The organism is Tessaracoccus massiliensis (genome assembly GCF_000826065.2).
Taxonomy (GTDB): domain Bacteria; phylum Actinomycetota; class Actinomycetes; order Propionibacteriales; family Propionibacteriaceae; genus Arachnia; species Arachnia massiliensis_A.
In genome coordinates, this window is the sequence record NZ_LN623543.1 from 798,230 (window position 1) to 908,334 (window position 110,105).

At 68.5% G+C, this 110,105-nt stretch carries 116 protein-coding genes, 1 other RNA gene, 1 pseudogene and 3 riboswitches (2 of these 121 running past the window's edge); of the genes and pseudogenes, 55 read left to right on the forward strand and 63 right to left on the reverse strand.

The window, feature by feature from the left end; genetic code table 11:
* On the forward strand, positions 1–672 hold the 3' portion of the coding sequence (locus tag BN1186_RS14310; protein ID WP_052460205.1) for a leucyl aminopeptidase. Its footprint begins 828 nt before the window's first position; only the last 672 of its 1,500 coding nucleotides appear in the window; the start codon falls outside the window, past its left edge; its stop codon occupies positions 670–672.
* Here BN1186_RS14310 and BN1186_RS14315 read toward each other — a convergent pair.
* Together BN1186_RS14315 and BN1186_RS14320 are read right to left on the reverse strand one after the other, a co-directional pair.
* Positions 669–1,016, reverse strand: a complete 348-nt coding sequence (locus tag BN1186_RS14315; protein ID WP_040284614.1) for a hypothetical protein — start codon at positions 1,014–1,016, stop codon at positions 669–671. The two genes, BN1186_RS14310 and BN1186_RS14315, sit on opposite strands and share 4 nt — an antisense overlap.
* Positions 1,017–1,108: 92 nt before the next feature.
* Positions 1,109–1,864, reverse strand: coding sequence for a hypothetical protein (locus tag BN1186_RS14320; protein WP_040284615.1), 756 nt, complete (start codon positions 1,862–1,864; stop codon positions 1,109–1,111).
* 140 nt (positions 1,865–2,004) lie between these two features.
* Here BN1186_RS14320 and BN1186_RS14325 point away from each other — a divergent pair, with 140 nt between their 5' ends.
* The 7 genes from BN1186_RS14325 (at position 2,005) to BN1186_RS14355 (ending at position 10,211) form a co-directional block, all read left to right on the forward strand.
* Entirely contained in the window at positions 2,005–3,405 is a 1,401-nt protein-coding gene (locus tag BN1186_RS14325) for an FAD-dependent oxidoreductase (RefSeq protein WP_040284616.1), read from the forward strand.
* Between the two features lie 54 nt (positions 3,406–3,459).
* A complete protein-coding gene (sucB, locus tag BN1186_RS14330; protein ID WP_040284617.1) occupies positions 3,460–5,247 on the forward strand; it encodes a 2-oxoglutarate dehydrogenase, E2 component, dihydrolipoamide succinyltransferase in 1,788 nt (595 codons plus the stop codon).
* A gap of 65 nt (positions 5,248–5,312) precedes the next feature.
* Positions 5,313–6,047, forward strand: a complete 735-nt coding sequence (locus tag BN1186_RS14335) for a DUF554 domain-containing protein (RefSeq protein ID WP_040284618.1) — start codon at positions 5,313–5,315, stop codon at positions 6,045–6,047.
* Positions 6,048–6,063: 16 nt separating this feature from the next.
* The gene (gene lipB, locus BN1186_RS14340) at positions 6,064–6,708 is read left to right on the forward strand and encodes a lipoyl(octanoyl) transferase LipB (protein ID WP_040284619.1); all 645 of its coding nucleotides are present in this window, start codon (positions 6,064–6,066) and stop codon (positions 6,706–6,708) included.
* A gap of 35 nt (positions 6,709–6,743) precedes the next feature.
* A complete protein-coding gene (gene lipA / locus BN1186_RS14345) occupies positions 6,744–7,673 on the forward strand; it encodes a lipoyl synthase (protein ID WP_040284620.1) in 930 nt (309 codons plus the stop codon).
* 15 nt (positions 7,674–7,688) lie between these two features.
* Entirely contained in the window at positions 7,689–8,447 is a 759-nt protein-coding gene (locus BN1186_RS14350; protein ID WP_040284621.1) for a DUF4191 domain-containing protein, read from the forward strand.
* Positions 8,448–8,450: 3 nt separating this feature from the next.
* Positions 8,451–10,211 carry an ABC-F family ATP-binding cassette domain-containing protein gene (locus BN1186_RS14355; RefSeq protein ID WP_040284622.1) on the forward strand — a complete coding sequence of 587 codons (1,761 nt, stop codon included), beginning with the start codon at positions 8,451–8,453 and terminating at the stop codon, positions 10,209–10,211.
* Between the two features lie 42 nt (positions 10,212–10,253).
* On the opposite strand, the gene BN1186_RS15635 is transcribed toward BN1186_RS14355, so the two are convergent.
* On the reverse strand, positions 10,254–10,406 hold the full coding sequence (locus BN1186_RS15635) for a hypothetical protein (RefSeq protein ID WP_180349088.1): 153 nt from the start codon (positions 10,404–10,406) through the stop codon (positions 10,254–10,256).
* Entirely contained in the window at positions 10,403–11,221 is an 819-nt protein-coding gene (locus BN1186_RS14360) for an aldo/keto reductase (protein ID WP_040284623.1), read from the reverse strand. The genes BN1186_RS15635 and BN1186_RS14360 overlap by 4 nt, the downstream gene beginning before the upstream one ends.
* A gap of 41 nt (positions 11,222–11,262) precedes the next feature.
* On the opposite strand from BN1186_RS14360, the gene BN1186_RS14365 reads away from it, so the two are divergent.
* Together BN1186_RS14365 and BN1186_RS14370 are read left to right on the forward strand one after the other, a co-directional pair.
* A complete protein-coding gene (locus BN1186_RS14365) occupies positions 11,263–11,736 on the forward strand; it encodes a heme-binding beta-barrel domain-containing protein (RefSeq protein WP_040284624.1) in 474 nt (157 codons plus the stop codon).
* A gap of 195 nt (positions 11,737–11,931) precedes the next feature.
* Entirely contained in the window at positions 11,932–13,083 is a 1,152-nt protein-coding gene (locus BN1186_RS14370) for an AAA family ATPase (protein WP_040284625.1), read from the forward strand.
* Positions 13,084–13,089: 6 nt separating this feature from the next.
* On the opposite strand, the gene BN1186_RS14375 is transcribed toward BN1186_RS14370, so the two are convergent.
* Positions 13,090–13,509, reverse strand: coding sequence for an RDD family protein (locus BN1186_RS14375; protein WP_040284626.1), 420 nt, complete (start codon positions 13,507–13,509; stop codon positions 13,090–13,092).
* Between the two features lie 134 nt (positions 13,510–13,643).
* Here BN1186_RS14375 and glnA point away from each other — a divergent pair, with 134 nt between their 5' ends.
* From glnA to BN1186_RS14400, 5 genes are all read left to right on the forward strand, one after another.
* Positions 13,644–15,065 carry a type I glutamate--ammonia ligase gene (gene glnA, locus BN1186_RS14380; protein ID WP_040284627.1) on the forward strand — a complete coding sequence of 474 codons (1,422 nt, stop codon included), beginning with the start codon at positions 13,644–13,646 and terminating at the stop codon, positions 15,063–15,065.
* A gap of 90 nt (positions 15,066–15,155) precedes the next feature.
* A complete protein-coding gene (locus BN1186_RS14385; RefSeq protein WP_052460206.1) occupies positions 15,156–17,279 on the forward strand; it encodes an MMPL family transporter in 2,124 nt (707 codons plus the stop codon).
* Positions 17,280–17,296: 17 nt separating this feature from the next.
* The gene (locus BN1186_RS14390; protein WP_040284628.1) at positions 17,297–18,268 is read left to right on the forward strand and encodes an MDR family oxidoreductase; all 972 of its coding nucleotides are present in this window, start codon (positions 17,297–17,299) and stop codon (positions 18,266–18,268) included.
* A 67-nt stretch (positions 18,269–18,335) separates the two neighbouring features.
* The gene (locus tag BN1186_RS14395) at positions 18,336–18,755 is read left to right on the forward strand and encodes a Fur family transcriptional regulator (protein WP_040284950.1); all 420 of its coding nucleotides are present in this window, start codon (positions 18,336–18,338) and stop codon (positions 18,753–18,755) included.
* Positions 18,752–20,272, forward strand: coding sequence for a catalase (locus tag BN1186_RS14400; RefSeq protein ID WP_040284629.1), 1,521 nt, complete (start codon positions 18,752–18,754; stop codon positions 20,270–20,272). Before BN1186_RS14395 ends, BN1186_RS14400 begins: the two co-directional genes overlap by 4 nt.
* A 202-nt stretch (positions 20,273–20,474) precedes the next feature.
* Here BN1186_RS14400 and BN1186_RS14405 read toward each other — a convergent pair whose 3' ends face one another.
* The 3 genes from BN1186_RS14405 to BN1186_RS14415 form a co-directional block, all read right to left on the reverse strand.
* Positions 20,475–21,470, reverse strand: a complete 996-nt coding sequence (locus tag BN1186_RS14405) for an ABC transporter substrate-binding protein (RefSeq protein ID WP_052460207.1) — start codon at positions 21,468–21,470, stop codon at positions 20,475–20,477.
* Entirely contained in the window at positions 21,467–22,306 is an 840-nt protein-coding gene (locus BN1186_RS14410; RefSeq protein WP_082031453.1) for an ABC transporter permease, read from the reverse strand. Before BN1186_RS14410 ends, BN1186_RS14405 begins: the two co-directional genes overlap by 4 nt.
* 115 nt (positions 22,307–22,421) lie before the next feature.
* Positions 22,422–22,552: riboswitch (FMN riboswitch) on the reverse strand.
* A 37-nt stretch (positions 22,553–22,589) separates the two neighbouring features.
* Positions 22,590–25,508: a bifunctional [glutamine synthetase] adenylyltransferase/[glutamine synthetase]-adenylyl-L-tyrosine phosphorylase gene (locus BN1186_RS14415; RefSeq protein ID WP_082031455.1), complete on the reverse strand. Its 2,919-nt coding sequence runs from the start codon at positions 25,506–25,508 to the stop codon at positions 22,590–22,592.
* A gap of 25 nt (positions 25,509–25,533) precedes the next feature.
* Between BN1186_RS14415 and BN1186_RS15640 the strand changes: the two genes are divergently transcribed.
* Entirely contained in the window at positions 25,534–25,962 is a 429-nt protein-coding gene (locus BN1186_RS15640; protein WP_052460208.1) for a sterol carrier family protein, read from the forward strand.
* An 8-nt stretch (positions 25,963–25,970) separates the two neighbouring features.
* On the opposite strand, the gene BN1186_RS14425 is transcribed toward BN1186_RS15640, so the two are convergent.
* Positions 25,971–27,263 (reverse strand): glutamine synthetase family protein, encoded by a 1,293-nt coding sequence (locus tag BN1186_RS14425; protein WP_040284631.1) that lies wholly within the window; start codon positions 27,261–27,263, stop codon positions 25,971–25,973.
* A gap of 117 nt (positions 27,264–27,380) precedes the next feature.
* Between BN1186_RS14425 and BN1186_RS14430 the strand changes: the two genes are divergently transcribed.
* From BN1186_RS14430 to BN1186_RS14445, 4 genes are all read left to right on the forward strand, one after another.
* Positions 27,381–28,238 (forward strand): DUF2510 domain-containing protein, encoded by an 858-nt coding sequence (locus BN1186_RS14430; protein WP_040284632.1) that lies wholly within the window; start codon positions 27,381–27,383, stop codon positions 28,236–28,238.
* Positions 28,239–28,252: 14 nt separating this feature from the next.
* The gene (gene map / locus BN1186_RS14435; protein WP_082031457.1) at positions 28,253–29,101 is read left to right on the forward strand and encodes a type I methionyl aminopeptidase; all 849 of its coding nucleotides are present in this window, start codon (positions 28,253–28,255) and stop codon (positions 29,099–29,101) included.
* Between the two features lie 167 nt (positions 29,102–29,268).
* Positions 29,269–29,633, forward strand: an RNA gene (rnpB, locus tag BN1186_RS14440) — RNase P RNA component class A.
* 264 nt (positions 29,634–29,897) lie between these two features.
* Positions 29,898–30,677 (forward strand): HNH endonuclease signature motif containing protein, encoded by a 780-nt coding sequence (locus tag BN1186_RS14445; protein WP_082031459.1) that lies wholly within the window; start codon positions 29,898–29,900, stop codon positions 30,675–30,677.
* Positions 30,678–30,787: 110 nt separating this feature from the next.
* Here BN1186_RS14445 and BN1186_RS14450 read toward each other — a convergent pair whose 3' ends face one another.
* Positions 30,788–33,148, reverse strand: a complete 2,361-nt coding sequence (locus BN1186_RS14450) for an ATP-binding cassette domain-containing protein (protein ID WP_040284634.1) — start codon at positions 33,146–33,148, stop codon at positions 30,788–30,790.
* 88 nt (positions 33,149–33,236) lie between these two features.
* Here BN1186_RS14450 and BN1186_RS14455 point away from each other — a divergent pair, with 88 nt between their 5' ends.
* From BN1186_RS14455 to BN1186_RS14465, 3 genes are all read left to right on the forward strand, one after another.
* Positions 33,237–33,896 (forward strand): SIMPL domain-containing protein, encoded by a 660-nt coding sequence (locus BN1186_RS14455; protein ID WP_052460209.1) that lies wholly within the window; start codon positions 33,237–33,239, stop codon positions 33,894–33,896.
* 70 nt (positions 33,897–33,966) lie between these two features.
* Positions 33,967–34,176 (forward strand): hypothetical protein, encoded by a 210-nt coding sequence (locus BN1186_RS14460; protein WP_040284635.1) that lies wholly within the window; start codon positions 33,967–33,969, stop codon positions 34,174–34,176.
* Entirely contained in the window at positions 34,173–34,361 is a 189-nt protein-coding gene (locus tag BN1186_RS14465; protein WP_040284636.1) for a DUF5302 domain-containing protein, read from the forward strand. Before BN1186_RS14460 ends, BN1186_RS14465 begins: the two co-directional genes overlap by 4 nt.
* Positions 34,362–34,370: 9 nt before the next feature.
* Here BN1186_RS14465 and BN1186_RS14470 read toward each other — a convergent pair whose 3' ends face one another.
* From BN1186_RS14470 to rplM, 5 genes are all read right to left on the reverse strand, one after another.
* Positions 34,371–35,804, reverse strand: coding sequence for an RNB domain-containing ribonuclease (locus BN1186_RS14470; RefSeq protein ID WP_040284637.1), 1,434 nt, complete (start codon positions 35,802–35,804; stop codon positions 34,371–34,373).
* The gene (locus tag BN1186_RS14475) at positions 35,804–36,544 is read right to left on the reverse strand and encodes a zinc ribbon domain-containing protein (protein ID WP_040284638.1); all 741 of its coding nucleotides are present in this window, start codon (positions 36,542–36,544) and stop codon (positions 35,804–35,806) included. Before BN1186_RS14475 ends, BN1186_RS14470 begins: the two co-directional genes overlap by 1 nt.
* Before the next feature lie 57 nt (positions 36,545–36,601).
* Complete coding sequence (gene glmM, locus BN1186_RS14480; RefSeq protein WP_040284639.1) at positions 36,602–37,951, reverse strand: phosphoglucosamine mutase; 1,350 nt, start codon at positions 37,949–37,951, stop codon at positions 36,602–36,604.
* A gap of 364 nt (positions 37,952–38,315) precedes the next feature.
* Positions 38,316–38,855 (reverse strand): 30S ribosomal protein S9, encoded by a 540-nt coding sequence (rpsI, locus tag BN1186_RS14485; protein ID WP_040284640.1) that lies wholly within the window; start codon positions 38,853–38,855, stop codon positions 38,316–38,318.
* A 17-nt stretch (positions 38,856–38,872) separates the two neighbouring features.
* Positions 38,873–39,316 carry a 50S ribosomal protein L13 gene (rplM, locus tag BN1186_RS14490; RefSeq protein ID WP_040284641.1) on the reverse strand — a complete coding sequence of 148 codons (444 nt, stop codon included), beginning with the start codon at positions 39,314–39,316 and terminating at the stop codon, positions 38,873–38,875.
* 189 nt (positions 39,317–39,505) lie between these two features.
* Between rplM and BN1186_RS14495 the strand changes: the two genes are divergently transcribed.
* Complete coding sequence (locus BN1186_RS14495) at positions 39,506–41,587, forward strand: elongation factor G-like protein EF-G2 (RefSeq protein WP_040284642.1); 2,082 nt, start codon at positions 39,506–39,508, stop codon at positions 41,585–41,587.
* On the opposite strand, the gene coaBC is transcribed toward BN1186_RS14495, so the two are convergent.
* The gene (coaBC, locus tag BN1186_RS14500) at positions 41,584–42,774 is read right to left on the reverse strand and encodes a bifunctional phosphopantothenoylcysteine decarboxylase/phosphopantothenate--cysteine ligase CoaBC (protein WP_040284643.1); all 1,191 of its coding nucleotides are present in this window, start codon (positions 42,772–42,774) and stop codon (positions 41,584–41,586) included. The genes BN1186_RS14495 and coaBC overlap by 4 nt on opposite strands.
* A 35-nt stretch (positions 42,775–42,809) precedes the next feature.
* On the opposite strand from coaBC, the gene BN1186_RS14505 reads away from it, so the two are divergent.
* A complete protein-coding gene (locus BN1186_RS14505) occupies positions 42,810–43,520 on the forward strand; it encodes an NRDE family protein (RefSeq protein WP_040284644.1) in 711 nt (236 codons plus the stop codon).
* Here the strand turns inward: BN1186_RS14505 and BN1186_RS14510 are convergent.
* The gene (locus BN1186_RS14510; protein WP_040284645.1) at positions 43,517–43,900 is read right to left on the reverse strand and encodes a YccF domain-containing protein; all 384 of its coding nucleotides are present in this window, start codon (positions 43,898–43,900) and stop codon (positions 43,517–43,519) included. The two genes, BN1186_RS14505 and BN1186_RS14510, sit on opposite strands and share 4 nt — an antisense overlap.
* A 110-nt stretch (positions 43,901–44,010) precedes the next feature.
* Between BN1186_RS14510 and trmB the strand changes: the two genes are divergently transcribed.
* The 4 genes from trmB to BN1186_RS14530 all read left to right on the forward strand — a co-directional run bounded on the left by trmB (position 44,011) and on the right by BN1186_RS14530 (position 46,764).
* The gene (gene trmB / locus BN1186_RS14515) at positions 44,011–44,679 is read left to right on the forward strand and encodes a tRNA (guanosine(46)-N7)-methyltransferase TrmB (RefSeq protein WP_040284646.1); all 669 of its coding nucleotides are present in this window, start codon (positions 44,011–44,013) and stop codon (positions 44,677–44,679) included.
* Positions 44,663–45,466, forward strand: coding sequence for a tRNA pseudouridine(38-40) synthase TruA (gene truA / locus BN1186_RS14520; RefSeq protein WP_040284647.1), 804 nt, complete (start codon positions 44,663–44,665; stop codon positions 45,464–45,466). Before trmB ends, truA begins: the two co-directional genes overlap by 17 nt.
* The gene (locus tag BN1186_RS14525) at positions 45,466–46,077 is read left to right on the forward strand and encodes a class I SAM-dependent methyltransferase (RefSeq protein ID WP_040284648.1); all 612 of its coding nucleotides are present in this window, start codon (positions 45,466–45,468) and stop codon (positions 46,075–46,077) included. The genes truA and BN1186_RS14525 overlap by 1 nt, the downstream gene beginning before the upstream one ends.
* A 75-nt stretch (positions 46,078–46,152) precedes the next feature.
* Positions 46,153–46,764, forward strand: coding sequence for a superoxide dismutase (locus BN1186_RS14530; RefSeq protein WP_040284649.1), 612 nt, complete (start codon positions 46,153–46,155; stop codon positions 46,762–46,764).
* A 61-nt stretch (positions 46,765–46,825) separates the two neighbouring features.
* Here BN1186_RS14530 and BN1186_RS14535 read toward each other — a convergent pair whose 3' ends face one another.
* The 13 genes from BN1186_RS14535 to rpmJ form a co-directional block, all read right to left on the reverse strand.
* Positions 46,826–48,784, reverse strand: a complete 1,959-nt coding sequence (locus BN1186_RS14535; RefSeq protein ID WP_052460210.1) for an acyltransferase family protein — start codon at positions 48,782–48,784, stop codon at positions 46,826–46,828.
* Positions 48,785–48,801: 17 nt separating this feature from the next.
* Positions 48,802–49,440: a transglutaminase domain-containing protein gene (locus BN1186_RS14540; protein WP_040284650.1), complete on the reverse strand. Its 639-nt coding sequence runs from the start codon at positions 49,438–49,440 to the stop codon at positions 48,802–48,804.
* A complete protein-coding gene (locus BN1186_RS14545; protein WP_052460212.1) occupies positions 49,437–50,582 on the reverse strand; it encodes a glycosyltransferase in 1,146 nt (381 codons plus the stop codon). The genes BN1186_RS14540 and BN1186_RS14545 overlap by 4 nt, the downstream gene beginning before the upstream one ends.
* 42 nt (positions 50,583–50,624) lie before the next feature.
* Positions 50,625–51,416 (reverse strand): ABC transporter ATP-binding protein, encoded by a 792-nt coding sequence (locus BN1186_RS14550; protein ID WP_040284651.1) that lies wholly within the window; start codon positions 51,414–51,416, stop codon positions 50,625–50,627.
* Positions 51,416–52,318: an ABC transporter permease gene (locus BN1186_RS14555; RefSeq protein WP_040284652.1), complete on the reverse strand. Its 903-nt coding sequence runs from the start codon at positions 52,316–52,318 to the stop codon at positions 51,416–51,418. The genes BN1186_RS14550 and BN1186_RS14555 overlap by 1 nt, the downstream gene beginning before the upstream one ends.
* Before the next feature lie 8 nt (positions 52,319–52,326).
* Positions 52,327–53,292: an ABC transporter substrate-binding protein gene (locus BN1186_RS14560; RefSeq protein WP_040284653.1), complete on the reverse strand. Its 966-nt coding sequence runs from the start codon at positions 53,290–53,292 to the stop codon at positions 52,327–52,329.
* A gap of 76 nt (positions 53,293–53,368) precedes the next feature.
* Positions 53,369–54,334 (reverse strand): ABC transporter substrate-binding protein, encoded by a 966-nt coding sequence (locus BN1186_RS14565; RefSeq protein WP_040284654.1) that lies wholly within the window; start codon positions 54,332–54,334, stop codon positions 53,369–53,371.
* A gap of 93 nt (positions 54,335–54,427) precedes the next feature.
* Positions 54,428–55,015, reverse strand: a complete 588-nt coding sequence (gene rplQ, locus BN1186_RS14570) for a 50S ribosomal protein L17 (RefSeq protein ID WP_040284655.1) — start codon at positions 55,013–55,015, stop codon at positions 54,428–54,430.
* Between the two features lie 34 nt (positions 55,016–55,049).
* Complete coding sequence (locus tag BN1186_RS14575) at positions 55,050–56,072, reverse strand: DNA-directed RNA polymerase subunit alpha (RefSeq protein ID WP_040284656.1); 1,023 nt, start codon at positions 56,070–56,072, stop codon at positions 55,050–55,052.
* A 122-nt stretch (positions 56,073–56,194) separates the two neighbouring features.
* On the reverse strand, positions 56,195–56,800 hold the full coding sequence (gene rpsD / locus BN1186_RS14580; protein WP_040284657.1) for a 30S ribosomal protein S4: 606 nt from the start codon (positions 56,798–56,800) through the stop codon (positions 56,195–56,197).
* Positions 56,801–56,832: 32 nt separating this feature from the next.
* Positions 56,833–57,234, reverse strand: coding sequence for a 30S ribosomal protein S11 (gene rpsK, locus BN1186_RS14585; RefSeq protein WP_040284658.1), 402 nt, complete (start codon positions 57,232–57,234; stop codon positions 56,833–56,835).
* Between the two features lie 51 nt (positions 57,235–57,285).
* Positions 57,286–57,660, reverse strand: a complete 375-nt coding sequence (rpsM, locus tag BN1186_RS14590; RefSeq protein ID WP_040284659.1) for a 30S ribosomal protein S13 — start codon at positions 57,658–57,660, stop codon at positions 57,286–57,288.
* Between the two features lie 189 nt (positions 57,661–57,849).
* The gene (gene rpmJ, locus BN1186_RS14595; RefSeq protein ID WP_002514836.1) at positions 57,850–57,963 is read right to left on the reverse strand and encodes a 50S ribosomal protein L36; all 114 of its coding nucleotides are present in this window, start codon (positions 57,961–57,963) and stop codon (positions 57,850–57,852) included.
* Positions 57,964–58,131: 168 nt separating this feature from the next.
* Here rpmJ and BN1186_RS14600 point away from each other — a divergent pair, with 168 nt between their 5' ends.
* Positions 58,132–58,491, forward strand: coding sequence for a thioesterase family protein (locus BN1186_RS14600; RefSeq protein ID WP_281278485.1), 360 nt, complete (start codon positions 58,132–58,134; stop codon positions 58,489–58,491).
* A gap of 82 nt (positions 58,492–58,573) precedes the next feature.
* Here the strand turns inward: BN1186_RS14600 and infA are convergent, their stop codons facing one another.
* On the reverse strand, positions 58,574–58,795 hold the full coding sequence (gene infA, locus BN1186_RS14605; RefSeq protein ID WP_040284660.1) for a translation initiation factor IF-1: 222 nt from the start codon (positions 58,793–58,795) through the stop codon (positions 58,574–58,576).
* 130 nt (positions 58,796–58,925) lie between these two features.
* Here infA and BN1186_RS14610 point away from each other — a divergent pair, with 130 nt between their 5' ends.
* A complete protein-coding gene (locus BN1186_RS14610) occupies positions 58,926–59,213 on the forward strand; it encodes a YciI family protein (RefSeq protein ID WP_040284661.1) in 288 nt (95 codons plus the stop codon).
* A gap of 681 nt (positions 59,214–59,894) precedes the next feature.
* Here the strand turns inward: BN1186_RS14610 and BN1186_RS14615 are convergent.
* The 19 genes from BN1186_RS14615 to BN1186_RS14700 form a co-directional block, all read right to left on the reverse strand.
* Positions 59,895–60,653 carry a neutral zinc metallopeptidase gene (locus BN1186_RS14615; protein ID WP_040284662.1) on the reverse strand — a complete coding sequence of 253 codons (759 nt, stop codon included), beginning with the start codon at positions 60,651–60,653 and terminating at the stop codon, positions 59,895–59,897.
* 169 nt (positions 60,654–60,822) lie between these two features.
* On the reverse strand, positions 60,823–61,182 hold the full coding sequence (locus BN1186_RS14620; protein ID WP_052460214.1) for a DUF1707 SHOCT-like domain-containing protein: 360 nt from the start codon (positions 61,180–61,182) through the stop codon (positions 60,823–60,825).
* 31 nt (positions 61,183–61,213) lie between these two features.
* The gene (map, locus tag BN1186_RS14625; protein WP_074437050.1) at positions 61,214–62,032 is read right to left on the reverse strand and encodes a type I methionyl aminopeptidase; all 819 of its coding nucleotides are present in this window, start codon (positions 62,030–62,032) and stop codon (positions 61,214–61,216) included.
* Positions 62,029–62,616, reverse strand: a complete 588-nt coding sequence (locus tag BN1186_RS14630) for an adenylate kinase (protein ID WP_040284663.1) — start codon at positions 62,614–62,616, stop codon at positions 62,029–62,031. Before BN1186_RS14630 ends, map (BN1186_RS14625) begins: the two co-directional genes overlap by 4 nt.
* Complete coding sequence (secY, locus tag BN1186_RS14635) at positions 62,613–63,926, reverse strand: preprotein translocase subunit SecY (RefSeq protein WP_040284664.1); 1,314 nt, start codon at positions 63,924–63,926, stop codon at positions 62,613–62,615. Before secY ends, BN1186_RS14630 begins: the two co-directional genes overlap by 4 nt.
* A gap of 183 nt (positions 63,927–64,109) precedes the next feature.
* Positions 64,110–64,550, reverse strand: a complete 441-nt coding sequence (rplO, locus tag BN1186_RS14640) for a 50S ribosomal protein L15 (RefSeq protein WP_040284961.1) — start codon at positions 64,548–64,550, stop codon at positions 64,110–64,112.
* Positions 64,551–64,552: 2 nt separating this feature from the next.
* Positions 64,553–64,735: a 50S ribosomal protein L30 gene (rpmD, locus tag BN1186_RS14645; RefSeq protein WP_040284665.1), complete on the reverse strand. Its 183-nt coding sequence runs from the start codon at positions 64,733–64,735 to the stop codon at positions 64,553–64,555.
* On the reverse strand, positions 64,735–65,346 hold the full coding sequence (gene rpsE / locus BN1186_RS14650; RefSeq protein WP_040284666.1) for a 30S ribosomal protein S5: 612 nt from the start codon (positions 65,344–65,346) through the stop codon (positions 64,735–64,737). The genes rpmD and rpsE overlap by 1 nt, the downstream gene beginning before the upstream one ends.
* Before the next feature lie 23 nt (positions 65,347–65,369).
* Entirely contained in the window at positions 65,370–65,753 is a 384-nt protein-coding gene (gene rplR / locus BN1186_RS14655) for a 50S ribosomal protein L18 (RefSeq protein ID WP_040284667.1), read from the reverse strand.
* Between the two features lie 3 nt (positions 65,754–65,756).
* Complete coding sequence (gene rplF, locus BN1186_RS14660; RefSeq protein WP_040284668.1) at positions 65,757–66,299, reverse strand: 50S ribosomal protein L6; 543 nt, start codon at positions 66,297–66,299, stop codon at positions 65,757–65,759.
* Between the two features lie 27 nt (positions 66,300–66,326).
* Complete coding sequence (rpsH, locus tag BN1186_RS14665; RefSeq protein ID WP_040284669.1) at positions 66,327–66,731, reverse strand: 30S ribosomal protein S8; 405 nt, start codon at positions 66,729–66,731, stop codon at positions 66,327–66,329.
* Positions 66,732–66,804: 73 nt separating this feature from the next.
* A complete protein-coding gene (locus tag BN1186_RS14670) occupies positions 66,805–66,990 on the reverse strand; it encodes a type Z 30S ribosomal protein S14 (protein ID WP_040284670.1) in 186 nt (61 codons plus the stop codon).
* Positions 66,991–66,999: 9 nt separating this feature from the next.
* The gene (gene rplE / locus BN1186_RS14675; RefSeq protein ID WP_040284671.1) at positions 67,000–67,629 is read right to left on the reverse strand and encodes a 50S ribosomal protein L5; all 630 of its coding nucleotides are present in this window, start codon (positions 67,627–67,629) and stop codon (positions 67,000–67,002) included.
* Complete coding sequence (gene rplX / locus BN1186_RS14680) at positions 67,629–68,000, reverse strand: 50S ribosomal protein L24 (RefSeq protein ID WP_040284672.1); 372 nt, start codon at positions 67,998–68,000, stop codon at positions 67,629–67,631. Before rplX ends, rplE begins: the two co-directional genes overlap by 1 nt.
* Before the next feature lies 1 nt (position 68,001).
* The gene (gene rplN, locus BN1186_RS14685) at positions 68,002–68,370 is read right to left on the reverse strand and encodes a 50S ribosomal protein L14 (RefSeq protein WP_040284673.1); all 369 of its coding nucleotides are present in this window, start codon (positions 68,368–68,370) and stop codon (positions 68,002–68,004) included.
* Between the two features lie 162 nt (positions 68,371–68,532).
* Positions 68,533–69,912, reverse strand: a complete 1,380-nt coding sequence (locus BN1186_RS15860; RefSeq protein WP_052460215.1) for a type III PLP-dependent enzyme domain-containing protein — start codon at positions 69,910–69,912, stop codon at positions 68,533–68,535.
* Positions 69,909–71,414 (reverse strand): FAD/NAD(P)-binding protein, encoded by a 1,506-nt coding sequence (locus BN1186_RS15865; RefSeq protein WP_218975489.1) that lies wholly within the window; start codon positions 71,412–71,414, stop codon positions 69,909–69,911. The genes BN1186_RS15860 and BN1186_RS15865 overlap by 4 nt, the downstream gene beginning before the upstream one ends.
* Complete coding sequence (locus BN1186_RS14695) at positions 71,411–72,418, reverse strand: pyridoxal-phosphate dependent enzyme (protein ID WP_052460216.1); 1,008 nt, start codon at positions 72,416–72,418, stop codon at positions 71,411–71,413. Before BN1186_RS14695 ends, BN1186_RS15865 begins: the two co-directional genes overlap by 4 nt.
* Positions 72,411–75,755, reverse strand: a complete 3,345-nt coding sequence (locus BN1186_RS14700) for an ABC transporter ATP-binding protein/permease (RefSeq protein WP_040284675.1) — start codon at positions 75,753–75,755, stop codon at positions 72,411–72,413. Before BN1186_RS14700 ends, BN1186_RS14695 begins: the two co-directional genes overlap by 8 nt.
* A 156-nt stretch (positions 75,756–75,911) precedes the next feature.
* Between BN1186_RS14700 and BN1186_RS14705 the strand changes: the two genes are divergently transcribed.
* The 3 genes from BN1186_RS14705 to BN1186_RS14715 are packed head-to-tail and all read left to right on the forward strand — an operon-like array spanning position 75,912 to position 78,740.
* Positions 75,912–77,714, forward strand: a complete 1,803-nt coding sequence (locus BN1186_RS14705; RefSeq protein ID WP_040284676.1) for a PIN domain-containing protein — start codon at positions 75,912–75,914, stop codon at positions 77,712–77,714.
* Positions 77,711–78,091, forward strand: a complete 381-nt coding sequence (locus tag BN1186_RS14710) for a phage holin family protein (protein ID WP_040284677.1) — start codon at positions 77,711–77,713, stop codon at positions 78,089–78,091. The genes BN1186_RS14705 and BN1186_RS14710 overlap by 4 nt, the downstream gene beginning before the upstream one ends.
* 25 nt (positions 78,092–78,116) lie before the next feature.
* Positions 78,117–78,740, forward strand: a complete 624-nt coding sequence (locus BN1186_RS14715) for a DUF6498-containing protein (RefSeq protein ID WP_040284678.1) — start codon at positions 78,117–78,119, stop codon at positions 78,738–78,740.
* Between the two features lie 65 nt (positions 78,741–78,805).
* Here BN1186_RS14715 and rpsQ read toward each other — a convergent pair whose 3' ends face one another.
* The 12 genes from rpsQ to BN1186_RS14775 all read right to left on the reverse strand — a co-directional run bounded on the left by rpsQ (position 78,806) and on the right by BN1186_RS14775 (position 87,399).
* Positions 78,806–79,102 (reverse strand): 30S ribosomal protein S17, encoded by a 297-nt coding sequence (gene rpsQ / locus BN1186_RS14720; protein WP_040284679.1) that lies wholly within the window; start codon positions 79,100–79,102, stop codon positions 78,806–78,808.
* A 2-nt stretch (positions 79,103–79,104) separates the two neighbouring features.
* Positions 79,105–79,335: a 50S ribosomal protein L29 gene (gene rpmC / locus BN1186_RS14725; RefSeq protein WP_040284680.1), complete on the reverse strand. Its 231-nt coding sequence runs from the start codon at positions 79,333–79,335 to the stop codon at positions 79,105–79,107.
* On the reverse strand, positions 79,335–79,754 hold the full coding sequence (rplP, locus tag BN1186_RS14730; RefSeq protein WP_040284681.1) for a 50S ribosomal protein L16: 420 nt from the start codon (positions 79,752–79,754) through the stop codon (positions 79,335–79,337). Before rplP ends, rpmC begins: the two co-directional genes overlap by 1 nt.
* Positions 79,755–79,756: 2 nt before the next feature.
* Positions 79,757–80,566 carry a 30S ribosomal protein S3 gene (gene rpsC / locus BN1186_RS14735; protein ID WP_040284682.1) on the reverse strand — a complete coding sequence of 270 codons (810 nt, stop codon included), beginning with the start codon at positions 80,564–80,566 and terminating at the stop codon, positions 79,757–79,759.
* Between the two features lie 3 nt (positions 80,567–80,569).
* Complete coding sequence (gene rplV, locus BN1186_RS14740; RefSeq protein ID WP_052460217.1) at positions 80,570–80,962, reverse strand: 50S ribosomal protein L22; 393 nt, start codon at positions 80,960–80,962, stop codon at positions 80,570–80,572.
* A gap of 27 nt (positions 80,963–80,989) precedes the next feature.
* Positions 80,990–81,271 (reverse strand): 30S ribosomal protein S19, encoded by a 282-nt coding sequence (rpsS, locus tag BN1186_RS14745; RefSeq protein WP_040284683.1) that lies wholly within the window; start codon positions 81,269–81,271, stop codon positions 80,990–80,992.
* Positions 81,272–81,289: 18 nt separating this feature from the next.
* Positions 81,290–82,126 carry a 50S ribosomal protein L2 gene (gene rplB / locus BN1186_RS14750; RefSeq protein ID WP_040284684.1) on the reverse strand — a complete coding sequence of 279 codons (837 nt, stop codon included), beginning with the start codon at positions 82,124–82,126 and terminating at the stop codon, positions 81,290–81,292.
* 30 nt (positions 82,127–82,156) lie between these two features.
* On the reverse strand, positions 82,157–82,468 hold the full coding sequence (rplW, locus tag BN1186_RS14755; RefSeq protein WP_218975490.1) for a 50S ribosomal protein L23: 312 nt from the start codon (positions 82,466–82,468) through the stop codon (positions 82,157–82,159).
* On the reverse strand, positions 82,465–83,139 hold the full coding sequence (gene rplD / locus BN1186_RS14760) for a 50S ribosomal protein L4 (protein ID WP_040284685.1): 675 nt from the start codon (positions 83,137–83,139) through the stop codon (positions 82,465–82,467). The genes rplW and rplD overlap by 4 nt, the downstream gene beginning before the upstream one ends.
* Positions 83,136–83,792 carry a 50S ribosomal protein L3 gene (rplC, locus tag BN1186_RS14765; RefSeq protein ID WP_040284686.1) on the reverse strand — a complete coding sequence of 219 codons (657 nt, stop codon included), beginning with the start codon at positions 83,790–83,792 and terminating at the stop codon, positions 83,136–83,138. Before rplC ends, rplD begins: the two co-directional genes overlap by 4 nt.
* A gap of 11 nt (positions 83,793–83,803) precedes the next feature.
* Positions 83,804–84,115, reverse strand: coding sequence for a 30S ribosomal protein S10 (gene rpsJ / locus BN1186_RS14770; RefSeq protein ID WP_040284687.1), 312 nt, complete (start codon positions 84,113–84,115; stop codon positions 83,804–83,806).
* 317 nt (positions 84,116–84,432) lie between these two features.
* On the reverse strand, positions 84,433–87,399 hold the full coding sequence (locus BN1186_RS14775; RefSeq protein WP_040284688.1) for a glycoside hydrolase family 2 TIM barrel-domain containing protein: 2,967 nt from the start codon (positions 87,397–87,399) through the stop codon (positions 84,433–84,435).
* Positions 87,400–87,442: 43 nt separating this feature from the next.
* Positions 87,443–87,572: riboswitch (cobalamin riboswitch) on the forward strand.
* Between the two features lie 955 nt (positions 87,573–88,527).
* On the opposite strand from BN1186_RS14775, the gene BN1186_RS14780 reads away from it, so the two are divergent.
* From BN1186_RS14780 to BN1186_RS14835, 13 genes are all read left to right on the forward strand, one after another.
* Positions 88,528–89,199 (forward strand): hypothetical protein, encoded by a 672-nt coding sequence (locus BN1186_RS14780; protein ID WP_040284689.1) that lies wholly within the window; start codon positions 88,528–88,530, stop codon positions 89,197–89,199.
* A complete protein-coding gene (locus BN1186_RS14785) occupies positions 89,192–90,505 on the forward strand; it encodes a P-loop NTPase family protein (RefSeq protein WP_040284690.1) in 1,314 nt (437 codons plus the stop codon). Before BN1186_RS14780 ends, BN1186_RS14785 begins: the two co-directional genes overlap by 8 nt.
* Positions 90,502–91,407 (forward strand): hypothetical protein, encoded by a 906-nt coding sequence (locus BN1186_RS14790; RefSeq protein WP_040284691.1) that lies wholly within the window; start codon positions 90,502–90,504, stop codon positions 91,405–91,407. Before BN1186_RS14785 ends, BN1186_RS14790 begins: the two co-directional genes overlap by 4 nt.
* Positions 91,400–92,377: an AAA family ATPase gene (locus tag BN1186_RS14795; protein ID WP_052460219.1), complete on the forward strand. Its 978-nt coding sequence runs from the start codon at positions 91,400–91,402 to the stop codon at positions 92,375–92,377. The genes BN1186_RS14790 and BN1186_RS14795 overlap by 8 nt, the downstream gene beginning before the upstream one ends.
* Positions 92,377–93,249, forward strand: coding sequence for a DUF58 domain-containing protein (locus BN1186_RS14800; protein ID WP_040284693.1), 873 nt, complete (start codon positions 92,377–92,379; stop codon positions 93,247–93,249). The genes BN1186_RS14795 and BN1186_RS14800 overlap by 1 nt, the downstream gene beginning before the upstream one ends.
* The gene (locus tag BN1186_RS14805; protein ID WP_040284694.1) at positions 93,239–93,694 is read left to right on the forward strand and encodes a DUF4381 family protein; all 456 of its coding nucleotides are present in this window, start codon (positions 93,239–93,241) and stop codon (positions 93,692–93,694) included. The genes BN1186_RS14800 and BN1186_RS14805 overlap by 11 nt, the downstream gene beginning before the upstream one ends.
* Positions 93,685–94,647 (forward strand): vWA domain-containing protein, encoded by a 963-nt coding sequence (locus BN1186_RS14810; RefSeq protein ID WP_052460220.1) that lies wholly within the window; start codon positions 93,685–93,687, stop codon positions 94,645–94,647. The genes BN1186_RS14805 and BN1186_RS14810 overlap by 10 nt, the downstream gene beginning before the upstream one ends.
* Positions 94,644–95,495, forward strand: coding sequence for a VWA domain-containing protein (locus BN1186_RS14815; RefSeq protein ID WP_052460221.1), 852 nt, complete (start codon positions 94,644–94,646; stop codon positions 95,493–95,495). Before BN1186_RS14810 ends, BN1186_RS14815 begins: the two co-directional genes overlap by 4 nt.
* Positions 95,492–96,157: a hypothetical protein gene (locus tag BN1186_RS15645; protein WP_147625370.1), complete on the forward strand. Its 666-nt coding sequence runs from the start codon at positions 95,492–95,494 to the stop codon at positions 96,155–96,157. The genes BN1186_RS14815 and BN1186_RS15645 overlap by 4 nt, the downstream gene beginning before the upstream one ends.
* A 23-nt stretch (positions 96,158–96,180) precedes the next feature.
* Positions 96,181–96,246: riboswitch (cobalamin riboswitch) on the forward strand.
* A gap of 130 nt (positions 96,247–96,376) precedes the next feature.
* Positions 96,377–99,103: a putative Ig domain-containing protein gene (locus tag BN1186_RS16330; RefSeq protein WP_052460222.1), complete on the forward strand. Its 2,727-nt coding sequence runs from the start codon at positions 96,377–96,379 to the stop codon at positions 99,101–99,103.
* Positions 99,103–99,771, forward strand: coding sequence for a hypothetical protein (locus BN1186_RS14825; RefSeq protein WP_052460223.1), 669 nt, complete (start codon positions 99,103–99,105; stop codon positions 99,769–99,771). Before BN1186_RS16330 ends, BN1186_RS14825 begins: the two co-directional genes overlap by 1 nt.
* 267 nt (positions 99,772–100,038) lie before the next feature.
* Entirely contained in the window at positions 100,039–101,865 is a 1,827-nt protein-coding gene (locus tag BN1186_RS14830; RefSeq protein WP_052460224.1) for a DUF294 nucleotidyltransferase-like domain-containing protein, read from the forward strand.
* Complete coding sequence (locus BN1186_RS14835; protein WP_052460225.1) at positions 101,862–102,533, forward strand: exonuclease domain-containing protein; 672 nt, start codon at positions 101,862–101,864, stop codon at positions 102,531–102,533. Before BN1186_RS14830 ends, BN1186_RS14835 begins: the two co-directional genes overlap by 4 nt.
* Before the next feature lie 165 nt (positions 102,534–102,698).
* Here the strand turns inward: BN1186_RS14835 and BN1186_RS14840 are convergent, their stop codons facing one another.
* Positions 102,699–102,926 carry a hypothetical protein gene (locus BN1186_RS14840; RefSeq protein WP_040284697.1) on the reverse strand — a complete coding sequence of 76 codons (228 nt, stop codon included), beginning with the start codon at positions 102,924–102,926 and terminating at the stop codon, positions 102,699–102,701.
* A 105-nt stretch (positions 102,927–103,031) separates the two neighbouring features.
* On the opposite strand from BN1186_RS14840, the gene BN1186_RS14845 reads away from it, so the two are divergent.
* The 8 genes and pseudogenes from BN1186_RS14845 to BN1186_RS14875 all read left to right on the forward strand — a co-directional run.
* The gene (locus BN1186_RS14845; RefSeq protein WP_040284698.1) at positions 103,032–104,783 is read left to right on the forward strand and encodes a DEAD/DEAH box helicase; all 1,752 of its coding nucleotides are present in this window, start codon (positions 103,032–103,034) and stop codon (positions 104,781–104,783) included.
* Between the two features lie 148 nt (positions 104,784–104,931).
* Complete coding sequence (locus tag BN1186_RS14850; protein WP_040284699.1) at positions 104,932–105,405, forward strand: hypothetical protein; 474 nt, start codon at positions 104,932–104,934, stop codon at positions 105,403–105,405.
* A gap of 376 nt (positions 105,406–105,781) precedes the next feature.
* Positions 105,782–106,642 carry a hypothetical protein gene (locus BN1186_RS14855; RefSeq protein WP_040284700.1) on the forward strand — a complete coding sequence of 287 codons (861 nt, stop codon included), beginning with the start codon at positions 105,782–105,784 and terminating at the stop codon, positions 106,640–106,642.
* Between the two features lie 26 nt (positions 106,643–106,668).
* The gene (locus tag BN1186_RS16395; protein WP_342777372.1) at positions 106,669–107,238 is read left to right on the forward strand and encodes a glutathione S-transferase family protein; all 570 of its coding nucleotides are present in this window, start codon (positions 106,669–106,671) and stop codon (positions 107,236–107,238) included.
* Positions 107,239–107,259: 21 nt separating this feature from the next.
* Positions 107,260–107,625, forward strand: a pseudogene (locus BN1186_RS16400) (glutathione S-transferase C-terminal domain-containing protein); the annotation flags it as partial.
* A gap of 48 nt (positions 107,626–107,673) precedes the next feature.
* Entirely contained in the window at positions 107,674–108,588 is a 915-nt protein-coding gene (locus BN1186_RS14865; protein ID WP_139651141.1) for a hypothetical protein, read from the forward strand.
* A complete protein-coding gene (locus BN1186_RS14870; protein WP_040284702.1) occupies positions 108,585–109,496 on the forward strand; it encodes a hypothetical protein in 912 nt (303 codons plus the stop codon). The genes BN1186_RS14865 and BN1186_RS14870 overlap by 4 nt, the downstream gene beginning before the upstream one ends.
* A 9-nt stretch (positions 109,497–109,505) precedes the next feature.
* Positions 109,506–110,105, forward strand: partial view of a hypothetical protein gene (locus BN1186_RS14875; RefSeq protein ID WP_040284703.1) — the 5' portion only. It continues 324 nt past the right edge of the window; 600 of the gene's 924 nt are visible here — the first part of the coding sequence; its start codon is at positions 109,506–109,508; its stop codon lies beyond the right edge, outside the window.

The window sequence follows — 110,105 nt, forward strand, 5'->3', positions numbered from 1 at the left end:
GCCGGCCAGATGGCGGGCATGAAGTACGACATGTCCGGGGCCGCGGCGGTCATCGCCGCCGTCCAGGCGATCGCGGCCGCCGGCCTCAACGTGAAGGTCACGGCCTACGCGGCCATGGCGGAGAACCTCCCGTCGGGTACCTCGTACCGCTCCGGTGACGTGCTGACGATGTTCGACGGCCAGACAGTGGAGAACTACAACACCGACGCCGAGGGTCGTCTGGTGATGGCCGACGCCATCGCCCGCGCCGGGCAGGATTCGCCGGATCTCATCGTCGACGTGGCCACGCTCACCGGAGCCTGCATGGTGGCCCTGGGGCTGCGTACCGGCGGGCTCATCACCAACGGTGAGGAGACCTCGGATCTGCTGCTCGACGCGGCGGAGGCGGCCGGCGAGGACTTCTGGGAGCTGCCACTGACCGAACACATGCGCAACCAGCTGAAGTCCACCGTCGCGGACATGCGCTCCGGTGGCTCCAACCGTTGGGGCGGCGCGTTGGTGGCAGGCGCATTCCTGGAGCGCTTCGTGCCCGAGGGCGTCAGCTGGGCGCACCTGGACATCGCAGGGCCTGCGGAGAACGTCGAGGAAGCCTACGGCTGCACCCCGAAGGGCGGCACCGGCGTGGCCGTGCGCACCCTCGTGGCGCTGGCCGGGCAGCTGGCCGGCCGCTAACGGCGGGGATCGGCTGCGCGCCGGGCGTCACGCTTGGCGCGCAGCCCGTACTCCCGCATCCGCGTGGGGTAGGGCACCACGCCCGCGTCGTAGCAGGGGATGCCGCACTCGTCGGCGAAGTGGTAGCCGTACTCCGCGCTGGGTAGTCCGCGGCGGGTGGATTCCCCGTCTGCGGCCACCAGGAGGATCGACGGCGGGTTGAACGATGTGGGCTGCTCCACCCACGCCTCCACGCCGCGCCGCGTGGTCACGAAATGGTTCAGGTGGTCCCGCAGGGCATCAGCGACCTGCCTCGACCCGCGCGCGACCTCGGCCTGCTTCTTCTTCCGACTGAACCATCCCACGCGGACATTATGCCCAGCCCGGGCAAAGAGCAGCGCCCCCGCCCTGGAAAGGGGCGGGGGCGCTGGTGTCTGGTGAGCTGGCGCTCAGCGGATCAGTTGCCGGTCTTGGGCAGGCCGGGACGCGTGGGCTGCGTCGGGGCGACCGTGGGATCGGCGGTGGGGGTCACCGTGGGGGGGGTCTCGTCGTCGTCATCCTGACCACAGATGTTCAGGGTGGCCGTGGCGGCGTTGGTCACGGTGGAGACCGTGACGTCGTAGAGGCCGCACTCGATGTCAGCGGGGAAGGTCACGGGAGCGGTGACCGAGCCGCGGTCCTCCGCAACGGTGCCCATCTCGTGGGTGTAGACGACCTCGCCGCCGCCGCGCGGGGTGACCTTCATCGTGGCGGTCTCGCCCGCGAGGAACTCGCCCGCGGTCACGCTGATCTCTTCGCCGGCCTCGAACACCGACGGGTTCGCCGAGATGGTCTGGTTGAGGATGTAGGCCTGTGCCTCCGCGGTGGTGACTGTGGGCTGGCCACCTTCAACCGGCTCGGTGCAGCGGGCCGCAGCACCCATCTCACCAAACGTGTTCTCGGGCAGGGTGATCTCGATGACGGTGGGCTCAGCCGGCTCCACGACGTTGATCACGCGGTCCTCCTCTTCGCCCGGTACGGCGATCTCGAGGACGCCACCGGCAGCGCAGCCACCGACGGTCAGAGTGGCGGTCCCACCGATCGTGTAGTACGCCTGGTCGAAGGCGGCGGTGACGGGCTGCGCCGAGGCGGTGGTGGTGGCGACGGCGACGATGCCGGTCGCGGCGAGGGCGGAGGCGCCAGCGAGCGCGCCCAGCTTCTTGAGGATGTTCATTGTTCTCCCGGTGTGAGGTGTGGGTTGCAAGCACAGCCTAATCATAGGTTGGGCCACTTTCCGAAATATCGGCGTGTTGTTCGCCTGCCATTGGCTTGCCACGATGCCACAGCGGGGGTCCGCGTGGGAGACTGGCGGGCATGACGCAACAGTTCGACGTGGCCATCCTCGGCGCCGGCTCCGCGGGATACGCCTGCGCGCTCCGCGCCGCTCAACTGGGGCTGAAGGTCGCGCTGTTCGACCACACACCGCTCGGCGGCACCTGCCTCCACCGCGGCTGCATCCCCGCCAAGGCCTGGCTGCAGGCCGCGAAGGTGCGCAGCACCGTGGCCAAAGCCGATGCGTTCGGCATCGCAGCCACGCTCGGCGACACCGACGTGCCGGCGCTGCGCCGCTACGTCGACGGGGTGATCGGGCCACTCCACAAGGGGCTGGCCGGCCTCATCGCGTCGCGCGGCATCACCGTGATCGAGGCGCGCGGAACCGTCTCCCCCACCCCTGAAGGCCCGGGGGTCCAGGCCGGGGACGCGCACTACCGGGCCAGGGCCGTCGTGGTCGCCACCGGCGCCACCCCCGCGACGCTGGGGCTCCCCGTCGACGGCGAACGCATCATCACGAGCGACCACTCCCTGCGTCTCGACGCGCTGCCGGAGAGCGCGATCGTGCTGGGCGGCGGGGTCATCGGGGTCGAGTTCGCCTCCCTCTGGACCGATCTGGGCGTCCGCGTGACGCTCATCGAGGCCACGGACCGGCTGCTGCCCGCCGAAGAGCCCGCACACTCCAGCATCCTGAAGGCTGAACTCATCAGCCGCGGGATCGACGTGCGGCTGGGCGCGACCCTCGCCGACGTACGGGTCGGCGACGGCGCGGTGACGGGAGCCGTCGGCGGCTCCGAGGTCAGCGCCGACGTGCTGTTGGTGGCCGCCGGCCGGCGCCCGGCCACCGACTCGCTGGGTCTCAGCGAGGCCGGGGTGCGGCTGACGGAGTCGGGGCACATCGCCGTCGACGACTCCCTCCAGACCAGCCTGCGCGGCGTCTTCGCGGCCGGCGACGTGGTGGCCGGCCCCCAGCTCGCGCACCGCGGCTACGCGCACGGCCTGTTCCTGGCCGAGTGGATCGCGCAGCTGCAGGGGCGCCACCCCCAGCGCCCCACCCTGCCGCGCGACGCAGACATCCCCCGCATCACCTATTCCACGCCGCAGGTCGCCTCTGTGGGACTGACCGCCGAACAGGCCGGCACGGACGCCGACGTCGTGGAATACCCCTTGGCTGGCAACGGACGCAGCCGCATCCTCCGGGCGCCGGGGGTGCGCGACAGCGGGAAGGTGCGACTGGTGCGCGCCGCGGGCGGCGCGATCGTCGGCGTCCACCTCATCGGCGAGGACGTTGGCGAGTTGATCGCCGAAGGTGCGCTGCTGGTGGGGTGGCAGGCGACACCCGAGGACGTGGCGGGCATCGTGCACGCCCATCCCACTCTGGGAGAGTCAATTGCAGAGGCGAACTGGGCCCTGGCTGGACGGCCTCTGCACATGCATGCCTGAATGCCATATAGGCTGGAAACAATCACGCGCGGTACGCAAAGGAGCCACACTCACATGTCAACCGAAGTCACCCTCCCGGCACTCGGCGAATCGGTCACCGAAGGCACCATTTCTCGCTGGCTGAAGGCAGTCGGAGACACCATCGAGGCCGACGAGCCATTGCTCGAGGTCTCCACCGACAAGGTCGACACCGAGATCCCCAGCCCCGTGGCCGGCACGCTCCTCGAGATCAAGTTCGACGAGGACGACACCGCCCAGGTAGGCGACGTGCTCGCCATCATCGGCGACGCCGATGAATCCTCCGCTGCCGACGAGACCCCCGGTGAAGAAGAGCCCGCCCAGGAGGAGGCCCCCGCAGAGGAGACCGCCCCGGAGCCGGAGGCGGAAGAGCCCGCAGACGAGCCCGTCGAGGCCGCTCCCCCGGCAGATGAGCCCGAGATGCCCTCCGGTGGTGGCGGCTCCGCCTCCGGTACCGAGGTGACGCTGCCCGCGTTGGGCGAGTCGGTCACCGAGGGCACCATCTCGCGGTGGCTGAAGGCCGTAGGCGACACCGTGGAGGCCGATGAGGCGCTGCTGGAGGTCTCCACCGACAAGGTCGACACCGAGATCCCCAGCCCCGTGGCCGGCACGCTCCTCGAGATCAAGTTCGACGAGGACGACACCGCCCAGGTAGGCGACGTCCTCGCCATCGTCGGCGACGCCGCCGCTGAGCCCAAGGAAGAGCCCAAGCCGGAGCCGAAGGAAGAACCGAAGCCCGAGCCCAAGGAAGAGCCCAAGCCGGAGCCCAAGGAAGAGCCGAAGCCCGAGCCCAAGGAAGAGTCGAAGAAGGAGGAGCCGAAGCAGGAGCACTCCCCCGCCGTCGAGGCCGCGGTCGCGCGCCGCGCAACGGAGGCCTCCGGCGACGGCACCTACGTGACGCCGCTGGTGCGCAAGCTCGCCAAGGAGCACGACGTCGACCTGAACTCGATCAAGGGCACCGGCGTGGGCGGCCGCATCCGCAAGCAGGACGTGCTCGACGCGGCCGAGGCCGCGAAGCAGGCCCCCACTGCTGAGGCACCGAAGAAGGACGCCCCCGCCGCCGCACCGAAGGCCAAGGAGGCCCCCGCCTCCGCCGATCAGGTCCGCGGCAAGACGGAGAAGCTCTCCCGCCTGCGCAAGGTCATCGCCTCCCGCATGGTGGAGTCGCTGCAGACCTCCGCGCAGCTCACGGCCACCGTCGAGGTGGACCTCACCGCGATCAGCCAGATCCGCAAGCAGGTCAAGGACGACTTCAAGAAGCGCGAGGGCGTTTCCCTGTCGTACCTGCCGTTCATCGTGATGGCCGCCGGCGAGGCGCTCAAGCAGTTCCCGATCGTCAACGCCACGATCGACACTGAGGCCGGCACCATGACCTACGCCGATGGCGAGCACATCGGCATCGCGGTCGACACCGAGCGTGGCCTGCTGGTGCCCGTCATCAAGAATGCCGGTGACCTCAACCTCACCGGCCTGGCCAAGAAGATCGGCGACCTCGCTGCCCGCACCCGCGACAGCAAGGTGGGCCCGGACGAGCTCAGTGGTGGTTCCTTCACCATCACGAACTACGGCTCGGCAGGCACGCTGTTCGACACCCCGATCGTCAACCAGCCCGAGGTGGCCATCCTCGGCACCGGCGCGCTCGTCAAGCGCCCGGTCGTCGTGGAGGACCGCTTCGGCAACGAGTCGATCGCCGTGCGGCACATGATGTACCTGTCGCTGAGCTACGACCACCGGCTCATCGACGGCGCGGTCGCGGCCCGCTTCCTCTCCGCCATCAAGGAGCGCCTCGAGGACGGCGACTTCGGCGGCGAGTTCGGCATCTGATCCTGACGCTGAGACGAAGACCCCCGGCCTTGGCCGGGGGTCTTCGCGTCTGATTGGATGGCGGCGTGTTCATCGGGCTCGGGACTCTCGTCAACGTCGTCACCGTCGTCGTCGGGGCCCTCATCGGGCTGGCCCTGGGCAACCGGATCCCCGAGCGCACCAAGGACACCGTCACCTCGGTGCTCGGCCTGTTCACGATGGTGCTGGGCGGGTTCTCCGCCGTCGCTCTCAACAGCGAGGCGCTGGCGGCCGACGTCGGCCGCTCAGCGATGTTCGTGGTGCTCGCCTCGCTGCTGGTGGGCACGCTGCTGGGCTCGTGGCTGCGCATTGAGGACCGCCTTGAGCAGGGCGCGGCCTGGATCAGGAACCGGTTCAAGGGCTCGGGCGACGAGAATCGGTTCGTCGACGGGCTGGTGATCTCCACGCTGGTGTTCTGCGTGGGCCCCCTCACCATCCTCGGCTCCATCTCGGATGGCCTGGGCCGCGGCGCCGACCAACTGCTGGTCAAGGCGACCCTCGACGGCTTCGCCGCCATGGCGTTCGCGTCGACGCTGGGCTGGGGCGTCCTGGCCTCCGCGGCCGCGGTGGGGGTCATCCAGGGCTCGTTGACGGCGCTGGGCTACTTCGCCGGCGACGTGCTCACCGTCGCCCAGGTGGACGCGCTGACGGCAGCCGGTGGGGTGATCCTCATCGGATTGGGCATCCGGCTGCTCGGGCTCAGGCAGATCCCGGTGGGCGACCTCCTCCCCGCCCTGGTGCTGGCGCCGGTGTTGGTGTGGGCGGCGGCCCTTCTCACGTGAGCAGTAGACTCGCCCCGTGCTGACCTTCGAATACCGCGGCCTGGGCGTCGTACCCTCGCTCAGCGACTACCAGGAGACCTGGGACTACCAGCGGGAGGTGCACGCCGCCGTCGCCTCGGGGGAGCGGCCCGGGCACGTCATCTTCGTCGAGCACCCGCCGGTCTACACGGCCGGCCGCCGCACCAAGCCGTCGGACCATCCACAGGACGGCGCCCCCGTCGTCGCGGTGGACCGCGGTGGCGAGATCACCTACCACGGCCCCGGCCAGTTGGTGGGCTACCCCATCGTGCACCTGCCCGACGGCGTGGGCGTCGTCGACCACGTGCGCGCGATGGAGGCGGCCGTCATCGACCTGCTCGCCGGCTACGGCATAGCGTCGGGCCGGGTGGCGGGCCGCACGGGTGTGTGGCTGGCAGCAGAGGGCGCCAGGCCCGAGCGAAAGATCTGCGCCATCGGCGTGCGCGTCACCCGCCGCACCGCGCTGCACGGCTTCGCCTTGAACGTGCTGAGCTCGGCTGAACGTTTCGGCAACATCGTGCCCTGCGGCATCTCGGATGCCGGCGTCACCTCCATCGTCGAGGAACTACCGGGCGACTGGACGGTGGCGCAGGTCGCGCACGATCTGGAACCGCACCTGCGACGGCATCTGAAGCATGCGTAGCGGCACTACCGCCCGGGGGTACTAGGGTGGTGGGTGTGACAGCAGTACAGCCAGACGGACGCCGGCTCCTCAGAGTCGAGGCGAAGAACGCAGAGACCCCCATCGAGCGCAAACCCGGGTGGATCAAGACCACCGCCAAGATGGGCCCCAACTACCGGGACCTGCAGGACATCGTCAACAACGGTGAACTGCACACGGTCTGCCAGGAGGCCGGCTGCCCCAACATCTACGAGTGTTGGGAGGACAGGGAGTCCACCTTCCTCATCGGCGGCGACAAGTGCACCCGCCGCTGCGACTTCTGCCAGATCGAATCCGCCAAGCCCGAGGGCTACGACCCGGCCGAACCCATGCGCGTGGCCCAGTCCGTCCGCAAGATGGGGCTGCGCTACGCCACCATCACAGGCGTGTGCCGCGACGACCTCCCGGATGAGGGCGCCTGGTTGTACGCCGAGACCATCCGCCAGATCCACTCCGTCAACCCCGGCGTCGGCGTCGAGATGCTGGCCCCGGATTTCTCCGGCAAGGAGGACCTCCTCGGGCAGCTGTTCGACGCGCAACCCGAGGTGTTCGCCCACAACGTGGAGACGGTGCCGCGCATCTTCAAGCGGATCCGGCCCGGCTTCCGCTACGACCGTTCGCTCGAGGTGCTGCGCATGTCGCGGGACCGCGGACTGGTCACCAAATCCAACCTCATCCTGGGCATGGGCGAGACGCGCGAGGAGATCTCCGAGGCGCTGCAGGACCTGCACGACGCCGGCGCAGAGCTGATCACGATCACGCAGTACCTGCGCCCCAACGCCACCCTCCACCCCATCGACAGGTGGGTCACGCCAGAAGAGTTCGAGGAGCTGGATCAGGAGGCCCGCGAGATCGGATATTCTTGCGTGTTGTCCGGGCCGCTCGTGCGTTCGTCGTATCGCGCGGGCCGCCTGTACCGCACGGCGATGGACGCACGGAAGAACTGACTACGAGAGGCTGTCATGGCGAAGAGCGAACGCGCGAAGGCCTTCGAGGCGAAGCAGAAGGCTGAACTGCGCGCTGAGAAGGAACGCAAGCGCAATTCGACCAACCCTGCAGACTGGGGCCGCTGGCGCCAGATGGTCGAGAGCTACAAGATGACCAAGGAGCACGACAAGGCGCTCCCCTGGTTGATGATCGCCGGCTTCGTCGTGCCGTTCGCCCTCCTGCTGGTCATCGGTTTCCTCGTCGACAGCCCCTTCATCTGGGGCCTGCTGGGCGTGTCGCTAGGCTTCCTCGGCGCCATGGCGGTGTTCGCCTGGCGCGGTCGCCGCGCCGTCTACACCCGCTACGAGGGGCAGGCGGGCTCCGGCGAGGTCGCGCTCAACATGCTGGGCAAGAAGTGGGTCTCTGATCCGGTGATCGCCGTCACGAAGAACATGGACGTCATCCACCGCACCCTCGGCCCCGGCGGCCTCATCCTGATCGGCGAGGGCGAGGCGGGCCGCCTCAAGCCGCTCCTGCAGAGCGAGAAGCGCAAGCACGAGCAGGTCGCCTACGGCGTCGAGGTCAAGACCATCCAGATGGGCAAGGGCGCCGGCCAGATCCCACTGGACCAGTTGACCAACCACATCAAGAAGATGCCGAAGGTCCTCACGCCCACGAAGATCGGCGAGGTCCGCCAGCGGCTGCGCGCGCTCGATGCGATGCGCCCGAAGGCGCCCATCCCGAAGGGCCCCATCTCGATGAAGGGCGCCCGAGCGGCGATGCGCGGCCGCTGATCCGTGGCAAACCTCGTCAACCTCGAATCCGTCACCCACGGCTTCGGCACCCGCACCCTGCTCGACAACGTCTCGTGCGGCATCGCCGAGCGTGAGGTGATCGGCGTCGTCGGCCGCAACGGGGACGGCAAGACCACACTGCTACGCATCATGACCGGCGAACTCGAGCCGGATTCCGGCCGGGCGCTACACGCCACCAACTCCTCCATCGGCGTGCTGCGGCAGCAGAGCGACAGCCGCCCGGGCGAGACGGTGCGCGACCGCATCGTCGACGGCGAGCCTGACCACGTCTGGGCCGCTGATGCTGAGCGGCGGGCCGTCGTCGAGGCACTCCTGGCCGACATCGATCTGGAGCGCGAGCTCACCCAACTCTCCGGTGGGGAACGACGACGGGTGGAGCTGGTGGCGGTGCTGCTGGGCCCCCACGACCTCATCGTGTTGGACGAGCCCACCAACCACCTGGATGTGGAGGCCATCGCCTTCCTCGCCGAGCATCTCCGTGCCCGCACCAAGGCGGGACTGGCCATGCTGGTGGTCAGCCACGACCGCTGGTTCCTCGATGCCGTCTGCACCCGCGTCTGGGAGGTCCACGACGGCGTGGTGGACTCCTACGACGGCGGTTACGCGGCCTACGTGTTGGCCCGCGTCGAGCGGCAGCGTCAGGCTGCCGCCAACGAGGCCCGGCGCAAGAACCTGGCCCGCAAAGAGTTGGCCTGGCTGCGGCGCGGCGCGCCCGCCCGGACGTCGAAACCGAAGTTCCGTATCGACGCCGCCAACGTGCTCATCGCCGACGAACCACCGCCGCGCGACAAGCTCGCCCTGGAGCAGTTCGCCGTCACCCGGCTGGGCAAGGACGTCTTCGACCTGATCAACGTCGACTACTCGGTGCCGCCGGACAGGGTTCTGCTGGACAAGCTCACCTGGTCGATCGGCCCCGGTGACCGGATCGGCCTGGTGGGCGTCAACGGCGCCGGCAAGACGACGCTGCTGGACCTGCTGGCCGACGTGCGCGAGCCCGACGGCGGCAAGATCAAGCGGGGCAAGACGCTGCGTCCGGCGTACCTCTCCCAAGCCGTCGGCGAACTCGACGACGATGATCGCGTGTTGGCGTCGGTCAAGCGGTTGAAGGAGGAGACGAAGCTCGCCACCGGCCGCGACGCCTCGGCCTCGTCGCTACTTGAGGAGTTCGGTTTCACCGGGGACAAACTGGTGGCCCGGATCGGGGATCTCTCCGGCGGCGAGCGCCGCCGGCTGCAGTTCCTGCGCCTCCTGCTGACGGAGCCCAACGTGATGCTGCTCGACGAGCCCACCAACGACCTCGACATCGACACACTCACCGTCATCGAGGACTACCTCGACACCTGGCCCGGGACCCTGATCGTGGTCAGCCACGACCGCTACTTCCTCGAGCGCGTCACCGACGTCACCTACGCCCTGATGGGCGACGGCACCTGCGTGCTGCTACCGGGCGGGGTGGAAGAGTACCTGCAGCGTCGCCGTCGGTCCCAGGCCGCCGAGGTCGCCCCCTCCCCCGCACGCACAACCGGCACGTCGGACGCGGCTGCGGAGCGCCAGCGCAAGAAAGACCTGACGCGGATCGAGGGTCAGTTGAAGAAGGTTGAGGACGAGATCGCCAGGCTGCACGCAGCCATGACGGAGGCGGCCACAGATTACGCGAAGCTGGGCGCGCTCACCGCCGACCTGCAGACCGCGGAGGCTCGGCGCGACGATCTCGAAGAGGCCTGGCTCGAGGCCGCGGAGTAGCGCGGGCACGGAGGCTACGCACTAGCAGGAGTATGCCTCCGCCTACCCGGCGCCCAGCCACAGAGCGATCCCGAGCAGCACGAAAAGCGCCGAGATGACGATCAGCGCGATCGCCTCGCGGCGCTCCTTACGACGGGCGCGACGCATCGCGTCAGCCAGTGGACTCACTTGATGTTCGCAGTCGTCGCTGTTCACTGGCGCTCATCTGGCGCGGTGCCGAAGCGCTGGCCGCGCTCCAGCCCCTCGAACGTGGCCATCTCCTCGGCCGTCAACTCGAAGCCGAGTACGTCGAGGTTGCTGCGCAACCGCTCGGGGTTGACCGACTTCGGGATGACCGCGTTGCCCACCTGCAGGTGCCACCGGATGATCGCCTGGGCGGGGGTGACCCCGTGCGCCGCGGCGATCTCCGTAATCGCAGGATCTGCCAGCACGTTGCCGCGGCCGAGCGGGCTCCACGCCTGGGTGACGATGCCGTGCTGGGCGTGGAAGTCGCGCAACTGCTCCTGCTGCAGGTAGGGGTGCAGCTCCACCTGGTTGACGACGGGGATCTCACCGGTCTCATCGATCAACCGGGCGAGGTGTTCCTCGGTGAAGTTCGACACTCCGATGGAGCGGACGCGGCCGGCGTCGCGCAGTTCGATGAGGGTGCGCCACACGTCGACGTACTGCCCGCGGCTCGGGCGGGGCCAGTGGATCATGTAGAGATCCACCTTGACACCCAACGCCCGCTCCGTCGCGTCGAACGAGGCCAGCACCGCATCCCGGCTCTGGCTCTCCTCACCCCAGAACTTGCTGGTGACCGTCAGCAGCGAACGGTCGATGTCGATGCGTCGCAGCGCCTCCCCCACCTCTTTTTCAGTGCCGTAGAACTCTGCGCCGTCGACGAGCCGGTACCCGGCGGCGACACCCGCCGCGATCACCTCCCCGGTCTGCTCGGGCGGCACCTTGTAGAGGCCGAATCCGAGCACGGGCAGGTGGTAGCCGTCGATCAGTTGCAGGTCACGGTTCATACCCCCGATTGTGCCAGCCTGGCTGAGCTAGGCTCTCAGGTATGGACCTCCACCCCGCACTGCAGCCCTTGGAAAAGCTCATCGGCACCTGGGAGGGCGCCGGGCAGGGCGAATACCCCAGCATCGAGAACTTCGACTACATCGAGGAGGTCACCTTCACCAACATCGGCAAGCCGTTCCTCGAGTACCGCCAACGCACCTGGAACACCGAGACCGAACTGATGCACGTCGAGACGGGATACCTCCGCGTGCCGTCACCGGATCGGGTCGAGTTCGTGCTGGCGCTGCCCACCGGCCAGGTCGAGTTGGCCGAAGGTCGCCTCGACGTAGCGGACGACGAGATCCGCATCTTCGTCGAGGGGAAGATCCTCAACACCTCGTCGGCCAAGCACGTCGACGCGACCTCGCGCAGTTACACCCTGGTGGGCGACGCCCTGAAGACGAGCTTCGACATGGCCGCCGTCAACCACCCCCTCCAGCGACACCTCACAAGCGATCTGAGCCGCACCGCCTGAGCGAGTTGGTGGTGTTTGGCCCCTGAGCGTCGCACCCCGCGCGGCGGCAAAGGGCCCCCGCAGCATGACTATGACCTCGATCCCGGTGGTTGAGGTGACAGACCGGCTGCGGGGACCCTTCGTCGTGCCCGGCTCGTTCCTCGCGGGGCACGCTCAGGGGCCAAACTGTCAGGGCCGGCAGGTAGCCTCGCCGACATGTACAGAACCCTCGCCGTGTCGGGCTACCGGTCGCTGCGCGACGTCGCCGTCACCCTGGGGCGGGTCACCGTCGTCACGGGGGCCAACGGGTCCGGCAAATCCAGCCTGTACCGGGCGCTGCGGCTGCTGGCTGGCTGCGCGCTCGGCGACGCCGTGGGCTCGCTGGCCCGCGAGGGCGGGTTGTCGTCGGTGCTGTGGGCCGGGCCGGAAACGCTGAAGGGCGCGCGGCGCACCGGCAGCGTCCAGGGCACCGTCCGCAGGGGCCCGGTTTCGCTCAGGTTGGGCATCGGCGCAGACGCGCTGAGCTACCTGGTGGACCTCGGCCTCCCCCAGCAGATGCCCGGGCTCAAGAGCGCCTTCGACCGGGACCCGGAGATCAAGCGCGAGGTTGTCTGGGCCGGCCCCATCATGCGCACCTCAACCCTCTTCGCCCGGCGCAAGCGCGCTCTCGTCGAGGTCAAGGACGAGGGGCCGTGGGAGGAACTGCCCTTCCAGTTGGCCCCGCACCAGTCCATGCTGCTGGATCTCCCGGAACTGCGCGCGCTCCGCGACGACCTTGCGGCCTGGCGCTTCTACGACGCGCTACGCACCGACGCCGAAGCGCCCGCCCGGCAACCGCGCGTGGGCACCCGCACCTGGGCGCTGGCCAGCGACGGTTCAGACGTGGCCGCGGCTCTCCAGACCATCGTGGAGCGGGGCAAGGAGCCGCTTGACGAGTTCATCGAGGATGCCTTCCCCGGCAGCAACCTGACGGTGCCGGTGACCGACGGCGTCTTCGAGCTCGCGCTCACCCAGCCGGGCATGCTGCGCCCCCTCCGCGCGGCGGAACTCTCCGACGGCACGCTGCGCTACCTCATGTGGCTCGCCGCGCTGCTGGCCCCCGTACGGCCACCGCTGATGGCGATCAACGAGCCGGAGAACAGCCTCCACCCCAGCCTCGTGGCACCGCTGGGGCGACTGATCGCCCGCGCAGCCGCCGACACCCAGATCGTCGTGGTCACGCACTCCGCAGCGCTGATCGCGGCGTTGGCGGACGCCGTCGATGAAGAAGACCTCGAGCTGGTGGAACTGCACAAGGACCTCGGCGAGACCGTCATCGCCGATCAGGGCCTGCTCACCCGCCCCACCTGGGAATGGGGACGCAGGTGACCGCGGCTACTTCCGGTTGATCACGACGGTGCCGAGCAGCAGGTCGGTCAGCGCGCGCCGCTCGGCCCCGATCACGACCGCCGGGATCACCAGGCACTTCATCGCGGTGCGCACGATGGCGCGCCACCAGCCGATGTGGTGCCCGTCCAGCCGCACGATACCGATGCGGGCGATGAGCTGCCCGAACGAACCGCCCGCCAACGCTGTCAACACGCTGGCCTCCACGAAGTAGACCGCCATGATCATGAACGAGCGCCAACCGCTGTCGGTCATCACCCCGGTGCCGAACATCGCGATGGCCACCACCATGCTGGCAGCCCAGTCCCCGATCATCGCGGCGATCCGGGCCCGCCACGACGCGAGCGAGCCACGGCCCTGCTCAGGGAGGCCGAGCGTCTGCCCTGGATAGGTGGGGGTGTCGGTCACGCGGCGCAGCCTACCAGCGGCGGCCCCGTCCGCCGTCGGGCAAAGCTGTAACAAGGCCGTTACGCTCCGGCAACTGCGGGGCAAAGATAGTCTCGTAGCGTTTGGACTCGTCAACCGAGACGTAAGGGTTACTCATGTTCCAAGGCGCAGACGATCTGCTGGCTTATCTCAAGGAAGAGGACGTCGAGACCATCGACGTGCGCTTCTGTGACCTGCCAGGGGTCATGCAGCATTTCACCGTCCCCGCCAAGGCCTTCGGGCCCGAGGTGTTCGAAGATGGCCTGGGGTTCGATGGTTCGTCCATCACCGGCTTCCAGAAGATCCATGAATCCGACATGGCGCTCCTCCCGGATCCCACCACGGCGTATCTCGATCCGTTCCGGAAGTCGAAGACGCTCAACGTCAACTTCTTCGTGCACGACCCGCTGGCCAAGGAGCCCTACTCCAGGGATCCGCGCAACATCGCCCGCAAGGCTGAGGCCTTCCTCGCCTCCACCGGGATCGGCGACACGGCGTTCTTCGCCCCCGAGGCCGAGTTCTACGTCTTCGACGACATCCGCTTCGATTCCAGCGCGAACTCGTCGTACTACCACATCGATTCCGAGGCGGGCGCCTGGAACACCGGCCGCGTGGAAGAGGGCGGCAACCGCGGCTACAAGGTCAAGCACAAGGGCGGCTACTTCCCCGTCGCGCCCGTGGACCACTTCGGAGATCTGCGCGACGACATCGTGCGGCACATGGAGAACGCCGGCCTGGAGGTGGAGCGCGCGCACCACGAGGTGGGCACCGCCGGCCAGGCCGAGATCAACTGGCGTTTCGATTCGCTGTTGAAGTCAGCAGACGACGTGATGAAGTTCAAGTACCTCGTCAAGAACACCGCCTGGGAGGCCGGCAAGACGGCCACGTTCATGCCGAAGCCCATCTTCGGCGACAACGGTTCCGGTATGCACGTACACCAGTCCATCTGGAATGAAGGCAAGCCGCTGTTCTACGACGAGAACGGCTACGCCGGCCTCTCCGACATGGCGCGTTGGTACATCGGCGGCCTCCTGAAGCACGCCCCGGCGCTGCTGGCTTTCACCAACCCGTCGGTCAACTCCTTCCACCGCCTGGTCCCCGGCTTCGAGGCGCCCGTGAACCTGGTCTACTCGCAGCGGAACCGCTCGGCCTGCATCAGGATCCCCATCACGGGATCCAACCCCAAGGCCAAGCGCATCGAGTTCCGCTGCCCCGACCCGTCGTCGAACCCGTACCTGGCGTTCGCCGCGATGCTGCTGGCCGGGGTCGACGGCATCCAGAGCCGGATCGAGCCGCTGGACCCGATCGACAAGGACCTCTACGAGCTGCCGCCCGAGGAGCACGCGCAGGTGCCGACGGTCCCCGCCTCCCTGGGTGCCGTCTTGGACGAGCTGGAGCAGGATTCCGAGTTCCTGCTGGCCGGCGACGTGTTCACCTCTGACCTGCTCGAGACATGGATCGACCTCAAGCGCGCCGAGATCCAGGCCATCGCGATGCGCCCGCACCCCCACGAGTTCGAGTTGTACTACGCACTCTGAGGCGCAACCCAAGGCGATGCCGGGGACTACATCGAAGGATGGAGTCCCCGGCATCGCGCGTCGTGGAATGCACCCCATAGACTCCACGGCGTGAGAAATTCCCGAGCTCTTCGCGCCGTCGTCGCCGTTGCCATCGCACTCGTCTGGCTGGTGGGAGCCGGCATCGGCGGCCCCTACTTCGGGAAGGTCTCAGAGGTGGCAGAGAACGATGCCTCCCAGTTCCTGCCCGCCAGCGCCGAGTCCACCAAGGTGGACGACCGCTATCTCGATTTCGTCGGCAGCGAGGAGTTGCCGGCGATCGTCATCTTCCACTCTGATGACCAGCTCACCGACGCCCAACTGGAGGAGCTCGGCGCGCTCGGGGAGAACCTGGCCGACGAGCCCGGCGTCCTCACCGCCTCCCCGCTGGTGCCATCCGAGGATGGGGAGGCGGCCCAGCTGTTCCTGGGTCTCGACCCGGACCTGCCGCCTGATGATGCGGTCTCCGCCCTGCGTGTCATCCTGGACGCCGAGACCCCTGAAGGCGTCACCCAGTATCTGACGGGGCCGGCCGGTTTCAGCGCGGACATCGTCGAGGCCTTCGCGGGTATCGACGGGCTCCTGCTCATCGTGGCGCTCGCCGTGGTGCTGGTCATCCTGCTGATCGTCTACCGCTCGCTGATCCTGCCCTTCGCCGTCCTGTCCACCAGCGTGTTCGCCCTGTGCGTGGCGCTGTTGGTCAACTGGTGGCTGGCCAAGGCCGAGATCGTGGTGCTCACCGGCCAGACGCAGGGCATCCTCTTCATCCTGGTGATCGGCGCGGCCACGGACTACTCGCTGCTCTACACCGCCCGGTACGCCGAGGAGTTGAAGCGGCACGAGTCGAAGGCCACGGCCACCTGGCAGGCGGTCAAGGGTGTCATCGAACCCATCCTCGCCTCCGGCGGCACCGTCATCGCCGGCCTCATGTGCCTGCTGTTGAGCGATCTGGTCTCCAACCGCTCGCTCGGCCCCGTGGCCTCGATCGGCATCGTGTTCGCGATGCTCTCCGCGCTGACCATGCTGCCCGCCCTGCTGTATCTCATGGGACGTACCTCGTACTGGCCGCGTCGTCCCCGCTACCTGCCGAACCGCACCGACGACGATCAGCTCAAGGAGGGCATCTACGCCAAGGCCGCCGCTCTCGTCTCCCGCAAGCCCCGCGTGGTGTGGATGGTCTGCGTGGTCCTGCTCGCCGCTGGTGCCGCCTTCATGCCCACGCTGAAGGCGGATGGGGTGCCGCCGAGCGAGTTCGTGCTGGGCCAGTCAGATGCCCGCGACGGGCAGAACCTGCTCGGGGAGCACTTCCCCGGCGGTTCCGGCAGCCCCGCCCGTGTGCTGCTCGACGAGGCGGACTTCGACGAGATTTCCGAGCTCCTCCTCGCCAAGGAGGGTGTCGACTCCGTCTCCGTGGTCTCCAGCGATTCCCCCTCGGGCTCCGCGCCCGTCACTGAGGACGGCGTGCAGGCCTTCGGCCCCCCCGGCACCCCTGCGCCCGAGCCCACCGTCGACGACGGCCAGGTCATGCTGTTGGCCACGCTGGGCGACGCGCCGGACAGCGAACTGGCCATCGAGACCGTGCGCGAACTGCGCTCCGAACTGAACGGCACCGCTGAGATCGGCGGCCAGACCGCCGTCGACATCGACACGCGCGACACCTCGTCGCGCGACCGCACGCTCATCATCCCAATCGTGCTGCTCGTGATCCTGGTGATCCTCATATTCCTGCTGCGCAGCGTCCTCGCCCCCGTCCTGCTGATCCTGACCACCGCACTCAGCTTCGGCACGGCCATGGGCACCGCCGCGATCGTGTTCAACCACATCCTGAACTTCCCCGGTGCCGATCCGTCGGTGCCGCTGTACGGCTTCGTGTTCCTGGTGGCGCTGGGCATCGACTACAACATCTTCCTGATGACCCGCGTGCGGGAGGAGTCGATCAAGCACGGCACGAGGAAGGGCATCCTCACGGGCCTGTCCGTCACCGGCGGCGTAATCACCTCGGCCGGACTGGTGCTGGCCGCCACGTTCGCGGCGCTGGCCGTCATCCCGGTGCTGTTCCTCGCCCAGTTGGCGTTCATCGTGGCCTTCGGCGTGCTGCTCGACACCTTCCTGGTGCGCACGCTGCTGGTGCCGGCGCTCAGCTACGACATCGGCTCGAAGATCTGGTGGCCCTCCAAGCTGCAGCACAAGGAGTGAGCGCATAGACTGATCACATGGTTCGTGCAATTGTGGTCCGTGATTCCGGCTCAGCTGTTGAGGAGGTCGGCGAGGAGTTCCTCGACGGCGACGGCGACATCCTCGTCGACGTCAAGTTTTCGGACCTCAACTACAAGGACGCGATGGCGTTGACCGGGCGGCCGGGTGTGGTGCGCAAGACCCCGCTGGTGGCAGGCATCGATCTGGTGGGCGTCGTCGCCGAATCCGAGAACAAGCGTTTCGCGCCCGGGGACTGGATCATGCTCAACGGCGCGGGCCTGTCGGAGACCGAACACGGCGGCTACACCACACGCGCCCGGATCAACGGTGAGCATGCCGTGACCATTCCGGAGGGCCTCTCCCCCGAGCAGGCCGCCGCCCTCGGCACCGCCGGCTACACGGCTGCGTTGGCAGTGCTGCGGATCCTGAGCGAGAACATCATGCCCGCCGACGGTCCTGTGCTGGTCACCGGCGCCACCGGCGGCGTCGGCTCCATCGCCATTCAACTGCTGGCCAACGCCGGCTACGTCGCCTACGCCACCACCGGACGCGCCGAGGAACTGGGCGACTACCTGCGCGGCCTGGGAGCAGACGAGGTGATCGACCGCGCCACCCTGGAGGAGCCCGGGCGCCCCCTGCAGAAGGCCGTCTACGCCGCCGTGGTCGACACTGTGGGCGGCGTCACGCTGGCCAACGCGATCGCGCAGACGGACAGGGGCGGTGTGGTCACGGCTTGCGGCCTGGCGGGTTCGCACGACCTTCCGGCCACCGTGATGCCGTTCATCCTGCGCGGCGTCACACTGGCCGGCATCGACTCCGTCTGGGCCCCTCTCGACGACCGGGCCGATGCGTGGCGCATCCTCACCCGCGGCCTGGACCTGGCCAAGCTCGACGCCATGACCACGCGGACTGACCTCGACGGCCTGCACGCTGCGGCCGAGGAGATGATGGCCGGCAAGCGGCATGGCCGCACCCTCGTCACCATCTGACAACACACTTTATCAGAGTCTTTCCTTTTCTAGACTTTTTCCAGAAAAGGCTGCTAGGGTGGTGCCCATGCACGACTGGCCCACCACGCTGAAGGATGCCGGCCTGCGCATCACAGCGGGCCGCGTCGCCGTCCTGACCGCGCTCACCGAGCAGCCGCACCTCCGGGTCGGCGATGTGACCGACGCCGTGCGCAGCCGCACCGGCAGCGCGTCCGTCCAGGCCGTCTACGACAACCTCGCCACTCTCCACACCCACGGCCTCATCAGGCGCGTGGAGCCCGCGGGGCAGCCCCCGCGCTACGAACTGGAGACCGGCGACAACCACCACCACCTGATCTGCCGCACCTGCGGCGACATGCGTGATGTGGAGTGCGCCACCGGCGCCGCCCCCTGTTTGTCCGCAGTGGGTGATCACGGCTTCGTCATCGACGAGGCGGAGGTCATCTACTGGGGAACGTGTGCCCACTGCAACGAGAGGAACCAATGACCGAGTTCACTGAATCGGGCGAGTACCAGCCCACCGGACCGTCCACCCGCCTGAACGGCGCCCCCGCGGAGTCTGACGCCCATTCCCTGACGGTGGGCAACAACGGGCCCATCGTCCTGCACGACGTGCATCTCGTCGAGCAGCTCGCCCACTTCAACCGCGAGCGCGTCCCGGAGCGCAGCCCGCACGCCAAGGGCTCGGGCGCGTTCGGCACCTTCAAGGTGACCCAGGACGTCACGAAGTACACCAAGGCCGCCCCCTTCCAGCCGGGCGCCGAGACCCGGATGCTGGCCCGCTTCTCCACCGTCGCCGGCGAGCAGGGTTCCCCCGACACCTGGCGCGACGTGCGCGGCTTCTCCGTGCGCTTCTACTCCACCGAGGGCAACCTCGACATCGTGGGCAACAACACCCCTGTGTTCTTCGTGCGCGATCCTCTCAAGTTCCCCAACTTCATCCGTTCGCAGAAGCGCCTCCCTTCCTCGGGCCTCCGCAACGCCAACATGCAGTGGGACTTCTGGACCAACTCGCCGGAGACGGCCCACCAGGTGACCTACCTCATGGGTGACCGCGGCCTGCCCGCCACCTGGCGCCACATGCACGGCTTCTCTTCGCACACCTACATGTGGGTCAACGCCGAGGGCGAGAAGTTCTGGGTGAAGTACCACTGGCGCACCAACCAGGGCGAGAAGAACCTCACCCAGGAAGAGGCCAACCGCATCGCGGGCGAGAACGCCGACCACCACCGTGAGGACCTGTTCGACGCCATCAAGCGCGGCGAGTTCCCGTCCTGGACGCTGCACATGCAGGTCATGCCGTACGACGAGGCGAAGGACTACCGCTTCAACCCGTTCGACCTGACGAAGATCTGGTCCCACAAGGACTACCCCCTCATCGAGGTGGGCGTGATGGAACTCAACGAGAACCCCACGCACTTCTTCGCGCAGATCGAGCAGGCCGCCTTCTCGCCGTCGAACATGATCCCCGGCACCGGCGTGTCCCCCGACAAGATGCTCCTGTCGCGCGTGTTCGCCTACCCGGACGCCCAGCGCGCCCGCATCGGCGCCAACTTCCACCAGCTGCCGGTCAACCAGCCCATCACGCAGATGAACAACTACGCCGATCAGGGCCACATGCAGTACCTGCACAACGGCCCGGCCCCGGTGTACACGTTCAACAGCTACGGCCGCGACTACACCGATGCTGAGGTGGTTGACGAGGCCGGCTGGGAGGCCGACGGCTCACTCGTTCGCGCCGCGATCACCAAGCACGCCGAGGATGACGACTTCGGCCAGGCGGGCACCCTGGTGCGCGAGGTCTTCGACGACGCTCAGCGCGATCGCTTCGTCGAGACCGTCGCCGGCGGCCTCGCCCAGTGCGAGCAGCAGGTCCAGGAGCGCGGCTTCTGGTACTGGAAGAGCGTTGACGAGAACATCGGCCAGCGCATCGAGGACAAGGTCCGCGCAGGCGTGACCGAGAGCGCCGACACCAACCACATCGGCGCCGGCAGCGGTTCCTGACCAACCCGCTCCCTGAGCGTGCCCCGCGACGAAGGCACCGGGCACGACGCTTGTGCTGAGCCTGTTCAAGCGCGAAGCGCCGGACAGGTCGAAGGAAGGGCCCCCGCAAGCTGACCCAACACCTGATTCCAGATATCAGGTCCGAGGGAAGCTGCGGGGGCCCTTCGTCGTTCGCAGGATTCGCGGGCTCAGGGGCCAGGCGTCAAAGGACGGACAGGTACGGGTCCGACGGCGCGGCGTCGATGATGCCCGCCCCGGTGAGAAACTCCCCCATCCGGTCGAAGGCCGCGGTGTCGAGGGCGACGGTGACCTCGCCGTCGCGCTGCCACAGCTCAGCGGTGGCGGCCAGCACCTTCTCCGCTGTGGCGCGTTGCTCGGCCTCGGCCATGGCCGGGACGTGCTCCGCGGTGGCGTCGAGGGCGGCCTGCGGGTCGGCGACGATCGCCTCCTGCGCCTCCTGCATGCCCAGCGCCACGGCGCGCAGCACGTCCTGCGGGATCTCCGTGCCGGGCGCGATCAGGCTGGGGCCCACCAGCATCGCTGTGGCGGGGTCGAAGACGGGGATGGACAGCGACTCGATGTTCTGGTTGTCGAGTTGCACGCCCTCGTTGTTGATGAAGCCCATGGCGAATTCGACCTGCCTGGCCGCCAGCGCGGAGAGCGTGGTGTAGCCGATGTCGACGAGTTCCACGTCGTTCTCGGTGAGGCCCGCCTGATGGATGGCGCACAGCGCGGCGTAGTAGCTGGAGCCGAAGTGCCCTGGCACCCCGAGGGTGGCACCCTTCAGCACCTCGAGCCCGGCGTCGGCGGTGTGCCTGGTGGGGTCGCCGCCCATCACGGTGAGCGGATAGGTCTGGTAGGCCGTGGCGAAGGGACGCAGGTCGTTGCCGCCGGCCTTGGCGACCATCGCCTCGTCGGCGGAGGCGAACACGATGTCCTCCTGGCCGCCCAGGACCGCACCCCAAAGGTCCTCCTGCTGGCCGTGGTGGCGCAGCGTGAGGTCGAGCCCGTGCTTGGCGAAGATGCCCTCCTTGACGCCGAGGTAGAAGGCGCTGAACTGTACGTTGGGGATGAAGGTGAGGCCGACGGTGAGCTTGCCGTCGCCCACGGCCTCCGTGCTGGTGTTTCCACAGGCGGCCAGGCTGGCGGCGGCCCCCGCCGCGAGGGTGCCCAGCAGCACGCTGCGTCGACTGATCATGTTGTTTCTCCTTGCAGACGGGCCACTGCCGCTCGCTCCAGCAACTGGACGAGGCCGTACAGGGCCATGGCTGAGAGGCTGATCCAGGCCACCACGGCGAACACGCCGGCGGTGTCTGCGGCCTCCCGGGACAACGTGAGCAGGGTGCCGAGCCCGGCGCCACCCATGACGAGCTCGCCGACGACCGCGCCGGTCATGGCGAGCACCACGCCGCCGCGCACCCCGGCCAGCACTGCCGGGGCCGCCATGGGCCCTTCGATGTGGACGAGACGCTGCCAGCCGTTGGCGCCGTCGAGGAGGGCGTTTTCCACCACGCGCATGTCGAGGGACCGGAATCCGACGATGGTGGTGGTCACCATGGGGAAGAACGCGACGGTCGCGCAGAGCACCGCGATGGGCACCGTCCCGTAGCCGATCCACAGCACCAGCAGGGGCGCGGTGGCCACCAGCGGGACGGTCTGCGAGATGGCGACGACGGGCTCCAGCACGGCGGCCAGCAGCCGCGAGTGCGTGATCACGATGCCCAGCGGGATCGCGATCAGGAGGGCCAGGCCGACGCCGAGCAGGGCTGCGATCAGCGTGGGCGACAGGTAGCGCCACGCGATGCCCAGCTGTGCCTGTGAGGCCATGCGGGCGAGCACGTCACCCGGCCCCGGCAGGTACAGCGGTGCGATCAGGCCGCATGCGGTCACCGCCCACCACACGACCACCGCGAGGGCGAGCGCGACGGTGGCAGGGACCCAGCGGCCAGCGGTGGGCCTGGTGCGGGCGGGGTAGGCGGACCAGAGCCCGAGGCGCGCAAGGCTGCGCGCTCTGCGTCGCTCACCGGTGGTCATCTGCCCCGTCACTCCTTCACCAGGCCCGGGGCACGCGCCATGCGACGCCCGCGGCCCGTTGCACGCTCGCAGAAACCCGCGAGCGCCGTCGGGACGCAGCAGTTGCGCCGATGGCGACGCGTTCCTCCCATCCAGACTCTGACTGTCGGTCTCGGAGTTTCACCGAGTCAACTCGTCAAGGTTGCCCCTGACAAGGTCGCGGACTATCACCGCCGGTTCGGACTTTCACCGACCCCGGAACACGTTTGACACAACCCTAGCACCGGCAGGCGGGGAGGCACGCTCACCCCTTCCAGAACACCTCGTCGACGACGGCGGCTGCCCGGCGCAGCACCCTGCGGGTGTCCTCCACCAGCCGCGAGGCCTCCCCCGAGCGGTAGCCGAGGAGCAGCGAGATGGCCGCCAACTCGCGGGTGTCGGAGGGCAGTGAATCGCTGGCGCGTCCCCGCACGAGCATGATCGCGTCGCGCAGCAAACTCGCGTGACGCCAGGCCTCGGTGAGCCGGGTCGCCTGGCTCTCCGTGAGGATCTCCAGCTTGGCCAGCAGCGCGAGGGTCTCGAGCGTCGCGGTGGTGCGCAGCCCCGGATGTTCGTGGGCGTGCTGCAACTGCAGGAGTTGGGCGCTCCACTCAACGTCCGAAAGCCCACCAGGCCCCAACTTGAGGTGCCGTTCGCGGGGCACGCCCCTGGGGATGCGTTCGGTCTCCATCCTGGACTTCAGCTTGCGGATCTCGGCGACCTGGGGGCGCGTGAGCCCGCCCTCCGGATAGCGGAACCAGTCGACGCCGGTGAGCACCGCGTCGGCGAGGTCGCGCTCCCCCGCTCCGGGCCGGGCGCGCAGCAGCATCTGCGCCTCCCAGGTGGCGGCCCACTTCTCGTAGTAGGCGAGGTAGGACGACACGGTGCGCACCTGCGGCCCGCCCTTGCCTTCGGGGCGCAGGCCGGTGTCGATGACCAGCGCAGGATCGGGGCCGGGCTTGCCGATGATGTCTGCAGCGCGGCGCACCAACTCCGTCGCGCGGGCGAGGCCGTCTCCCTCCGTGCCGTCGGGCACCACGAACATGCAGTCGGCATCGGAGGAGTAGCTCAACTCGTAGCCACCCCACCGGCCCAGCGCGATCACGCCGACGGTCGGCGCATCGATCTCCCGCCGCGCAAGCTCCAGGCCCGCGTCGACAGTGGCGGAGGCCAGGTCGCTGAGCGCGCCCCCCACGGTGGCCAGGTCCGCATGCCCGAGCACGTCGCTGAGCGCGATCCGGCAGAGCTCGGCGCGGCGCAGCGCGCGCACGGAGGCGATCGACTGTTCAAGGTCGTCGTAGCGGCCCGCAGCCCTGCTCATCGCTCCGGTGAGCTCCTCGACGGAGCGGGGCCGCAGGTCGTCGGTGCTGGCCAGCATCCTGATGTGTTCGGGGGCGCGCTTGAGCAGGTCGACAACGTAGCGGCTCGACGACGCGACCCTGGCGAGGCGTTGGGCCATGTAACCCTCGTCGCGCAGCGCCCGCAGGTACCACGACGAGGTGCCCAGCGCATCGGAGAGCTGCCGGAAGGCGAGGAGACCGAAATCCGGGTTGGGGCCGTCGGCGAACCATTGCAGCATGGCCGGCAGGAGTTGGCGTTGGATCTCGGTGCCCCGGTCGCGGCCCTTGGTGAGCGCGCGGATGTGGCCCAACGCGGATTGCGGGTCGGCGAAGCCGAGTGCGAGCATGCGCGTCTTGGCCGCCTCGGTGCTCAGCTGCAGTTCGTCGGTGCGGACCTGGGTCACGGCGTCGAGCAGGGGCGAGAAAAACAGTCGCTGCTGCAGTTGGCGCACGCGGCGGGCCGAGTCACGCCACTGCTTCTCCAACTCCTCGGCGGTGAGGCCCATCGAGCGGGCAATCTGGCCCAGCGCCACCTCGTCGTCGGGCAGCACGTGGGTGCGGCGGAGCCGGCGCAGCTGGATGCGGTGCTCGAGGACCCGTTGGAACCGGTAGGCGCGGCCGAGTTCCGCGCCGTCGGAGCGCCCGATGTAGCCGTTGCCCACCAGCGCCATCAGCGCCTCGAAGGTGCCGCGGAGCCTCAGCCGGTCGTCGGCGCGGCCATGCACCAATTGCAGGAGCTGGACGGAGAACTCGGTGTCGCGGAGCCCGCCGGAGCCCAGCTTGACCTCCCGATCTGCCTGCTTGGCGGGGATCAGCGAGATGACGCGGTCACGCATGGCGCGGACCTCGGGCAGGAAGCCGGGCCGCTCCCCCGCCTGCCAGACCAGCGGCCAGACCATGTCCACGAACTCCTGGCCCAGTTCAAGGTCGCCCGCCGCGGGGCGCGCCTTGAGCATGGCCTGGAACTCCCAGTTCTTGGCCCATTTGGAGTAGTAGGCGCGGTAGCTGGCCAGCGTGCGCACCAGGGGACCGGCCTTGCCCTCCGGCCGGAGGGCGGCGTCGACCTGCCAGATGGAACCTTCAGCCGTGTGTGCGGAGCAGAGCCGCGCCTGAGCCGCGGCGAGCTTGCCCGCGATGGCGACGGCCTCGTCCGGGTCCGCCCCCTCAGCTGGCTCGGCCACGTAGATGACGTCGACGTCGGAGATGTAGTTGAGTTCCTCAGCCCCCGTTTTGCCCATGGCCAGGACGGCAAGCCGGACCTTCTCCCAGCCGGGCACCTCGGCGCGCGCGTAAGCCAGCGAGAGATCCAGCACCGTATCGGCGACGTGGGCGAGCTCGGCGGCGATCTCGTGGACGAGAGCGTCAGGCTGCGGCGAGGAGAGGTCGCGGGCCGCGATCTCGATCAGCGCAGCCCGGTTCGCCAACCGCAACGCGTCCGCGTCGCCTCGTGCCACCCCGCCGTCGAGGTGGATGCGGTTGGTGAAGAAGTCGCGCCAGCCCGCGGGGCCGCGGTGCCGGGGTTCGACGGCGAGGATCCTTGCCTCGGTCGGGTGCCGCACGATGGTCTGGGCGAGCACGCTGGAGCCGCCCAGCACGAGCAGGAGCCGGCGGAGCCAGGCCTCGTCTGCGGCGATCTCCCGGAACAACTCCGGGGAGGCGGCCTCGAGGCGCTCGAGGGAATCGAGGGCCAGGTCGCGGTCGGCAACGGGTTCGAACAGCGCGAGGTCGATGGGCGGCTCCTCCCCCAGCCGGGCGCTCCACCGCTCCCAGACCCGCGCTGCCTGACTCGCGGAGTCGAACCCTCTGCGCGCGAACTCGCCCATCGGCGACTGGTATCTGCCCACCCGCTCAGCCTAGGGTAAAGCCACCATGTTCAAGCCCACACCGAAGGTCGTCGCCGCGCTGCGGGAGCGACTCGACGACGCAGGCCTGGCCGCGCTCGACGCCGAGCTGGCGCTGCGTCGGCCAGATCTCACTCGGCTGTTGCTGCGCGCGGCCACCGATCCGGCCCCGCTCAACCGCGACCTGCTGGCCGCCGTGAGCAGGGCGGGCTGTGCGCTGCTGGGCGAGCGCCATCCGGGCGCGAGCATCGAGCTGCGTGTGCCGCCCTTCGCCGCCGTGCAGATCGGGTTCGCGGCCGGGCCGCGACACACCCGCGGGACGCCACCCAACGTGGTGGAGATGACGGCCGAGACCTTCGCGGCGCTGGCCACCGGCCGGCTCGCCTGGGACGAGGCGGACGTGCGGGCGTCCGGCGTCCACGCTGGTGAGGCCTCGCGCGCCTTCCCGCTCAACTGACCGTCGGCTCAGAGGGTGCCGAGGTGGCGCTCCAACTCCCAGGGCGTGACCTGCTGGCGGTACGCGGCGAACTCCTCGCGCTTGTTGCGCAGGAAGTACTCGTAGACGTGCTCGCCGAGGGTTTCGGCCACCAGTTCGCTCTCGTCCATGATCCGGATCGCCTCGTCGAGGTTGCGGGGCAGCTCCCGGATCCCGATCGCTTTGCGCTCCCGATCCGTCAGGCGCCAGACCTCGTCCTCGGTCTCCTCCGGCAGTGGGTACTCGTTCTCGATGCCCTTCAGACCTGCGTTGAGCAGTACGGCGTAGGCCAGGTAGGGGTTGACCGCCGAGTCGATGGCGCGGTACTCGATGCGGGCCGAGGACATCTTGCCCGGCGTGAACTGCGGCACGCGCACCAGCGCGGAGCGGTTGGCCCTCCCCCAGCACGCGTACGACGGTGCCTCGGCGCCACCGATGAGCCGCTTATAGGAGTTGACCCACTGGTTGGTCACCGCGGTGATCTCCGGCGCGTGATGCAGCAGCCCGGCGATGAACTGTTTGGCGGTCTTGGAGAGGTTGTACTGATCCGCTGCGTCGTAGAAGACGTTGGTGTCACCCTCGAACAGCGACATGTGCGTGTGCATGCCGGAGCCGGGATGCTCGGAGAACGGCTTGGGCATGAACGTGGCCTGGATGTTCTGGCTGACCGCCACCTCGCGGACCACCACGCGGAAGGTCATGATGTTGTCGGCCATGGTCAGCGCATCGGCGTAGCGCAGGTCGATCTCGTGCTGGCCGGGGCCCGCCTCGTGGTGGCTGAACTCCACCGAGATGCCCATCTGCTCCAGGATCGTGATGACGTCGCGCCGGAAGTCGGTGCCGTCACCCAGCGTGGTGTGGTCGAAGTAGCCGCCCTGGTCCAACGGAACCGGTGGGTGGAGCGAGCTGAGCAGAAAGAACTCGATCTCCGGATGGATGTAGAACGTGAAGCCCAGATTGGCGGCCTTCTCCAGCGCACGCTTCAGCACGAAGCGCGGATCCGCGAAGCTGGGGGAACCGTCGGGCAGCCGGATGTCGCAGAACATGCGGGAGGTGGAGCGGCCCGCCTGCCGCCAGGGCAGCACCTGGTACGTCGACGGGTCCGGGTGGGCCACCATGTCCGACTCGAAGACACGCGCGAAGCCCTCGATGGCGGAGCCGTCGAAGCCGACGCCCTCCGCGATGGCGCCCTCGACCTCCGCCGGGGCGATCGCCACAGATTTCAGCGACCCCAGCACGTCGGTGAACCACAGCCTGACGAACCGGATCCCGCGCTCCTCCATGGAACGCAGGACGAACTCCGTTTGCCTATCCATGCGGCAAGTCTGCCGCGCGGATGTTACAGCCGCGTGACATTCAGCGGATCTGGAACTGCTTCGGCCACGCTCTAAACTGTCCGCATGGCTCAACCGGGTTGGTATCCAGATCCCTCGGCGCCCGAGGGGCGCCGGTACTGGGACGGTCAACGCTGGCTGGACCCGCAACCGGTCCGCAAGGGCATTTCGGGATGGGCGTGGCTGGCGATCGCGTTGACCGTCGTGGCTGCGTTGGTGGCCGCGCTCCTCATCTTCCCGAACCAGGCCAACCCGTTCAGCTCGACGCCGGAGGACACCCGCACCAGCCGCCCCACCGGCGAGCAGTGGGATGAACTGCTCCCCTCGGACACGCCCACCCCCACCGAGATCGAGTCCCAGTTCGGCGACATCGTCGACTGCCCTGACAACGGCCAGTTCCCGCGCAGCGAACTGGTCGACGGCAGGCTGCACGGGGGTGGACTGAGCATCGCCGCCCCGCAGGGCGACAAGTGGGAGACCCGCCCGTCCTACATCGATTGGCTCTACGACAACAACTCGATGACCCGTGACATCGTCACCTCGGGTTTCAACGGCTGGGTCAGCAACGTCAACGTGGGCTACATCCTGGTCTCCGACGGCTTCTCCGCAGAGCCCAAGGCGGCGGCGGAGCAGTTCATCAGCTGCATGGCGTCGTCGGGCATGTTCGCCGGCTTCACGAAGCGCACCGTGGTGTGGAACGAGGCCTGGGAGGTCTCGGGCAGGCCCGCATGGCGGCTGACGTCCAAGGTCTACGTCAACGACTGGGAGCATGAGGGGATCGAGGGCGACATCGTCGACCTCATCTTGGTACCCACCGACGACCCGGACAAGATCGCGGTCTACGTCAGCTGCGTGACCATCGACCATCGGGAGAACATCCGCGAGGTGGAGCCGGTGCTCGATTCGCTCCGGTGGGAAGGCTGACTAAACTCGGGGGCGTGAACCCTGTTACCCCGCACACCATCACCCCGCTCCGTGACGTCCCCCGCAGCATCCAGCGGCCCGAGTACGTCGGCAAGAAGGCACCCAAGCGCTACACCGGCTCGGACGTGCAGAGCGACGAGGTGATCGCGAAGATGCGTGTCGCGGGCAGGATCGCGTCGCGGGCCATGCACGAGGCCGCCAAGGCCATCGCGCCGGGCGTGACCACCGATGAGCTGGACAGGGTGGCACACGAGTACATGCTCGACCACGGCGCCTACCCGTCGTCGCTCGGCTACCGCGGGTTCCGCAAGTCGATCTGCACCTCCGTCAACGAGGTGGTCTGCCACGGCATCCCGGACCTGCGACCGCTCGAGGACGGCGACCTGGTCAAGATCGACTGCACCGCCTTCAAGGACGGGGTGCACGGGGACAACTGCGCCACGTTCTTCTGCGGTGACGTCGACGAGGAGTCCCGCCTGCTCAGCGAACGCACTCTGGAGTCACTCAACCGCGCCATCAAGGCCGTCAAGCCAGGGCGTCCCATCTCCGTGATCGGCCGCGTCATCGAGGCCTACGCCAAGCGCTTCAACTACGGCGTGATCCGCGACTACACCGGCCACGGCGTGCACACCGCCTTCCACTCCGGCCTGGTGATCCTGCATTACGACGAGCCACGTATGGACACCGTGATGGTGCCCGGTATGACGTTCACGATCGAGCCCATGCTGACGCTCGGCGGCCACGCCACCGAGGTGTGGGACGACGACTGGACCGTGGTGACGAAGGACCGCTCCCGCGTGGCGCAGTTCGAGCACTCCCTCGTCGTGACCAACGACGGCGCGGAGATCCTCACCCTCCCCTGATCCGTCCTCACCGCTCCGTGAACGTCGCGCCCGACGCGGCGATGAAGGGGCCGTGCATCTGACCTGACACCTTGGTCACAAGCCTGTTGCCCACGCCAGCAGACTCCCTGCGAGAACAGCTCTGAATAGTGACGGCCGCCGCGTCCACGATATGATTGCCGCTTGGACGAGACGGCCAGATGATCGCGGCTGGCAACAGCTGAGGAAAGTCCGGGCTCCACAGAGCAGGGTGGTGGGTAACGCCCACCCGGGGTGACCCGCGGGACAGTGCCACAGAAAGCAGACCGCCCAGCAATGGGTAAGGGTGAAACGGTGGTGTAAGAGACCACCAGCGCACCGGGTGACCGGTGCGGCTAGGTAAACCCCACCTGGAGCAAGACCAAGAAGGCCGGCCTACGGGCCGGCTGCGGACACCGTTCGAGCGCTGCTCGCGCGAGGTGTCCGGGTAGGTTGCATGAGCCCATCGGCAACGATGGGCCTCAGATAGATGATCATCCGTCGACAGAACCCGGCTTACCGGCCGTCTCGTCCCCCACCTTTCTCGCAAAGGCCCCTGTCAGCGACATAACCCGCTGCCAGGGGCCATTTCCCGGTGATATCCGATGCTGTCCGATGATGCCCGATGCTCTCATTTCGGAGCGTCCCACCAGCGTCCCTACGACGTCCAGGCCGCGCGTCAGCGTCCAGCCACCGTCCCGTCAGCGTCCCGCCGACGTCCCAGTAGCGTCCAGAAGGTCCACCGCCGACGACGTCGCCACCGCCTCCATCCGATGGTGAGGTGAAGCTAGCGCGCTCCATGAGCACCCACGAAGCGCCGATGAAGGCGGCTCTGGACGGGGAGATCACCACGCGGCAGGCCGCGGCCATCGCCAAGGGCATTGCCAGCCTGCCGGAATTGCCCGATGACGTCACGGAGAAGGTTGCCGAGGCCTTTGTGACCACGGCCAGAGGCGTGTCGGCTAGGAAACTCGCAGCACTGGCGCCGAAGGTCCTTGAAGAGGTCGCCCCAGAGCTGGCGCTGAGCAATGAGACGCTCGAAGAGCGGGCCGCCCGCCAGCGGGCGAAGGCTGTAGAACGCCGAAGCTTCCTGCCCAAGGTAGAGAAAAACGGGACCCCGGTGCAGCGCAGCGCAGATGCCTTCCTGGCCTTGTTCCATCAAGCCATCAACGCCACAGGTAGCTCACGCCGCGGTTCCGCGGCGCAGATCCGAGTCACCATCGCGCTGTCGGATCTCCTCGAACGTTCAGGGGCCGGCGGCATTCTGGAGTCCGGTACGGAACTGACTGCTGGGGAGTGGCGTCGGCTCGCTGCGGAGGCAGAAATCATCCCCTTCGTGCTCGGCGGGGAGTCTCAGATTCTGGATCAGGGCCGCGCCCGCCGTCTGGTGACACCAGAGCAGCGTCAAGCCCTGGACCTGCGTGACGGAGGATGCATCTCCCCGTCGTGCGCGAAACCCCCTGAAGAATGCGAGGCGCACCACATCGACCCGTGGGCCCAGCTCGGGCAGTCCAATCTGGAAAACACCTCGCCCTGTTCTGCAAGCAGCACCACAACATCGTCGAACCGGATCGAATAGGCCGCCGCGACCAGTGGCGCGTCGAGTTCAATCCGGCCGCTGGCAGACCCGAGGTCATCCCATCCAGGAGGCTCACCGCATCCTGAGCCGGCGCAGGATCCGTCGACCGGCTATCTGGCGATGTAGGCCGCCAGGTGCTTGCCGGTCAGGGTCTTTCCGTCCTTGACCAGGTCCGCGGGCGTGCCCTCGAAGACGACCTGACCGCCGTCGTTGCCGGCTCCCGGGCCCAGGTCGATGATCCAGTCCGCATGCGCCATCACCGCCTGGTGATGCTCGATGACGATCACCGAGTTGCCGGAATCGACGAGGCGGTCCAGCAGCGCGAGCAACTGCTCGACGTCGGCCAGGTGCAGGCCGGTGGTGGGCTCGTCGAGGATGTAGATCGAGCCCTTGTCCGCCATCGCGACGGCCAGCTTCAGCCGCTGACGCTCGCCGCCCGACAGCGTGGTGAGGGGCTGGCCGAGTGAGATGTAGCCCAGCCCGACGTCGTTGAGGCGCTGCAGGATCCTGTACGCCGCCGGCGTCTTCGCCTCCCCCTCGCCGAAGAACTCCTCGGCCTCGGCCACCGACATCTCGAACACGTCGGCGATGTTCTTCCCGGCCCAACGGTGCTCCAAGACCTCCTGCTGGAAGCGTCGGCCCTCGCACTCCTCGCACGGGGTGGTCACCACGTCCATGAACCCCAACTCGGTATAGATCACGCCGGCACCGTTGCAGGCCGGGCAGGCCCCCTCGGAGTTCGGGGAGAACAGCGCGGGCTTGGTTCCGGTGGCCTTGGCAAAGGCCTTGCGGATGGGCTCGAGCAGGCCGGTGTAGGTGGCGGGGTTGGAGCGACGCGAGCCCTTGATGGCGGCCTGGTCGATCGAGACCACATCGGCGCCCTTGGGCAGCGACCCGTGCACCAGCGAGCTCTTACCGGAGCCCGCAACGCCGGTGAGTAGCGTCAACACCCCCAGTGGGATGTCGACATCCACGTCCTTGAGGTTGTTCGTGCTGGCCCCCCGGATCTCGAGTGCACCCTTCGCCTCCCGCACCGTTTCCTTGAGGCGGCCCCGGTCGTCGAAGTGACGTCCGGTGAGGGTTTCGGAGCGGCGCAACTCCTCCACCGTCCCCTCGAACATGATCTCGCCGCCGCGGCTGCCTGCATGCGGCCCCAGGTCGACGACGTGGTCGGCGATCACAATCGTCTCCGGCTTGTGCTCCACCACGAGAACCGTGTTGCCCTTGTCCCTCAAGCTGAGCAGCAGCGCGTTCATCTTCTCGATGTCGTGCGGGTGCAGGCCGATGGACGGCTCGTCGAACACGTAGGTCACATCGGTCAGCGCCGAACCGAGATGGCGGATCATCTTGGTGCGTTGCGCCTCGCCGCCGGACAGCGTGCCCGACGGGCGGCTGAGCGACAGGTAGCCCAGGCCGATCTCCACGAACGAATCCAGCAGTGCCTGCAGCGTGCCCAGCAACGGGCCAGCCGAGGGCAGGTCGAGCCCCCGGACCCATTCGGCCAGGTCGCTGATCTGCATGTCGCAGGCATCGGCGATGCTCACGCCCTCGATCTTCGAGTTCCGGGCGTGTTCGGCCAGGCGGGTCCCCTCACACTCGGGACAGGCCTGGAAGGTCACGGCACGCTCGATGAAGGCCCTGATGTGCGGCTGCACCGCGTCGGGATCCTTCGTCAGCATCGACTTCTGGACCTTCGGCACCAGGCCCTCATAGGTGAGGTTGATCCCGTCCACCTTGATCTTGGTGGGCTCCTTCCACAGCAGGGCGTCGAGTTCCCGCTTCGAGAAGTCCTTGACCTTCTTCTCCGGATCGATGAAGCCGGATCCCGCGTACATCCGCACGTACCAGCCGTCGGCGGTGTAGCCGGGCACGGTGATGGCGCCCTCGCTGATGGACTTGTTCTCGTCGTAGAGCTGGGTGAGGTCGATGTCCTCCACCCGGCCTCGCCCCTCGCAGCGCGGGCACATGCCGCCCACCAACGTGTAGGTCCTGGCCTCCTTCTGCGTGCGCCCGGCCTTCTCCGTCTTGATCATTCCGGAGCCGGTGACCGAGGGCACGTTGAAGGAGTACGCCTGCGGCGAGCCGATCTGGGGGTCGCCCAGCTTGCTGAACAGCAGCCGCAGCAGCGCGTTGGCGTCGGTGACGGTGCCGACGGTGGAGCGCACGTTGGTGGTCATCCGCTCCTGATCGACGATGATCGCCGTCGTCAGTCCCTCGAGGTGGTCCACCTCTGGGCGCGCCAGCGTGGACATGAAGCCCTGCACGAACGCGGGATAGGTCTCGTTGATCATCCGCTGCGACTCGGCCGCGATGGTGTCGAACACCAGCGAGCTCTTACCCGATCCGGACACGCCGGTGAAGACCGTCAGGCGCCGCTTGGGAAGGTCGACGGAGACGTCCTTGAGGTTGTTCTCGCGGGCGCCCCGGACGCGGATCTGATCGTGGGTATCTGCCCGATGATCGTTGCTCACTGCGCAACAGTGCCACGGGTGGGCCCACTTTGCCACACCGCCTCGTGTCAATCCGACGCACGTTAGGCTGACGGGGAAGGAGGTCTCGATGCAGATCACGGTTCAAGGCCATGCCAGCGCTGCTTTCCCACCTGAGCGGGCCACGGTGCACATCACGATCGGCTTCGAGGGCGCCGAGAAGGGTCAGGTGGGCAGGGAGTCCACCGCCCTGGCGAACGACTTAGCGGAGCACGTCGACGAACTCCGGCAGCAGGATGACTCCCCTGTGACGTGGGCGGCGCTGTCCGCCCTGGGGACCCGCAGTTGGCGGCCGCACTCCACGTCGGGCGAGGTCATGCCCATGCGGCACGGCGCCAGCGCGCAGGCCAAGGTCAAGTTCCGGGACTTCACCGCGCTGAGCGCATTCATCGACCAGTGGGGTGGGCGCGACGGGATCAGCGTCAACCACGTGCAGTGGACGTTGACCGAAACTCGCCGCGTGCGGGAGGAGGCCGCCGTACTGGCCCGCGCCGTCGACGAGGCACGGCAACGCGCGCAGGCGATGGCCACCGCCGCAGGGGCGGGCGCCGTGCGGTTCATCGAGATCGCAGATCCGGGGCTGCTCAGCGTCGGGCGCGAGTTCGCCGGCCAGCAGGCCTATGCGATGAAGGCGCGGGGCGGGATGCACTCCCCCGACGGGGGCGTCAACGTGTCACCGGAGGATGTCGAACTGGACGCCACTATCCAGGCCCGGTTCACCACCGACTAGAGCCTCCCCTCCAGTGGCCTCGCCCTCTTGAGTAGGGTGGGAGACACCCGAGGCATGGAGGTGCGCACTGATGTACGGCGAGAACCGCGAGTATCCGCAGGCGGCGCACCTGCTCAGCCCCGTGGGCGTCATGATCATCGGCATCGTGCTGGCCGTGACCCACCACCCGCTGTGGTGGCTGGTGGTTGCGGCCTTCGCGGGCAGGGTCCTCTACCTGGTGTGGCTGATGCATCAGCGTCGCCGCCGTCGCGCGACCCAGGAGAGTACAGTGACGCCATGAGTGACGCTGAGCAGACCGACGCCCCGCTGGATCCCAAGGAAGCCATGCGGCAGGCGCTTGAGCGCAAGAAGGCGGCCGAACAGCACGTCTCAGACAGCGGCGTCCACGGCGACCGCAAACAGGGCGGCAACGCTCACGGCCCCGTCGCCGGGCGCCGTGAGTTCCGCCGCAAGTCCGGAGGCTGAGCCTCTCCGTCAGTTCGGGCGGGACAGAGTGACCTGTCCCTTCCGGACGTCCACCTTGTCCACCCGCACCCGCACCTCGGAGCCCACCTCTTCCGTCTTCGCCTTGACCCGCAGTTCGACGGCGGGATCGGCGATCTGCACCGTGCCCACCCCCGTCTTCGGATGGACGTCGGTCAGCGCGCCGGTGAAGATCTCCCCCACCCGGTCGCTGAGCACCAGCGCCTCGGTGAGGTCGATCATGCCGTTCTCGTAGGCGCGTGCGGTACGGCCGGAATCTGCCATTTCGTCAGGCAGCGCGGGGAGGCCTTCGCGGGTCCATTGGGGCACCTCCAAGCCGTTGAGCAGGGAGTGACAGATCTCCAGCGCGTAGCGGTCCACCAGCCGGCGCAGCGGCGCGGTGGTGTGGGCGTAGGGGGCGGCCAGCGCGGCGTGGAGCAGGTTCTCATCGGGCACCTCGCCGTCGAACGCCAGGTACCCGGCGCCGCGGAACAGCATGGTGCACTTGGTCAGCGCGGCCAGCTGTTTGGGATCGTCCGGAGACAGCGACCGCACGAACTCCGGGTAGGGCATGGACTTGGGCCACTCCACACCGAGTTGGCGCACCGAGCGGCGCAGCTTCCTGATCGACCAGTCCTCCGCCGGCGGCAGGGTGCGCAGGATGCCCACCTTGCCCTCCAGCATGATCTGTGCCGCGGCGAACCCGGTGAGCAGCGAGATCTGCGCGTTCCAATTCTCCACGGGCACCAGCGAACGGAACTCGAGTTCCCAGGTGCCGTCTCGCTCGACGATCTCCTGGTCCGGCAGGTTCAGCGACACGCCACCCCGGTCGATCTCCAACTGCTGGCGCAGCTCACCGACCTCGGGCAGCAGCGCGATGCTGGGATGTGGCTTTCCGGCGTCGAAATCGGCCTGCACCCCTTCGTAGTTCAGCTTGGCGCGGTTGACCACCATCGCACGGGTGAGCTGCACGTCGCGGAGCTCACCCTTCGCGTCCAGGTGGTGCTCCCACACCATGGCAGGGCGGGGCTTCCCGTCGGCCAGGAGTGAGCCCGCATCCTCGCTGAGCACCGCAGGGTGCAGCGGCACGCGGGCGCTGGGGCCGTACATCGTCTGGCCCCGACGGTGCGTCTCGGCCCCCAACTCTGTGCCTGGGCGCACGAAGTGGGGCACATCCGAGATGGCGTAGCGCACCAGGTAGCCGTCGCCTTCGCGCTCGATCTGCACGGCCTGATCGAGGTCCATGGCCGACGGAGGGTCGATCGCCACGAACTCGATGCCGGTGAGGTCCACGTGATCATCGGTGGGCAGCTGGACGGCCAACTCCGCCTCGGCGACAACGCGGTCAGGGAACTGGCGGGGCAGATCGAGCCGCTCCTGCAGGAGATGGATGGCTTCGCGGAGAGACTCGGGGATCTCATGGACGCGCAGGTGAGGAGACGGCATCAGAGGCCCGATTCGCCGGTACGCACGAGGATGCGGTTGCACTCCGCGCAGCGCAGGACCTGATCGGCCGGCGCCTTCTTGTACGCGTCGAGATCCGAAAGGGTCAACTGCAACTGGCAGCCGGTGCAGCGGCCGGCCTTGACTTGGGCTGCCCCCAGGCCGGTGGAGCTGCGCAACTTCTCGTAGAGCGCCATCAGTTGATCCGGGACACGCGCGACGAGGGGGCTGCGGCTGGCTGCCAGGTCCTTGGCCTCCTGGCTGAGCTTGGCTACTGCCTCATCACGGGTGGCGACCTCGGCGCGGAGCTGATCCTCAATCTCCGCCTTCCGAGCTGCCGTCTTGTCGCGGTGCGCGACGGCGTCCTCCAAGCGGCCCATGACCTCGAGCTGCTCGTCCTCAAGCTCCGAGATGCGCTTGTTGAGGTGCCCCACCTCGTCGGTCAGGGAGCGAAGCGTCTTGCCGTCCGTGACGGAGCCGTCGGCCACGCGCTGCTCGGTGCGCTCCAGCCGCGCCTTGACCGGCAGCAGGTCCGCCTCCGCCTTGCGCACGGCGACCTTCAGATCGTCGGCGTGGGTGGTGGAGGACACCAACTCGTCGGCCGCTGATTTCCGGGCGCTCATCAGATCCGCGATGGTCTTGTGCTGCGGCAGCGACCGCGCTGCGTGCTGCACGCGCGCCACCTCGGAATCGAGATCTGCCAGCGTGAGCAGCGTTCGTTGGTCGGCGGGGTCAGCGAGCATCGGCGGTTCCTTTGTCCAGTTGGGTGATGACCACCTTACTAGCCCATCCGCCTGCGGTCAGAGCGAAAGCCGCTCCTCCACCTTCGCGGCGAGCCGTTCGGCAATGGCCTGGGCCTGCCCCGCTGTGGGCGCCTCACACATGACGCGCACGACAGGTTCCGTGCCGGAGGGGCGTAGCAGAACGCGGCCGGTGTCGCCGAGCTCGCGGGCGGCGGCGGTGACCTCCGCCTGCACCCCGGTGTCGATGCCCGCGCGCAGCTTGTCGACGCCCCGCACGTTGATGACCACCTGCGGAAGCTCGGTCATCACCTCGCCCAACTCCTTGAGGGTCTTACCGGTGGACTTCATCCGCGACGCGAGGTGCAGGCCGGTGAGGGTGCCGTCGCCGGTGTTGGCATATTCGGAGATGATGACGTGGCCGGACTGCTCGCCGCCCAGCGCGAAGCCGTTGGCGTTCATCGATTCGAGGACGTAGCGGTCCCCCACCTTGGTCTGGTCGACGCGGATGCCGTGCTCGCGCATCGCGTTGACGAGGCCGAGGTTGCTCATCACGGTGGCCACCACGGTGTCGGAGTGCAGGCGGCGCTCCTCCTTCATGGCGATGGCCAGGATGGCGAGGATGCGGTCGCCGTCGACGAGGGTGCCCTCGTGGTCAACGGCGAGGCAGCGGTCGGCGTCGCCGTCGAGGGCGATGCCGAGGTCAGCGCCTTCGGCGAGCACCCGCTCGACCAGGTCGTCGATGTGGGTGGAGCCGCAGTTGTCATTGATGTTGAGGCCGTCGGGCTCAGCGTGGATGGGGATGATGTGCGCGCCCTGGGCTGCGAACGCCTCGAGCGCGGTGCGCGACGCCGCCCCGTTGGCGCAGTCGATGACCACCTTCAGCCCCATCAGGGAGGGGTCGCCGAGTGACGCGACGAGGTGGGCGACGTAACCCTCGACGGCGCCCAGGTCGTTGTGAATGCGCCCGACGGCGCTGCCGGTGGGCCGCTTCCACTCCTCCCCCATGCGTGCCTCGATCGCGTCTTCCAGGAAGTCGTCGAGCTTCACGCCGCCGCGGGAGAAGAACTTGATGCCGTTGTCCGGCATGGGGTTGTGAGAGGCGGAGATCATCACGCCGAGGTCCGCGTCCATGTCGTTGACGAGATATGCGACGGCGGGGGTGGGCACCACGCCCAGCCGCACCACGTCGATGCCCGCCGACGCCAACCCTGCAATGACGGCGGCCTCGAGGAACTCGCCGCTGGCGCGGGGGTCGCGGCCGACGAGGGCCAGCGGCCGGCTGTCGCGGAAGGCGCCCGCCTCCCCCAGGATGTGCGCCGCGGCGACCGACAGGTCGAGCGTCAGCTCAGCGGTCAGTTCAACGTTTGCGACGCCACGTACGCCGTCTGTCCCAAAGAGTCGTGCCACGTGGAGGAACTCTACACCGCGCTCAGCAGCATTGAGCGAATCGGCTCGCCGGCCCAAGCTCCCAGCCAGGCCCGAAGGAGGGGTCGGGGTCGGGGGAACGCAAGTGCTTCTCCGGCCCCGGCCCCCACCCAGGTCCCTCGTTGCCCGACAACGCCACATCCACAGCAACACACCCCGAGAAGGCCCCCATCAGAGACAGCGGAAACCACCTGTACATCAGGTGACAGACACGCTTCAGGACACCGCTCGTGGAACTCGCGGGCTCAACCAGCGTCGCGGGGCACGCTCAGGGACCAGGTGCGGGGCCGGGCAACGGCGAACGCCCACCCTGCCGCAGCAGGATGGGCGTTCGACGGTGCAGCGATCAGCGCTTGCTGTACTGCGGGGCCTTACGGGCCTTCTTCAAACCAGCCTTCTTGCGCTCGATGATGCGAGCGTCGCGGGTCAGCATGCCGGCCTTCTTCAGCGCGGGGCGCGACGCCTCGGCGTCGACGGCGTTGAGGGCGCGGGCCACGCCGAGGCGCAGCGCACCGGCCTGGCCGGTGGTGCCGCCGCCGTCGATGTGGGCGATGACGTCGTAGCTACCCTCGACGCCAGCGATCACGAAGGGCTCGTTGACGTGCTGCTGGTGCAGCTTGTTCGGGAAGTACGTGTTCAGGTCGCGGCCGTTGATGGTCCAGTTGCCGGAGCCGGGCACGATGCGCACGCGGGCGACGGCCTCCTTGCGGCGGCCGGTGCCGGCGCCGGGGGCGACGACGGCGGGGCGGGCGTTCTCCGAAGCGCCGGAGGCGGCGGCCGGGTCCGCGTCGGAACGGTACGCGATTTCGCGGTTCTGCTCGTCGACGAACGGAGCGGGGGTGGTCTCCTCGACGACGGTCTCGTCGATCTCGTTGGTCTCAGTCATGTCTATCTGTCCTCGGCTCACTGGGCGATCTGGGTGATCTCGAACGGCTGCGGCTTCTGGGCAGCGTGGGGGTGCTCGGGGCCGGAGTAGACCTTGAGCTTGGCCACCATCTGGCGGGAGAGCTTGTTCTTGGGCAGCATGCCCCAGACAGCCCGCTCGACGGCGCGGCGGGGATCCTTGTCGAGCAGGTCGCCGATGGCCGCCGACTTGAGACCGCCGGGACGGCCGCTGTGGTGGTAGCGCATGTCGTTGGCGCGCTTGTTCCCCGACAGGGCGATCTTCGAGGCGTTGACGACGATGACGAAGTCACCGGTGTCGACGTGGGGCGCGAACTGCGGCTTGTGCTTGCCGCGCAGGAGGTTTGCGACCTGGACGGCCAGGCGGCCCAGGATGACATCTTCGGCATCGATGACGTGCCAGTTGCGGGCGATCTCGCCCGGCTTTGGGGTGTACGTAGACACAGTCCCACTTCCATTCATACGTGTTTGATGGGGGTTGTCCGCCGGAGCAGCGCCCCGATAGGCCCCGATTGATGGCGCACAACAGCTACCAATCTTACGTGTGCGGGCTCCCATGGTCAAAATGGGGCTGCAAGGCCTCATACCGGGGGTCGGCGCACGCCGCCGCACGGCGCCTACTAACGTATGTGCATGGCCTCAAAGACGAGTTCCCAGATCACCATCACGTCCCCGGACGATGTGCGCAACGTCGTCCTGGTCGGCGCGAGCGGATCGGGCAAGACAACCCTGTTCGAACACCTCCTCCGTGCAAGAGTTGAGGGATATCGCGGCGAGAAGGATTCCCAGGAGCGCGCCGCCACGCTGTGGCTGGCCTCCATCCCCGCCCACGATGTCCAGATCAACCTCCTCGACGCACCTGGTCACCCTGATTTCGTGGGTGAGTTGCGCGCGGGCCTCCGCGCCGCTGATGCTGCGGTCTTCGTGGTCCCCGCGGGAGACGACATCGATCCAGCCACCGTCGCGCTGTGGGAGGAGTGCACCGAATCCAACACGCCGCGCATCATCGCGATCACGAAGCTGGATCAGGGCCGCGCCACCTTCCAGCAGATGGTCGACGCCTGCAAGGAGACGTTCGGCGACGGCGTCATCCCCGCGCTGATCCCGCTGGAGAAGGACGGCGCCAACGTCGGCAACCTGTCCCTGCTGAACAAGCGGGCCCACGACTACTCCTCCGGCGAGCGCGTCTCCCGGGATTCCACGCCCGAGGAGTTGGCGCTGATCGACGCGGCACGCGCGGACCTGCTCGAGGCGATCATCACCGAGGTGCAGGACGACGACCTCATGGAGCGGTACCTCGAGGGTGAGGAGATCGCGGTCGAGGAGGCGAACGAGGCTCTCCTGCGCGCGGTCGTCGGCGCCCGCTTCTTTCCGGTCCTTCCCGCCCACACCACCTCGGACAAGGGCACCGAGGAGTTGCTGCGGTGGATCGAGCGCGGCTTCCCGCCACCCTCGCTGCTACCCGTTCCGGATGTCACCACCCCGAACGGCGCGACGCTGCCGGAGGCGAAGTGCGACCCCGACGGCCCGCTCGTGGCCCAGGTGGTGCGCACCACATCGGACAACTTCGGCCGTTCCTCACTGGTGCGCGTGTTCAGCGGCACGCTGCGCGGCGACCAGGTGGTGCACGTCTCCCGGAACCGCGAACTGTTCGGCTGGGACCCGGATCCGATGCGGCCGGATCAGGACGAGGAGGAGCGCATGGGCCCCATGTCGGCGCCCTACGGCACCGAGTTCACTCCCCTGAACCAGGCCATCGCCGGCGAGATCGTGCTGGTGACCAAGCTGTCGAAGGCGGAAACCGGCGACACGCTCTCCGCCCCGGAGCGCCCCACCCTCATCGAGCCGTGGGAACTCCCGCGCCCGTTGCTGCCGGTGGCCGTCCGTGCCACCAAGCGCGGCGATGAGGACAAGCTGGCCGGCGCGCTGCACCGCATCTCCATGGAGGACACGACGGTGCGGCTGGAGCGCAACTCCGAGACCGAACAGCAGATCCTCTGGGTCATGGGGCAGGCCCAGAAGGACCTCGCCCTGGCCCGCCTGAAGGACCGCTTCGGGGTGGACATCGCTGAGGAGGACGTGCGCGTCGCGCTGCGCGAGACCATGACCAGGCCCGCCAAGGGCCTCGGTCGCAACGTCAAGCAGTCTGGCGGCCACGGCCAGTACGCGATCTGCACCATCGAGGTGGAGCCCATCGAGCGGGGTGCCGGGTTCAGGTTCGTCGACAAGGTGGTGGGCGGCGCCGTGCCACGCGCCTACATCGGGTCGGTGGAGAAGGGCATCGAACAGCAACTCGCGCAGGGCACCAGGTTCGGCGTGCCGATGGTCGACGTGCAGGTGACGTTGTATGACGGCAAGGCCCATTCCGTGGACTCCTCGGACATGGCGTTCCAGGTGGCCGGCCAGTTGGCGCTGCGTGATGCTGCGGAGAACGGCCAGATCGGGCTGCTGGAACCCATCGACAGGGTGCGCGTCACCGTCGGCGACCAGTATCTCGGCGCCGCCCTGACGGATCTGGGGGCGCGTCGGGCTCAGGTGCAGGGCACGGAGATGGACGGCGACGGGCATGCCACCGTCGAGGCCCTCGTGCCGGCCATCGAGCTCGTCACCTACCCGATCGACCTGCGAGGCGTCGCCCAGGGCACGGGCACGTTCACCCGGGAGTTCTCCGGGTACGAGCTGATGCCGCAGGAGGCCTGGCCGAAGGAGCCCTAAGCCCCGGAGATGACGTCGAGGAGGGCGTCGGCGACCTGTCGCTTGGAACCCGACGCCTCCCCCACCACCTCGTCCTGCGAGTTCAGGAAGTAGAGCGTGTTGTCCGGGGCTTCGAAGCCCTTGTCCCAGCCCACCTGGTTGACGGCGAGGAAGTCGACGTCCTTCTTGCGGCGCTTCCTGCGCGCTCGTTCCAGGTAGTCCTCGCCTGTTTCGGCGGCGAAGGCCACGATCCGCTGACCCTCGCGGCGGTTGGCCGCGAGGCCCGCGACGATGTCCTCGTTCTCCACGAACGTGAGCGCCGGCACTCCCCCTGCCTCCTTGGTGAGCTTCCCGTCGGAGACCTCTGCCGCACGGAAGTCGGCGACGGCGGCTGCCATGATCACCACGTCGGCTTCGGCGGCGAGCCCCCGCATGACCTCGGCGAGTTCGGTGGCCGAGCCTGCCGTCGTGATCTCGACGCCGGGCCGCGCGGCGTCGCGCAGCACGTCGGCCTCCACGTTGGTGGCGGCCAGCAGCACCCGGGCGCCTCGATCTGCTGCGGCCGCCGCGAGCGCGACTCCCTGCCGGCCGCTGGAGCGGTTGCCGATGAAGCGCACCGGGTCGATGGGTTCCCGGGTGCCGCCGGTCGACACCGCCACGGTGAGCCCCTCCAGATCTCTGCGGGCCCCCAGCAGTTCGCGCACGGCGGCGTGGATGGCTTCGGGCTCGCTCATCCGGCCGGCGCCGGAGTCTCCCCCGGTGAGCGGGCCGTCGTCGGGTCCGACGACGTGGACGCCCCGGGCTGCCAGCGTGGCCATGTTCGCCTGCGTGGCGGGGTGCAGCCACATCTCGGTGTGCATCGCCGGGGCCACGAGCACCGGCGCCTTCGTGGCCAGCAACGTGGTGCCGAGCAGGTCCGACGCGAGGCCGGCGGCCATCCCTGCGAGGGTGTTGGCAGTGGCGGGCGCGACGACGACCAGATCGGCGTTCTGCCCCAGGGCGACGTGTCGCACCTTCGGCACGTCGTCGTGCACAGAGGTGGTCACAGGGTTGCGGCTGATCGACTCCCAGGTGGGGCGTCCTACGAAGCGCAGCGCGTCCTCTGTGGGCACCACGTGCACCTCATGGCCGTCGCCGATCAGCAGCCGAACCAGATGCACGGCCTTGTAGGCGGCGATGCCGCCGGTGACTCCCACCACGATGTTCATGCCCCCAGTCTGTCATCCGGGTAGGCTGGCTGGCCATGTGCACCGTGGTGATCCGCGTTCCCGAGCCAGGGCCCGGCCGCGTCAGGCTCCTGGCCATCCGCGACGAAGACCCCAACCGTCCCTGGCAGCCCCTGGGCCAGTGGTGGCCGGAGCTCCCGGAGATCACAGGCATCAGGGACCAGCAGGCCGGCGGGGCGTGGCTGGCGCACGACCGGCACAAGCTCAGCGTGCTGCTGAACCGGGCCGGTGGTCCTCAGGAGGGAATCATCCCCACCACCCGCGGCAACCTGGTGCTGGGCTCGCTCACCGGCCAGGAGATTCCCACCACGCCCACCACCCTGGGGTTCAACCTGGTGGAGGCCACCTTCGACGGCGTACGCGTCACGTCGTGGGAGGGCGGCGAGATCCGGGTGGCGGACCTGGAGCCGGGCACGCACATGATCTCGCACACCGATGTCAACGACCACGCGATGCCGCGCATCGCGCACTGGCTGCCCCGCTTCTCCGACGCCCCGACGGAGGGGGTGCGGTGGTGGACCGAATGGGCCAAGGTGCTCGACGAGGGCGGCCGCCAGCTCGACCCCACGGATGACCGTGCCCTGATCCGGGACAACCGGCCCCACGGGTTCCCCACCATGTCGCTGCTGGCGGTGGCGGCGTCGATCGGCCCCGACGGCGTGACCGCCATCATGGGCGCGCTCGACGAGCCGGGCGTCTGGGAACCGATGGCTCCCCTCTGGGCTTAGAGGATCCCGCCGGTATTGACGATCCGCTTGCCGAAGGGGAAGCAGGTCACCGGGATCATCTTGAGCGAGACCCAGGCGTTGGCGATGCCGATGATGGTCAACGACTGGGCCAGCGCGGAGACGACGTGCAGCAGCGCGAGCCACCAGCCGGCGATGACGAACCAGATGCCGTTCATCAGCGCCGAACCCCACCCGGCCTCCGGCTTGGGCTCGGCGGTGCGACCGAACGGCCAGAACACGTAGTTGGCCATGCGGAACGAGGCCAGGCCCACCGGGATGGTGACGATCAGCAGACAGGCGAGCACGCCGGCCAGCACGTAGCCGAGGGCGAGCCAGAAGCCACCCAGGACTACCCAGATGACATTGAGGATGGTGCGCATGGATGACTCCTTGCAGGTTGTCGGTCAGGCACTACCCAGTGTAGTGCGGGGGCTCAACGCTAGGCTGGGCCGGTGACATCCCGCCCGCCTTCGTGCGCCGCAGCACGCGGATGAACGAATCACAGACCAAGGCCTGGGAGCGGCATGCCGACGAGTTCATCGTCGACTTCCCCAGCGGCGAAATGGACACCTCGTTGGCGGAGGGCGCACAGGTCAACTGGGCCGCAGAGTTCGGGCGCGAGGCCCCGCTGATCGTGGAGATCGGCTCCGGAGCCGGCGACTCCCTGGTGCCCATGGCCGCCGGCCGCCCCGAGTGCAACGTGGTGGCGTTCGAGGTCTTCGAGCCCGCCGTGGCCTCCACGCTCGGACGGCTCGGCCGCGAGGGTGTCAGCAACGTCCGCCTCGCGCTGGTCGACGGCGCCCAGGCACTGCCCCAACTCTTCGACGACGGCACCATCAGCGAACTGTGGACGTTCTTCGCGGACCCGTGGCACAAGAAGCGCCACCACAAGCGGCGCCTCGTCGACGCTGCCTTCGGCGACGTGGTGGCGGCGAAGCTCGCGCCCGGGGGCCTGTGGCGGCTGGCCACGGACTGGGAGGACTACGCCCTGTGGATGCGCGAGCAGCTCGACGATCATCCCGGCCTCACCAACGTGCACGGCGGCTGGGCTCCCCGCCTGGCGGAGCGCCCCGTGACGAAGTACGAGGCGCGCGGCCTCGCCGCGGGGCGCACGGTCTACGACCTCACCTACCGGAGGGCAGATGCGCCTCAGGATTGATCTGGCCTACGACGGCACCGGGTTCCACGGCTGGGCCACCCAGCCCGGTCTGCGCACGGTCCAGGGCACGCTCGAGGAGTGGATCGGCCAGGTGCTGCGCCTGGGAGGCCCCCCGTCGCTGACCGTCGCCGGCCGCACCGACGCCGGCGTCCATGCGCGCCGCCAGACCTGCCACGTGGACCTCGACCTCGACGAGGACCCCTCTGCCACGCTCCTGCACCGGTTGCGGCGCGTGCTGCCCGACGACATCTCGGTGCGCGCGGTCACCGTGGCTCCCCCCGGTTTCGACGCCCGCTTTTCGGCCCTCTGGCGGCGCTACTGCTACCGCCTGGTGGATCGGGCCCCGGATCCGCTCCTCCGTGGCCACATCACCCCGGTGCGCGAGCCCCTCGACGTGGGCGCGCTCAATGCGGGCGCAGAGTTGCTCGTGGGCCTGCGCGACTTCGCCGCGTTCTGCAAGCCCCGGGCCGGCGCCACCACCATCCGGCACCTGCGCGAACTGAGCGCCACCCGCCGCGACGACGGCGTGGTAGAGGTGCACCTGCTGGCCGACGCCTTCTGCCACTCGATGGTCCGCTCCCTCGTCGGGGCGTTGACCTCGGTGGCCACCGGCCGCCGCAGCCTCTCGTGGCTGGAGGAGGCCGCCACCAGCACAGTGCGCCACGGTGAGGTGCAGGTCATGGCGGCGCGCGGCCTCACGCTGGAGGACGTGGGCTACCCGCCCGACGACGAACTCGCCGCCCGCGCCACCGAGGCGCGCGCCCGACGGACCCTGGAGGAGGACTGATGAACCACTACTTCCACACCCCCGACCAGCCGATGGTCACCCACGAGTTCCGCGCCACCATCTTCGGTGAGGACCTGACGTTCACCGCGGCCCGCGGCGTGTTCTCCGGCGAGCGACTGGATCTTGGCACCTCGGTGCTGCTGCGCGAGGTGGATCCGCCCGAGACCGGCCATGTGCTCGACCTCGGCTGCGGGGTCGGCACCATCGCCGTCGGCTTGGCCGTGTCGTCCCCCGGCATCACGGTGGACGCCGTCGACGTCAACGCGCGCGCCGTGGAACTGACCCGGATCAACGCGGAGCGGCACGGGGTCGCCGAGCGGGTCCACGCCGTCGACCCCGGTGAGATCGATCCGGAGACCCGCTACGACGAGATCTGGTCCAACCCGCCCATCCGCATCGGCAAGGAGGCGCTCCACGCGTTGCTGCTGACGTGGCTGCCACGCCTCAAGGACGACGGGGTCGCGTTCCTGGTGGTGGGCAAGAACCTCGGCGGCGACTCCCTCCAACGGTGGCTGACCGACCAGGGATTCCCGACGCGGCGCGTGGCCTCCGCGAAGGGCTTCCGGGTGCTGCGCGTCTCCCGTTCAGAGGATCTTCACCCTGAAAGTTGAAGCGGCGACTATTTCTGCCACATAGGATGGGGGTGTCAGCGCGCTTCGGCGCGAGTCTCGTTCAAGGAGTCACGTATGACCTACACCCTTCCCGATCTCGACTACGACTACGGCGCACTCGCCCCGCACATCTCCCCGGAGATCATGGAGCTGCACCACAGCAAGCACCACGCCACCTACGTGAAGGGCGCTAACACCGCGCTGGAGCAGCTCGCCGAGGCGCGCGACAAGGGTGAGCACGGCACCATCGCGAAGCTTGAGAAGGATTTGGCCTTCAACCTGGGCGGCCACATCAACCACTCCGTGTTCTGGAAGAACATGTCGCCCGACGGTGGTGGCGAGCCCACCGGCGCCGTCGCTGACGCGCTGGGTGAGTTCTTCGGCTCCTTCGAAGCGTTCAAGAAGCAGTTCACCGCAGCCGCCAACGGCATCCAGGGCTCCGGCTGGGCCATGCTCGTGTGGGACACGCTGGGCCAGCGCCTCAACCTGAACCAGCTCTACGACCAGCAGGGCAACCTGCCCGTGGGCCAGCTGCCCATCCTGCAGCTCGACATGTGGGAGCACGCCTTCTACCTGCAGTACAAGAACGTGAAGGCCGATTACGCCGACGCGTGGTGGAACGTGGTCAACTGGGCCAATGTCGAGGAGCGCCTCGCCTCCGCCAAGAAGGCTGAGATCACCTACTGATCAGCCTTTCGTTGAGAAGACCCCGGGCAACCTGCCCGGGGTCTTCCGCGTCACAGGGCGATCAGCTCCGGGCAGCTGTCAGGACCTCCTCGAGGACCTTCTCCGCGGCGGGGTAGCCGAAGCGGTCAACCTCGATGTGGCTGCCGTCTGGCCGGAGCAGCTGACCGTCGTCCTGCCGGTCGTCACAGGAGGCGGGCGCCACGGCCTGGTCCGGTTCCGGGTCGTTGCACAGCACCGGGTCCATCCGGAAGGTCTTGACCCGATCGTCCCTCGCTGCGAGATCGGCGACGATCTGGTTCCAGTGCCTGCGGTGCTCGTCGTGGTTGAGCAGCAGATCGTAGAGCGGATGACAGGAGTGCTCGTTGCAGCGGGTCAACGCCATGCTCTCGCCTGGCCGCTCCGTCTGCGCGATGACCAGGGTGGCGCCCTCCGCGGTGAGCCGGTCGACGCTGGCGGCGAGGTCGCGTTCCAGTTCCTCCCAGAAGATGTCCTCGTCCGGACCGACGATGCGGTCGCCGATCCAGCGCTGGTGCACCTCGTAGCGGGACCACCAGAACACGATGCCCGGCCGGTTGGTCTGCACCTTCTCGGTCTGCAACTCGGCGATCGAGCGACAGTCGCCCTCCCCCTCATGGTCGGGCTTGAGGAATTCCTGCAGTTCGATGGCCAGCGGCGGGCAGCCTCCGCGTGCCGCGTTGTCGATCATCAGGCCGTTGTCCACCGCCACCTGGTCAAGGGATTCCATGAGCCGGAACGGCACGGAATCTCCCACCACCACGATCATGTTCTCGTTGACGGCAGGCCTGGTGGAGCCATCGGTGGCCACCGGCGGCGCCGGCTGTACCAGCGGGCTGCGGAGCGCCGTCGCCCACCCGATCACCAGCGCCATGATGACGGCCACGCCGATCAGGGTCCGGCTGAGGGTCAGCCACTTGGTCAACCGGCCGCGCCGGATGGGTTCCTCCACCAGGTGGTAGCTGAGCACGGCGCAGATCAGTGTGAGGGCCAACGCTGCGGGGGCCCGCAGCATGCGGAACTCCTCCTTGTGCGCCACATCCAGCCACACGCTCCACGGCCAGTGCCACAGGTAGAGCCCGTACGAGATCTGCCCCAGGTAGGCCATCGGCTTCCAGGACAGGAAGCTGGTCAGGGTGGTGGGCGGGGAGACGATCAGAGCGCCGATCAGCAGCGTCACCGCCACGCTGAGGATGATGGCCCCGCCGCGGAAGTAGAACGCGCTGGGGCCCGCCAGGAAGGGCAGCACCGCCACAGCGGTGATGATGCCGACGGCGGCGATCAGGCGGTGGTGCTTGAAGAAGAACTGCCGCACTCCTGCGTTGGTCATGGCGATGGCCAGGAGGGCACCCAGCAGCGGCTCGAAGGCCTTGGTGTCGGTACCCATGTAGGCGCGATCGGGCGCTGCCGGGTCGTAGAGCACCATCAGCAGGGTGGCGGAGATCACGATCAGGACTGCGCACACGACCCCGATGATGGACACCACCCGCTTGCGGGCGCCAAACTTGGCGGCCAGGAAGGCGATGATGCCGATCAGCACGGGCCAGAAGAAGTAGAACTGCTCCTCCACCGCCAGCGACCACATGTGCAGGAGCAGCGACGGCGTGCCGTCGGAGGCGAAGTAACTGTTGGCCCCCATGAACCGCCAGTTGCCCAGGTACAGCACCGTCCAGAGGATGTCCCAACTGGCGGAAGCCTTCCGGAACAGCGGCATGACGAACGTGGCGTAGGCCAGCACCGCCAGCAGCACGAGGGTCGCGGCCGGCAGGAGTCGGCGGAAGCGGCGCTGCCAGAACTTGCCGTACTGCGGCTTGCCGTGGCGCACCGTGTCGCGCAGCAGACCCGCGGTGATCAGGTAGCCCGACAGCACGAAGAATACATCGACGCCCGCGAATCCCAGCCCCATGCCGGGCACGCTGAGGTGGAAGGCGATGACCAGGCCCACAGCGAAGGTCCGTAGACCGTCCAGGCTGGGCACATAGGCGATGTTCTCGGGCGGCTGCACCCCGGGAGTCTAACGCGTCAGCGCCCGGATTCCGGGGTCCGACCCCCTCGCGGCCCATACACCCAGGGCGACAGCTCGCGGCCCCGCAACCAGGCGCTCCAGACCTCGGCCACCACCAACGGCGCCATCCACAGCGCCACGCCCCATCGCGTGATGCGGCGCATGGGCAGCTCCCGGGTGTACGGCACGAAACCGACGGCACCCACCCGGTTGCTCTCCGCCGAGGCGCAGGCGTCGAGTTCGTGCCCGTCGATGCTGACCTTGACCCAGGTGTGCCCCTTGAACCACCACGGGTGGGGGAACCCTTGCACTCTCGCCGCGTGCACCAGTCGCGCCTCGAAGCCCAACCGGCGCAGCAGGAGGAGCAGCATGGTGTTGTACTGGTGGGACCAGCCGCGATGCGACCGCAGTGCCGCCTCTGGTCCCTCCCACAGGTGGAGGAGCGAGTGGAACGCGAACGCCCGCGCGACGGCGGCGCTGGCCTCGTCGGCGAGCGCGCGCCCCGTGGCTCCGGTGGCGAGGCACAGTTCGGCCAATTCTTCGATGGTCTCGGGTTGCGTCACCGCGGGCTTCCGAGGGGCCAGGGCGACCACGGGCAGCAGCGCGGCACCCAACACCAGCCACGGCGCCCACCCGAGCCTCGCGCGTCTCCTCATGCCCGCTCCCCCTTCCGGCCTCGCGCGAAGCCCTTCAGCTTCCGGTACGGCACCTCATCGGCCAGCCGCTCGTGCAGCGCCAGCATCGCGTCGGTCGTGCGTTGCCAAGGGTACAGTTCGGCCCGCCTCCTGGCGGCCTGCCGTTGCTCCGGCCCGAGCCGCGACATCAGCCGCTCGGCCGCGTCTGCCAGGGACAGCGGGTTCGGATCCCCCTGCTCGCCCGCGGCGGCGTCGACGAGTTCGCTGGCGCCGCCCCTGTTCGACGTGATCACCGGCGTGCCGCACGCCAGTGCCTCCAACACCGCCAGGCCGAAGGTCTCCGCCGGGCACACCGAGAGCGAGATGTCGTGACCGGCGATCCGTCTGGCCACCTCCTGCCGCCCGTCCACGAAGCCGTGGAAGAACACGGGCGCATCGCCGGCTATCGCCTGGAGTTCCTCCTTGTCCGGACCGGTGCCGTACAGGTCGAGCCGCACCCTGTGGCCGCGCCGGTGCAGTTCGACGACCGTGGCCACCGCCAACTGCGGGCTCTTCTCGTGCGAGAGTCGTCCTACGTAACAGAACTTGACCACCCCGTCGTCATCCGGCGTGGCGAGGCGGGGGTGGAAGGTCTCCAGGTCCACGCCGAGCGGCACCAACTCCAGGTTGGCCCCGGTGGATTCGAACTCCTCCTGCGCGAACCGGCTGGTGACCACCACGGCGTCGAACTGTTTCGAGAGCCGCCGGTTGAGGCCGCCGACGACGGCCTCCACGCCGAACTGGGAACGCACATACATGGCCAGCATGTCCGAGAGCCGCTCGTGGCTGAACAGCACTGATCCGACGCTGCGCTTGGCCGCCCATCTGCCCGCCGGGGAGAGCGTCCACTTGTCGGAGACCTCGATGGAGGTGGGCCGGAACCGGTCGAGCACGTCCAGTGCACGCCACGGCTGGAAGATCATCCGGTACTGCTCGGTCAGCTTGGGGGCCTTCACCTGGACGATGATGCCCGCCTCCGTCTCCAGCACCTGGTCGCGTTCCCCTGGGCCGACGAAGATGCGGGTGTGACCCGCGTCGACATACCCCTTGCCCAGCGTCTCGATGACCACCTTCATCCCACCCGAGGTGGGCCCGACGAAGTTGGCCAGTTGGGCGATGCGCATGCGTCCACCGTAGTGGGTGCGCCTCGCCCCCGCCTGTCGGGCTCAGTCGAGCAGCGTGCGGTCCGCCAGTTGGGCGCCCTTGATCTTGGCGAACTCCTGCGTGAGTTGCTCCGCGGTGATGGTCTTCTTCGCCTCGTCGTCGACCTCGAGCACGATGCGTCCCTCGTGCATCATGATCAGCCGGTTGCCCAGTTCGATGGCCTGGTGCATGTTGTGCGTGACCATCAGGGTGGTGAGCTTCTGCCGTTGCACCACCTCGCCCGTGAGCCGGGTGATCAGTTCCGCGCGGGTGGGGTCAAGCGCCGCGGTGTGCTCGTCGAGCAGCAGGATGGCGGGCTGCGCGTAGGTGGCCATCAGCAGGCTCAGCGCCTGCCGCTGGCCGCCCGAGAGCATCCCGACGCGCATGTCCAGCCGGTCCTCCAGGCCGAGCTCGAGCGTGGCGAGCGCCTCCCGGTAGACCTCGCGTTTCGCGTTGGTCACCGCCATGCCCAGGCCGCGGGTCCTGCCGCGTTCGAAGGCGATGGCCAGGTTCTCCTCGATCGTCAGGTGCGGGGAGGTGCCGGCCATGGGGTCCTGGAACACGCGCGCAACCCAGGCGGCGCGCTTGTACTCGGGGGTGCGGCTGACGTCGCGGCCGTTGATGGTCACAGCGCCGCCGTCGAGCGGGTAGCGGCCCGAGATGACGTTGAGCATGGTGGACTTGCCGGCGCCGTTGGAGCCGATCACGGTGACGAAGTCACCCTCGCGCAGCGTGAGGTCGATGGCGTCGAGCGCCACCCGCTCGTTGACGGTGCCGGGGAAGAACCGTTTGGTGACGGAGTTGAGTTCAAGCATCAGACGACCCCTGCCTCTGCGGCCTGGCGGCGACGGCGCTGCCGACGTAGATTCTTGAGCGGTCCCCACTGCGGCAGCACCAGGGCCAGCACGACGAGCACGGCCGAGATGAGCTTCATGTCGTTGGGGCTGAAGCCGTTGTTGAGTGCCAGTTGGATCACCGCGCGGTAGATCACCGAGCCGAGTGCCGCGGCCAGGACGGCCTGCCACACTGCGGTCATGCCGAAGATCGCCTGGCCGACGATCACCGAGGCCAGGCCCGCCACGATCAGGCCGATACCCATCGAGATGTCCGCGAAACCCTGGAACTGCGCCACCAGCGCGCCGCAGAGAGCCACCATTCCGTTGGAGATCATGAGGCCCACGATCTTGGTGGTGCCGGTGTTGATGCCCTGCGAGCGGGCCATCAACTCGTTGTCGCCGGTCGCCCGCAGCGCCACGCCGTAGCTGGTGCCGAGGAACCAGTAGACGATCAGGCAGGCGATGGCGACCACGACGGTGAAGGCGGCCACCGAGTACCAGGTGCCGGTGAGGCCCTCACTCCTGGCCCAGCTGAACAGGGTGTCGGTGCGCAGCAGCGGCACGTTGGCCTTGTTGCCCATGATGCGCAGGTTGATGGAGTACAGCGCGATCTGGGTGAGGATGCCCGCAAGCAGGGGGTTGATGTTGCCCCACACGTGGAGCAGGCCGGTGATGGCGCCGGCGAGCATGCCGGCCACCATCCCCGCGATCATCGCGAGCCAGATCGGCACCCCGTTCACGAGCAGGATGGCCGTGGTGGCGGCCCCCGTCGTGAACGAGCCGTCCACCGTCAGGTCCGGGAAGTCCAGGACCCGGTAGGTGAGATACACGCCCAACGCCATGATGGCGTAGAGCAGACCGATCTCGAGCGCAATGATCATCTAGATCCTCAGAACTCCTTGGTGGCGCGGTCGATGACAGCCTGCGGCAGCTCAATGCCCTGCGCCGTGGCCGCGGCCTCGTTGACGAACAGGTCGAACTCCTTCTGCGTCTCCACAGGGATCTCGGAGGCCGGGGTGCCGTCGAGCATCTTCAGCAGCACCGCCGCGGCGTCCCTGCCCTGCTGGGTGTAGTTGACCGACAGGCCCGCGGAGGCGCCGCGCTCCATGGTCGACTCGTCGGAGGCGAAGACGGGCACCGACTTCTGCTCGGCCACCTGCACCAACGACTCGGCGGCCGAGACCACCGTGTTGTCCGTCGGCAGCAGGTAGGCGTCCACGTCGAGGGATTCGGCGGCCTGCTGCACCTCGGAGGAGTTGGTGACGGTGGCGGTCACGATCTCGATGCCACGGGATTCTGCGGCCTTCTCGGCCTCGGTCACCTGCACCTCGGAGTTCACCTCGCCGGAGGAGTAGACGATGCCGACGGTGGCCACGTCCGGCGCGACCTCCTTGATGAGGTCGAGCTGCGCCTCCATGGGGTTCATGTCGGAGACCCCGGTCACGTTGCCATCGGGCGCGTCCCAGGACTGCGTGAGGCCGGCTGCGACGGGGTCGGTCACCGCCCCGAACACGATGGGCCGGTCGGTGATGGCGTTGGCCAGCGCCTGCGCAGTGGGGGTCGCGATGGCGAGGAAGCCGTCGTAATCGGAACTGGCGAAGGTGTTGGCGATGTTGGTGATGGTCGACTGGTCCCCCTGAGCGTTCTGGAAGTCGATCTCGAGCTGCTCGCCTTCCGCGTAGCCGGCCTCGGCCATGGCCTCCTTGAAGCCGTCGGCCACGGCGTCGAGCGCCGGGTGGGACACGATGGTGGCGATGCCGATCTTGTGGGACCCGTCACCCTCGGCGGCGTCGCCGCCGCAGGCGGTCAGGGTGAGCGCGACGACGGCGCCGAGCGCAACCAGCTTGCGTAACATGTTTCTCCTTGCGCGAAGGGGTAGGTTCGGCTAAGCCTAGAGTTTCCGCGGCCCCTCCAGTGCCGCCGTCCACCAGTCAGTACGTGGTGGCTGCGCGATCGACGATCTCCTCAGGAATGGTCACACCCATCCGCTCCGCGGCGGCCGGGTTGATCACGGTCTCCAGCGACTCCTGCAGCTGCACCGGCGTCTCAGACGCCTCGGCGCCTTCGAGGATGCTGACGATCATCGTGGCCGTCTGCAGCCCCTGCGCCTTGTAGTCGGTCGACATCGCGGCCGCGGCGCCCCGCTCCACCGAATCCGGATCTGAGCTGACCAGCAGCGCCTGCTTCTGCTCGGCCACCTGGATCATGGATTCCATGGCTGCCACGACCGTGTTGTCCACGAGGGTGAAGTACGCGTCCACGTCCAGCGACTCGGCCGCCTGCTGCACCTCGGAGGTGTTCATGATGGTGGCCGTCTTGACCTCGACGCCCAGTTCCTTGCCCGCCTCGATCGCCTTCTCAGCCTGCACCTGCGCGTTGACCTCGGAGGCCGAGTACACGATGCCCACTGATTCGACGGACGGGTCGATCTCCAGGATGAGCTTCAACTGCTCGTCGGTGGGGAGTTGGTCACTGGTGCCGGTGACGTTGCCGCCCGGCATCTCCATCGAATCGACCAGGCCGGCGGCGACGGGATCGGTCACCGACGCAAACACGATGGGCTTGTCCTGCACCACCTGGGCCATGGCCTGCGCCGGCGGTGTGGCGATCGCCACGAAAAGATCGTGATCCGAGCCCGCGTAGGTGTTGGCGATGTTGGTGAGCGTGGCCTGATCACCGGCGGGGTTCTGGAACTCCAGGGTGAGGTTGTCCCCCTCGACGTAGCCGGCCTCCGCCAGGCCCTCCTTCACACCCTCCCAGATGAGATCCAGGGAAGGGTGGGACACGATGGTCACGCCGCCGATCGACACGTTGTCGGGGGCGGCCTCCTCGCCACCACCGCAGCCGGCGAGCAGCAGCGAGGCCGCGGCGGCCCCGGCCAGTAGACGTCGAAGCATGGTTGTCTCTCCTCTGTGTCGCCAGCAGAACTGGCGGAACTTAAGCGGTAACAAGAAAGAGGCCCCCTCAACGGGGGCCTCTTCCTCAGTGGATCACTTGGTCTGGTCGGTCTCCGCGGGAGCGACCGGCTCGTCAGCGGCTGCCTCCTCGGCGGCCGCGGTGGCCTCCTCGGCAGCGGCCTCTTCAGCCGGGATCTCCTCGACCGGAGCCTCGTCGACGACGGTCTCCTCCTCGACGACGGCCTCGTCAGCCTTCTCCTCGGCCTTGGCCGGCTTGGCCTCCGCCTTGGGCTCGGCCTTCTTCGACTTCGGCTTCGGGGAGACAGCCTCGGTCACCAGTTCGATCACGGCCATGGGGGCGTTGTCGCCCTTGCGGGGGCCGATCTTCGTGATGCGCGTGTAGCCACCGTCGCGACCCTCGAACGTGGGGGCGATCTCGGTGAACAGGCGGCCGACGACCTCGACGTCGGTGATCGACTGCAGGACCTGGCGACGGTTGTGCAGGTCGCCGCGCTTGGCCTTGCTGATCAGGCGCTCGGCCAGCGGCTGCAGGCGACGGGCGCGGGTCTCGGTCGTGGTGATGCGGCCGTGCTCGAAGAGCTGCGTGGCCAGGTTGCGCAGGATGTGGCGCTGGTGCGTGGGGCTACCGCCCAGACGGTTACCCTTGGTGGGCTTAGGCATTGGTCATTTCTCCAGTGTGAGTAGCGGTGGGCGGTCAGTACTGCTCGGTCTCGGCGAAGTCAGCGTCTTCGTCGTTGTCCTCGTCGTAACGCTCGATGGCCTGCATCGGGTCGAAGCCCGGGTGCGAGTCGCGCAGCGACAGGCCGAGGGTGGCGAGGGTGTCCTTGACTTCGTCGATGGACTTGCTGCCGAAATTGCGGATGTCGAGGAGGTCCTCTTCGCTGCGGGCCACGAGCTCACCCACGGTGTGGATGCCCTCGCGCTTGAGGCAGTTGTAGGAACGCACCGACAGTTCGAGATCCTCGACGGGCAGGTTCAGCGACTCGGCGATCTGCTCGTCGACGGGCGACGGGCCGATCTCGATGCCCTCAGCCTCGGCGTTGAGCTCGCGGGCCAGGCCGAAGAGCTCGACCAGCGTGGTGCCGGCGGAGGCGACGGCGTCACGCGGCGTCATCGACGGCTTGGTCTCGACGTCGACGATCAGGCGGTCGAAGTCGGTGCGCTGGGCGACACGGGTGGCCTCAACCTTGTAGGTGACCTTCAGCACCGGCGAGTAGATCGAATCCACCGGGATGCGACCGATCTCGGCATCGGGATCCTTGTTCAGCGCGGCGCTGACGTAGCCGCGGCCGCGCTCCACGACGAGCTCCATCTCGAGCTTGCCGTTGTCGTTGAGCGTGGCGATGTGGAGCTCCGGGTTGTGGATCTCCACACCGGCAGGCGGCTGGATGTCGCCCGCGGTGACGGAGCCGGCACCGGCCTTACGCAGGTACATGACGACGGGCTCGTCCTCCTCAGAGGAGAGCACGAGGCCCTTGAGGTTGAGGATGATCTCGGTGACGTCCTCGACGACGCCCTCCACGGTGGAGAACTCGTGCTGGTTACCCTCGATCTTGATGCTGGTGACCGAGGCGCCCGGAATGGACGACAGCAGGGTGCGACGCAGCGAGTTGCCGAGCGTGTAGCCGAAGCCGGGCTCGAGCGGCTCGATGACGAACCGTGAACGGTGGTCCGAGACGACCTCTTCCGAGAGGACCGGACGCTGTGCGATGAGCATGTGCTTTCCTTCCCGCGCCGACCGCTATATGAGGGCGCGATAAGTGCTGGGACCCGACCGTCGGGCCCAGCGCCCCGCCAGGAACCCTGGCGGGGCGAGGGTGGGGCCGAAGCCCCGACGGATCACTTCGAGTAGAGCTCGACGATCATCTGCTCCTGGACGTCGATCACGATCTGCTCGCGGACGGGGAGCTGGTGCACGAGGATGCGCATCCGGTTGGGACGGGCCTCGAGCCATGCGGGCACCGTGCGCTCGCCGTGGGTCTCACGGGCGATGACGAACGGGGTCATGTTCAGCGACTTCTCAGCCACGTCGATGATGTCCTTGGCGCGGACGCGGTAGGACGGGATGTTGACGCGCTGGCCGTTGACGAGGAAGTGGCCGTGCACGACGAGCTGACGGGCCTGGCGACGCGTGCTGGCGAAACCAGCGCGGTACACGACGTTGTCGAGACGCGACTCGAGCAGTTGCAGCAGACGGTCACCGGTCTTGCCGGGGTGACGGTCAGCCTCTTCGTAGTAGCGGCGGAACTGCTTCTCAAGCACGCCGTAGGCGTAACGCGCCTTCTGCTTCTCACGCAGCTGCAGCGAGTACTCGGAATCCTTCGTACGACCGCGGCCGTGCTGACCCGGAGGGTACGGGCGACGCTCGAAGGCCTTGTCGTTGCCGACGAGGTCCGTCCCGAGGCGACGGGACTTCTTGGTGATGGGGCCTGTGTAACGAGCCATGATGTGTTAGTCCTTTTCTCTCTCGGGCCGGATCAGACGCGACGGCGCTTGGGCGGGCGGCAGCCGTTGTGCGGCACCGGGGTCACGTCCGAAATGGCGCCGACCTCGAGGCCGACGGCACCGAGCGAGCGGATGGCGGTCTCACGGCCGGAGCCGGGGCCCTTGACGAACACGTCGACGCGCTTCATGCCGTGCTCCATGGCGCGGCGACCAGCGGCCTCGGCGGCCATCTGAGCGGCGAACGGGGTCGACTTACGAGAGCCCTTGAAGCCGACAGTGCCGGCGGAGGCCCAGGAGATCACAGCGCCCGTGGGGTCCGTGATCGAGATGATGGTGTTGTTGAAGGTGCTCTTGATGTGCGCCTGGCCGGCGAGCACATTCTTCTTTTCCTTGCGGCGGCCCTTGGCGCCGGGCTTGCGGCTTGCAGTAGCCATAAGTTCTTTCAGTCTCCTTGATGTCCTGAGAGGAGGCGAGCGACCCGGGGGTCAGCGTGCCTTCTTCTTGCCGGCGACGGCCTTCTTCTTGCCCTTGCGGGTACGGGCATTGGTGCGGGTGCGCTGACCACGAACCGGGAGGCCTGCACGGTGGCGGCGGCCCTGGTAGTTACCGATCTCCACCTTGCGGCGGATGTCGGCGGCGGTGCTACGACGGAGGTCACCCTCGATCTCGTAGTTGCCTTCGATGTGGTCGCGCAGCGCGACGAGCTGGTCGTCGGTGAGCTGGTGGACGCGGAGATCGCCGCTGACTCCAGTCGCGGCGAGGGTTTCGGCGGCGCGGGTACGGCCGACGCCGAAGATGTAGGTGAGTGCGACCTCAAGGCGCTTTTCGCGCGGCAGGTCGACACCAACGAGGCGTGCCATCAGGCGGTGTCCTTTCATAGGCGAAGGTGTGGGCGTGACGCATCCCCGCCGCCTATGGCGCTGCATTCAGCACCGACGGGGCCTTGGCCTTCGTCCAAGGGTGGTCGATCCCCGGAGGGATCTAGCCATCACGTTGTTTCAGTTGTCAGGCGGAACCGGGCAGTTGCCTTCGTCCGCGGTGCTCTGTGATCAGCCCTGGCGCTGCTTGTGGCGCGGGTTGTCGCAGATCACCATCACACGACCGTGCCGGCGAATGACCTTGCACTTGTCGCAGATCTTCTTGACGCTCGGCTGAACCTTCATTCGAGCAACCTTTTCAATCGGCGACTGGGAGCGCAGGGGCGCGCCCAATCTTGTGGTGGATGAGCGGAAGTTGACCGGCCACGGGCACGCAGGCGTGCGAGGGCGTAGTCGACCGAGGGTCAAGATTACGCGACGCGGTCGCGTAAGGCAAAACAGCGGCGCCGGCTGCTGCGGGCCGGCATGTGGCAGAAGATCTCCGAGCGGGGTTGGTACCCCGTGGTGGCGGGACAGACGATCACGTACCGCAAGTCGCTTCAGCCCTTCCAGAAGTTCGATCTGTACACCCGCCTCGTCGGCTACGACGGCCCCTGGGTCTATGTGGAGCAGACATTCTGCGTCGGCGAGACGGTCTATGCGCACGCCGTGGTGCGGGCACGCTTCCTCAAGCGCACAGGCGGCACCGTCGACGCGGCTGACGTGGCCGCGCTGTCGGGAGAGGACCACAACGGCGAGATCCCCCAGTGGATGAGGGACTGGACCGTCGCCACCAAGCCGGTGCGCGACTACCGTCCCGACAACGTCGTGTGAGCCTGCGGGCAACAAGAAAGGCGCCGCCGGTCCGGGAGGACCGGGCGACGCCCGTGCGTGGCGCGGCACTGAGCCGCGGAACTCACTTGTGTCGGTAGACGATGCGTCCGCGGGTCAGGTCGTACGGGGACAACTCCACCACGACGCGGTCCGACGGCAGGATGCGGATGTAGTGCTGGCGCATCTTGCCGCTGATGGTGGTCAGAACCTTGTGGCCGTTGGCCAGTTCCACGCGGAACATCGCGTTGGGAAGTGCCTCGACCACGGTGCCCTCGAGTTCGAGTGCTCCTTCTTTCTTCGCCATAAACTCTCTTCTGTTCGCCACCGGGCGCTCTGAGCGCGCGCCGGATGATACATGCAATCGTCAAGTTTACGCCCACTTGACCCACACACCAAACGCCGGGGCCCAGTGGACCCGGCGTTAGGGTGGTGCCATGGCCTATTTCGCAGTCCAGTACACCTACGCAGACGACACCGCCGCTCTCGACCGGGTCCGTCCGCAGCACCGCGCGTTCCTGAGCGTGCTCGCCGCTGGCCCCCTCGTGGCGAGCGGGCCGTACGTCGGGGCCGAGCGGCCCAGCGCCCTGCTGCTCCTCAAGGCGGAATCCGCCGCCGAGGTCATCGAGGCCCTCGACGCCGACCCGTTCTGGGAAGTCGGCCTCATCGCCGAGCGCCGCGTCGAGGAGTGGAACCCGCTCATCGGCATCTTCGCCGGCCCCTGAGCGTCCGCCTGCGAGCTTGCGAGCCAGCGGACGGCAAAGGGCCCCGCATCCGGTTCCTGAGCGTGCCCCGCGAGGAACGAGCCGGTCACGACGAAGGGCCCCGCAGCCGATCTGACACCTGATCCACATCCGGGTGTCCTCCGCCGAGACTGGGGGAAGAAGGACACGAGTGTTACCCATACGCATCGTCGGCGACAATCGGCTGCCACGTCCCGGCGTGGCCTCGAAACTCGCGTCCTTCATCCCCCACCTCGGCTTCAACGCCTCTGCTGGTCGGGGCTTACTGCCGACACCGTTGCTGATGTTGTTGCCGGAGCCCTCGGCGTCGGGGTGCGTGCCGGACGGTCGCCGTTGCCGGGCAACTAGGGACCCGAGTACGGGTTGGTGCCGGAGAAGCACTTGCATCCCCCGACCCCGGCCACTCCTTCACCTCTCGCGCTGGTTGAGCCTGCGGTCACGGTCATGTCACGCTGCGGACGCCCTTCGTCGTGGCCCGGCTCCTTCGTCGCGGGGGGCATGCTCAGGGACCAGAGCAACCGCAGCCGAACTGACACCTGAACCACCGCGAGCTGGATCAAGTGAAGGGTTTGGTACCGACTACGGTACGAAACCCTTCAGCTGGGACCGGAGCACGGCTCCAACCGCGGTAGCTCGAGTACCGAGCGGTGGTGATGCCGACGTTCAGGCGACCTCGCTCGCCGGGACGACCCAGGTGTTGCAGTCGTTCATCGTGGTGGCGTAGAGACCCCGGAGTCCCCAGCGGAACAGCGACACGCGTGAGCCGTGGACGCCGTCGGCCTGCATCGTCTCCAGCCTCTGAACCCAGGCGTCGTACTCGGCCTCGCCGAACCGCAGCGCCGCGTTGCGGTAGGTCATGGCGGCGGACCAGCAGGTGGCCTGAAGCTCCGCACGCCGCTCCAGTTCCGCGGTGTGCGGCATCCGAAGCTTCGACTGCGTGATGCCGGAGAGGTGCTGCAGGTGGTGGCCGTACTCGTGGTTGACCATCTCGTTGACAGAGAGGTCCCACAGGCGCGCCATGGCGTAGTGCCGGGCCCCGAAGTGCACGCTGCCCTCCCCTGCCGAGCAGTAGAACGCGGGCGCCTCGAGGTAGCCGCACGCGCTGTCATCTCCCGTACCTGCGAAGAAGTGGACCGGCGGCGCGGTGGTGGACCATCCGAGCCGCTGGAAGGTGGGCGCCCAGGCGCGGTGCACGCAGTACCACTGGTCCCGCACGGCGGCCTCCCACTGCGCCTCGGTGTCGGGAACTGACGGGGCGGCACATTCGTCCAGACTCGGTGGCGGCTGGGCGTAGAGCGCGCCGACCTGCGCGCCGTAGCGCTCAGAGGCGGGGTCCGGGAGCGGCAGCGGCGCCCAACTGCGCTCGGGCAGCCTCCACTCCCCCGGGCCGGCCTCCGGAGGCGGGGCGGCGACGGTCTCCACTGGCGGACTCGCTGGGTTATCCGCTCCGCCGGACATTGCGGTGAACCCGATCCCGGCGGCCAACGCCAGGGCACCGGCTGCCGTCATCACCGCCCACGGGAACCGGCGTTTCGCACGTCGCGGCCGCACCCGCGGGGAGGAGGCAACAGGCACGGCGAACTCCGCGACCTCAGAAGATGAGGATCAGCAGGATGGCCAGGGCCGCCAGCAGCGAGACGCCCACCGCCCCGACCATCACGGCCGCGGGGACCAGGCTGCGCGACTGGGTGAGCTCCCCGGCTGGCGGGCCGCCCTGCTCCACGATCGCAGGCACGTTGGTGGCCGCCGCGGGCAACTTCTCCATGACGGGTACCAGATCCCCCAGCGTGCGCGCGTCGTAGACGATGTCCATGGCCGCGGCGTACTCGTCGTGGGTGAGCCGGCCGTCGGCGAACGCGTCGTTGAGGCGCTGCGTGATGGAGGCGCGCTCCGTCTCGTCCACGAGATCGGCTGAACGCTGGAGGTACTTCGAGCTGGGTGGCAGCGGCATGGAAACCATCATAGGCCGCAGCAAGGGCTGATCAGTCGGACAGCGGGCCGAACAGATCCCCGAGCCGGGACGCGCCACCGTCGTGTTCGGTGAGCACCCAGATGCCCTTCTCCGTCAGAGCCACCGTGTTCTCCCAGTGGGAGCCGTTGGAACCGTCGCGGCTGACGACGGTCCATTCGTCGTCGAGTTCGAGGGTCTGATGGGTGCCCGTGGTGAGCATCGGTTCGATGGCCAACGCCATCCCGACGGCCAGCCTGGGCGTGGGGCGGCGGCGGTGCCAGTTCGGCACGTCCGGTTCCATGTGCATCTCGGAGCCGATGCCGTGCCCGGTGTATTCACGCAGCGTCCCGTAGCGAACGGGCAGCGACTTCACGTAGCCCTCGATCGCCTTGGAGACGTCGCCTACCCGGCCGCCGTCGCGCATGGCGCGCGCGCCGGCCCAGAACGCCTCCCGGGTCGCGTCGATGAGCGCCTCGTCCTGCGGCGAACCTTCGCCGACGATGACGGTGCGGGCAGCGTCGCCGTGCCAGCCCTCCAGGATCGCCCCGAAGTCGATGGAGACCACGTCGCCCTCCTCGAGGACGCGCTCGCCGGGGATGCCGTGGACCAGTTCGTTGTTGGTGGAGATGCAGGCCACGCCCGGGAACGGCGCCCCGTAGTCGGCCCCGTAACCGAGGAAGGAGGACTGCGCGCCATGCGCTGCCAACACCTCACGGCCGACGGCGTCGACCTGTCCGGTGGTGGCCCCGGGCCGGACCGCGGCGATCATGGCATCGAGGCCCTCAGCCACGACGAGCCCGGCGCGGCGCATCAGCCGCAGTTCGTCGGCGGACTTGATCTCGATGCTCACCGCTGCGGCTTGGCCTTGATGTGGTCGTCGAGCTGACCGAACATCCGCTGGCGCACCTCATCGACGGTCCCGGTGCCCTCGATGTCGACGAGGAGGCCCTTGGACTCGTAGTGGAACAGCAGCGGCGCGGTCTGGCCGGCGTAGACCTCCATGCGGCGGCGGATGGTGTCCGCGTTGTCGTCCGCACGGCCTTCCTTCGCCGCGCGGGACAGGAGCCGCTCCACCAGCGCCTCAGGTTCGACGTGCAGCGAGACGACGGCGTCGAGCTGCGTGCCCTGATCTGCCAGGTAGCGATCTAGGAAGTACACCTGGTGCATGGTGCGCGGGAAGCCGTCCAGGAGGAAGCCCGGCTCGCAGTCAGGCTCCGCCAGCCGGTTGGCGACGATCTCCTCAGTCACATCGTCGGGGACGTACTCCCCGGCGTCGATGATCTCCTTGACCTTGATCCCCAACGGCGTCTGGTTCTTGATGTTGAACCGGAAAATGTCGCCGGTTGAGATCGCAGGTACCCCGTAACGCTCGGCCAGCGCCGTCGCCTGCGTGCCTTTGCCGGCACCGGGGGCCCCCATGATCAGCAGCTTCACCGCAGGAAGCCCTCGTAGTTGCGCTGCTGGAGCTGGGACTCGATCTTCTTGACCGTGTCGAGGCCGACGCCGACGATGATGAGGATCGAGGTGCCGCCGAACGGGAAGTTCTGCTGAGCGCCGACAGCCATGAACGCGATCGTCGGGATCAGCGCGATGGTGGCCAGGTACAGCGAGCCGGGCGCGGTCAGGCGCGACAGCACGTAGGCCAGGTAACGCTCTGTGGGCTTGCCGGCGCGGATGCCGGGGATGAAGCCGCCGTACTTCTTCATGTTGTCCGAGACGTCTTCGGGGTTGAAGGTGATGGACACGTAGAAGTAGCAGAACGCCACGATGAGGATGAACTGGACCACGTTGTAGGACCAGGAGAACATGCCCGTGCCGGCGAAGTTGGCCTGGATCCACTGCGACGCCGCGCTCTCGGGCCGGAACGTCGCCCACAGCACCGGCAGGTACAGGATCGACGAGGCGAAGATCACGGGGATGACGCCGGACTGGTTGACCTTCAGCGGGATGTAGGTGGTGGAGCCGCCCACCAGGCGACGACCGACCATGCGCTTGGCGTACTGCACGGGGATGCGGCGCTGACCCTGCTCCACCCAGATGATGCCGAGCATGACGAGCAGGCCGATCGCGATGACCAGGAAGAACAGGATCCAGCCCGTGGCGCCGGGGTGCGACAGCTTGATGGACCACAGCGCCGTGGGGAAGCTGGCGATGATCTGGGTGAAGATCATAATCGACATACCGTTGCCGACGCCGCGTTCGGTGATCAGCTCACCCATCCACATGATGATGCCGGTGCCCGCCGTCATCACCATGACCATGGTGACCAGCGGGAAGAGTTCCTGCGAGTAGAGGATGCCGTCACAACCGGGCAGCAGCTGGCCGGTGCGGGCGAGGGTGACGAACGCCGTCGCGTTGAGCACGGCGAGCACCAGGGTGAGGTAGCGCGTGTACTCGGTGATCTTGGCGGTGCCGGAGGCGCCCTCCTTCTTGAGGGCCTCCAGCCGCGGGATCACGACGGTGAGCAGCTGGAAGATGATCGATGCGGTGATGTAGGGCATGATGCCCAGCGCGAAGATCGTCAGCTGCAGCAGTGCGCCACCCGAGAACAGGTTGATGATGTTGTAGATGCCGGCCGAGGGGCCCGCCGTGGCGATCGCCAGACACTCATCGATGCGTGCCATGTTGACGTTCGGGGAAGGGATCGAGGATCCCAGACGGAACACGGCAATGATGCCCAGCGTGAACAGGAGCTTCTTGCGAAGATCCGGTGTCCTCAACGCGTTAGCCAAGGCGGAGATCATCCGACCCTACTTTCCAGGTAGCAAGTACGTATCCGCCGTGCTTCGGAACACGGCAACCAGGGCAGCCTATCAAGGTGACCGTCCCGGCAGAAACTGACTCTCAGTGAGAGTGAGCGTGATGGTGACAACGGGGTGGCCCCGGTGATACCGGAGCCACCCCGCGATCGTGTTGTGTCAGACCGATCAGAGTTCGGTCACGGAGCCGCCGGCGCCCTCGAGCTTCTCCTTGGCGGAGTTCGAGAACGCGTGGGCCGACACCTTCAGGGCGACGGCAACGTCACCGTTGCCGAGCACCTTGACCAGCTTGCCTGCGCGCACCGCGCCGGCCGCGACCAGCTCGTCGACGCCCACTTCGCCGCCCTCAGGGAAGAGCTCGGCGAGGCGGCCGACATTGACGACCTGGTACTCGACACGGAACGGGTTCTTGAAGCCCTTGAGCTTGGGGAGGCGCATGTGCAGAGGCATCTGGCCACCCTCGAAGTTCGCGGGCACATTCTTACGCGCGCCGGTTCCCTTGGTGCCGCGACCCGCGGTCTTACCCTTGGAGCCCTCACCACGGCCAACACGGGTCTTAGCCGTCTTGGCGCCGGGGGCGGGCTGCAGATGATGCAGTTTGAGCGCCATCTTCACTTCACCTCTTCCACGGTGACCAGGTGGGCCACGGTACGGATCATGCCCATAACCTCGGGACGATCCTCCCGCACCACCGAAGCACCGATGCGCTTGAGTCCGAGCGTACGCAGCGTGTCGCGCTGGTACTGCTTACCGCCGGCCGAAGACTTGACCTGCGTGATCTTGAGCTCTGCCATCAGGAAGCCACCTCCTCCTTGGTCTCGCGCGCAGCACGGAGGAGAGCCGCCGGGACGACATCCTCAACCGGCAGGCCGCGGCGCTTGGCCACGTCTTCCGGCTGCTCGAGCTGCTTGAGCGCGACCACGGTGGAGTGGACGACGTTAATGGCGTTCGGCGAGCCGAGCGACTTGGCGAGCACGTCGTGCACGCCGGCGCACTCGAGCACCGCGCGGACGGAGCCACCGGCGATGACACCGGTACCAGGCGAAGCGGGGCGCAGCAGCACGACGCCGCCGGCCTTCTCGCCCTGCACCGGGTGCGGGATGGTGCGCTGGATCAGCGGCACGCGGAAGAAGTTCTTCTTGGCCTCTTCAACGCCCTTGGCGATGGCGGCCGGAACCTCCTTCGCCTTGCCGTAACCGACACCGACCATGCCCTCGCCGTCGCCGACGACGACCAGTGCGGTGAAGCTGAAGCGACGACCGCCCTGGACGACCTTGGCGACACGGTTGATCGCCACGACCTTCTCGAGGTACTTGTTCTCTTCCTTGGAAGCCTGCTGGCCACGACGATCGTCACGGCCACGACGCTCCCCGTGAGCGCCGCGGCGCTGCTGGGTTTCACTCATCGTGTTTCCCTATCCTTTCGTCGTTAGAAGCCGAGACCGGCCTCGCGGGCGGCATCGGCCAGAGCCGCGATCCGCCCGTGGTACTTGTTACCGGCGCGGTCGAACACGACGTTCTCAACGCCGGCGGCCTTGGCGCGCTCGGCGATGAGGGAGCCGACCTTGCGGGCCTTCTCGGACTTGTCCGCCTCGACGGCGCGCAGATCGGCTTCCATGGTGGAGGCCGAAGCGAGCGTCTTGCCGGCCCGGTCGTCGATCACCTGAACGAACAGGTGACGCGCGGAGCGGGTCACGACCATGCGGGGGCGCTCGGCCGAACCGCTGATCTTCTTACGGGCACGCAGCTGGCGACGGGCACGCGAAGCGCTCTTCGCGGCCAGCGTCTTGTTGGTCCTGATCGAAATAGCCATGGACTACTTACCAGCCTTTCCAGCCTTGCGGCGGACGTGCTCGCCCGCGTAGCGGACGCCCTTGCCCTTGTAGGGCTCGGGCTTGCGGAGCTTGCGGATGTTGGCCGCAGTCTCCCCGACGACCTGCTTGTCGATACCCTTGATCGTGAGCTTCGTGGGGGTTTCGACCACGAACTCAATGCCTTCGGGGGCATCGATGATCACCGGGTGCGAGAAGCCGAGCGCGAACTCGAGCTGCTTGGGACCCTTGGAGATCACGCGGTAACCCACGCCGACGATCTCGAGCTTCTTCTCGTAGCCCTCGGTCACACCGATGATCATGTTGTTGACCAGGGTGCGGGTCAGGCCGTGGAGGGAGCGGGATTCGCGCTCGTCGTTGGGACGGGCGACCTCGAGCTGGCCCTCATCGTTCTTGTCAATCGTCAGCGGTTCGGCGACGGTCAGCGACAGTGAGCCCTTGGGCCCCTTGACGTCGACCTGGCGGCCGTCGAGCTTGACGTCGACACCGGACGGGATGGTGATGGGCATCCTGCCAATACGCGACATATCAGTTTCTCCTCTTCCTTCGCCCGGTCACCAGACGTAGGCGAGAACTTCGCCGCCGATGGACTTGGCCTTGGCGTCGCGGTCGGTCAGCAGACCCTGCGACGTCGAGATGATGGCGATACCCAGGCCACCGAGGACCTTGGGCAGCTCCGTGGACTTCGCGTAGACGCGGAGGCCCGGCTTGCTCACGCGCTTGAGCCCCGCGATGGAGCGCTCACGGGAGTCGCCGTACTTCAGCGTCACCTTGAGAACCTTGCCCACCTGGCCGTCGACCTCGGTGAGTTCGTAATCTGTGATGTAACCGTTCTTCTTGAGGATCTCGGCGATACCCACCTTGATCTTCGACGACGGCATGGACGTGGAGTCCTGGTACGCCTGGTTGGCGTTACGCAGACGCGTCAGCATGTCTGCGATCGGATCAGTCATCGTCATGACTATTGCCTCTTTCTCACACCGGTTTCCGGATTCCCGGACCTGGTGTTAGTTGTGTGGAGTGTGGGTCTCGTCACCAGGACGACTTGGTCACGCCCGGGAGCTGGCCGGCGTGGGCCATCTCGCGCAGGCAGACACGGCACAGACCGAACTTGCGGTAGACCGACTTCGGCCGGCCGCACTTCTGGCAGCGGGTGTAGGCGCGGACCGCGAACTTGGGCTTGCGGGCCGCCTTGACCTTGAGTGCTGTCTTAGCCATTTATCTCACTCACTTCTTCTTCTTGGCGTAGAACGCAGGTCCGCGCTTGGCCTTCTGCTTCTTCGGGTCGTCCTTCGCCTTGAAGGGGAAGCCCAGGTGCTTGAGCAGCGAGCGGCCCTCTTCATCGTTGGTGGCCGACGTCACAAACGTGATGTCCATGCCACGGACGCGGTCGATCTTGTCCTGGTCGATCTCGAGGAACATGACCTGCTCGGACAGACCGAAGGTGTAGTTGCCGTTGCCGTCGAACTGGTTGGCGTTGAGGCCACGGAAGTCACGGATACGGGGCAGAGCCAGGGTCAGCAGGCGGTCGGCGAACTCCCACATGCGGTCACCGCGGAGGGTGACGTGGGCACCGATCGGCATGCCTTCACGCAGCTTGAACTGGGCGATCGACTTGCGGGCCTTGGTGACGGTGGGCTTCTGGCCGGTGATCAGAGTGAGGTCGCGCAGCGCGCCTTCGATGATCTTCGAGTCGCGGGCAGCCTCACCCACACCCATGTTCACCACGATCTTGACCAGACCGGGGATCTGCATGACGTTGCCGTAGCCGAACTCCTCCTGGAGCGCGGGCACGATCTGCTCGCGGTACTTCGACTTCAGACGCGGCATGGTCTTGGTTTCAGCGGTGGCGGTCATCAGATTTCCTCCCCCGTCTTGCGGGCGATGCGCACGGAGCGCTCGGCCTTGTACTCGGAACCATCGGGGCGACGCTTGGTGACCTCGACGCGCTTGTAACCCACACGCGTGACGACCTCCTCGCCGTCGACCTTCACCACGAGCGAGACGTTGCTCACGTGGATGGGGGCCTCGACGTTGATGATGCCGCCTTCAACCTTGCGGCCGGTGGCGGTCTGGGACTCGCGACGGTGCTTCTTCACGAGGTTGACGCCCTGCACGGTGACGCGCTGGTTGGCCGGATCGACGGCGATGACCTCAGAGGTGACGCCCTTGTCCTTGCCGGACAGGACGCGCACGCGGTCACCCTTCTTGACGTGGAGCGATGCCATGTCAGATCACCTCCGGGGCGAGCGAGATGATGCGCATGAACCTCTTGTCACGCAGCTCACGGGCCACGGGGCCGAAGATGCGGGTGCCGCGGGGTTCCCCGTTGGCGTTGAGGATGACAGCGGCGTTCTCATCGAACTTGATGTAGGAACCGTCGGGACGACGGCGTTCCTTCTTCGTGCGGACGACGACGGCCTTGACCACGTCGCCCTTCTTGACGTTGCCGCCAGGGATCGCGTCCTTGACGGTGGCGACGATCGTGTCGCCGAGGAATGCATAGCGACGTCCGGAACCGCCGAGCACACGGATGCAGAGGATTTCCTTCGCACCAGTGTTGTCGGCGATCTTCAGCCGCGACTCCTGCTGGATCATTACTTCTCCTTGCTCCACCGGTTCCCATGCATAAGGCCTTGTGAAACTAGAAACGAACCCCCTGGATTTTGCCAGGAGGCAACCTCCAGCTCGAGGGAGAGGAGGCCATGGCGAAGCCCGGGAAAGGTCCCCCCGAAGGGGCACAGACCCAAGGCAACCGGATCAGTCTAGCGGGTGGCGCCCAGCGAGCGAAATCGCGGGGGCCGCGTCGATGGCGTCGAGGACGCGCTGCGGCCACACCACGTTCTTCGCCAGCGGAAGCTGATGCGAGGCGCTCTCCAGGATGTGCATCAGGTAGCCGCCGGTGTTGATCAACGCGAGCACGTCCCCGGGCGCCACAGCGCGTGGGAAGTGCATGCGGCGGCGCAGGATGATCTCATCCTCGATGCAGTAGGCGCCCACCAGGAAGCCGTCATAGGGCTCCCCTTCCGGCTGGGTGCGCACCAACACCGGGTCGACGAGGAAGTCGTCGGAGGTGGAGCGGCACTGGGTGCGGTTCATCTCCACCCCGACCAGGGGCAGGCCGTCGCTGCGCTGTTTGACGAACGCGACGCGGGTCAGCGTGACGCCGCATCCGTCGACGAGGCTGCGGCCCGGCTCCAGATGCAGCGCCAGGCCCATCCCGCGCAGGAGTTCTGCGCAGGTGGCGCCGCCGTCGGGCCTCGCGGCGAGGAGTTCGCGCAGCCAGCCTCCCCGGGTGGGGCTCTGGTGGAAGGGGTAGACGTTGGTGAGCGGGTGGTCACGCCAGGTGAGGGATTCCCCGCCCGCATCCTCACGCATCGCGGCCCAGAAGTCCTGCCACTCGGCGCCGTCGTCGAGGTAGCTCATCGGCACCCCGCCACCCAGGTCGAGGAAGCTCAGCCCGTGCCCGCGCTCCCCCAGGGACCCGGCCAGGTTGGTGGCCTCCGCGATCGCGCGGGCCCGGTCCGCCACCGCGTAGCCGTGGAGGTGGACGTGCAGACCGGTGACAGCCACCCCGGGCACCGGCTCGGCCAGCGCCCGGAGCCAGACCTGGGCCAGCTCGCCGAAGCGGGTGGGCGGCACGCCGCCGGCCGGATCCGGCGCCAGCCTCGGGGCCACCGGCGTGGGGCGCCCGTGATCCGAGAGCTCCGCGATGCGGTGCAGCTCCGCCACATGGTCGACGGAGATGGTCACGCCGGAGCCGACGGCCAGGCGCAGGAGGGCGTCATTCTTCACAGCGGCCGAGACGATGATCCGCTCTGGCGGCATCCCCAGGTCGAGCACCTGGCTGAGCTCGGCGTAGCTGGCCACGTCGACGCCGTGCCCTCCGTCCCTGGCCGCGGCCACCAGCGCGTGGGCCTTGTTGGCCTTGCGCGCGTAGAACACCCTCAGGTCCACGCCTGCCTCCCGACCCGCATCGACGAGCTCGGCGGCGTTGCGCACCAGCGCGGACGGCTCGATGACGTTGACGGGAGAACCGTGGGTCTCGAGCAGGCCGGTGACGGCCTGCGGATCGGACAGGAGTTCGTCCATCCAGGGCTCCCGTCGGCCTGTGAGGGGCGGCTGGCCGTGCACGGTCATGAGGTGCTGCCTTTCTCGGAGATACTGGCGATGCGCCGGGCCCAGCCGTCAACGGCCGGGTGGAGCGCGCGGTTGAGGGTGTCGTTGCCGATGACCACGTCCTCCGTGGCCCGGCCGATGCAGGCCAGCGCGCGGACGGCACGCCCCTCGGCATCGAGGCAGCTGGCGTCGTCGCCCACCGCGACGCCTCGTCGGCCCGGGGGTGAGTGCAGCACGCCGGCCTCCACGAGATCCGCGACGAGGGATCCCTCCACCACGCCGGGTGGGGCGAGCACGGCGTCGACGACGACGTCGGCCGCTCCGGGCAGCCCCTCGGGCACCGCGCCCGCGATGGAGGACTGCTGAAGGGACGCGGGATCGATGATGCCGGCGTCGATCAGCGCGAGGATCTTGGCGGCGTTGACCGGAGGTGGGCCGAACGCGACGCGCTCCAGGCGGCCGGCCAGGTCGGCGAACGGCGCAAAGCCCTCCCCCGTGCCCTCGAACCGGCTGCGCAATGCGTCGTAGAGCCCCCGCCAGGCGTGGCCGAGGGCCCAGGCGGCGCCCGGGTCACCGTCGCCCAGCATCGCGACGAGCCTGGCGCGCAACAGAGCGGTGGGGTCGCCGTGGAGGGGCTCGAGCAGTTCTGCGATCTGGGCAGAATCCGCGCCGAGCCGGGCCGCCACCTCCGCGACGGCGCCCAGGCTCTCCTCCGCAGTGGCGGCGTCGAGCACGGCTTGCCTGCCCTCCTCCAGCACCGCCGCGGGAGCGTCCGCGGGCGCGGTGCCGGGCTGGGGCTTGGGGTCCATCCAGCGACCGGCCCTTGCGATCGGCCAGATCACCCGGGGCTCACGGCCGGACGGGTGGTAGACCAGCCGGCCGTCGCCGTCGAACCTGCCGCCGCGACCCTCGGTCAGCGCCAGCGCGGCATCGATGAACGTGAGCGCGGCTCCCCGGACCGCCACGGCGCTACCCGCAGGTATGCGCTCCTCGGTGAGCCAGACGTCGATGGGGAACACCGCAGGCACCACGGCGTCGCCGCTGAGCTTGCCGGGCCAGGTGAGCTCGTGCCCGGTGGCGAGGAGGACCTCGTCGAAGGGCTCGCCGTCGACCAGCCCCCCGCCCGCCAGTCCCGCGCGGAGACTGAAGACCCGCTGGGCGCGGTGCCTCACGGTGGCGCCACCGGGCGCGTGCTCCTGCAGCCAGCGCCAGAACCACGAGAGATACTCCCCCACCAGTGCGCGGGGAGGGAAGGGATCGAGTGGTTCAGCCTCGCCGCGTGCCCGGCGCCAGGCGTCCAGCGCGGGCACCGTGTTCTCCCCCGGCCACGCCGCAGACACGATCGAGGAGGTGACGTTGAGGCGGAGGTGGCCCGGCTGGCCGGGATCGTAGGCCGCGCCCACCCCCGGTGGCTGGGGATCGAAGAGCACCACCTCGGCCTCTGCCTGCCCCGGCAGGTGCGCCCACAGTCGCTCGACGGCGAAGAGGCCCCGCGGTCCCGCACCGATGATGGCGACCCTCATGCCCCACCGCCCGTCCACCCGGCGACGCCGCGTTCGAGTTGCTCCGGCGTGAACTCGAAGGTGCGGCAGACCCAGTCGTCGTCGTAGACCGTGTCGAGGTAGGGCATGCCGCCATCGTGCACCATCACCACGACGGTGCTGCCGGCGGGTAGCGACGCGTACTCCGACAGCGCCGCAGCCATGACCGCGCCGGTGGAGGCGCCGACGAGCAGCCCCTCTCTGCGGACGAGCGCACGGGCGGCGAGCACCGCGGTCAGGTCGTCGATGCGTGCCACGCGGGCGGGCTGGGCGTGGGCGGCCAGCGCAGGCACGAAGCCCGCACCGTAGCCGGACAGGATCCGCCTGCCCCTGGTGCCACCGAACAACACGCTGCCCTCGGCGTCGACGGCGACCACCTGGGTGCCGAGCCCCTCGTCGCGCACGAGGCGCAGGCAGCCGCCGATCGTGCCGGTGGTGCTGGTCGCGACGTACAGCCGCTCGGGCGCGCCGATGGCCTCGACGATCTCGCGCATGGTCCCTTCGGCGTGGGCCGCGATGGCCGCGGTGTTGGAGTACTGGTCCAACGACATCGCCCCCGGCAGCTCATCGAGGAGGCGCCGGACGAGGGCCAGGCGGGCGACGAGGAAGTCGCCGGTGTCCGGATCAGGCTCCGTGACGCGGTGCACGTGCGCGCCGTAGGCCTCGATGGCCGCGACGGTGCGGGTGTTGGCGCGCGGGTCCACCACGCAGTGGAACTCGAAACCGAGGAGCGCGCCCAGCCGGGCCATCGCCATGGCGAGGTTGCCGGAGCTGGACTCCACCACCACCGAGCCCGGCGACAGCCGGCCGCGCTCCCAGGCGTCGCGTACCATGCCGAGCGCCGAGCGGTCCTTCGCGCTGCCCGTGGGATTCCGGGTTTCGAGCTTGGCCAGGACGCGCACGTCTGGCCGCGGGAAGAGCCTGGTGAGCGGCGCGAGCGGGGTGCCCCCGACGGCGTCGCTGAGGGCGGAGGGGAAGTCACTCACTGCGCAGCGCCTCCACTGGATCCTTCCGCGACGCGGACGATGCGGGGAGCAGCCCGGCCAGCGAGGTCAGCGCCATGCTGATGAGCACGAGGATCGCGGCCGCCTGCCACGGCAGGACAGCCACGTTCGGCACGTCGAAGCGGGCCTCGACGATGGCATTGGTGGGGATGGTCAGCAACGCGGTGATGGTGACGCCCAGCAGGCCGGCGACGAAGCCGACGATGAGGGTCTCGGCGTTGAACACGCGGCGGATGTCGCGCTTGCTGGCGCCGACGGCGCGGAGGATGCCGATCTCCTTCTTGCGCTCGAGCACCGAGATGTAGGTGATCACGCCGATCATGATCGAGGACACCACCAGGGAGATGGCCACGAAGGCGATCAGCACGTAGCTGATGGTGTTGATGATGTCGGTCACCGAGCTCATCAGGGACCCCACCAGATCCGTGTAGGCGATGACCTGCTCCTCCCTGCCGTCACCGCGCATCCGCTCGTTGTAGTCGTCGAGCAGCTGGGTCACCTGCGCCTTCGACTCGAAATCGATCGGGTAGATGTTGATCAACGCCGGCTCCTCCGGCGCCGCATAGCCGAGGGCCCGCAGGTTTCCCTCGTAGGTTGCGGCCCGGGTGGTGGCCATCGACATCAGCAGCTGGGTGAGCTCCTCCTGGGTCTTGTTCATCCTGAACCCGGCCATGAACGCGTCCTGGTCGATGCTGATCGCGTTGCGGAGATTCTCCGCCATGCCCGCCATGGAGTCCTCCAACGCGGTGCCCAACTGGGACGTGAGGGTGGCGGTGAGCTGCTGCCCGACGTCGGCCATGTAGACCTGCATCACGCGCTCCATGTAGGAGCCGAGCTCGGCCTGCAGCTCGCTGGCCAACTGCTGCTGCATGCCCTCGATGTCGATGCTCTCCATGGCCGCGGCCATCGCGGTCTCCGCCATCTGGCGCTGCTGCTCTGCCAGGAAGAGTTGCACGTTGCCGGAGACGTCCTCGGGGTCGAGTCCGCGCTCGGCGGCCCAGAGGAGGTAGCGCTCCATCTGTTCCTCGACGGCGGCGGTGTCGATCCCCAGTTGCTCCGCCAGCGCCACGATGATGGCCTCACCCTCCTCAGAGCCGACGAACACCGGCAGCGTGTAGGCGATGTCCAGTGGGTCGATCTGGTTGGCCACGGCGAAAGCGGTGTAGGCCTCCACGAAGGTGGGGGCCGTGGCGAGGACCCGCTCCACGTCCAGCTCCGGCAGCTCCACCGTCGGGGCGTCCGCGGGCGGGATGAGATCGGCCAGGTCCGGGATGTCCGGCATCATGGCCGCCGGGCCGAAGCTGTCCGCCAGCCCGCTGAGATCGAGCGGGGGCATCCGCGACTGGTCGATGGTGATCGACGACATGTCGAGATCGAGATCCAATCCGCTGAGGTCTGGCTGGAGCTGGGACTCGTCGACGACGAAGGCCTCCGCCACCGCCGCCTCGTCGATGGTGAACAGCGAGGTGAGGTCGAACTCCTCGGGCTCGTCCTCCTCCGTGAAACCACGCCCGGTGAACACGTTGGTGGCGGGATCTGTCAGCTGCTCGCGCACGATGGGCTGCTGCGCGGCGGCCTCCATCAGGTGGTGCGTCAACTCGGGCGTGTAGTAGATGCCGGGGCCCAGCGTCGAGGTGCCGCTCTCGACGGGCCGGGCGATGCCCACGACCTTCAGCGGGATACCGTCATCAACCAGCCCTGCCACGTGACTGCTGTCGTCGCTGCGGTCGGTCCAGACGTCGAACTGCTCGTCGTGCACGTAGTAGTCCGTGGCTTCGATCACCTTGAAGGTCACGCCCATGACCTCGTCGTAGGTGAAGTCGTGCGTCTCGGTGGGCGCCTCGATCTCCTCCTCGGCCATCATCTGGCGGATCATCTCGTCCAACTGGGCCGGATCCAGCAGGCCCATGGCATAGAGCGCCATGTCGCTGATCCCGCCCGCGGAGCTGAGCACCACCACCGTCTCGTCGTAGTTCGTGGGCCAGCGCCCGGCCACCACGTCGTACTGCTCCTGCACCAGTGAGAGGTCACCGACCAACTCGTCGAAGGCGCTGGTGCGCATCCCGGCGGACATCGCGCTGGAGCCGGCCGGCTGGAAGCCGAGCGCGGCCATCGCCGCGTCCGGGTTGACCTGCCGCGGCCCGGCGGAGGTGTCGCTGGAGTAGATGTGCGGCGTGAGGTCGTAGCCGTACTCGACGGCGTTGACCATCTGGTCGATGCCGCCACCGTTGTCATCCAAAAAGGTCTTGAGCGTGGCCAGGTCGTTGGTGCCCACGCTGGAGAACATCCGGTTCATCAGCGGCACCTCGCGCACAGTGCCCGCCTCCGCCTCCGCGGCCGTGTCGCTGTCCCCCATCCCCGAGTTGCCCAGCATGGCCGTGACGTCGAAGCTCTGGGACTGGATGGTGAGCGGGTACTGGGAGAGGGTGTCTTCCTCGATGCTCTTGATGTAGCCGTTGACGCCGTTGGCGAGCGCGAGGATCGCGGCGATGCCGATGATGCCGATGCTGCCCGCGAACGACGTCATCAGCGTGCGGCCCTTCTTCGTCATCAGGTTGTTGAACGACAACGCGATGGCGGTGAGGAAGCCCATGCTCGTGCGACGCGGCCGGTCCTCCTCCTCCAGGTCCGAGGCTGCGGGGTGGAAGGGGTGGGTGTCCTCGACGATGTGCCCGTCACTGAGTTGCACGATGCGGGTGGCGTACTCCTCCGCCAACTCGGGGTTGTGGGTGACCATCACCACGAGGCGGTCACGGGCGATGCCGGTCAGCAGGCCCATGATCTGCACGCTGGTGGCGGAATCGAGCGCGCCGGTGGGCTCGTCGGCCAGCAGGATCTCGGGATCGTTGATCAGGGCGCGCGCGATGGCCACGCGCTGCATCTGACCTCCGGAGAGCTGATTGGGACGCTTGTGGACGTGGTCGCCCAGACCAACCTCGTCGAGCGCGACCAGCGCCCGCCGGCGACGCTCGGCGCGCGAGACGCCGGCCAGGGTCAGCGCGAGCTCGACATTGGCCAGCACCGTCTGGTGCGGGATGAGGTTGTAGCTCTGGAAGACGAAACCGACGCGGTTGTTGCGGTAGGTGTCCCAGTCGCGGTCCCGGTACTGCCCGGTGGAGACCCCGTCGATGATGAGGTCGCCGGAATCGTACTGGTCCAGGCCACCGATGAGGTTGAGCATGGTGGTCTTCCCGGACCCCGAAGGGCCGAGGACGGCCACGAACTCATTGTCGCGGAAGGCGATCGACACGTCATCGAGGGCGACCTGCGTGAAGTCGCCCGTCGTGTACGACTTGCGCACGTTCCTGAGCTCGAGCATGCCCAACCCTTCCGTGATCGGAGAAACACCGTCCGGCTACAAGTTTCCCACTCCCACCCAACTCGGGTTATCCACAGGGCAGTCAACTCGTGGTGACCGGGGCTTCGAACCGGCCAGAGTGATGGATGATCCCACATACCGATCCCTGGAGGAACCATGAGGTGGCGTCCCCTGCTCACCGCCCTGATCGCACTGCTGGCCCTGTCCCTGTTCACCACGCCGGCTTCCGCCCGCCCACAGGACGGGCACCTGGTGGGTTCCGGCCATATGGTGGCCCTCCCCCGCACCGGCACCAACTGGTACGGCGCCTACCACGTTGATCAGGCCACAGCGTACTGCGCGGATCTGATGGCCAGCGGCCCGGGCCAGGCAACCAGTTGGGTGCAGGCCCCGCCGGATTACGTGCTGCGCAAGCAGACCCGCGCCACGCACGGCGCCCACGGCGGAGGCCCTACCGCTGCCACCGAGCGGGAGTTGGCGGAGATCGCCTGGGTGCTGATGTCTTCGGGCAGTAGGCCTCCAGCCGATGTCGGAGCGGCCGTCGAGCACTTCGTGCGGCTGCGCACCATTGACGGTGCTGTCCAGCAGGCGCGCGAGGCGGAGCGGTGGGCGGCAGTCGTGCAGGCGCACCCGGCCGCCCTCACGCACTTCAACCGCTTCACTGAGGAAGCCAGGCTCTACGCGGGGCCGTACACGCTGGAGTTCAACTGGCAGGTCCGCCCCTCGCGCACCTCACCCACCGGGCACGTGATCGTCGCGGTGCGCAGCGCCGCGGGGGTGGCTGTGCCGCACCGGGCCTTCAGCGTGGCGGGCAGCGGCAGCCTCAAGGTCACACAGTCGCCCACGTCCTCAGGCGAGGGCGGCGGGGCCCACGTCCACCTGACACTCCCCACCCCTGACGAAACGACGGTGCGCGGCGCCCTCACCGTGGAGTTCCGTGGGCTACCAGGCCCCCGCCCCAAGTTGTTCATCCCACAACCGGCGACGGTGCAGCGGCTCCTCGCCGCGCCTGACCTGATCAAGCTGCGCGACACGGTCACGGTGGAGTTGAAGCCAGCCATCTACCACCCGACGGTCACCACCCGCACGCGCGACGTCATCGCCGAGGCCGGCGGCCCAGCGGTGGACATCGTGACGCTCAGCGAGGGCCGGCCGGGTGCCGGGTTCACGGGCACCACCACCCTGTACGGCCCCTTCGCCAGCATGGCGGACCTGAGGGCCTCCACACCCGCCGAGGCGCCGAAGGTGGGCACCGCCACCTTCAAGGGCACCTTCGATTCCAAGGGTAACGCCGAAGTCCGCAGCAGTTCCCTGGTCTTCCCGGAGCCGGGCTACTACACGTGGGTGGAGACGCTCGACGAGCAACCCACGGTGATCCCGCCCGGGCCTCCTGCGTGGCCCCAGATCCCGGAGACCAGTGTGGTCCTCAAGCCCGAGATCACCACGGTTCTCACGGCTGACGGCATTCCGGGGCAGGCAGAACTCGGGGCCGTCGTGGAAGACACCCTCACCCTCACCGGGGTTCCGCCCGGCCGGGAGGTGCCCGGCTCGGACAAGCCACTGGCGGTGCTCGTCTCAGGCCGCATCGCGGGCCCCGTCCCACCCGGCGAGGACGGCTCCTGCGAGGCAGTTGACTGGGCCGGCGCCCACACCTTCGCCAGCTACACCGCCGAAAGCTGGACAGGCGAGAGCCTGGGCGCCCTGGCCCGGTCCACCCCGGTGGAGCCCGGCTGCTACTCGGCCGAGGCCACGGTAGAGATCCGTCACGGGGGCACGCTGATCAGCTCCACCCACCACCCCTTGGGAATCGCGGAGCAAACCCTCCTGTTGACCGCTCCACCGGAGCCGACACCCGACGCCCACACCCACATCAGAGCCGATTCCAACGCCCCGTCCACGGCCGGGGCTCCCGTCCACCGGTTACTGACGAACTCAGTTCGTGGCAAGCTGGAGGCATGAATTTCATCGGCAGGCTCATCGTCACCGCCCTGGCCACGGCTGTCGCCGTCTGGCTGGTGCCCGGCATCTCCCTGACCTCGTCGGATCTCGGCACCAAGGTGCTCACGCTCTTGGGCGTCGCACTGGTGTTCGGCGCCGTCAACAGCGTGGTCGCCCCACTCGTCAAGGGCCTCAGCGCCTGCCTGATCGCGCTGACCCTCGGCATCGCGCTCCTGGTCATCAACGCACTGATGTTGATGCTCACCTCCTGGTTGTCCGGTGTGCTCGGGTTGGGCTTCGAAGTGGACGGCTTCTGGCCGGCGCTCTGGGGGTCGATCGTGATCTCGATCGTCGGCGCCCTACTGGGTGGGCTGCTGGGCAGCAGCCGGAAGGACTGAACCTCCCGCCTGGCATGGTTGGCCCGTGAACTCCAGATATCTACCGGCCGCAGGGCTGGCCATCGTCAACTCCCTGGTCCAACTGGTGGGGGTTCTGGCGTTCGGCTGGCCCATCGGCAACATCTTCCTGCTGCTCTGGGCCGAGAACGTGATCATCACGCTGGTCGCCATCGTCCGGATGGCCGGCGTCCGCGACGCGCCCGACGGCGGGGCCGCCACAAAGGCATCCACGTCGTTCAGTCTGCTGTTCTTCTGCCTCGTGCACGGCATCTTCAGCGGCGCCCTGGCCTCCATGACGGGCCTCGACCTGACGATGACGATGTTCTGGGCGCCCCTGATCCTGCTGGTCATCCGCTACGTCGTCGAGGTGGTGGGTTGGTACTCGCGCGGCGAGCGCCCCACCAGCATCTCCGAGGCCCACGGTTTCGCGATGCGCCGGGTCGTCATGCTCCACGTGGCGATCATCGCGTGCTGGACCGTCATGGTCCTGGGCCTCACCAGGAGGGACACACTGCCCGAATGGCTACCGTCGCTGCCGGTGCTGGCACTCACCGTCCTGCTGGTCATCAAGACGATCGCCGAAGTGTACTCCATGCGCCTGGGCCCCAACGCCCCCACCAACTGGAAGTTCCAGGCCCGCAGCCGCTGACCTACCAGGGCATGCGAAGAGGCCCGCCCCCGAAGGGGCGGGCCTCTTGGCGTGTGTGAGGTGCCTTACTTGGCGCGCTCGACGATCTCGATGAGACGCCAGCGCTTCTGGGCCGACAGCGGGCGGGTCTCCATGACGCGCACGCGGTCGCCGATGCCGGCTTCGTTGTTCTCGTCGTGGGCCTTGACGCGGGTCGACTTGGTCATGATCTTGTTGTAGAGCGGGTGACGGACCCGGTCCTCGATCACGACGACGATGGTCTTGTCCATCTTGTCGGACGCAACGATGCCGGTGAGCACCTTGCGACGGCTACGCTCCTCGACCTCGGGGGTCTCGGTGGCGGGGGTGGTTGCTTCGCTCATGCTCACTTCTCCTCAGCGGGCTCGTCCACGATGCCGAGGTTACGCTCCTGCAGCACGGTGTAGATGCGGGCGATGTCCTTGCGGACGTTGCGCAGCCGGCTGCTCGACTCCAGCTGGCCGGTGGCCGCCTGGAATCGGAGACCGAACAGTTCCTCCTTGAGCTCAACAACCTTCGAGTTGAGCTGTTCACGCGACAGACCACGCAGGTCGTGTGCGGCGAGAGACTTACTCATTACATGTCACCTGCTTCGCGCTTGATGAAGCGTGCCTTGAAGGGCAGCTTGTGGATGGCCAGGCGCATGGCCTCGCGGGCCACGGGCTCGTCGACACCGGACAGCTCGAAGATGACGCGACCGGGCTTGATGTTGGCGATCCACCACTCGGGGGAACCCTTGCCGGAACCCATGCGGGTTTCGGCCGGCTTCTTGGTCAGGGGGCGGTCCGGGTACACGTTGATCCAGACCTTACCGCCACGCTTCATGTGGCGGGTCATGGCGATACGAGCGGCTTCGATCTGACGGTTGGTCAGGTAGGCCGGCTCGAGCGCCTGGATGCCGTAGTCACCGAAGGCGAGCTTGGTGCCGCCCTTGGCTGCACCGCTCCGCTTGGGGTGGTGCTGCTTACGGAACTTGACGCGACGAGGAATCAGCATGCTCAGGCTCCTGCGTTCTCGGTTGCGGGCGCAGCCTCGGCCTGGGCTGCGTCGGCGCGACGGCGTCCGCCGCGCTCGGGACGGTCACCGCGACCTTCGCCGCGGGCCGGGCGACGGCCCGGACGCTGCTGACGGCCTGCGGGGGCTGCCTGACGGGCGGCCTTCTGAGCGGCGCGCTCGGCACGGGTACCGGCGACGTCGCCCTTGTAGATCCACACCTTGACTCCGATGCGACCGAACTGGGTGCGGGCCTCGTAGAAGCCGTAGTCGATGTCGGCGCGGAGGGTGTGCAGCGGCACCTGGCCGTCGCGGTAACCCTCGGAGCGGGACATTTCAGCACCGCCGAGACGGCCGGAGCACTTGATGCGGATACCCTTGGCGCCCGCACGCATGGCGGTCTGCTGGGCACGACGCATCGCGCGACGGAAGGCGACACGGGCGCCGAGCTGCTCGGCGACACCCTGGGCCACGAGCTGGGCATCGATCTCGGGGTTCTTGACCTCGAGGATGTTCAGCTGGACCTGCTTGCCGGTGAGCTTCTCGAGCTCCGCACGCGTCTTCTCAGCCTCGGCGCCGTTACGGCCGATGACGATGCCCGGGCGGGCAGCGTGCAGGAAGATGGTCACGCGCTCGGAGCGACGCTCGATCTCGATCGACGAGATGCCGGCGCGCTCGAGGGTCTTGGTCAGGTACTCGCGGATCTTGACGTCCTCGCCGACCAGTTCCGAGTACTGCTTGTCGCTGTACCAGCGGGACTTGTGGTCGGTGGTGATGCCGAGGCGGAAGCCATGCGGGTTGATCTTCTGGCCCATGACTCAGGCTCCCTTCGGTTCGACGACGACGGTGATGTGCGAGCCACGCTTCAGGATTCGGCTGGCCGAACCCTTGGCGCGGGGGCGGATGCGACGGAGGGTGACACCCTCGTCGACGAACGCCTTGGAGATGTACAGGTCATCGGACCGCAGGGCCTCCGCCGACTCCGCGTTGGCCACGGCCGAAGCCACAACCTTGTAGACCGGCTCGGAAGCGGCCTGCGGGGCGAACTTGAGGGCGACCAGGGCGTCCTTGACGTCCATGCCGCGGACGAGGTCGACGACTCGGCGAACCTTCGTGGGGCTCATCCGGACGTGCCGTGCGACGGCGAACGAGCCAGGACGATCCCCGAGCAGGTTCTCGCGACGACGGCTGTTGCCGTTTTCGTTGCTCATTGTTGAATCAGTTCCTTATCTCGCGCCTCAGCGGCGACGGGCCTTCTTGTCGTCCTTCACGTGCCCCCGGAAGGTACGCGTGGGAGCGAACTCGCCCAGCTTGTGACCGATCATCGACTCGGTGACGAACACCGGGACGTGCTTGCGGCCGTCGTGCACCGCGATGGTGTGCCCGAGCATGTCGGGGACGATCATCGAACGGCGCGACCAGGTCTTGATGACGTTCTTGGTGCCCTTTTCGTTCTGGACGTCCACCTTCTTCTGCAGGTGGTCGTCAACGAAGGGGCCCTTCTTCAGGCTGCGTGGCATATTTCTTCAGGCTCCCTATCAGCGCTTCTTACCGGTCTTGCGACGGCGGACGATCAGGCGGTTGCTCGCCTTGTTCTTGTCGCGGGTGCGGCCCTCAGGCTTACCCCACGGCGACACGGGGTGACGACCACCGGAGGTGCGGCCTTCGCCACCACCGTGCGGGTGGTCGACCGGGTTCATGACGACACCGCGGACGGTCGGGCGGACGCCCTTCCAACGCTTGCGGCCGGCCTTACCCCAGTCGATGTTGGACTGTTCGGCGTTGCCGACCGAGCCGACGGTGGCGCGGCAGCGCACGTCGACCATGCGCATTTCACCCGAGGGCATACGCAGCGTGGCGTACTTGCCTTCGCGGGCGACCAGCTGGATCGCCGAGCCGGCGGAGCGGCCGAGCTTGGCGCCGCCGCCGGGGCGCATCTCCACCGCGTGCACCGTGGTGCCGACGGGGATCTGGCGCAGTTCCAGGTTGTTGCCCGGCTTGATGTCCGAACCCTCACCAGCGGACACGACGGTCCCCTGCTTCAGGCCGGCGGGCGCGATGATGTAGCGCTTCTCGCCATCGGCGTAGTGCAGCAGCGCGATGCGGGCGGTGCGGTTGGGGTCGTACTCGATGTGAGCGACCTTGGCCGGCACGCCGTCCTTGTCGTAGCGCTTGAAGTCGATCAGACGGTAGGCCTGCTTGTGGCCACCACCGATGTGACGGGTGGTGATACGGCCGGTGTTGTTACGGCCACCGGTCTTCGGCTTCGACACGAGGAGCGACTTCTCCGGCGTGGAGCGCGTCAGCTCAACGAAATCGGACACGCTGGAGCCGCGACGGCCCGGCGTAGTCGGCTTGTATTTACGGATACCCATGAGGTTTCAGTTCCTTCTCTAGCGACCCGGTCAGCCAACCGGCCCGGCGAAGATGTCGATGCTCTGGCCCTCAGCGACGGTGATGATCGCACGCTTGGTGTCGGCGAGCTTGCCGGTGCCGTAGCGGGTGCGACGACGCTTGCCCTGACGGTTGAGGGTGTTCACGGACACGACCTTGACACCGAAGATGGCCTCGATGGCGATCTTGATCTCGGTCTTGTTCGCGTCAGGCGCGACGACGAAGGTGTACTTGCCGTCGTCGAGCAGGTTGTAGCTCTTCTCGCTGACCACGGGACGCAGGATGACGTCGCGGTGATCGCGGATCTTCAGCGCTGCGCTCACTTGTCCTTCTCCTCAGTCTTCTCGGCCTGGCCGGCCTCGGTCTTGGCGGCGACGAACGCCGCGAGGGCCGCGGAGGTGAACACGATCTTGTCGTTGGCCAGCACGTCGTACGTGTTGAGCTGATCGACGGAGATCACGTGCACCGAGGCGACGTTGCGCAGGCTCAGCCACGCCATGTCCTCGAAGCGGTCCAGAACCACAAGGGCCTTGCGGATGTCACCGGCCACCGTGGTGAGCGCCTGGAGGGCACCCTTGGTGGAGGGCTTGTCGCCGGCGACCAGTTCGGAGACGACGAAGACCTGGCCGTCATGGGCGCGGTCCGACAGGGCGCCACGGAGGGCGGCTGCGATCATCTTCTTGTTGGTGCGCTGGGCGTAGCTGCGCGGCGTGGGGCCGTGGACGATGCCACCGCCGGTCCAGATCGGTGAGCGACGCGAGCCGTGACGGGCACGACCGGTGCCCTTCTGACGCCACGGCTTGGCGCCACCGCCGCGGACCTCGCCGCGGGTCTTGGTGTCGTGCGTGCCCTGGCGGGCGGCCGCCAGCTGGGCCACGACAACCTGGTGGATCAGGGGGATGTTGGTGGTCGCGTCGAACAGCGCACCGGGCAGTTCGGCCTTGCCGGCCTTCTTGCCCTTGGCGTCGATGACGTCAACGGTCAGATCGCTCATGCTGCGGCACCCTTCCTAGCTGCGCTGCGGACCACGACGAGGGACCCGTTGTTACCGGGGATGGCGCCGCGCACAAGCAGCAGGCCACGTTCCGCGTCGACGGCGTGAATCTTCAGGTTCTGGACGGTGACCTTGGCGTTGCCCATGCGGCCAGCCATCTTGAGGCCCTTGAACACGCGGCCGGGGGTCGCGCAGCCACCGATGGAGCCGGGGGCGCGGTGCTTGCGGTGCACACCGTGCGAGGCCTTGAGGCCGGCGAAACCGTGGCGCTTCATGACACCAGCGGTGCCCTTGCCCTTGGTGGTGCCGGTAACGTCGACGAACTCGCCGTCGGCGAAGAGCTCAGCGGTCAGTTCCTGGCCCAACTCGAACTCCGAGGCGTCCCCGGTGCGGATCTCGAGGAGGTGCTTGCGGGGCGTCACGTCAGCCTTGGCGAAGTGGCCAGCCGCAGGCTTGGTCACGTGCTTGGCCTTGACGGCGCCGTAGCCGAGCTGCACGGCGTTGTAGCCGTCGATCTCGGGGGTGCGGACCTGGGTCACGACGCAGGGGCCGGCCTGGATCACGGTAACGGGGACGACCTTGTTGTTCTCGTCCCAGAGCTGGGTCATGCCGAGCTTGGTGCCCAGGATGCCCTTCACGATTCGTTCACTCATTTCAGCTGACCTCACGGAAGCTTGATCTCGATGTCGACGCCGGCAGGCAGGTCAAGACGCATCAGCGAATCGACTGTCTTAGGCGTGGGATCGAGAATGTCGATCAGACGCTTGTGCGTGCGCATTTCGAAATGCTCACGGCTGTCCTTGTACTTGTGGGGCGAACGGATCACGCAGTAAACGTTCTTCTCCGTCGGCAGCGGCACCGGGCCGGCCACCTTCGCACCCGTGCGAGTCACGGTGTCGACGATCTTGCGCGCCGAGCTGTCGATGACCTCATGGTCATACGCCCGCAGCCTGATGCGGATCTTTTGTCCAGCCACAGTCGTTCCTAACTTCTTGCCCTTGTGGAAATTTCAAGTTCCTACGGGGTAAAACCCTTAGTCACTCCGGATCACGCGGCCGGGAGTGTCGCGCAGTTCGCCACATTCCATCCGGCCCTCCAAGGAGGGGAACCTCGTGGATGTGTGGCTACCGAACCCTGGTGGATCCAGCCGCCCGACCCCGTGCAGAGCAGTTCTGCGCCATGCGGACACGGCACCGAACCCCTCGCGGAGCAACCGGACTATTCAAGCACATCGCCCCGGCTCTTCCAAATCGGGCTTTGGTTGCTCACCGGGTTTCGACACTGCTCGCAGGCTCAACCAATGTCGAAGCGGAGCGCCCACTGGGCGGCGCGGGGACGCAACTGGTACTCGGGCCGGACGTCCGGGCCGCAGGAGCGGCCGCCGAGGCCCTGCTGCTGCGCATCCAGGTACAGATGCGTCGCGTACGGTGCGGGCAGCTCGTGCGGGTGCGCTGCGCCGGTGACCTGGTGCGCGTCGTGGGCCCGCAGCGTGAAGCCGGGCAGCTCCCCCGCCGTCGGCTCGGCCTGCACGGTGAGACCCAACTCGGGGAGAGTGAGCTCGCGCAGGTCGCTGCGGTGGCCGCTCTCCTGCGGCACCGCGTAGTTGACCACCAGATCTGCGATGGCCGACTCGAAGCGACCCACGCGGGCCGCGGCCCGGGAATCCGCGTAGTTCTCCTCGGGGCCGGTGCCGAACCACTGGGCCCGTTCGAGGCCCTCCGGCAGCGTGAAGTGCAGCCCGATCCGGGGCCAGGCGCCGGCCCAGCCCGCGGTAGGCAGCGCGGAGGCGTCGAGGCGCAGTCCGTCGGCGTCCAGCGTCCAGATCAGCTCGACGGTGACCGCCTGCCGAACCGCAGCCGGGGCGTAGCGGTGCAGCACCGTGACGGTGCCGGGGCCGGTGGTCACCGACAGCACGCGTCGCTGCAGCCTGTCGAGGCCGGCGGCGCGCCACTGCTTCGCCCAGGCGGGCTGCGGCGCCACCGCCCCGCGGGCGACGGCTGGCTCCTCCTCCGCATAGGAGTAGAAGCCGTCCAGCGAGTCGTTCTCCGTGGGGGCGCGCCAGAGTTCGAGCCGCGGCCCGGCCACCTCGTGGTCGCCCAGCGCGATCAGGTCCCCGGTGCGCGCGTCGAAGCGCGCGGCGCCGAGGGTGAGCACGCCGTCAGACTCCACCGGCACTTCGCCGGACAGCGACGGGGAGGTCGAAGCAGGCTTCTCGGCAAGCTGCAACTGGCTGCGGGTCACGACGTGACCCTCCGGCGCCCAGTGGGTGTCGTGGGCGAGAACCGCCTCGACGGTGCGCCAGAGCTCGCCGTCGTGCGGGGTGAACGGCGGCAGGTCGACCGCCACCAGTGCGCCGGGTGTCACCGGTGCGACCTTCAGCTCTCCGGTGCCGATCTCGCGGCCGTCGAGTTCGTCGCGCCAGATGAAGCGCAGGTCTTCGGTGTCGCCGTCGTGGCGGCGGTTCTCGATGATCACCTCGGTGTCGCCGAGGTCCAGCTTGATCGGGGTGTAGACCGCGGCCACCTCACCCAGCATGGGGGTGGGGGTGCCGTCGGAGAGCACCATGCCGTCGGCGACGAAGGACCCGTCGTGGAGGGGTTCGCCGAAGTCTCCGCCGTAACCGAAGAACTCGGTCCCGTCCTCGGTGGTGGTGCGGATGCCGTGGTCGCGCCACTCCCACACGAAGCCACCGTGCCACTGCGGGAGGGTGTCGAAGAGTTCCTCGTAATCCGCCACGCCGCCCGCGCCGTTGCCCATCGCGTGGACGTACTCGCACAGGATCATGGGGCGCTGGGCGAGCACGGCCGCGCGGCCGGGGCTGGCGAAGCGGTTGTTGCCGAGCCCGGCCGACAGGTCCTCCATCTCCTCCAACGAGGGGTACATGCGCGAGACGACATCGGTGTACTGGCCCTCGAAGTCCTGCTCGTAGTGGACGGGGCGCTCGGGGTCGCGGCGGTGCAACCAGGCGGCCATCGCAGCCGCGTTCTGGCCGGTGCCCGATTCGTTGCCCAGTGACCAGGCGATGACCGACGGGTGGTTCTTGTCGCGCTCGAAGAACCGCTCGATGCGGTCAAGCAGCGCGTCCCTCCAGCGGGGATCGTCGGTGGGGTTGTCGACCCAGCCGTGCTGCTCGCCGAAGCCGTGGGTCTCCAGGTCGTTCTCATCGATGACCCACAGGCCGATCTCGTCGGCCAGGTCCAGCAGCCTGGGGTGCGGCGGGTAGTGGGCGGTACGCACCGCGTTGATGTTGTGGCGCTTCATGAGGTGGAACTGCTCGCGCACCACGTCCTCATTGAAGACGCGCCCGTGATCCGGGTCGTAGTCGTGGCGGTTGACGCCGCGCAGGCGCAGCTTGCGTCCGTTGACGCGCCACTCGTGGCCGACGATCTCGATGCGGCGGAAGCCGGCGCGCAGAGTGAGCGCCTCAGCGGCGTTGGACACCTCCACGTCGTAGAGCGCCGGGCGGTCCGCGCTCCACGGCGAGACCTCGCCCACGGGGATGGCCGCCACATCGGACGGGCTGTCGAAGGTGTGTTCGACCTTGAGGTCCTCGATCCGGACGGTGATGGGGTAGGCATCCGCCGAGGCCCGGAACTCGGGGATCAGCCGCCCCTCGCCGGTGGTGTGGTCGTAATCGGCGCGCAGCCACACGTCGTCGATGCCGGCGGCCGGGCGCGAGACCACGGTGACGGGGCGGAAGATGCCGGGCAGCCACCACTGGTCCTGGTCCTCCAGGTAGGTGGCGGCGGACCACTGGTGCACCCGCACGTGCAGGAGATTGGAGCCGGGCTGCGCGGCATCGGTGACGTCGAGTTCCTGCGTGAGGCGGCTGCCACGCACCACGCCCACCTCGGTACCGTTGAGCGAGACGATCGCGAGGGATTCGACGCCGTCGAAGCGCAGCAACACCCGCTCGCCGAAGCTGTCCGGCAGTTCGAAGGTGACGCGGTAGTCCCCCGTGGGGTTCTCGTCCGGCACGAATGGCGGCTCGACGGGGAACGGGTAGTTGATGTTGGTGTAGGCCGGCTTGCCCCACTCTTCGCGGCCCTGCAGCACCCAGTGCGAGGGCACCTCGATGCTGTCCCACGCCGAGTCGTCGAAGTCGACGGCGTCCGCTCCCTCCGGCGCCAGATCCGGGCGGGCGGCGAAGTGGAACCGCCACGTACCGCTCAGGTCCATTTCCGGGGCGTTCGACTCGAGGCGTGCCCGCGGCTGAACGCGCTGGCCGGATCCGGGGGAAAACGACGTGATCTCAGACATGCACCCCACCCTATCCCCCACCTTTCAAGGAGCGGGCCATCGGGTATTGTGGCATCCGCTCGGGTCCCCCGAGCCGGATGATGTGAGAGGAAGCCGGTGCGAATCCGGCGCTGTCCCGCAACCGTGAGGCCCCTGTGGCCAAGTCGGATACTCGCGAATCTTCCGCAACACGAACACGTCGTGGATAGCGTTGATGTGCCTCCCCCGGTGCACCGTTGCGCCACGCAGGGAGGCCCCGGATGAGAGCCGCGCGGATCATTGCATGCGCCGCCTTGGCGTCCCTCCTGCCCTGCACCGCCCCGCTTCCCGCCCATGCCGAGTGGCGCGACGGCTTCTGCCGCCGGGGAGAGGGCCACACCGTGGTGGTCGATTGGAGCCTCCTTCCAGGTGCAGTAGGCGAGACGAGCCTGGTGCGCTGCATCCCCCTGGACGCAGACAACCCGAAGTTTCCAGAGTCTCCGGGCAACCCCCTGGCTGACCCGCTCGCGTCAGCAGGCATCTCTTGGTCTTCCCCAGGTGGTCTGATCACAATGATCAACGAGTTCGAAGCTGAGACAGGGTACTGGCACATCGCGGGGGGTGAAGTCACTGAAGCAGGGGGAAACTGGCTGGGAATGGACGCCTATCTTCCCGTGGCGGAGATCGACAGTTTCAGTGGCTACACGCTCGCCCCTGAGTTCGGCAAACCGGTCCCAGTGCTCCCGCCGCAGTTCGCGCCGGACGAGCCAGGGGATTCGCCGTCCCCGGCCCCTGATCCCACTGACGGTCCAACCGGAGATCCCACGGGAGAACCGACCGGCGAGCCCACCGGAGAACCCACAGGCGAACCGACCGGTGACCCAACCGGCGAGCCGAGCGGGGAGCCGACGGGCGTTCCCACCGTCTCCCCCACTGCAGACCCCACCGGCTCTCCGAGCGCCGCCCCTTCCGCTCAGCCAACGCCGAGCGCGAATCCGCAGCCGCCGCGATCCGGAGACGCCCTGGACGGCACCGCTCCCCTGGCCGCGCACCCGACCGACACGGTGCGCGCCGTGTCCTACGGCATCGGCGGCGCGTCGGTGGTGTTCGTCGCCTGTGCCTCGGCCTGGGCCACCACTCGGCGGTCCCGTCACGACAGGAGGCCCGCCGATGGTTGAGGGGCATCCCGTCGTGTGGTTGGGCATCGTGGGAGTGGTCACCGCCGTCGCGCTCGGCGTTCCAGACCCCCTGGCCAGCGCGGCGCTGACTGCGGCGCTGGCACTGAGCGGGCTGATCGCCCGAGGGCCGCGCGCTGCCAGCTTTGTGCTGGGCGCCGCTGCCGCGCTCGGCTGCGCGCTCGTGTGGCTCGGCTGGCTGTTCCTCGTCCCCACCGCCTCCGTCGCCACCTGGTTGACCGGCGCTCTGGCAGCGGCGAGCGTGTGCCTTGCGCTGGGTGTTGCCGGGCAGGCGGTTTGCGCACGCGAATGGCTGTCCCTGGCCACCCTCACCGGACCCTTCGCTCCCGCCCTGGGTTGGCTGTGCTGCGGCGGCGAGGCCGCGGCGGAACTGGCCGCACGCCGGCGGCAGGGCCGGCGGGCAGGGGGCCTCACCGGGTGGCTGACGACGACGCGGGATCTCGCCGAGGGGCTCCCCGGCGCCTCACCCGGGCGCCTGCTCGCGCTGCGCGGCCCCGATCTCGCGCAACTACTGGCGCTGGCGCTCCTCGCGGCTGCGGTGGTCCTGCGTCCGCAGTACGGGTCGCTGCCCCTCGTGGCGGCCGCGCTGACCCTGCCGCTCAGCCTCGCCGTCGCGATGCCGCGAAGGGAGGCGCGCAGTGCTTGAGTTCGCCTCGTTCAGCGCCTGGCTGCCTGGCGCCGGCGTCGTCCTCGACGACATCGAACTGAGCTGCCAACCCGGCGAGATCTGGGCCGTCGCCGGCCGCACCGGTGCGGGCGCGTCGATGCTCCTGCGCGCCGCTGCCGGCCAGCTCCCCCGCATCGCGCAGATCTCGGGGCGCAACCGGGCGACTCGCCGGGTACTGTTCCTCGGCCAGCTCCCTCCGATGAATGTGGCCGAGTACCTGCGCGGTTTCGTCGACGATGTGCGCGGCGCCGCCGACGACCTCGGGCTCACCTCCCACCTCCAGCACCGCATCGGCACCCTGCCGCCGGATCTGCGGGTCCCCCTCCATCTGGCCGCCCTCCGCCACGCCCCTGCTGCCGATCTGATCCTCCTCGACGCGCAGCTCACCGCGGCCACGCCGCAGACCCGACGCGAGGTGGCGCTGGAAGCTCGCCGCCGGGCCGATGACGGCGCCGCGGTCCTCTGGGCCGACCATGACCTGGACACCTTGTGGGATGCCGCCACGCACGTGGTGGAACTGGAGCGGGGCCGCGCGGTGCGCCGGGGGCCCGCCGACGAGTGGCAACCGCTCACGCTGCCACCACCCACGCCGCTGCTGCTCGAGCGTCTCCGCCCCCTCCCCACGGGGAACCGCGCCCGGCCCACTGCGGCACCGCCCGCCGCCACCAGCACGGTCATCGACCCCGCCGATGTGGGGCTGACCGGGCGTGGTCTCGAGGTGGGCGCGAACGAGTCGCTGGGGCTGCTCGACCTCTCCGGGCGGCCCGAGCCGCTCGCCCGGCGCATCACCGACCATCTGGGCGGCGTGGTGCTGGGCTCACATCTGGCCCCGGAGGACACACCGCTCGCCGCCACCCGACGGTGGTGCCGCGAAGCGGGAGCGCCGCAGGGCGCCATCGACCTGACCGGGCTGCGGCCCCGTCGTCCCTTCGCCGAGCACAGCGACGGGGACGCGGCACGGCTCCGCGCCCGCCTGAGCGTGCCCGTCACCAGGCCGCTGTGGTACCCCCACCCCCAGGCCGGGCTCGACGCCCGTGACCGCCATGCCCTCGCCCACCAACTGGCCGGCGCCAACGCCGGGCCGCGGATCATCACCACCCGCGACGTGGAGTTCCTCGTGCGGGCCTGCCGCCGCATCACCGTGGTCGACGACGGCCAGGTCATCGCCACCGGCTCGCCGCACGCCATCGCCCGCTATCTGCCCGAACTGCCGCTCGTGGCGCAGGCCACCGGTTCGAGCCGGTACCTGCGCCTCACGGACCTGCCGTTCGAGGAGGGCCCATGAAGATGAAGTGGCACCCCATGGCGCCGCTGAGCGGACCGGCCTCCCGCACCGTCCTCGGCCTGATCCTGATAGCGGGCTTCGGGTGGCTCACCTGGCCGATCTGGTCGTCGTTCACCGCGCCAGATCGCCAGAATCTCGCCGCGCTTCGTCCAGCACTCTTCAGCGCTCTGGCCGGCCTGGTCGTGCTGCTGGGCTGGGCCATCTGGCGGGATGCCGGGCACCAGATGCGCCAGTTGGCTACGATCGTCACGCTGGCGACGGTCGCGGCTGGGTTCCGGATGCTGGTGCAACCCGGCGCCTCGGGCATCGAGCCGGTGTTCGCCTTTCCGCTGCTGGCGGGCGTGGCGCTCGGCTCCCCGGCGGGCTTTCTCACCGGAGCGCTCGCCTGCCTCGGCTCGTCTGCGGCGATGGGCCTGCTCGCCGACCCGCTCATCGGCCAATGCCTGGTCTGGGGTCTCTGGGGCGCCGCCGGCGGCCTGCTCCGCCCGCTGGGTGGAAGATCCGCCTGGGTGGGCGCGCTGGCAATGTCTCTGCCGCTCGGGGTCATCACGGGCCTGGCGCTGAACCTCATCGGCTGGAGCGGCGAGCGTACCGCTGAAGTGGGCGCCTTCCTGCCCGGCGTCGGCTGGTGGGAGGCCGCGCAGCGGCTGTGGGCCTACACGCGGGCCACCTCGATCACCTTCGACCTCGTCCGCACCGCTTCCACCGCCACCCTGATCGCTTTCATCGGGCTGCCCCTGATCCGGGCCCTGCGCACGGCAGTCGCTCCCGACATCCCAGCCCACCCCACCGAGGTGATCGCCCGCCCCCCGGAGATCACCCACGAATCCCTGCAGCGCCGCGAACGCAGCGCGCACCTGGCCACCTTGTGGCACCGTCCTGAAGGAGAATCCGATGCTTGACGCCACCGAACTCGAATGGGCCAGTGAGAAGCTCACGGCCATGAGCGACTACTTCGACGGCGTGGTCGTCGGGCAGGAGCGCCTGCGCCGCGCCCTCCTGGCGACTCTGCTGGGCAAAGGCCACATCCTCGTCGAATCCGTGCCGGGCCTGGCCAAGACGCTCGCCGCCGCCACCTTGGCACGTTCCGTCGACGCGAGCTTCGGCCGCGTGCAGTGCACCCCTGATCTCCTGCCCAGTGACATCGTCGGCACCGAGGTGTTCGACCCGGGATCGGCCACCTTCCACACCGAGCTCGGCCCTGTGCACGCCAACTTCGTGCTGCTCGACGAGATCAACCGCTCCAGCGCCAAGACCCAGTCCGCCATGTTGGAGGCGATGCAGGAACGCCAGACCACCATCGGCGGTCAGAGCCACCCGCTGCCGGATCCCTTCGTGGTGATGGCCACCCAGAACCCCATCGAGGAGGAGGGCACCTACGTGCTGCCCCAGGCCCAGATGGACCGCTTCCTGCTCAAGGAGATCATCGACTACCCCTCCGCCGACGCCGAGTTCGAGGTGCTGGGCCGCATCGAGCGCGGCATCTTCGACCACCCCGCCCCCGCCGTCGCCACCGTTGACGACGTGGCGCGGCTGCGGCGCGCCACCGAGCAGGTCCACGTCGACGAATCGATCAAGCGCTACATCATCGAGCTGATCGGCGTCACCCGGCAACCAGCCGACTTCCTGGACAGCTCGCACGCCCGCTGGATCGAATACGGCGCCAGCCCTCGCGGCACCATTGCGTTTCTCCAGGTGGCCCGCGCCCACGCGCTGCTGCAGGGGCGTGGACACGTGGTGCCAGACGACATCGTCACGATGCGCCACGCCATCTTGCGCCACCGGATCGTGTTGACCTTCGAGGCCCTCGCAGAGCAAATCCGCGTCGACGACCTGATCGACGCCGTCTTCGACGTGGTGCCGGTGCCCTGATGGCGCGCCTGCCCCGCATCCAGTCCCAGGTGGCCCTGGCGACCCGTTACCGGGTCTCCGGGTGGAGCGAGGGTGCCCACAGCTCCGTCCACGCGGGGCGGAGCCTGGAGTTCCACGACGTGCGTGAATACGTGCGCGGCGACGACGTGGCCGACATCGACTGGAAGGCCTCGGCCCGGCGCGGTTCGCTGCTCGTGAAGCGTCACGTCGCCGAGCGGCGCACCACGCTGCTCATCGCGGCAGCCACGGGCCGGTCAATGGCGGCGATGGCGTCGCCCACCGCTCGGAAATCTGACCTGCTGGTGGAGGCGGCAGCCACCCTCGCGGCACTGGCCTTGGGCCACGGCGACTACATCGGCACGCTGCACTGGAACGACGGGGCCACCGCCGGGGGGCGCCCGAGCACGCGGGCCGTTCAGGTGGAGCAGCTGCTCGCCGGGCTTGACGCCGCCTGCCGCCTGGATGCCGACGACGCCGATCTACCCAGGCTGTTGGACGCCACCGCCACAGCGCTTCGCCGGCGCAGCGTGGTGGCCGTCCTCTGCGGCGACGTGGAGATCGACGGCGAACTCGAGGCCCGCCTGCGCCGCCTCGTCGCCCAACACGAGGTGATGCTGGTGGCCGTGCCCGATCTGGACCCCACCGCCGACGTGGGCACCGTGGTGGGGATCCACGACCGGCGCCGGCTGCCTCGCGAGCTGCTGCGGGACCGCCATCTCCGGGAGGCCTGGCGCGCCGACTGCGCCGAGCGCGCCGCGCGACGCAACGCGGCCCTTGCCCGGTTGTCGATCTCCAGCCTGCTGTTGAACCCTGAGCAGGACGTGGTGGGGCAGGTGCTCACGCTGGTGAGGGGGATGCGCCGTGCCGCTTGAGTTGCTGTACCGGGAGGTCGACTACCCGGCCTGGTGGGCCTGGCTGGCCGCCGCACTCGCGGTGTGCGCTCTGGCGGTGCTCGCCGTCGGCATCTGGCGGTGGCGGGCGAGCCGCCCTGGCGAGGTGGCGCCTGATGATTCGCTCGAGCGCTGCCGCAGTGAGGCGCTCACCGGTATCGAGAAGGCCTCCGCCATGGCGGATCCGCGGCGGGCCTGCCAGGAGATCAGCCGGGTCACAAGGCGCTTCGTCGGGTTGGCCTCCGGCGGCGACGCCGACTACTCCTCCGCCGAGCAACTGCGGCGGGCAGCGCGGCTCGATCCGCGGTTGGCGGCGGTGGCCCGATTCGCCGGCGACACGCAGACGGCCTGCTTCGATCCTGCCTCCACCCCGGATGTGGACACCGTCGCGGCGCGGGCCAGGAGGGTGGTCGACACATGGCGCTGACCCATCCCCTCCTCGGCCTGGCCGCTCTCGCCGTGCTGGTGGTGGCCGCGGCGCTCGCGTGGCTCTGGCCCCGCCGGCCGGACCCGGTCACCGGAGCCCTGCCGTTCGCTGCCGCAGCGCGCCTGCGCGCCCTGCCCAGGTTCCAGGAGTTGGCCCGGCACCGGCGGCGCTGGCTCGTTACCGAGCTAGCCTGCCTCGCGGTGGCCGCCGTGGCCGTCTCCCTGCTGGTGGCGCGGCCGGTACTGCAGAACACCTCGCACGAGGAACGCGCCAACCGCGATGTGATGCTGTGCCTGGACGTGTCCGGCTCGATGCGCCCCGTCGTCCAGGGCGTGTTGGGCGCGTTCGAAGACCTCGCCCGCGAACTCGCGGGCGAGCGCATCGGCCTGGTGCTGTTCGACTCCGCCGCGGTCACCGTCTTCCCGCTGACCGACGACGCCGCCTACATCCGCGACGTACTGCAGGCCACCGCCGCCGAGCTGGAGGCACGCGACATTCCCGGCACCAGGCTGGGCGACGTGGGCAGCTCGCTCATCGGCGACGGCCTGGCCAGTTGCCTGCTGCGCTTCGATCGGGACGATCCGGCCCGGTCCCGCACCGTCGTCCTGGCCACGGACAACCAGACCTCCGGCAAGTCCCTCTTCACCCTCGCGCAGGCGACCGACAAGGCGATCGCCGACGAGGTGCTCGTCTTCGGCATCGCGCCAGCCGACAACGCCCTGACCGCCACCGACGAGCTCTCTGCGCAGGCGCAGCGCACCGGCGGCCGGATCCTGCTGCTCGGCCCGCGCACGGATCTCGGCGCAGTCACGCAGGCGGTCGACGCGACCCAGCGCCGGGCGCTGGCGGGGCCGAGCCGCCCCGATGCCCGCGAACTCACCTGGCCGCCCGCCGCGCTCGCCGGGCTCGGTTTGGCGGGCGCCGCCTACGCCCGACGGAAGGGACGGTCATGATCTGGCTCAGACTCCTCACCGCTTTGCTGCTGGCCGCCTCCGTCGTCGCGCCGCGTCTGAGCGAACCGGACGCTCCGGCTCCGCCCACGGGGGCCGACGTACTGTTCCTCGTGGACCGCACCACCTCCATGGGCGCCCAGGACCACCAGGGCCAACGCCCCCGCATGGAGGGCGTGGCGGACGACATCGCGGCGATCGTCGAGGCGCTGCCCAACGCCCGCTACACCGTGGTGACAGCCGACAACGACGCCCGGATCGCCGCGCCGTGGACCACCGACACCACCGCCATCGTCACCCTGGGCCGCACGATGGGCTGGCGCGAAGAGGGCTTCGGCACCGGCTCCGACATCGCCGTCGGTGCCCCGCTCGCCGAAGAACTGCTGCGCGCCTCGGCCGCCGCCCGCCCGGACGTGACGCGGTACCTCTTCTACTTCGGCGACGGGGAACAGATCGCGCCCCACGAGCCGGCTTCCTTCGCCTCCCTAGTGGACGTCATCGACGGCGCCTGGGTACTCGGCTACGGCACGGCTGAGGGCGGGGTGATGGCGCTGCGCGTCGACTCCGACGAGCTGGTGACCCGCGACGGCACGGCGCAGTTGTCACGCCTCGACGAGGCGCGGCTGCAGACCATCGCCGAACAGCTCGGCGGCACCTACCTCCATCGCACGGCGCCGGGCGGGCTCAGCCTGCCCACCACACCGCGGTCGACAGTGGGTGAGGCCTCCACCGAATCGTTGGGCCTCCCACTGGGCATGCTGCTGGCTGGCGCGGCAGCGCTGGCGCTCGCCATCGATGTGGTGCTGACCAGCCGTGCGGCCCGCCGGCTCCGGGCGGAGGTCTTGTCGTGACGCCGGGACGAGGACGATGGCTGGGCACCTCCGTGGCGGCGGCGCTCGTGTTGTTGCTCGCCGCCGCCGTGATGGCGGTCCCTCCGGCCTTCGTCGCCAGCGGCAACCGGGCGCTCCAGCACGGTGTGCCGCTGGCCGCCGAGGAACGCTACGACATCGCCTCGAACGTCCCCTCCGGCAGCGCCTGGATCCCCGTGTTCAACCGCGGAGTCGCCCGGTACGACCAGGAGAAGTGGGACGCGGCAGCCGACGACTTCGAGGCCGCCATCGCGCAGACCCCCGTCGAGATGCACTGCCCCGTCTCCCTCAACTGGTCCGCGGCGTTGGAGGCCGGCGCCGACGCGCTTGCTGCCGAGGGTGATGAGAAGGGCGCCGCGCTGCGCTACCGGCAGGCCCTGAGCGTGCTGGGCTCCGCCGTCTGCCCGGAGGATCAACCGGGCGCGAACGGTTCGCAGGCCGACGACTGGAACGACGCACGGGAGCGCATCTCCGGCAAGGCGTCTGGCGGCACCCCTGACCAGGGGGATACCACCGAGGCACCCGAACCGCGAGCTGAGCAGGAGCTGGAGGAGCGTGCGGCCCAGGCGCAGCAGGAGCGCCAGAACGCCGAGCAGCAGCGCGATCCCCGGGAGGGCGGCGGCGACGGCACCCGCACGTGGTAGGCTCCTGGCAGATTCGTCATCAGGGGAATGCGGTGCGAAACCGCAGCTGACCCGCAGCCGTGAGAGGCGCAGCCTCAAGCCGGAATGCCTGACCCGAATCGCCCTCAAATAACCGTCGAGGTCTACGGTCGGGCGCGACTCCCACGGGAGTCCTGCTTCTCCGACAGGACCCGTGTTGCGAAAGGGAGTCGCGTGACTCTTAGACACAAAGTCCTAGCGGTGTTCACAGCCCTGTTGCTGGCTGTCCACACCCTCACCCCACTCACCGCCAAGGCGGACTCGGCAAGTGAAAGCGTCGCCAGCGCGGCCGAGTGGATCGCCACCACCTGGGAGGAAAGCCCGGGTCAGTTCTTCGCCGCCGGCACCATCGCCGACGGCATCATCGCGCTCAGCGCCGCCGATTCGCATCCCGACACCGTCGAGAGCATGCTGTGGGCGCTTCACGAGGCCACGCCCGGCTACATCGGAACTCCCGATGACGGCGCCAATCCCGCCGGCCTGGCGAAGATCATCATGACGCTGGACATGGCCAACCAGAATCCGCGCACGTTCCTCGGGCCCGACCGGGATCTGGTCGAGGAGCTGAAGGGTTACGTCGCCGCCGACGGCGACAACATCAAGTCGTTCTGGGCGCCGTACCTGATCGCGATCGCGCTCGTGCGCGTCGGCGAGCCGGTGCCGGCCAACGTCATCGAGGCCATGACCGCCAACCAGCAAGGCGGTGCGTTCGGCTACTTCTCGAACGGCAAGTTCAATGCTGATCCTGATTACACCGCAGTGGGCATCTCCGCCATGTTGCTGGTCAGCACCAGCGAGCACGCCGACGCCACCACCCGCGAGGCGGCAACGGCCAGCATTGCCGCTGCCGCCACCTGGGCGGCTGACCCCGCCAACCAGAAGACCGACGGGGACGGCAACTACTACTGGACCACCTACTCCCCCGCGAACTCCACCGGCATGTTGGCCAGCGCGCTCGCTGAGGCCGGAGAGGACGTCAGTTCCCCCGTCGCCTTCCTCATCGATCAGCAGGACCTCACCGGCAACGGCGGTTGGGCCAGCTCCATCAACGGCACGTCCTCCAACGTGATGGCCACCACGCAGGCGATCATGGCGCCCGCCGGCAAGGGTTACGGCACCATCAAGAGCACCCAGCTCGCCCCCATCAACTTCGGTGGCGAGCCTGCCGGCATCGAGATCGAGCCCATCGAGAACGTGTCCATCGGCGCCGATCAGGAACTCACTCCCATCCAGGTCCGGGCGACCTCGGCGGTCACCATCGTCAGCTACTCCGCCGCCGGTCTACCTGACGGCGTAGCGATCGACAAGGCGACCGGCGTCATCTCCGGCAAGCCCACCAAGGCGGGCACGTTCGAGGTCACCGTCACCGTCACCAATGCCGACGACGTCACGGCCACTGTGACGTTCACCATCACCGTCGCGACGAACCGGGCCCCGGTCGTCAAGACGCCGCCAGACACCTGGGCCCCGGTCGGAGAACCGGTCTCCATCCAGGTGGAGGCCTCCGACCCTGAGAACACCACCCTCACCTACACCGCCACCGGCCTGCCCACAGGCGTCACGATCGACGCAGCCAGCGGCCTCATCTCCGGTTCAAGCGACAAGGTTGCACGCGTCACCGTTCGCGTCACCGCCACCGACGCCACCGGCAAGGCCACCAGCCGATCCTTCCTCCTGTCCGTGTGGGACAGCCACGCAGGCCCCTGCGAAGCCGACAGCGGCGTCACCGTGGTGATCGACTACCAGAAGCTGGGTGGTGATCCCGAAGTCCGTTGCGCCCTCGGCGATCCGGTCAGCGGCGTCGACGCCGTGCGGAGTGCCGGCTTCACCCTGGAAGGGGTGCGCCAGTGGGGCGACGCCTTCGTCTGCCGCCTCAATGGCCGCCCCAGCGCAGACGAGACGATCCCTGTGGACGGCGATCCGGGATACCAGGAGTCCTGTGTGCGGACGCCTCCCGCCAAGGCCTACTGGTCCTACTGGCATTCTGACGACAGCGGCGCCTCCTGGGACTACTCGCAACTCGGTGCCGCCGGCTATGACCCTGCCCCCGGCGAGTGGGAAGGCTGGTCGTTCTCGATGAACGCCACCGCCGACACCAACCCGACCCCGCGCACCGCACTGGCCCTGGCGCACGTGTCCGCGCCGAAGGTCGAACCGGTCGCAGATCTCACCGTCGACGAGGGTGACAGCGTCTCGGTCCAGGTCAAGGCCTCGGACCCGTGGGAAGACGACCTCACCTACTCCGCAACGGGCCTGCCGGAGGGAGTCACGATCGACGAGAAGTCCGGGGTGATCTCCGGCAGCGTCGAGGAGGCGGGGAAACACGACGTCGTCGTGACCGTGACGGACTCGGTGGGCAAGACCGCCACGGTGGAGTTCACCCTCACAGTCAGGGTTGAGGTGGTCACTCCGGAACCCTCGCCGGATCCGAAGCCCGATCCCAAGCCGACACCTGATCCGAAGCCGACGCCTGACCCCAAGCCGGAGTTCACGCCCACCGCTCCGTACACGCTGCCGGGTCTGCACAAGAACCTCAACGGCCGCGACTGGCAGACCTCCTGCGAGCCGTACTCGCAGACGGAGCGCTGCCGCACCGAGATCTGGGCCACCGTCGTGGTGATGGAGAACGGGCAGTTCGCACGGAAGAACGGATGGGCGTTCAACAACCTCACCTACTTGCCGCTGATGGAGCGCGCCGCATGGAAGGGCAACCCGATCGGCGACTACGGGGCCACCGCGCAGGGCCTGTTCACCTCCGCCGGCCGCCAGTGGCGCACCGAATGCGACACCGCCGCCACGGGCCGAGGCGCCTGCCGTTCGTACACCATGACGACGGTCTATGCGGCCACCGCGAAGGCGGGGGGCGGCTACGCCTTCAGCCAGAGCAACCAGTGGGTGTTCAACAACATGGTGTTGTTCCCCAACTGATGAAGCCCGTCAGCTTGATCCTCGCGGCGGGCGCCCTCATGGTGCTCGCCGCGGGGCCCGCACACGCGGATGAGTCGGCGACCCCGCTCCAGCAGCCCGCGGCAGAGGGCAGCAATGCGGTGGGCGCCTGTCTGGAAGCCGGGCAGGTGTGGCTGTTCGTGATCGACGATCACCATCGGGTACTGAGCAACCAGTGCGTCGGCACCCCGTCCTCGGGCGAAGAGGCATTGCGCCTCGCCGGCGTGGCAGCAACGACGGGCCGGCAGGGTTACCTGTGCACGCTCGCCGGCTACCCGGAGGAATGTCCCGGCACGTTCGACGGCGAGTACTGGAACTACCACCACGCGTCAGCCGGTAACGCCTGGCGGTACTCCAACGTCGGCGCCGATACCCACCGGCCGGTGCCAGGCTCGGTCGAGGGGTGGTGCTACAACGCCGAGGGTGAGTCGCGGTGCACTCCCCCGCCGCTGCGCGTGATCATCGACGGCGAACTTCGCCTGCCGCCCGGCGTCGCCGAGGCGGATCTCCTCGACCCGGCCCCCGTCGTGCGGGCTCCACTCCCCCCAGCCTTGCCAGTCCCATGGACCACGGTGGCCTCTGTGGGCGCGGTGCTGCTCGTCGCCGGCGGCGCCGTTGCCCTAGCCCGCAGACGCTCCACCCCGGAGTGACTCCTCCGCGCTGGTTGAGCCCGCGAGCTCTACGATCGGTGTCAAAGCCGCCAGACATGCGCAGCACCTGTTCCACAGCGGGTGCGTTCCGCCGAGCTGCTGTGTCTGTCTGGTTGAACTGACGCTGTTGCCGGAGCGTCCGGCGTCGGGGTGCTTTCCGCCCGGCCGCGGACGGGCAAAAGTGGCGCGGCGAATGATCACGACGACTGCGCGTCGCACGGCCGGCAGGTACGCTGGCGCCACGCACTCTGATCAAGGGAGATCACCGTGTCCGAGTTGGCCGAAGTCACCCAGTTCCTCGCCGCCCGCGAGCCGTGGTCGCTGCTCGCCCACGGCCAGATCGAATCGTTCGCCCGGCGCGCCGTCGGCCAGTACGTGCGCCGCGGCGACGTGGTGCTCGCCGCCGGCCAGGCGCCCCTGGCGATGTTCGTGGTGCGCTCCGGCGCCATCGAGATCATCGACGCCCACGGCACCCTCATCGACCACGACGAGCAGGGCGACTGCTTCGGCCAGTCCTCCATCCTCGAGGAACGCCCGTCGCGGTTCACGTTCACCGCGATCGAGGATTCGCTGCTGTGGTCCTTCTCGCCGGACGTGGTGCGCGAGCTGGTCTCCTTCCCAGAGGTGCGCCGCTTCTTCACCGAGGCGCGGCTGGGCGACGCCACCCGGCACGTGCCCGACGGCGGCCCGGTGCTGCAGGTGCCCGTCGCGGAGATGATCACGCGCTCCCCCATCACCATCGACGTGGGACACACCGTGCGCGAGGCGGCCCAGAAGATGACGGAGGCGCGCATCAGCGCCATCATCGTGACCCACGACGACCGGGAACTCGCCGGGATCCTCACCGACCGCGACCTGCGTCGGGTGGTGGCTGAAGGCATCAGCTTCGACGCCCCCCTGCCCGAGGTGATGAGCTCTGAGCCGTTCACCATCGGCTCAGATGCGCTGGCCCTCGACGTGCTGCTGTCCCTGGTGACGCACAAGATCCACCACCTGCCGGTCATGGAGGCCGGCAGGGTCATCGGCATGGTCACCTCCGGCGACCTGATGCGCCTCGAGCGCTCCAGCCCCCTCTACATGGTGGGTGACCTGGCCCGCCAGCACGACATCGCCGGCCTCGCCAAGGTGATGGGCCGCGTGCCCCAACTGGTGGGGAGGCTGCTGCGCCAGGACGCCACCGCCGAAGACATCACCCGTATCGTCAGCCGCACCACCGAGGCGCTCTACCAGCGGATCGCAGAGATGGGCGAGGAGAAGCTCGGCCCGCCGCCCGTGCCGTACGCCTGGACGGCGCTGGGCTCCCTGGCCCGGCAGGAGCAGGCGCTGGGCTCGGATCAGGACCACGCGTTCATCCTCAGCGACGACGCGCAACCGGAGCACGAGGCCTACTTCGCGGAGCTTGCCGAATACCTCACTGCTGCCCTGGTGGAGTGCGGCTTCCCGCGCTGCAAGGGTGACGCGATGGCCACCAACCCGCAGTGGCGGATGACCTTGGACAACTGGCAGCGCACGTTCGGCAACTGGCTGGCCGCGCCCACCTCGGAAGCGGTGCTGAACTCGTCGATCTTCTTCGACATGCGCCCCATCCATGGCGACCACGCCCTGTTCACCGCTCTGCAGCAGCGGGTGTTGCGCGCCGCCCCCTCGTCGTCGCGGTTCCTCGGCCACCTGGCCAAGCACGCCAACGCCGCCGAGGTGCCCGTCGGCTTTCTGCGCGGCTTCGTGGTGGAGAAGCGCGGCGAGCACCGCGACCGGCTCGACATCAAGCTGGGAGGCATCAACCCCATCGTCGACGTGGCCCGCATCTACGCGCTGCGCTGGGGCCTGCCCCAGGTGGGCACGCGCGCCAGGCTGATCGCCGCCGCCGAACACGGGGCGGAGGTGGAGAACCTGCTCGATGCCCACGAGTTCCTCGGCTATGCGCGCCTGGAGCACCAGGGTCGCCTCGTGGAGGCGGGTCAGCCGCCCAACAACTACCTCAACCCGGAGGACTTCTCAGACTTCGAGCGCCGCTCCCTGCGCGAGGCGTTCGTGATCGTGGGCAAGGCCCAGTCCGCGCTCAACGTGGCGTTCCAGACCCAGTACATCTCATGAGATGGCCCTTCTCCCGGGGGAACGCGGGCCTGGCGGACAAGGTGCCCGACGGCGGGCTGCGGCGGTACCTGCTCGCCGAGCCGCCGTCGAAGGCCACGCCCATCGCCGAGGCGCCCCTGCTGGCTGTCGACTTCGAGACCACCGGCCTGGTTCCCGGCACCGACAGGGTCATCTTCGTGGGCATGGTCGACGTCCAGGGCCTGCGCATCCCGCTGGGCAGCGCCACCAACTTCCTAGTCAACCCGGGCGGCGGTGTGGGCCAGTCCGCGATCATCCACCAGTTGACCGACGACGAGGTCCTCGCCCACGGCGTCACCACGGAGGAGGCCCTGGACCGGACGTTCGACCGGCTCGCCGGGCGCGTCCTGTTGGCCCACCACGCGGCCATCGAGGTGGGCTTCCTCACCGCGGCTGTGAAACGCGTCTACGGCATCGGCATCACCATCCGTGCCGTCGACACCCTGGGACTCGGGCTGCGTGCGCTCGGCATGGATGAGGACCACCCCCGCGACGCCCTGAGGCTGTGGAAGCTGCGGGTGCGGGCCGGGCTGCCCAGCTACAAGGGCCATGACGCCGTCGTCGACGCCCTGGCCTGCGCGGAGCTGTACCTCGCCCTCGCCCAGGAACTCCACCTGAAGGATCTCGACGCCGCGCTGCGCCTGTCGTGAGACGCAGACGGCGCGCCGGAGCTTGGGCTCCGACGCGCCGTCTGCGCTATGGGTTGATCAGCCGATCAGTTGCCGGTCTTCGGCAGACCGGGATGCACGGGCGTCGTGGGGGGCAACGTTGCTGCCACCGGTGGACGAGGGGATCAGATCCGCCAGCGTGCCATCTCAATCGGTGGGGGCCACGACGATCTCGCTACCCACCCAGTCTGCGGACGTGGCCACTGCGATGCGCTCGAACGCACCCGTCCCGGTGACGGTGAAGGGATCGCCGAGCGGAGCGGAGGACAGCAGCGGGCGCTCGGCTCCAGCGGACGGCGCGCGGCCAAGGTCGAAGGCCTCCGCGATGGCGGGGATCGAGTGGGCGAGGCCTGCGCTGCCCACGGTGAGGGCCACGGCGCTGACGGCCGAGACGAGAAGTCTCGGATCCCGGCCGTCCGCGTCAAGCCGACACGCTGGGGTTTTCCAAGGCGGGTTTCGAGGATTAGAGTCGGCGGCCGTATGTCGTCCTCGGCCCTTGACCACCTCTCCCCCGCATTCCCCCAGCGCGCGGCCTGGGGCACGGCGTCGTCGCTGCGCGCCTGGCAGCAGGAGGCACTCGACCAGTACGAGCGGGACCAGCCCAAGGATTTCCTCTGCGTGGCCACCCCCGGCGCGGGCAAGACCACCTTCGCGCTGCGGGTGGCGCTGACTCTGCTGCAGAACCGGACCATCCGCCGCATCGTGGTGGTCACCCCCACCGAGCACCTCAAGGTCCAGTGGGCCGACGCCGCAGCCCGGGTGGGCATCCAGCTGGATCCGGGCCTGGGCGGCTCGTCACGCAGGGGCCGCTCCCGGGAGTTCCACGGCTCTGCGGTCACCTACGCCGGCGTCGCCGCGCGCTCCTACGTCTACGAGGCGCTGTGCCATTCGAAGGAGACGCTCGTCATCTTCGACGAGATCCACCACGCGGGTGATTCGAAGAGCTGGGGTGAGGCCATCGAGTATGCCTTCGGCCCAGCTGAGCGCCGCCTCTCGCTGACGGGTACCCCCTTCCGCTCCGACGACAACCCCATCCCGTTCGTCGCCTACGACGAGCTGGCCCCCGGCGTGAAGCAGTCACGCGCCGATTACACCTACGGCTACGCCGAGGCCCTGGCCGATTCCGTCGTCCGGCCGGTGATCTTCATGAACTACGGCGGCCCCATGCGGTGGCGCACGAAATCCGGCGACGAGCTCGAGCTCGACCTGGGGGTGCCCACCACCAAGGACCTCACCGCGCACGCCTGGCGCACCGCGCTCTCACCCACGGGCGAATGGATCTCTGCAGTGCTGCGCGCCGCGGACAAGCGTCTCAGCGAGGTGCGCCGCCACGTGCCCGACGCGGGCGGCCTCGTGATCGCAACCGACCAGACCGCGGCCCGCGCCTACGCCCGGGTGCTCACGGAGATCACCGGCACCAAGCCCACGGTCGTGCTGTCCGACGACACGAAGGCCAGCGGCAAGATCGACGAGTTCTCCGCGTCCGAGGACCGCTGGATGGTGGCCGTGCGCATGGTCTCCGAGGGGGTCGACGTGCCGCGGCTCGCCGTCGGCGTCTACGCCACCGCCACCTCCACGCCGCTGTTCTTCGCGCAGGCCGTGGGCCGTTTCGTGCGCTCCCGCCGCCGCGGCGAGGTGGCCACGGTCTTCCTCCCGACGGTGCCGGTCCTGCTGGCGCACGCCTCTACGCTCGAGAAGCAGCGCGACCACGTGCTGGGCAAGCCGAAGACCGACGAGACGGACATCTGGGCCGAGACCGACGCGCTCATGGAGGCGGCCAACCGGTCCGAATCCGCCTCCGACGACCTGCTCGGCTCGTTCGAGGCGCTCGACTCCAAGGCCACGTTCGATCACGTGCTGTTCGACTCGCAGGCCTTCGGCATGCATGCCGAGCCCAGCAGCCAGGACGAGGAGGAGTACCTCGGCCTCCCCGGCCTCCTCGACGCGCAGCAGGTCAGCGTCCTCCTGGCTGACCGGCAGCGGCGCCAGATGCGCCGCCGCGAGCGACAGGACCGGAAGGCCGAGCCGGAGGTGGCCCTGCACCGGGCCATGGCGTCGAAGCGCAAGGAGCTGAACTCCCTGGTCAGCCAGTACGCCCGCCTCAAGGGCGTGCCGCACAGCCACGTGCACGCCGACCTGCGCCGCGAGTGCGGCGGCCCCACGCTGGCGAAGGCCACCCAGGCCGAGGTGGAGGAACGGGTGCGCTCCATCCGTGCCTGGCTGCGCGGCTGAGCTCTTCGCCATGTCCTGGCCCGCCGTCCCGCTGCGCTCGACGTTGGGCGATTAGGCGGAGCAGACCATCGCCGCCGGCGGCCCCGGCGATCTGGGCCGGCCCACCACCGCACTGTTCAGCAACGGCCGGATCCGCCGCGACGGGCGGGTGCGGGTCATCTACATCGACATGGCGCACGAGAAGGCCGAGCCGCCGTCAGACGTGCTGCTGAGGGCGGACCTGACCGTCAGCGAGGCGGTCCTTGCATTGGCGTACGTCCGGCCGAACCGGGCGGGCGTACCGTCCAAGGTCAAGGGCCTCCGAGGCAAGGCCGTCTCGCCCCGCACGATCGCCATCCAGAGCGGTTTCGCCGCACTTGTCGCCCTGCTGGGGATTGTGCTGAAGGAGCCGGGGATCCTCGCCTTGGCGATCCCGGTGTGGCTGCTCACCTTCTGGGCGGTCATCGGCGGCAAGACGTACAGCACCTACAGCTCACCCCGCGTCATCGACGACGGGGCGGACGTGCTGGCCTCCGGCGTCTACGCCCGGCTCCCTGTCGACACCAGCGCCGCAGATCCTGGCGCGCTGCCGCCCCGCAGCCGCGTCGATCTGGTCAAGAAACGCTACGGCAGGCTCCACTAGGATGTCGTCTACCGGATCGAGAACTCCGCCCTCTTCGATGGTGCGGTGCCTCAGACGCAGCGCTTCGAACTGGCGTTGCCGGCATGGGACGAGGCGGCACCTGACGCCGCCCAGTTGGCCACGGAGGCCGAGGCCTCCTTCGACGAGGCACGCCGCCACGCGGAACGGCTGGGCCTCGAACACCTGCCGGAGACCGCCCGCGACACCGGCCGCAGGGCCGCGCGCGCGGCCCCCTGCACGCGGACAATGCCGGGGAACGGGAGGCCGCCCGCACGCGGGTGGCCGAGCTGCTGGGCTCGCTGGCGCTCTACTACCTGCCGCCCGTCGACCCGTCCGCGCCGCAACTCCTCGGCGAACGCAAACAGATCGAGCCGCGATGATCCCTTGGGCGCCCATCTCCCCCGACACCCCCGTCGGCTCACTCATCGACATGAGCTGCTTCGCAGACTCGGAATCCGGACGCGCCATGATGCTGCAGGTCCGAACCCCCACCATCCATCCGGGCACAGCCTTGGATCCGCTCCGCAATCTGGCAGCCCAGGTGACGGTGCACGCCTACCGTTCCTTCGCCTGGCCGCGGCCCAACACGAAGCGGCATCCCGAGTACCTGCCGATCTCCGGCGCCTGCATCGCGGCCGGCCTGGTCCCCCGGCGGATCGTGTTCGTGCCGGACGCGGTATGGAAGATCACCGGGAAGCCCTACGTGTTGGGCACTTCAGGGAGGGTCCTGTTCCGCGATCTGGTGCAGCACGGCCCGCCCGCCTCTGTCCGCCTCCAGGGTGCCCTGGCCATGGCCGACCAGGTCAAGACCACCTATGGGCGCATGCTGGCAGACGTCGCCTACCGCATCGAACAGTCTGCGCTGTTCGACTCGGCGGTACCCACCACCCGCTCCTTCGACAATGCGCTGGCGGTGTGGAACGACCTCGACCAAGAGGCCGCGAGCGAGAATGACGTGGTGCGGCTCGCCGGCACCCTCAGACTGGCCTTCGAGACGGCCCGCGCCCACGCGGAGACCATGGGGCTCGATCACCTACCCGCCACGGCCCGCGCCGACGCCCGCCGCGCCGCCGGTGCCGCGAGGCTCGCCGTCGGCGCCGAGACGGACGCGGAGCGCGCCGCCGCCCAGGAGCAGGTGGTGCGGATCCTGCGCTCTCTTGCGCTGTACTACCTGCCGGGCCCGGATCAAGTGCCCCTGCAACTCACGGGCGGCTTACCCACAACGGGCTGGAACTAAGTTGAACTCTCAACTACAGTAGTGGCATGAGCGAACGAGAAGAGCACGGTAAGGGCGGCGTCTACTCCGCCAAGGGCAAAGAATACAACCGCGACACCCGCTACATCGAGACGCGGATCGTCGCCGAGCCCCGCGAGGGCACCGACGACTACCGGGTCGAGCCCAACCGCTACCGGCTCATCGCCGCCTACGCCTGCCCCTGGGCCAACCGCGCCATCATCGTGCGCGACCTGCTGGGCCTTCAGGACGTCATCTCCATGGGCAACCCCGGCCCCACCCACGACGCCGATTCCTGGACCTTCGACCTCGACCCCGATGGCGTCGACCCGGTGCTGGGCATCGCCAAGCTCAAGGAGGCCTACGAGAAGCGCGTCCCGGGCTACTCACGCGGCATCACCGTGCCCGCCATGGTCGACGAGACCACCGGCGAGGTGGTCACCAACAACTTCCCTCAGATCACCGAGGATCTCTACTTCGAGTGGTCCGAGCACCACAAGGAGGGCGCCCCCAACCTCTGGCCTGAGGAACTCCGCGGGGAGATGGAGGAGGTCATGCAGCGCATCTACACCGAGGTCAACAACGGCGTCTACCGCTGAGGCTTCGCCGGTTCCCAGGAGGCCTACGACGCGGCCTACGACCGGCTCTGGACCGCGCTCGATTGGCTCGAGGAGCGCCTGGCCACCCGCCGCTACCTGATGGGCGACCAGATCACCGAGGCCGACGTGCGGCTGTTCACCACCCTGGTGCGCTTCGACGCCGTCTACCACGGACACTTCAAGTGCAACCGTAACAAGCTCACCGAGATGCCCAACCTGTGGGGCTACGCGCGTGACCTGTACCAGACGCCCGGCTTCGGCAACAACGTCGACTTCGAGCAGATCAAGCAGCACTACTACGTGGTCCACACGGATCTCAACCCGCTCAGCATCGTGCCGAAGGGCCCGGACCCGAGCGGCTGGGACACCCCACACGGCCGCGGCTGACGCAGACGGGTACAGGGCTGAGCCCGGTGCCCGTTTAAGCTAACCGACATGGCTGCTATCGCCCCGTGGACGCTGATCTCCCCTGAGGCACCCCTCCGCGTGGTGGCAGCTCAGACGTTGCTCGTCTCTCCGGTGCAGCCGCGCAGCGACGAGGTGCGGGTGATGGTGGTGGAACTGCTGGATTCCGTCGGGAACAGCGCCTCGATCCGGCACGCCATTCTCGGCTCCACCGAGCCGCCCCGCAGCGAGACGGTGCCCGCCTGGCGCCGGATCAACGAGTTCTGCGCGGAGTTCTTCGGGCAGCGGATCGACCATGTGCTGGCCGTGCCGCCGGTGGAGTGGTCGGGGCGCGGCGGGCTCTTCGGGCCGCGCACCGCCACCGCCATCCAGTACGAGGATGATCCCTCGGCCACGTTCGACCCGCAGCAACTGATCGGCCGGATCGCCGCCCTCCCCGCGCCGGAGGGCGCCCCGGCCCGGGAGCCGGCGGGCGCGGTCTCGGAGGCGGCCCAGGCCCGCGTCGATGCGGTGAAGGAGACCTTCGGCGAGCTGTCCGCCGATGTGGTCTACCGCATCGAGAACTCCGCCCTGTTCGACACCTCCGTCGAGCTCACCAGGCAGTTCCATCTGCTCCTCCTGCGGTGGGAAGACGACGCGGCCCGGCTCAACGCGGCCGAGCTGGACCGCCTCGCCCTGGAGATCACGCTCGCCTTCGACACCGCCCGCGGCCACGCCGAGACGGTGGGGCTGGCCCACCTGCCCACCACGGCGAGGGCCACGGCCGGGCGCGCCATCAAGGCCGCCCAGCTGGCCCGCGCCGCCGCAACGGAGGGCGAACGCGAAGCCGCCATGGCGCAGGTGGTGCGGCTGCTCGAGTCTATCGCCGTGTACTACCTCCCCGCCGCGGGCGACGTGCCTCGCATGATCGGCGGCGCCGCGCCGCAGTTGGGCAGGCCGGCGTGAGCGAGGCCATCACCCCCGTCAGCCGGCTGGGCCTCCTCGTGGGCCAGCCCGTCGTCGTGTCCTCGGCCTTCCTCGAGGGGAAGATCACCCCCTACGCCGTTTCCTGCGCGGCGAGCAACACCGTCGGCATGGTGGAGGTCAGCTACTCCGCCGTCCGTGGCTACGCATACCCGACGGTGCATCAGGTCTCCTCGGCGCGGACGCTGGAATCGTTCGCCCGCGAGCACTGCGGCATCGAGATCATCGGTCGCATCACCATGATCTCCTCCGTGGAGTGGCCGCGGCGCGACGCCGGTGCGCAGACGCAGGTGACGCTCGGCCTGCCGGAGGGCATGGTCTTCGACGACGTCTACCCGGGCATCCGCGAATACAACGTCGTCTCCCAGGCCGCGGAGCCCTACGTAACCTACATACTGGGCCACATCGACGCCCCGGTGGGCCCGGAGATGGCCCGGGCCCGCGTCGAGTCCATCAAGGACCACTACGGGCAGCTGCTCTCGGACGTGGTCTACCGGATCGAGAACTCGGCGCTGTTCGACAACGCCATCGCCGAAACCAAGGAGTTCCAGCTGCTTCTCCTGCACTGGGAGGACGGCGTGGGCCGGCTCGCGCCGGGCGAGCTCGACGCCCTGTCTCGCGAACTGCAGCTCGCGTTCGACGCGGCCCGCCAGCACGCCGAGGCTCTGGGCCTGAAGCACCTGCCGTGGACCGCGCGCCGCACCGCCCGCCAGGCCGTCAAGGCCGCACATCTGGCGGCCAGTGCCACCACCGACGGGGAGCGGGAGGCCGCGCGCGCCAAGGTTGCCCACCTGCTGGGTTCCCTTGCCCTGTACTACCTGCCCACGCCGGACCAGTCGACCAGGATGCTGGGCGCCCAGACCGCCCAGCTGGATGGTGGCGCTGTCTAGACTGTGGCAATGCCCAACCCCGTTGCGCCATGGACGTTGCTGGCCACCGATGCCCCGGTGGGTCAACTGATGTGGCTGACGGTGGCCATCTCGAGCCGCCCGGAGCGCGGGCCGCATCAGGTCACCATCCTGGAGGTCGACAAGGTCACGGGTGTCGCGGGGCTCCTCGCCCCCGCCTCACGGGTCAGCGTGAAGACCGCAGGACTGGGCGCCACGGACAGGCCACGCACGATGATCGTGCCGGATTGGCTCAGGCTCGACGATCTGGTGGCCGAGCGGCTCGACGGCGGAGAGATCGAGCATGTGTTGGTGGTGCCCGGCGTACGGTGGCCCGTCGACCGGGTGTTCGGCCAGGACGAGCCCACCGCCGTGACCCATGGGCCACGCTCTTCAGAGGTCTACGACGAGCGCCAGATCCTGGCCCGCCTCGATGCGCAGCCCAAGGCCAGGTCCAGGAAGGACGGCCACTCCCCCTCCGGCGCCCGCGCCCGCGTCGACAGGGTGAAGGAGAGGCTCGGGGCGATGACCACCGATGTGATCTACCGCATCGAGAACTCGGCGCTGTTCGACACCTCCGTCCCGCTGACCCGGCAGTTCAACCTGCTGATG

What these genes read in the sequence shown, in the direction of transcription:
- rpsD (WP_040284657.1), bottom strand. Translation starts at nt 56,800, where the DNA reads ATGGCTCGTTACACAGGCCCCATCACCAAGAAGTCCCGTCGCCTCGGG.
- BN1186_RS14620 (WP_052460214.1), bottom strand. Translation starts at nt 61,182, where the DNA reads ATGCCGCTGCCACCCAGCTCGAAGTACCTCCAGCGTTCAGCCGATCTC.
- BN1186_RS15865 (WP_218975489.1), bottom strand. Translation starts at nt 71,414, where the DNA reads ATGAGGGTCGCCATCATCGGTGCGGGACCGCGGGGCCTCTTCGCCGTC.
- BN1186_RS14495 (WP_040284642.1), top strand. Translation starts at nt 39,506, where the DNA reads ATGGCCTCAAAGACGAGTTCCCAGATCACCATCACGTCCCCGGACGAT.
- BN1186_RS14565 (WP_040284654.1), bottom strand. Translation starts at nt 54,334, where the DNA reads ATGCTTCGACGTCTACTGGCCGGGGCCGCCGCGGCCTCGCTGCTGCTC.
- BN1186_RS14325 (WP_040284616.1), top strand. Translation starts at nt 2,005, where the DNA reads ATGACGCAACAGTTCGACGTGGCCATCCTCGGCGCCGGCTCCGCGGGA.
- BN1186_RS14400 (WP_040284629.1), top strand. Translation starts at nt 18,752, where the DNA reads ATGACCGAGTTCACTGAATCGGGCGAGTACCAGCCCACCGGACCGTCC.
- BN1186_RS14835 (WP_052460225.1), top strand. Translation starts at nt 101,862, where the DNA reads ATGAGATGGCCCTTCTCCCGGGGGAACGCGGGCCTGGCGGACAAGGTG.
- BN1186_RS14555 (WP_040284652.1), bottom strand. Translation starts at nt 52,318, where the DNA reads ATGATCATTGCGCTCGAGATCGGTCTGCTCTACGCCATCATGGCGTTG.
- rpmC (WP_040284680.1), bottom strand. Translation starts at nt 79,335, where the DNA reads ATGAGTAAGTCTCTCGCCGCACACGACCTGCGTGGTCTGTCGCGTGAA.
- BN1186_RS15860 (WP_052460215.1), bottom strand. Translation starts at nt 69,912, where the DNA reads ATGACCGTGCACGGCCAGCCGCCCCTCACAGGCCGACGGGAGCCCTGG.
- rplX (WP_040284672.1), bottom strand. Translation starts at nt 68,000, where the DNA reads ATGGCATCGCTCCACGTCAAGAAGGGTGACCGCGTGCGCGTCCTGTCC.
- BN1186_RS14390 (WP_040284628.1), top strand. Translation starts at nt 17,297, where the DNA reads ATGGTTCGTGCAATTGTGGTCCGTGATTCCGGCTCAGCTGTTGAGGAG.
- BN1186_RS14510 (WP_040284645.1), bottom strand. Translation starts at nt 43,900, where the DNA reads ATGCGCACCATCCTCAATGTCATCTGGGTAGTCCTGGGTGGCTTCTGG.
- rplV (WP_052460217.1), bottom strand. Translation starts at nt 80,962, where the DNA reads ATGAGCAACGAAAACGGCAACAGCCGTCGTCGCGAGAACCTGCTCGGG.
- BN1186_RS14700 (WP_040284675.1), bottom strand. Translation starts at nt 75,755, where the DNA reads ATGCTCGAGCTCAGGAACGTGCGCAAGTCGTACACGACGGGCGACTTC.
- rplO (WP_040284961.1), bottom strand. Translation starts at nt 64,550, where the DNA reads ATGGCGCTCAAACTGCATCATCTGCAGCCCGCCCCCGGCGCCAAGACG.
- rpmD (WP_040284665.1), bottom strand. Translation starts at nt 64,735, where the DNA reads ATGGCAGAGCTCAAGATCACGCAGGTCAAGTCTTCGGCCGGCGGTAAG.
- BN1186_RS14710 (WP_040284677.1), top strand. Translation starts at nt 77,711, where the DNA reads ATGAATTTCATCGGCAGGCTCATCGTCACCGCCCTGGCCACGGCTGTC.
- BN1186_RS14360 (WP_040284623.1), bottom strand. Translation starts at nt 11,221, where the DNA reads ATGAACCGTGACCTGCAACTGATCGACGGCTACCACCTGCCCGTGCTC.
- BN1186_RS14395 (WP_040284950.1), top strand. Translation starts at nt 18,336, where the DNA reads ATGCACGACTGGCCCACCACGCTGAAGGATGCCGGCCTGCGCATCACA.
- rplC (WP_040284686.1), bottom strand. Translation starts at nt 83,792, where the DNA reads ATGAGTGAACGAATCGTGAAGGGCATCCTGGGCACCAAGCTCGGCATG.
- rpsQ (WP_040284679.1), bottom strand. Translation starts at nt 79,102, where the DNA reads ATGAGCGAAGCAACCACCCCCGCCACCGAGACCCCCGAGGTCGAGGAG.
- BN1186_RS14815 (WP_052460221.1), top strand. Translation starts at nt 94,644, where the DNA reads ATGATCTGGCTCAGACTCCTCACCGCTTTGCTGCTGGCCGCCTCCGTC.
- BN1186_RS14670 (WP_040284670.1), bottom strand. Translation starts at nt 66,990, where the DNA reads ATGGCTAAGACAGCACTCAAGGTCAAGGCGGCCCGCAAGCCCAAGTTC.
- rplD (WP_040284685.1), bottom strand. Translation starts at nt 83,139, where the DNA reads ATGAGCGATCTGACCGTTGACGTCATCGACGCCAAGGGCAAGAAGGCC.
- BN1186_RS14810 (WP_052460220.1), top strand. Translation starts at nt 93,685, where the DNA reads ATGGCGCTGACCCATCCCCTCCTCGGCCTGGCCGCTCTCGCCGTGCTG.
- BN1186_RS14775 (WP_040284688.1), bottom strand. Translation starts at nt 87,399, where the DNA reads ATGTCTGAGATCACGTCGTTTTCCCCCGGATCCGGCCAGCGCGTTCAG.
- BN1186_RS14705 (WP_040284676.1), top strand. Translation starts at nt 75,912, where the DNA reads ATGAGGTGGCGTCCCCTGCTCACCGCCCTGATCGCACTGCTGGCCCTG.
- BN1186_RS14425 (WP_040284631.1), bottom strand. Translation starts at nt 27,263, where the DNA reads ATGGAGGAGCGCGGGATCCGGTTCGTCAGGCTGTGGTTCACCGACGTG.
- rplQ (WP_040284655.1), bottom strand. Translation starts at nt 55,015, where the DNA reads ATGCCTAAGCCCACCAAGGGTAACCGTCTGGGCGGTAGCCCCACGCAC.
- BN1186_RS14505 (WP_040284644.1), top strand. Translation starts at nt 42,810, where the DNA reads ATGTGCACCGTGGTGATCCGCGTTCCCGAGCCAGGGCCCGGCCGCGTC.
- rplP (WP_040284681.1), bottom strand. Translation starts at nt 79,754, where the DNA reads ATGCTGATTCCTCGTCGCGTCAAGTTCCGTAAGCAGCACCACCCCAAG.
- BN1186_RS14460 (WP_040284635.1), top strand. Translation starts at nt 33,967, where the DNA reads ATGTACGGCGAGAACCGCGAGTATCCGCAGGCGGCGCACCTGCTCAGC.
- BN1186_RS14855 (WP_040284700.1), top strand. Translation starts at nt 105,782, where the DNA reads ATGATCCCTTGGGCGCCCATCTCCCCCGACACCCCCGTCGGCTCACTC.
- BN1186_RS14540 (WP_040284650.1), bottom strand. Translation starts at nt 49,440, where the DNA reads ATGAGGAGACGCGCGAGGCTCGGGTGGGCGCCGTGGCTGGTGTTGGGT.
- rplR (WP_040284667.1), bottom strand. Translation starts at nt 65,753, where the DNA reads ATGGCTATTTCGATCAGGACCAACAAGACGCTGGCCGCGAAGAGCGCT.
- trmB (WP_040284646.1), top strand. Translation starts at nt 44,011, where the DNA reads ATGAACGAATCACAGACCAAGGCCTGGGAGCGGCATGCCGACGAGTTC.
- rplB (WP_040284684.1), bottom strand. Translation starts at nt 82,126, where the DNA reads ATGGGTATCCGTAAATACAAGCCGACTACGCCGGGCCGTCGCGGCTCC.
- BN1186_RS14560 (WP_040284653.1), bottom strand. Translation starts at nt 53,292, where the DNA reads ATGTTACGCAAGCTGGTTGCGCTCGGCGCCGTCGTCGCGCTCACCCTG.
- BN1186_RS14790 (WP_040284691.1), top strand. Translation starts at nt 90,502, where the DNA reads ATGAAGATGAAGTGGCACCCCATGGCGCCGCTGAGCGGACCGGCCTCC.
- BN1186_RS14530 (WP_040284649.1), top strand. Translation starts at nt 46,153, where the DNA reads ATGACCTACACCCTTCCCGATCTCGACTACGACTACGGCGCACTCGCC.
- rpsM (WP_040284659.1), bottom strand. Translation starts at nt 57,660, where the DNA reads ATGGCACGCCTCGTTGGTGTCGACCTGCCGCGCGAAAAGCGCCTTGAG.
- BN1186_RS14795 (WP_052460219.1), top strand. Translation starts at nt 91,400, where the DNA reads ATGCTTGACGCCACCGAACTCGAATGGGCCAGTGAGAAGCTCACGGCC.
- BN1186_RS14475 (WP_040284638.1), bottom strand. Translation starts at nt 36,544, where the DNA reads ATGCTCGCTGACCCCGCCGACCAACGAACGCTGCTCACGCTGGCAGAT.
- rplE (WP_040284671.1), bottom strand. Translation starts at nt 67,629, where the DNA reads ATGACCGCCACCGCTGAAACCAAGACCATGCCGCGTCTGAAGTCGAAG.
- coaBC (WP_040284643.1), bottom strand. Translation starts at nt 42,774, where the DNA reads ATGAACATCGTGGTGGGAGTCACCGGCGGCATCGCCGCCTACAAGGCC.
- BN1186_RS15640 (WP_052460208.1), top strand. Translation starts at nt 25,534, where the DNA reads ATGTTCAAGCCCACACCGAAGGTCGTCGCCGCGCTGCGGGAGCGACTC.
- BN1186_RS14370 (WP_040284625.1), top strand. Translation starts at nt 11,932, where the DNA reads ATGTACAGAACCCTCGCCGTGTCGGGCTACCGGTCGCTGCGCGACGTC.
- rpsK (WP_040284658.1), bottom strand. Translation starts at nt 57,234, where the DNA reads ATGGCTACTGCAAGCCGCAAGCCCGGCGCCAAGGGCCGCCGCAAGGAA.
- BN1186_RS14365 (WP_040284624.1), top strand. Translation starts at nt 11,263, where the DNA reads ATGGACCTCCACCCCGCACTGCAGCCCTTGGAAAAGCTCATCGGCACC.
- rpsS (WP_040284683.1), bottom strand. Translation starts at nt 81,271, where the DNA reads ATGCCACGCAGCCTGAAGAAGGGCCCCTTCGTTGACGACCACCTGCAG.
- sucB (WP_040284617.1), top strand. Translation starts at nt 3,460, where the DNA reads ATGTCAACCGAAGTCACCCTCCCGGCACTCGGCGAATCGGTCACCGAA.
- BN1186_RS14825 (WP_052460223.1), top strand. Translation starts at nt 99,103, where the DNA reads ATGAAGCCCGTCAGCTTGATCCTCGCGGCGGGCGCCCTCATGGTGCTC.
- BN1186_RS14845 (WP_040284698.1), top strand. Translation starts at nt 103,032, where the DNA reads ATGTCGTCCTCGGCCCTTGACCACCTCTCCCCCGCATTCCCCCAGCGC.
- BN1186_RS14405 (WP_052460207.1), bottom strand. Translation starts at nt 21,470, where the DNA reads ATGATCAGTCGACGCAGCGTGCTGCTGGGCACCCTCGCGGCGGGGGCC.
- infA (WP_040284660.1), bottom strand. Translation starts at nt 58,795, where the DNA reads ATGGCGAAGAAAGAAGGAGCACTCGAACTCGAGGGCACCGTGGTCGAG.
- BN1186_RS14575 (WP_040284656.1), bottom strand. Translation starts at nt 56,072, where the DNA reads ATGCTCATCGCACAGCGTCCGGTCCTCTCGGAAGAGGTCGTCTCGGAC.
- BN1186_RS14780 (WP_040284689.1), top strand. Translation starts at nt 88,528, where the DNA reads ATGGTTGAGGGGCATCCCGTCGTGTGGTTGGGCATCGTGGGAGTGGTC.
- rplF (WP_040284668.1), bottom strand. Translation starts at nt 66,299, where the DNA reads ATGTCGCGTATTGGCAGGATGCCCATCACCATCCCGTCCGGTGTCGAC.
- BN1186_RS14545 (WP_052460212.1), bottom strand. Translation starts at nt 50,582, where the DNA reads ATGCGCATCGCCCAACTGGCCAACTTCGTCGGGCCCACCTCGGGTGGG.
- rpsC (WP_040284682.1), bottom strand. Translation starts at nt 80,566, where the DNA reads ATGGGCCAGAAGATCAACCCGCATGGCTTCCGCCTCGGCATCACCACC.
- truA (WP_040284647.1), top strand. Translation starts at nt 44,663, where the DNA reads ATGCGCCTCAGGATTGATCTGGCCTACGACGGCACCGGGTTCCACGGC.
- rpsE (WP_040284666.1), bottom strand. Translation starts at nt 65,346, where the DNA reads ATGAGTGAAACCCAGCAGCGCCGCGGCGCTCACGGGGAGCGTCGTGGC.
- BN1186_RS16395 (WP_342777372.1), top strand. Translation starts at nt 106,669, where the DNA reads ATGAGCGAACGAGAAGAGCACGGTAAGGGCGGCGTCTACTCCGCCAAG.
- BN1186_RS14455 (WP_052460209.1), top strand. Translation starts at nt 33,237, where the DNA reads ATGCAGATCACGGTTCAAGGCCATGCCAGCGCTGCTTTCCCACCTGAG.
- BN1186_RS14800 (WP_040284693.1), top strand. Translation starts at nt 92,377, where the DNA reads ATGGCGCGCCTGCCCCGCATCCAGTCCCAGGTGGCCCTGGCGACCCGT.
- glnA (WP_040284627.1), top strand. Translation starts at nt 13,644, where the DNA reads ATGTTCCAAGGCGCAGACGATCTGCTGGCTTATCTCAAGGAAGAGGAC.
- BN1186_RS14525 (WP_040284648.1), top strand. Translation starts at nt 45,466, where the DNA reads ATGAACCACTACTTCCACACCCCCGACCAGCCGATGGTCACCCACGAG.
- BN1186_RS14465 (WP_040284636.1), top strand. Translation starts at nt 34,173, where the DNA reads ATGAGTGACGCTGAGCAGACCGACGCCCCGCTGGATCCCAAGGAAGCC.
- BN1186_RS14445 (WP_082031459.1), top strand. Translation starts at nt 29,898, where the DNA reads ATGAGCACCCACGAAGCGCCGATGAAGGCGGCTCTGGACGGGGAGATC.
- BN1186_RS14410 (WP_082031453.1), bottom strand. Translation starts at nt 22,306, where the DNA reads ATGACCACCGGTGAGCGACGCAGAGCGCGCAGCCTTGCGCGCCTCGGG.
- BN1186_RS14610 (WP_040284661.1), top strand. Translation starts at nt 58,926, where the DNA reads ATGGCCTATTTCGCAGTCCAGTACACCTACGCAGACGACACCGCCGCT.
- rplN (WP_040284673.1), bottom strand. Translation starts at nt 68,370, where the DNA reads ATGATCCAGCAGGAGTCGCGGCTGAAGATCGCCGACAACACTGGTGCG.
- BN1186_RS14470 (WP_040284637.1), bottom strand. Translation starts at nt 35,804, where the DNA reads ATGCCGTCTCCTCACCTGCGCGTCCATGAGATCCCCGAGTCTCTCCGC.
- BN1186_RS14430 (WP_040284632.1), top strand. Translation starts at nt 27,381, where the DNA reads ATGGCTCAACCGGGTTGGTATCCAGATCCCTCGGCGCCCGAGGGGCGC.
- BN1186_RS14350 (WP_040284621.1), top strand. Translation starts at nt 7,689, where the DNA reads ATGGCGAAGAGCGAACGCGCGAAGGCCTTCGAGGCGAAGCAGAAGGCT.
- rpsH (WP_040284669.1), bottom strand. Translation starts at nt 66,731, where the DNA reads ATGACGATGACTGATCCGATCGCAGACATGCTGACGCGTCTGCGTAAC.
- rpmJ (WP_002514836.1), bottom strand. Translation starts at nt 57,963, where the DNA reads ATGAAGGTTCAGCCGAGCGTCAAGAAGATCTGCGACAAGTGCAAGGTC.
- BN1186_RS14865 (WP_139651141.1), top strand. Translation starts at nt 107,674, where the DNA reads ATGGCTGCTATCGCCCCGTGGACGCTGATCTCCCCTGAGGCACCCCTC.
- BN1186_RS14320 (WP_040284615.1), bottom strand. Translation starts at nt 1,864, where the DNA reads ATGAACATCCTCAAGAAGCTGGGCGCGCTCGCTGGCGCCTCCGCCCTC.
- BN1186_RS14550 (WP_040284651.1), bottom strand. Translation starts at nt 51,416, where the DNA reads ATGCTTGAACTCAACTCCGTCACCAAACGGTTCTTCCCCGGCACCGTC.
- rpsI (WP_040284640.1), bottom strand. Translation starts at nt 38,855, where the DNA reads ATGACTGAGACCAACGAGATCGACGAGACCGTCGTCGAGGAGACCACC.
- secY (WP_040284664.1), bottom strand. Translation starts at nt 63,926, where the DNA reads ATGATCTCCGCCTTGGCTAACGCGTTGAGGACACCGGATCTTCGCAAG.